At 57.9% G+C, this 111,788-nt stretch carries 115 protein-coding genes, 3 tRNA genes and 2 pseudogenes (1 of these 120 cut by a window edge); 68 read left to right on the plus strand and 52 right to left on the minus strand.

Going from position 1 to position 111,788, the window contains the following annotated elements:
• Positions 1-9 precede the first annotated feature (9 nt).
• The 6 genes from LAB08_RS12845 to LAB08_RS12870 all read right to left on the minus strand — a co-directional run bounded on the left by LAB08_RS12845 (position 10) and on the right by LAB08_RS12870 (position 6,750).
• Positions 10-1,032 (minus strand): ABC transporter permease, encoded by a 1,023-nt coding sequence (locus tag LAB08_RS12845; RefSeq protein ID WP_096511849.1) that lies wholly within the window; start codon positions 1,030-1,032, stop codon positions 10-12.
• Positions 1,032-2,093, minus strand: a complete 1,062-nt coding sequence (locus LAB08_RS12850; RefSeq protein ID WP_096511848.1) for a microcin C ABC transporter permease YejB — start codon at positions 2,091-2,093, stop codon at positions 1,032-1,034. The genes LAB08_RS12845 and LAB08_RS12850 overlap by 1 nt, the downstream gene beginning before the upstream one ends.
• Positions 2,093-3,961, minus strand: coding sequence for an extracellular solute-binding protein (locus LAB08_RS12855; RefSeq protein WP_096511847.1), 1,869 nt, complete (start codon positions 3,959-3,961; stop codon positions 2,093-2,095). The genes LAB08_RS12850 and LAB08_RS12855 overlap by 1 nt, the downstream gene beginning before the upstream one ends.
• Positions 3,962-4,096: 135 nt before the next feature.
• Positions 4,097-4,489, minus strand: coding sequence for a peptidylprolyl isomerase (locus LAB08_RS12860; RefSeq protein ID WP_256658576.1), 393 nt, complete (start codon positions 4,487-4,489; stop codon positions 4,097-4,099).
• A 71-nt stretch (positions 4,490-4,560) separates the two neighbouring features.
• Complete coding sequence (locus LAB08_RS12865) at positions 4,561-5,442, minus strand: esterase/lipase family protein (RefSeq protein ID WP_096511846.1); 882 nt, start codon at positions 5,440-5,442, stop codon at positions 4,561-4,563.
• A gap of 240 nt (positions 5,443-5,682) precedes the next feature.
• Positions 5,683-6,750: a 3-deoxy-7-phosphoheptulonate synthase gene (locus tag LAB08_RS12870; RefSeq protein ID WP_096511845.1), complete on the minus strand. Its 1,068-nt coding sequence runs from the start codon at positions 6,748-6,750 to the stop codon at positions 5,683-5,685.
• A gap of 620 nt (positions 6,751-7,370) precedes the next feature.
• Here LAB08_RS12870 and LAB08_RS12875 point away from each other — a divergent pair.
• The 8 genes from LAB08_RS12875 (at position 7,371) to LAB08_RS12910 (ending at position 13,311) form a co-directional block, all read left to right on the plus strand.
• Entirely contained in the window at positions 7,371-7,814 is a 444-nt protein-coding gene (locus tag LAB08_RS12875) for a GNAT family N-acetyltransferase (RefSeq protein WP_096511843.1), read from the plus strand.
• Positions 7,815-7,941: 127 nt separating this feature from the next.
• Complete coding sequence (gene gacA / locus LAB08_RS12880) at positions 7,942-8,583, plus strand: response regulator transcription factor GacA (protein WP_008015884.1); 642 nt, start codon at positions 7,942-7,944, stop codon at positions 8,581-8,583.
• Between the two features lie 2 nt (positions 8,584-8,585).
• Positions 8,586-10,409: an excinuclease ABC subunit UvrC gene (uvrC, locus tag LAB08_RS12885; RefSeq protein WP_096511842.1), complete on the plus strand. Its 1,824-nt coding sequence runs from the start codon at positions 8,586-8,588 to the stop codon at positions 10,407-10,409.
• Between the two features lie 32 nt (positions 10,410-10,441).
• Positions 10,442-11,002, plus strand: a complete 561-nt coding sequence (gene pgsA, locus LAB08_RS12890) for a CDP-diacylglycerol--glycerol-3-phosphate 3-phosphatidyltransferase (protein ID WP_096511841.1) — start codon at positions 10,442-10,444, stop codon at positions 11,000-11,002.
• 63 nt (positions 11,003-11,065) lie between these two features.
• Positions 11,066-11,141, plus strand: a tRNA-Gly gene (locus LAB08_RS12895).
• A 46-nt stretch (positions 11,142-11,187) separates the two neighbouring features.
• Positions 11,188-11,261: transfer RNA gene (locus tag LAB08_RS12900), tRNA-Cys, on the plus strand.
• A gap of 481 nt (positions 11,262-11,742) precedes the next feature.
• Positions 11,743-12,735: a hypothetical protein gene (locus tag LAB08_RS12905; RefSeq protein WP_157755711.1), complete on the plus strand. Its 993-nt coding sequence runs from the start codon at positions 11,743-11,745 to the stop codon at positions 12,733-12,735.
• A 6-nt stretch (positions 12,736-12,741) separates the two neighbouring features.
• The gene (locus LAB08_RS12910; RefSeq protein ID WP_157755710.1) at positions 12,742-13,311 is read left to right on the plus strand and encodes a hypothetical protein; all 570 of its coding nucleotides are present in this window, start codon (positions 12,742-12,744) and stop codon (positions 13,309-13,311) included.
• A gap of 35 nt (positions 13,312-13,346) precedes the next feature.
• Here LAB08_RS12910 and LAB08_RS12915 read toward each other — a convergent pair whose 3' ends face one another.
• The 7 genes from LAB08_RS12915 to LAB08_RS12945 form a co-directional block, all read right to left on the minus strand.
• Entirely contained in the window at positions 13,347-14,411 is a 1,065-nt protein-coding gene (locus tag LAB08_RS12915) for a tyrosine-type recombinase/integrase (RefSeq protein WP_096511838.1), read from the minus strand.
• 3 nt (positions 14,412-14,414) lie between these two features.
• Positions 14,415-14,651, minus strand: a complete 237-nt coding sequence (locus LAB08_RS12920; RefSeq protein WP_096515418.1) for a DUF4224 domain-containing protein — start codon at positions 14,649-14,651, stop codon at positions 14,415-14,417.
• A 35-nt stretch (positions 14,652-14,686) separates the two neighbouring features.
• Positions 14,687-15,610, minus strand: a complete 924-nt coding sequence (locus LAB08_RS12925) for a DNA cytosine methyltransferase (RefSeq protein ID WP_096511837.1) — start codon at positions 15,608-15,610, stop codon at positions 14,687-14,689.
• A complete protein-coding gene (locus tag LAB08_RS12930; RefSeq protein ID WP_096511836.1) occupies positions 15,607-16,026 on the minus strand; it encodes a hypothetical protein in 420 nt (139 codons plus the stop codon). The genes LAB08_RS12925 and LAB08_RS12930 overlap by 4 nt, the downstream gene beginning before the upstream one ends.
• A gap of 51 nt (positions 16,027-16,077) precedes the next feature.
• Complete coding sequence (locus LAB08_RS12935; protein ID WP_096511835.1) at positions 16,078-16,404, minus strand: pyocin activator PrtN family protein; 327 nt, start codon at positions 16,402-16,404, stop codon at positions 16,078-16,080.
• Between the two features lie 158 nt (positions 16,405-16,562).
• Complete coding sequence (locus tag LAB08_RS12940; protein ID WP_096511833.1) at positions 16,563-16,847, minus strand: phage antirepressor KilAC domain-containing protein; 285 nt, start codon at positions 16,845-16,847, stop codon at positions 16,563-16,565.
• 10 nt (positions 16,848-16,857) lie between these two features.
• A complete protein-coding gene (locus LAB08_RS12945; protein ID WP_096511832.1) occupies positions 16,858-17,448 on the minus strand; it encodes a hypothetical protein in 591 nt (196 codons plus the stop codon).
• Positions 17,449-17,807: 359 nt separating this feature from the next.
• On the opposite strand from LAB08_RS12945, the gene LAB08_RS12950 reads away from it, so the two are divergent.
• Positions 17,808-19,157: an AAA family ATPase gene (locus LAB08_RS12950; RefSeq protein ID WP_157755709.1), complete on the plus strand. Its 1,350-nt coding sequence runs from the start codon at positions 17,808-17,810 to the stop codon at positions 19,155-19,157.
• Positions 19,158-19,160: 3 nt separating this feature from the next.
• On the plus strand, positions 19,161-19,874 hold the full coding sequence (locus LAB08_RS12955) for an HNH endonuclease (protein ID WP_096511830.1): 714 nt from the start codon (positions 19,161-19,163) through the stop codon (positions 19,872-19,874).
• Positions 19,875-19,903: 29 nt separating this feature from the next.
• Here LAB08_RS12955 and LAB08_RS12960 read toward each other — a convergent pair whose 3' ends face one another.
• A complete protein-coding gene (locus LAB08_RS12960; protein WP_096511829.1) occupies positions 19,904-20,632 on the minus strand; it encodes a LexA family protein in 729 nt (242 codons plus the stop codon).
• 79 nt (positions 20,633-20,711) lie between these two features.
• On the opposite strand from LAB08_RS12960, the gene LAB08_RS12965 reads away from it, so the two are divergent.
• The 6 genes from LAB08_RS12965 to LAB08_RS12990 all read left to right on the plus strand — a co-directional run bounded on the left by LAB08_RS12965 (position 20,712) and on the right by LAB08_RS12990 (position 25,436).
• Positions 20,712-20,972 carry a hypothetical protein gene (locus LAB08_RS12965; RefSeq protein ID WP_096511828.1) on the plus strand — a complete coding sequence of 87 codons (261 nt, stop codon included), beginning with the start codon at positions 20,712-20,714 and terminating at the stop codon, positions 20,970-20,972.
• A gap of 331 nt (positions 20,973-21,303) precedes the next feature.
• A complete protein-coding gene (locus LAB08_RS12970; protein ID WP_172901606.1) occupies positions 21,304-21,822 on the plus strand; it encodes a phage regulatory CII family protein in 519 nt (172 codons plus the stop codon).
• Positions 21,815-22,042: a TraR/DksA family transcriptional regulator gene (locus tag LAB08_RS12975; RefSeq protein WP_096515416.1), complete on the plus strand. Its 228-nt coding sequence runs from the start codon at positions 21,815-21,817 to the stop codon at positions 22,040-22,042. Before LAB08_RS12970 ends, LAB08_RS12975 begins: the two co-directional genes overlap by 8 nt.
• Positions 22,032-24,248 (plus strand): VapE domain-containing protein, encoded by a 2,217-nt coding sequence (locus LAB08_RS12980; RefSeq protein WP_096511826.1) that lies wholly within the window; start codon positions 22,032-22,034, stop codon positions 24,246-24,248. Before LAB08_RS12975 ends, LAB08_RS12980 begins: the two co-directional genes overlap by 11 nt.
• Positions 24,241-24,606 carry a PA0613 family protein gene (locus LAB08_RS12985; protein WP_096511825.1) on the plus strand — a complete coding sequence of 122 codons (366 nt, stop codon included), beginning with the start codon at positions 24,241-24,243 and terminating at the stop codon, positions 24,604-24,606. The genes LAB08_RS12980 and LAB08_RS12985 overlap by 8 nt, the downstream gene beginning before the upstream one ends.
• A gap of 518 nt (positions 24,607-25,124) precedes the next feature.
• Complete coding sequence (locus LAB08_RS12990) at positions 25,125-25,436, plus strand: phage holin family protein (protein WP_096511824.1); 312 nt, start codon at positions 25,125-25,127, stop codon at positions 25,434-25,436.
• A gap of 75 nt (positions 25,437-25,511) precedes the next feature.
• On the opposite strand, the gene LAB08_RS12995 is transcribed toward LAB08_RS12990, so the two are convergent.
• A complete protein-coding gene (locus LAB08_RS12995) occupies positions 25,512-26,021 on the minus strand; it encodes an SLATT domain-containing protein (protein ID WP_096511823.1) in 510 nt (169 codons plus the stop codon).
• Between the two features lie 390 nt (positions 26,022-26,411).
• On the opposite strand from LAB08_RS12995, the gene LAB08_RS13000 reads away from it, so the two are divergent.
• Entirely contained in the window at positions 26,412-27,014 is a 603-nt protein-coding gene (locus LAB08_RS13000) for a terminase small subunit (RefSeq protein WP_096511822.1), read from the plus strand.
• Between the two features lie 4 nt (positions 27,015-27,018).
• Positions 27,019-29,031: a phage terminase large subunit family protein gene (locus LAB08_RS13005; RefSeq protein WP_096511821.1), complete on the plus strand. Its 2,013-nt coding sequence runs from the start codon at positions 27,019-27,021 to the stop codon at positions 29,029-29,031.
• On the opposite strand, the gene LAB08_RS13010 is transcribed toward LAB08_RS13005, so the two are convergent.
• The gene (locus LAB08_RS13010) at positions 29,032-29,466 is read right to left on the minus strand and encodes a hypothetical protein (protein ID WP_096511820.1); all 435 of its coding nucleotides are present in this window, start codon (positions 29,464-29,466) and stop codon (positions 29,032-29,034) included.
• Between the two features lie 93 nt (positions 29,467-29,559).
• Between LAB08_RS13010 and LAB08_RS13015 the strand changes: the two genes are divergently transcribed.
• From LAB08_RS13015 to LAB08_RS13130, 26 genes and pseudogenes are all read left to right on the plus strand, one after another.
• Positions 29,560-29,766, plus strand: a complete 207-nt coding sequence (locus LAB08_RS13015; RefSeq protein WP_096511819.1) for a phage head-tail joining protein — start codon at positions 29,560-29,562, stop codon at positions 29,764-29,766.
• On the plus strand, positions 29,766-31,250 hold the full coding sequence (locus tag LAB08_RS13020) for a phage portal protein (RefSeq protein ID WP_096511818.1): 1,485 nt from the start codon (positions 29,766-29,768) through the stop codon (positions 31,248-31,250). The genes LAB08_RS13015 and LAB08_RS13020 overlap by 1 nt, the downstream gene beginning before the upstream one ends.
• Positions 31,247-32,398 (plus strand): head maturation protease, ClpP-related, encoded by a 1,152-nt coding sequence (locus LAB08_RS13025; protein ID WP_096511817.1) that lies wholly within the window; start codon positions 31,247-31,249, stop codon positions 32,396-32,398. The genes LAB08_RS13020 and LAB08_RS13025 overlap by 4 nt, the downstream gene beginning before the upstream one ends.
• Complete coding sequence (locus tag LAB08_RS13030) at positions 32,395-32,739, plus strand: head decoration protein (protein WP_096511816.1); 345 nt, start codon at positions 32,395-32,397, stop codon at positions 32,737-32,739. Before LAB08_RS13025 ends, LAB08_RS13030 begins: the two co-directional genes overlap by 4 nt.
• A gap of 62 nt (positions 32,740-32,801) precedes the next feature.
• Entirely contained in the window at positions 32,802-33,797 is a 996-nt protein-coding gene (locus LAB08_RS13035; RefSeq protein ID WP_096511815.1) for a major capsid protein, read from the plus strand.
• Between the two features lie 2 nt (positions 33,798-33,799).
• Entirely contained in the window at positions 33,800-34,120 is a 321-nt protein-coding gene (locus LAB08_RS13040; protein WP_096511814.1) for a head-tail joining protein, read from the plus strand.
• The gene (locus LAB08_RS13045) at positions 34,117-34,770 is read left to right on the plus strand and encodes a hypothetical protein (RefSeq protein WP_096511813.1); all 654 of its coding nucleotides are present in this window, start codon (positions 34,117-34,119) and stop codon (positions 34,768-34,770) included. The genes LAB08_RS13040 and LAB08_RS13045 overlap by 4 nt, the downstream gene beginning before the upstream one ends.
• Positions 34,771-34,774: 4 nt before the next feature.
• Positions 34,775-35,293 carry a hypothetical protein gene (locus LAB08_RS13050; RefSeq protein ID WP_096511812.1) on the plus strand — a complete coding sequence of 173 codons (519 nt, stop codon included), beginning with the start codon at positions 34,775-34,777 and terminating at the stop codon, positions 35,291-35,293.
• Positions 35,290-35,847 (plus strand): phage baseplate assembly protein V, encoded by a 558-nt coding sequence (locus tag LAB08_RS13055; RefSeq protein WP_096511811.1) that lies wholly within the window; start codon positions 35,290-35,292, stop codon positions 35,845-35,847. Before LAB08_RS13050 ends, LAB08_RS13055 begins: the two co-directional genes overlap by 4 nt.
• A gap of 55 nt (positions 35,848-35,902) precedes the next feature.
• Positions 35,903-36,151 carry a hypothetical protein gene (locus tag LAB08_RS13060; RefSeq protein ID WP_096511810.1) on the plus strand — a complete coding sequence of 83 codons (249 nt, stop codon included), beginning with the start codon at positions 35,903-35,905 and terminating at the stop codon, positions 36,149-36,151.
• A 5-nt stretch (positions 36,152-36,156) separates the two neighbouring features.
• On the plus strand, positions 36,157-36,483 hold the full coding sequence (locus LAB08_RS13065) for a GPW/gp25 family protein (protein ID WP_096511809.1): 327 nt from the start codon (positions 36,157-36,159) through the stop codon (positions 36,481-36,483).
• A complete protein-coding gene (locus tag LAB08_RS13070) occupies positions 36,480-37,367 on the plus strand; it encodes a baseplate assembly protein (protein ID WP_096511808.1) in 888 nt (295 codons plus the stop codon). The genes LAB08_RS13065 and LAB08_RS13070 overlap by 4 nt, the downstream gene beginning before the upstream one ends.
• Entirely contained in the window at positions 37,364-37,969 is a 606-nt protein-coding gene (locus LAB08_RS13075) for a phage tail protein I (protein WP_096511807.1), read from the plus strand. Before LAB08_RS13070 ends, LAB08_RS13075 begins: the two co-directional genes overlap by 4 nt.
• A pseudogene (locus tag LAB08_RS13080) lies at positions 37,966-39,081 on the plus strand (phage tail protein); the annotation flags it as partial. The gene LAB08_RS13075 and the pseudogene LAB08_RS13080, both read left to right, overlap by 4 nt.
• Positions 39,082-40,317: 1,236 nt before the next feature.
• Positions 40,318-40,614, plus strand: a complete 297-nt coding sequence (locus LAB08_RS30785; RefSeq protein WP_436799359.1) for a gp53-like domain-containing protein — start codon at positions 40,318-40,320, stop codon at positions 40,612-40,614.
• 3 nt (positions 40,615-40,617) lie between these two features.
• Positions 40,618-41,040: a phage tail assembly chaperone gene (locus tag LAB08_RS13085; protein WP_096511805.1), complete on the plus strand. Its 423-nt coding sequence runs from the start codon at positions 40,618-40,620 to the stop codon at positions 41,038-41,040.
• A gap of 101 nt (positions 41,041-41,141) precedes the next feature.
• Entirely contained in the window at positions 41,142-42,308 is a 1,167-nt protein-coding gene (locus LAB08_RS13090) for a phage tail sheath subtilisin-like domain-containing protein (protein ID WP_096511804.1), read from the plus strand.
• Between the two features lie 10 nt (positions 42,309-42,318).
• On the plus strand, positions 42,319-42,822 hold the full coding sequence (locus LAB08_RS13095; protein WP_096511803.1) for a phage major tail tube protein: 504 nt from the start codon (positions 42,319-42,321) through the stop codon (positions 42,820-42,822).
• Between the two features lie 20 nt (positions 42,823-42,842).
• Positions 42,843-43,067 (plus strand): annotated as a pseudogene (locus LAB08_RS30345) (phage tail assembly protein); the annotation flags it as partial.
• 84 nt (positions 43,068-43,151) lie between these two features.
• Complete coding sequence (locus tag LAB08_RS30350) at positions 43,152-43,436, plus strand: phage tail assembly protein (RefSeq protein ID WP_436799360.1); 285 nt, start codon at positions 43,152-43,154, stop codon at positions 43,434-43,436.
• 150 nt (positions 43,437-43,586) lie between these two features.
• Positions 43,587-46,538: a phage tail tape measure protein gene (locus tag LAB08_RS13105; protein WP_096511801.1), complete on the plus strand. Its 2,952-nt coding sequence runs from the start codon at positions 43,587-43,589 to the stop codon at positions 46,536-46,538.
• Positions 46,539-46,547: 9 nt separating this feature from the next.
• Positions 46,548-47,393, plus strand: coding sequence for a phage tail protein (locus LAB08_RS13110; protein ID WP_096511800.1), 846 nt, complete (start codon positions 46,548-46,550; stop codon positions 47,391-47,393).
• Positions 47,368-47,574, plus strand: a complete 207-nt coding sequence (locus tag LAB08_RS13115; protein ID WP_096511799.1) for a tail protein X — start codon at positions 47,368-47,370, stop codon at positions 47,572-47,574. Before LAB08_RS13110 ends, LAB08_RS13115 begins: the two co-directional genes overlap by 26 nt.
• Before the next feature lie 81 nt (positions 47,575-47,655).
• On the plus strand, positions 47,656-48,705 hold the full coding sequence (locus LAB08_RS13120; protein WP_096511798.1) for a phage late control D family protein: 1,050 nt from the start codon (positions 47,656-47,658) through the stop codon (positions 48,703-48,705).
• Between the two features lie 40 nt (positions 48,706-48,745).
• Entirely contained in the window at positions 48,746-49,309 is a 564-nt protein-coding gene (locus LAB08_RS13125) for a glycoside hydrolase family 19 protein (RefSeq protein WP_096511797.1), read from the plus strand.
• Positions 49,291-49,824 carry a lysis system spanin subunit gene (locus tag LAB08_RS13130; protein WP_096511796.1) on the plus strand — a complete coding sequence of 178 codons (534 nt, stop codon included), beginning with the start codon at positions 49,291-49,293 and terminating at the stop codon, positions 49,822-49,824. Before LAB08_RS13125 ends, LAB08_RS13130 begins: the two co-directional genes overlap by 19 nt.
• A gap of 28 nt (positions 49,825-49,852) precedes the next feature.
• Here LAB08_RS13130 and LAB08_RS13135 read toward each other — a convergent pair whose 3' ends face one another.
• Positions 49,853-51,043 carry a hypothetical protein gene (locus LAB08_RS13135; RefSeq protein WP_096511795.1) on the minus strand — a complete coding sequence of 397 codons (1,191 nt, stop codon included), beginning with the start codon at positions 51,041-51,043 and terminating at the stop codon, positions 49,853-49,855.
• Positions 51,044-51,345: 302 nt separating this feature from the next.
• Here LAB08_RS13135 and LAB08_RS13140 point away from each other — a divergent pair, with 302 nt between their 5' ends.
• The 4 genes from LAB08_RS13140 to LAB08_RS13155 are packed head-to-tail and all read left to right on the plus strand — an operon-like array spanning position 51,346 to position 55,302.
• Positions 51,346-51,780 (plus strand): hypothetical protein, encoded by a 435-nt coding sequence (locus tag LAB08_RS13140; protein ID WP_197706298.1) that lies wholly within the window; start codon positions 51,346-51,348, stop codon positions 51,778-51,780.
• Between the two features lie 39 nt (positions 51,781-51,819).
• Entirely contained in the window at positions 51,820-53,721 is a 1,902-nt protein-coding gene (locus LAB08_RS13145; RefSeq protein WP_096511793.1) for a hypothetical protein, read from the plus strand.
• Positions 53,718-54,545: a hypothetical protein gene (locus LAB08_RS13150; protein WP_096511792.1), complete on the plus strand. Its 828-nt coding sequence runs from the start codon at positions 53,718-53,720 to the stop codon at positions 54,543-54,545. The genes LAB08_RS13145 and LAB08_RS13150 overlap by 4 nt, the downstream gene beginning before the upstream one ends.
• 4 nt (positions 54,546-54,549) lie before the next feature.
• Positions 54,550-55,302, plus strand: coding sequence for a DUF6339 family protein (locus tag LAB08_RS13155; RefSeq protein WP_096511791.1), 753 nt, complete (start codon positions 54,550-54,552; stop codon positions 55,300-55,302).
• Positions 55,303-55,401: 99 nt separating this feature from the next.
• Here the strand turns inward: LAB08_RS13155 and LAB08_RS13160 are convergent, their stop codons facing one another.
• The 4 genes from LAB08_RS13160 to LAB08_RS13175 form a co-directional block, all read right to left on the minus strand.
• Positions 55,402-56,403 (minus strand): hypothetical protein, encoded by a 1,002-nt coding sequence (locus tag LAB08_RS13160; RefSeq protein WP_096511790.1) that lies wholly within the window; start codon positions 56,401-56,403, stop codon positions 55,402-55,404.
• Between the two features lie 399 nt (positions 56,404-56,802).
• Complete coding sequence (locus LAB08_RS13165; protein WP_096511789.1) at positions 56,803-58,296, minus strand: DUF3336 domain-containing protein; 1,494 nt, start codon at positions 58,294-58,296, stop codon at positions 56,803-56,805.
• Positions 58,293-59,801, minus strand: a complete 1,509-nt coding sequence (locus LAB08_RS13170; RefSeq protein ID WP_096511788.1) for a wax ester/triacylglycerol synthase family O-acyltransferase — start codon at positions 59,799-59,801, stop codon at positions 58,293-58,295. The genes LAB08_RS13165 and LAB08_RS13170 overlap by 4 nt, the downstream gene beginning before the upstream one ends.
• A 449-nt stretch (positions 59,802-60,250) precedes the next feature.
• Entirely contained in the window at positions 60,251-64,396 is a 4,146-nt protein-coding gene (locus LAB08_RS13175) for a CheR family methyltransferase (protein ID WP_096511787.1), read from the minus strand.
• Between the two features lie 447 nt (positions 64,397-64,843).
• On the opposite strand from LAB08_RS13175, the gene LAB08_RS13180 reads away from it, so the two are divergent.
• Positions 64,844-64,930 (plus strand) — tRNA-Leu (locus LAB08_RS13180).
• 134 nt (positions 64,931-65,064) lie between these two features.
• Here the strand turns inward: LAB08_RS13180 and LAB08_RS13185 are convergent.
• Positions 65,065-65,331 (minus strand): DUF1652 domain-containing protein, encoded by a 267-nt coding sequence (locus LAB08_RS13185; protein WP_096511786.1) that lies wholly within the window; start codon positions 65,329-65,331, stop codon positions 65,065-65,067.
• A 1,099-nt stretch (positions 65,332-66,430) separates the two neighbouring features.
• Between LAB08_RS13185 and LAB08_RS13190 the strand changes: the two genes are divergently transcribed.
• Positions 66,431-66,751 carry a hypothetical protein gene (locus tag LAB08_RS13190; protein ID WP_096511785.1) on the plus strand — a complete coding sequence of 107 codons (321 nt, stop codon included), beginning with the start codon at positions 66,431-66,433 and terminating at the stop codon, positions 66,749-66,751.
• 82 nt (positions 66,752-66,833) lie between these two features.
• Here the strand turns inward: LAB08_RS13190 and LAB08_RS13195 are convergent, their stop codons facing one another.
• On the minus strand, positions 66,834-68,534 hold the full coding sequence (locus tag LAB08_RS13195) for an aspartate:alanine exchanger family transporter (RefSeq protein ID WP_096511784.1): 1,701 nt from the start codon (positions 68,532-68,534) through the stop codon (positions 66,834-66,836).
• Between the two features lie 192 nt (positions 68,535-68,726).
• Here LAB08_RS13195 and LAB08_RS13200 point away from each other — a divergent pair, with 192 nt between their 5' ends.
• Positions 68,727-70,415, plus strand: coding sequence for a SulP family inorganic anion transporter (locus LAB08_RS13200; RefSeq protein ID WP_096511783.1), 1,689 nt, complete (start codon positions 68,727-68,729; stop codon positions 70,413-70,415).
• 149 nt (positions 70,416-70,564) lie between these two features.
• Positions 70,565-71,230: a M24 family metallopeptidase gene (locus tag LAB08_RS13205; protein WP_096511782.1), complete on the plus strand. Its 666-nt coding sequence runs from the start codon at positions 70,565-70,567 to the stop codon at positions 71,228-71,230.
• 12 nt (positions 71,231-71,242) lie between these two features.
• On the opposite strand, the gene LAB08_RS13210 is transcribed toward LAB08_RS13205, so the two are convergent.
• Positions 71,243-72,160, minus strand: a complete 918-nt coding sequence (locus LAB08_RS13210) for a LysR family transcriptional regulator (protein ID WP_096511781.1) — start codon at positions 72,158-72,160, stop codon at positions 71,243-71,245.
• A 156-nt stretch (positions 72,161-72,316) separates the two neighbouring features.
• Between LAB08_RS13210 and LAB08_RS13215 the strand changes: the two genes are divergently transcribed.
• The 3 genes from LAB08_RS13215 (at position 72,317) to LAB08_RS13225 (ending at position 74,781) form a co-directional block, all read left to right on the plus strand.
• Positions 72,317-72,757, plus strand: coding sequence for a DoxX family protein (locus LAB08_RS13215; protein WP_096511780.1), 441 nt, complete (start codon positions 72,317-72,319; stop codon positions 72,755-72,757).
• A gap of 73 nt (positions 72,758-72,830) precedes the next feature.
• On the plus strand, positions 72,831-73,754 hold the full coding sequence (locus LAB08_RS13220; RefSeq protein ID WP_096511779.1) for an NADP-dependent oxidoreductase: 924 nt from the start codon (positions 72,831-72,833) through the stop codon (positions 73,752-73,754).
• Positions 73,755-73,881: 127 nt separating this feature from the next.
• Positions 73,882-74,781: a pirin family protein gene (locus LAB08_RS13225; protein WP_096515413.1), complete on the plus strand. Its 900-nt coding sequence runs from the start codon at positions 73,882-73,884 to the stop codon at positions 74,779-74,781.
• Between the two features lie 47 nt (positions 74,782-74,828).
• On the opposite strand, the gene LAB08_RS13230 is transcribed toward LAB08_RS13225, so the two are convergent.
• From LAB08_RS13230 to LAB08_RS13240, 3 genes are all read right to left on the minus strand, one after another.
• On the minus strand, positions 74,829-75,272 hold the full coding sequence (locus tag LAB08_RS13230) for a hypothetical protein (RefSeq protein WP_254007529.1): 444 nt from the start codon (positions 75,270-75,272) through the stop codon (positions 74,829-74,831).
• Between the two features lie 351 nt (positions 75,273-75,623).
• The gene (locus LAB08_RS13235; RefSeq protein ID WP_096511778.1) at positions 75,624-75,824 is read right to left on the minus strand and encodes a hypothetical protein; all 201 of its coding nucleotides are present in this window, start codon (positions 75,822-75,824) and stop codon (positions 75,624-75,626) included.
• 103 nt (positions 75,825-75,927) lie between these two features.
• The gene (locus LAB08_RS13240; RefSeq protein WP_096511777.1) at positions 75,928-76,764 is read right to left on the minus strand and encodes an NAD(P)H-binding protein; all 837 of its coding nucleotides are present in this window, start codon (positions 76,762-76,764) and stop codon (positions 75,928-75,930) included.
• Positions 76,765-76,941: 177 nt separating this feature from the next.
• Here LAB08_RS13240 and LAB08_RS13245 point away from each other — a divergent pair, with 177 nt between their 5' ends.
• On the plus strand, positions 76,942-77,607 hold the full coding sequence (locus LAB08_RS13245) for a TetR/AcrR family transcriptional regulator (protein WP_096511776.1): 666 nt from the start codon (positions 76,942-76,944) through the stop codon (positions 77,605-77,607).
• Positions 77,608-77,652: 45 nt separating this feature from the next.
• Here LAB08_RS13245 and LAB08_RS13250 read toward each other — a convergent pair whose 3' ends face one another.
• The 8 genes from LAB08_RS13250 to LAB08_RS13285 form a co-directional block, all read right to left on the minus strand.
• Positions 77,653-77,937: a hypothetical protein gene (locus tag LAB08_RS13250; protein WP_096511775.1), complete on the minus strand. Its 285-nt coding sequence runs from the start codon at positions 77,935-77,937 to the stop codon at positions 77,653-77,655.
• 208 nt (positions 77,938-78,145) lie between these two features.
• Positions 78,146-78,376 carry a hypothetical protein gene (locus LAB08_RS13255; RefSeq protein ID WP_008055683.1) on the minus strand — a complete coding sequence of 77 codons (231 nt, stop codon included), beginning with the start codon at positions 78,374-78,376 and terminating at the stop codon, positions 78,146-78,148.
• Positions 78,377-78,458: 82 nt separating this feature from the next.
• Positions 78,459-78,680 (minus strand): hypothetical protein, encoded by a 222-nt coding sequence (locus LAB08_RS13260; RefSeq protein WP_096511774.1) that lies wholly within the window; start codon positions 78,678-78,680, stop codon positions 78,459-78,461.
• Between the two features lie 72 nt (positions 78,681-78,752).
• A complete protein-coding gene (locus LAB08_RS13265; RefSeq protein WP_096511773.1) occupies positions 78,753-79,772 on the minus strand; it encodes a DNA topoisomerase IB in 1,020 nt (339 codons plus the stop codon).
• Between the two features lie 89 nt (positions 79,773-79,861).
• Entirely contained in the window at positions 79,862-80,941 is a 1,080-nt protein-coding gene (gene modC, locus LAB08_RS13270) for a molybdenum ABC transporter ATP-binding protein (protein ID WP_096511772.1), read from the minus strand.
• A 3-nt stretch (positions 80,942-80,944) separates the two neighbouring features.
• Complete coding sequence (gene modB / locus LAB08_RS13275) at positions 80,945-81,625, minus strand: molybdate ABC transporter permease subunit (RefSeq protein ID WP_096511771.1); 681 nt, start codon at positions 81,623-81,625, stop codon at positions 80,945-80,947.
• Positions 81,626-82,393, minus strand: coding sequence for a molybdate ABC transporter substrate-binding protein (gene modA / locus LAB08_RS13280; protein WP_096511770.1), 768 nt, complete (start codon positions 82,391-82,393; stop codon positions 81,626-81,628). It lies immediately after the preceding gene.
• A gap of 237 nt (positions 82,394-82,630) precedes the next feature.
• The gene (locus LAB08_RS13285) at positions 82,631-83,695 is read right to left on the minus strand and encodes an NAD(P)H-dependent flavin oxidoreductase (RefSeq protein ID WP_096511769.1); all 1,065 of its coding nucleotides are present in this window, start codon (positions 83,693-83,695) and stop codon (positions 82,631-82,633) included.
• A gap of 206 nt (positions 83,696-83,901) precedes the next feature.
• Here LAB08_RS13285 and acuI point away from each other — a divergent pair, with 206 nt between their 5' ends.
• Positions 83,902-84,885: an acrylyl-CoA reductase (NADPH) gene (acuI, locus tag LAB08_RS13290; RefSeq protein ID WP_096511768.1), complete on the plus strand. Its 984-nt coding sequence runs from the start codon at positions 83,902-83,904 to the stop codon at positions 84,883-84,885.
• A gap of 120 nt (positions 84,886-85,005) precedes the next feature.
• On the opposite strand, the gene ada is transcribed toward acuI, so the two are convergent.
• From ada to LAB08_RS13315, 5 genes are all read right to left on the minus strand, one after another.
• A complete protein-coding gene (gene ada / locus LAB08_RS13295) occupies positions 85,006-86,073 on the minus strand; it encodes a bifunctional DNA-binding transcriptional regulator/O6-methylguanine-DNA methyltransferase Ada (RefSeq protein WP_096511767.1) in 1,068 nt (355 codons plus the stop codon).
• 87 nt (positions 86,074-86,160) lie between these two features.
• Positions 86,161-86,826, minus strand: coding sequence for a DNA oxidative demethylase AlkB (alkB, locus tag LAB08_RS13300; RefSeq protein ID WP_096515409.1), 666 nt, complete (start codon positions 86,824-86,826; stop codon positions 86,161-86,163).
• Positions 86,827-86,831: 5 nt separating this feature from the next.
• Positions 86,832-87,536 carry a 2OG-Fe(II) oxygenase gene (locus LAB08_RS13305; protein WP_096511766.1) on the minus strand — a complete coding sequence of 235 codons (705 nt, stop codon included), beginning with the start codon at positions 87,534-87,536 and terminating at the stop codon, positions 86,832-86,834.
• A 148-nt stretch (positions 87,537-87,684) separates the two neighbouring features.
• Positions 87,685-87,855, minus strand: a complete 171-nt coding sequence (locus LAB08_RS13310) for a hypothetical protein (protein WP_095194899.1) — start codon at positions 87,853-87,855, stop codon at positions 87,685-87,687.
• A gap of 35 nt (positions 87,856-87,890) precedes the next feature.
• Positions 87,891-88,193, minus strand: coding sequence for a DUF1883 domain-containing protein (locus LAB08_RS13315; RefSeq protein WP_057400164.1), 303 nt, complete (start codon positions 88,191-88,193; stop codon positions 87,891-87,893).
• A 213-nt stretch (positions 88,194-88,406) separates the two neighbouring features.
• On the opposite strand from LAB08_RS13315, the gene LAB08_RS13320 reads away from it, so the two are divergent.
• Positions 88,407-88,763, plus strand: a complete 357-nt coding sequence (locus LAB08_RS13320; RefSeq protein WP_096511765.1) for a hypothetical protein — start codon at positions 88,407-88,409, stop codon at positions 88,761-88,763.
• Between the two features lie 74 nt (positions 88,764-88,837).
• The gene (locus tag LAB08_RS13325; protein ID WP_096511764.1) at positions 88,838-89,068 is read left to right on the plus strand and encodes a hypothetical protein; all 231 of its coding nucleotides are present in this window, start codon (positions 88,838-88,840) and stop codon (positions 89,066-89,068) included.
• Between the two features lie 11 nt (positions 89,069-89,079).
• Here LAB08_RS13325 and LAB08_RS13330 read toward each other — a convergent pair whose 3' ends face one another.
• Together LAB08_RS13330 and LAB08_RS13335 are read right to left on the minus strand one after the other, a co-directional pair.
• On the minus strand, positions 89,080-89,361 hold the full coding sequence (locus tag LAB08_RS13330; protein ID WP_096511763.1) for a hypothetical protein: 282 nt from the start codon (positions 89,359-89,361) through the stop codon (positions 89,080-89,082).
• A gap of 258 nt (positions 89,362-89,619) precedes the next feature.
• Positions 89,620-89,808, minus strand: a complete 189-nt coding sequence (locus LAB08_RS13335; RefSeq protein WP_096511762.1) for a hypothetical protein — start codon at positions 89,806-89,808, stop codon at positions 89,620-89,622.
• A 292-nt stretch (positions 89,809-90,100) separates the two neighbouring features.
• Here LAB08_RS13335 and galU point away from each other — a divergent pair, with 292 nt between their 5' ends.
• Together galU and gorA are read left to right on the plus strand one after the other, a co-directional pair.
• Positions 90,101-90,940 (plus strand): UTP--glucose-1-phosphate uridylyltransferase GalU, encoded by an 840-nt coding sequence (gene galU / locus LAB08_RS13340; RefSeq protein ID WP_008065368.1) that lies wholly within the window; start codon positions 90,101-90,103, stop codon positions 90,938-90,940.
• A gap of 114 nt (positions 90,941-91,054) precedes the next feature.
• Positions 91,055-92,413 carry a glutathione-disulfide reductase gene (gene gorA / locus LAB08_RS13345; protein WP_096511761.1) on the plus strand — a complete coding sequence of 453 codons (1,359 nt, stop codon included), beginning with the start codon at positions 91,055-91,057 and terminating at the stop codon, positions 92,411-92,413.
• A gap of 112 nt (positions 92,414-92,525) precedes the next feature.
• Here the strand turns inward: gorA and LAB08_RS13350 are convergent, their stop codons facing one another.
• Positions 92,526-93,545 carry a DNA-binding protein gene (locus LAB08_RS13350; protein ID WP_096511760.1) on the minus strand — a complete coding sequence of 340 codons (1,020 nt, stop codon included), beginning with the start codon at positions 93,543-93,545 and terminating at the stop codon, positions 92,526-92,528.
• 178 nt (positions 93,546-93,723) lie between these two features.
• Here LAB08_RS13350 and LAB08_RS13355 point away from each other — a divergent pair, with 178 nt between their 5' ends.
• The 3 genes from LAB08_RS13355 to ahpF all read left to right on the plus strand — a co-directional run bounded on the left by LAB08_RS13355 (position 93,724) and on the right by ahpF (position 97,052).
• Complete coding sequence (locus LAB08_RS13355; RefSeq protein ID WP_096511759.1) at positions 93,724-94,662, plus strand: site-specific integrase; 939 nt, start codon at positions 93,724-93,726, stop codon at positions 94,660-94,662.
• A gap of 137 nt (positions 94,663-94,799) precedes the next feature.
• Complete coding sequence (gene ahpC, locus LAB08_RS13360; protein WP_007975937.1) at positions 94,800-95,363, plus strand: alkyl hydroperoxide reductase subunit C; 564 nt, start codon at positions 94,800-94,802, stop codon at positions 95,361-95,363.
• A gap of 126 nt (positions 95,364-95,489) precedes the next feature.
• Positions 95,490-97,052, plus strand: a complete 1,563-nt coding sequence (gene ahpF / locus LAB08_RS13365; protein WP_096511758.1) for an alkyl hydroperoxide reductase subunit F — start codon at positions 95,490-95,492, stop codon at positions 97,050-97,052.
• 192 nt (positions 97,053-97,244) lie between these two features.
• On the opposite strand, the gene gloA is transcribed toward ahpF, so the two are convergent.
• Positions 97,245-97,766, minus strand: coding sequence for a lactoylglutathione lyase (gene gloA / locus LAB08_RS13370; protein ID WP_096511757.1), 522 nt, complete (start codon positions 97,764-97,766; stop codon positions 97,245-97,247).
• Between the two features lie 145 nt (positions 97,767-97,911).
• On the opposite strand from gloA, the gene LAB08_RS13375 reads away from it, so the two are divergent.
• Positions 97,912-98,436 (plus strand): DUF4946 domain-containing protein, encoded by a 525-nt coding sequence (locus tag LAB08_RS13375; protein WP_096511756.1) that lies wholly within the window; start codon positions 97,912-97,914, stop codon positions 98,434-98,436.
• Between the two features lie 176 nt (positions 98,437-98,612).
• Here the strand turns inward: LAB08_RS13375 and LAB08_RS13380 are convergent, their stop codons facing one another.
• The 3 genes from LAB08_RS13380 to LAB08_RS13390 form a co-directional block, all read right to left on the minus strand.
• Positions 98,613-98,975: a histone-like nucleoid-structuring protein, MvaT/MvaU family gene (locus tag LAB08_RS13380; RefSeq protein ID WP_096511755.1), complete on the minus strand. Its 363-nt coding sequence runs from the start codon at positions 98,973-98,975 to the stop codon at positions 98,613-98,615.
• A 235-nt stretch (positions 98,976-99,210) separates the two neighbouring features.
• Positions 99,211-100,743, minus strand: coding sequence for an EAL domain-containing protein (locus tag LAB08_RS13385; protein WP_096511754.1), 1,533 nt, complete (start codon positions 100,741-100,743; stop codon positions 99,211-99,213).
• Positions 100,744-100,855: 112 nt separating this feature from the next.
• On the minus strand, positions 100,856-101,728 hold the full coding sequence (locus tag LAB08_RS13390; RefSeq protein ID WP_096511753.1) for a LysR family transcriptional regulator: 873 nt from the start codon (positions 101,726-101,728) through the stop codon (positions 100,856-100,858).
• A 78-nt stretch (positions 101,729-101,806) separates the two neighbouring features.
• Between LAB08_RS13390 and LAB08_RS13395 the strand changes: the two genes are divergently transcribed.
• On the plus strand, positions 101,807-102,772 hold the full coding sequence (locus LAB08_RS13395) for a DMT family transporter (RefSeq protein WP_096511752.1): 966 nt from the start codon (positions 101,807-101,809) through the stop codon (positions 102,770-102,772).
• 226 nt (positions 102,773-102,998) lie between these two features.
• Positions 102,999-104,075: a 4-hydroxyphenylpyruvate dioxygenase gene (gene hppD / locus LAB08_RS13400; protein WP_096511751.1), complete on the plus strand. Its 1,077-nt coding sequence runs from the start codon at positions 102,999-103,001 to the stop codon at positions 104,073-104,075.
• A gap of 128 nt (positions 104,076-104,203) precedes the next feature.
• Here the strand turns inward: hppD and rarD are convergent, their stop codons facing one another.
• The 5 genes from rarD to LAB08_RS13425 form a co-directional block, all read right to left on the minus strand.
• On the minus strand, positions 104,204-105,085 hold the full coding sequence (rarD, locus tag LAB08_RS13405) for an EamA family transporter RarD (protein ID WP_096511750.1): 882 nt from the start codon (positions 105,083-105,085) through the stop codon (positions 104,204-104,206).
• A gap of 216 nt (positions 105,086-105,301) precedes the next feature.
• Entirely contained in the window at positions 105,302-106,315 is a 1,014-nt protein-coding gene (locus LAB08_RS13410) for an aldo/keto reductase (RefSeq protein WP_096511749.1), read from the minus strand.
• Positions 106,316-106,348: 33 nt separating this feature from the next.
• Positions 106,349-107,416 carry an NAD(P)/FAD-dependent oxidoreductase gene (locus tag LAB08_RS13415; RefSeq protein ID WP_096511748.1) on the minus strand — a complete coding sequence of 356 codons (1,068 nt, stop codon included), beginning with the start codon at positions 107,414-107,416 and terminating at the stop codon, positions 106,349-106,351.
• Entirely contained in the window at positions 107,403-109,574 is a 2,172-nt protein-coding gene (locus LAB08_RS13420; RefSeq protein WP_096511747.1) for a hypothetical protein, read from the minus strand. The genes LAB08_RS13415 and LAB08_RS13420 overlap by 14 nt, the downstream gene beginning before the upstream one ends.
• Before the next feature lie 180 nt (positions 109,575-109,754).
• Positions 109,755-111,068: an MFS transporter gene (locus tag LAB08_RS13425; RefSeq protein WP_096511746.1), complete on the minus strand. Its 1,314-nt coding sequence runs from the start codon at positions 111,066-111,068 to the stop codon at positions 109,755-109,757.
• 167 nt (positions 111,069-111,235) lie between these two features.
• Between LAB08_RS13425 and LAB08_RS13430 the strand changes: the two genes are divergently transcribed.
• Positions 111,236-111,788 carry the beginning of a sugar diacid recognition domain-containing protein gene (locus tag LAB08_RS13430; RefSeq protein ID WP_096511745.1) on the plus strand. Its footprint extends 569 nt past the window's final position, so 553 of the gene's 1,122 nt are visible here — the first part of the coding sequence; its start codon is at positions 111,236-111,238; the stop codon falls past the right edge of the window.

The raw sequence follows: 111,788 nt of genomic DNA on the forward strand, positions 1-111,788 counted from the left end.
AATCGGGAATCAAGATCGCGGGTCAAACGCGTCGCGCAAGGCTTCGCCGATGAACACCAACAGGGAAAGAATCAACGCCAGCGTGAAAAACGCCGTCAGCCCCAGCCACGGCGCTTGCAGGTTCTGCTTGCCCTGGCCGATCAGTTCGCCCAGGGACGCGCTGCCGGCCGGCATGCCGAAACCGAGGAAGTCCAGCGCCGTGAGGGTCGAGATAGCCCCGGTCAGAATGAACGGCAGATAACTCAAGGTCGCGTTCATGGCGTTGGGCAGGATATGCCGAACGATGACCTTGCGATCGCTCAGGCCCAATGCCCTGGCCGCCTTGACGTATTCCAGATTGCGCCCGCGCAGGAACTCGGCGCGCACCACGTCCACCAGTGCCAGCCAGGAAAACAGCGCCATGATCCCCAGCAACCACCAGAAATTCGGCTCGACGAAACCCGACAGAATGATCAGCAGATAGAGCACTGGCAGCCCCGACCAGACCTCCATCAGCCGCTGGCCGAACAAGTCGACCCAGCCACCGTAATAGCCTTGCAGGGCGCCGGCGGCAATGCCGATCAGCGCGCTGACGAAGGTCAGCATCAAGGCAAACAGAATCGACACCCGCGCACCGAAGATCACCCGGGCCAGCACATCCCGCGCCTGGTCGTCGGTGCCCAGCCAGTTCACGTTCGAGGGCGGGCTTGGGGCCGGTTTGTTCAGGTCGTAGTTGGGCGTGTCGTCGCTGAAGGGAATCGGCGGGAACAGTAGCCAGCCGCCGTCTTTCTTGATCAGTTGCTGCACATAATCGCTGCGGTAATCGGCCTGGAACGGCAGTTGCCCGCCGAACTCCAGTTCGGTGTGGCGCTTGAGGGCAGGGAAGTACCACTGGCCCTGATAGCTGACGATCAGCGGCTTGTCGTTGGCGATCAGCTCGCCCCCCAGGGTCAGCATGAACAGGCCGACAAACAACCACAGCGACCACCAGCCCCGGCGGTTTTTCTTGAAGCGTTCAAAGCGACGACGACCCAGCGGCGAAAGCTTGAGCATCAGGCATTCCTCGCGGCGAAGTCGATGCGCGGGTCGACCAGCACATAGCACAGGTCGCCCACCAGTTTTATCAGGAGGCCGAACAGGGTGAAGATGAACAACGAGCCGAACACCACCGGATAGTCCCGTGAAACCGCCGCCTCGTAGCTCATGCGGCCCAGGCCATCGAGGGAAAAGATCACTTCGATCAGCAGGGAACCTGCAAAAAACACACTGATAAAGGCCTGGGGTATTCCCGATACCACCAGCAACATGGCATTGCGAAACACGTGGCCATACAGTACCCGACGCTCACTCAGGCCCTTGGCGCGGGCGGTGACCACGTACTGCCGGGTGATTTCATTGAGGAACGAGTTCTTGGTCAGGATGGTCAGGGTGGCGAAACCACCGATCACCAGCGCCGTCACCGGCAGCACCAGGTGCCAGAAGTAATCGACCACTTTGCCCAGGGTCGACAGCGACTCGAAATTGTCCGAAACCAGCCCGCGTACGGGGAACCAGTTCAGCGAAGTGCCGCCAGCGAACACCACGATCAGGAACATCGCGAAAAGAAACGCCGGCATCGCGTAGCCAATGATGATCGCGGTGCTGCTCCAGATATCGAAATGACTGCCATGATGCACCGCCTTGCGGATGCCCAGCGGGATCGACACCAGGTAGGTAATCAGCGTCGCCCAGAGCCCGAGGGAAATGGTCACCGGCATTTTCTGCAGGATCAGGTCGGTGACAGTGGCGCCCCGGAAGAAGCTCTTGCCGAAGTCCAGGCGCGCATAACTGGTGAGCATCAACCAGAGCCGCTCGTGGGCCGGCTTGTCGAAGCCGTACTGTTTTTCGATGTCCTTGATCAGCTGCGGATCGAGGCCGCGACTGGCCCGGGAGGTGGTACCCATGGACTCGCCGGAGCTACCGCCGACCGTGGCGCCACCAATGCCCTGCAGATGGGCGATGGCCTGTTCCACCGGGCCGCCCGGTGCGGCCTGGACGATGACGAAGTTGACCAGGAGAATAATCACCAGCGTCGGAATGATCAGCAGCAGGCGCCGCAGTATGTAAGCCCACATCAATGCGGCCCTCCGGGTCTGCCACGGCGAATGCGCTCGGCAGTCATTTCCTGGTTGGTGAGGGGCGTTGTGCTCACCTCCCACCAGCTCTCGATGGCTTCGTCATTGCTGGCCTGCACGTTCGGGATGCCGAAGCGATTCCACCACACAGTGGACGTTCCCGGCGGGTAATAGTTGGGAATCCAGTAATAGTTCCATTGCAGCACCCGGTCCAGCGCATGGGCGTAGCGAAGCATGTCGGCCTTGTTGTTGGCGCGCACCAGCCCGTTGATCAGGGTATCGACCGCCGGGTTCTTCAAGACCATGTAGTTGTTGGCACCGGGGTCGGTGGCCGCGGCCGAGCCGAAATAGTTGAGCAGTTCGCCCCCCGGCGAGGTGGTGACCGGGTAGCCGGTGACGATCATGTCGTAGTCGCGGCTCATCAGGCGGTTGACATACTGGGAGGCATCGATGCGACGGATGTTGAGGTCGATGCCAATCTGTTTCAGGGTGCGTTTGTACGGCAGCAGCAAGCGGTCCATGCCGTTCTGGCTGACCAGGAAGGTGAAGCTCAGCGGTTCACCGTCGGCGTTGACCAGTTGATCGCCATCGGGTTTCCAGCCGGCCTGTTCGAGCAGGTCCAGGGCCTGCAATTGCTTGTCGCGAATCAGGCCACTGCCATCGGTTTTCGGTGCCTCGAACACTTGGGTGAAGACTTCATCGGGGATCTGCCCGCGCAAGGGTTCGAGAATCGCCAGTTCGCCGGCATCCGGCAATTGCCGGGCAGCGAGTTCGGTATTGGAAAAAAAGCTCTGCTGGCGGATGTACAGGTTGCGCATCATCTGCCGGTTGCTCCATTCGAAATCCCAGAGCATGACCAGCGCCTGACGCACCCGCCGATCCTGGAACATCGGATTTTGCAGGTTGAACACAAAACCCTGGCTCGGTTGCGGGGCTTGTGTCGCCAGGTGGGCCTTTTGCAGGCGACCGTCGCTCAGGGCCGGGCTTTCGTAGCCGATGGAGTAGCCGGTGGCGGAAAACTCACGGTTGTAGTCGTAGGCGCCACCGCGCAGTACCTGGCGGGCAACGTCGGTATCGCCGAAGTACTCGATACTGAAATGATCGAAATTGTAGAGCCCGCGACTGACCGGCAAATCCTTGCCCCACCAGTCGGGGTTACGTTCGAAGGTGATGCTGCGCCCGGAATCGACCTTGCCCACCTTGTACGGGCCGCTGCCGAGCGGCGGTTCGTAACCGCCGCCGCCAGCGAAATCGCGGGTCTTCCACCAGTGCTCGGGAAATACCGGCAGGGTGGCGATGTCCAGGGGCAGGGTGCGGTTTTCGTTGTTCTTGAAGTCGAAGCGCACGGTCAGTGGCGACTCCACTTCGACGCCTTTGACGTCGGCGAACTGCGTGCGATAACGCAGGCTGCCCTGGGTCATCAACAGGTCGAAGGTGTAGCGCACGTCTTCGGCAGTGATGGGTTTGCCATCGGCAAAGCGTGCCTTGGGGTTGAGGTAGAAACGCAGGGACAGCCCGTCATCGGAGCGTTCCATCTGCTGTGCCACCAGGCCATACACGGTGTAAGGTTCGTCCATCGAGCGCTGGGCCAGGGGTGAATAGAGCAAGCCGTCGATCTGCGTGACGCCAATGCCTTTGTCGATGTACGGCAACACATGGTCGAAATGCCCGATTTCGATTGCCGAGCGACGCATCGTGCCACCCTTGGGAGCCTGCGGATTGGTGTAGGCGAAGTGACTGAAGCCCGCCGGGTATTTGGCCGGTTCGCCGTACACGGTCAGCGCATGTTGCGGTGCAGCGTTCACACCAGCGGCGCCCAATAACAGGGCCACGACAGTGAATAACACAATAGGGAAAGCCGGTCGCATTGTCAGCCTTAGAGCCGGGTGGTCGTTAACGACAATTTGTACGCTAGCGGCGCGTCCCTCGCCAGCCGAATTACGTATTGGAAACACAACGGCCCACCGATAGGCGGGCCGTTGTGGAGCAAAGCCAGGCGTCGATCAGTCCTGACGGCTGGTCACTTCCAGCAGGTGGTAGCCGAACTGGGTTTTCACCGGGCCTTGCACGACGTTGATCGGTGCGCTGAAAACCACGGTGTCGAATTCCTTGACCATCTGGCCCGGACCGAACGAACCTAGGTCACCGCCCTGGCGGCTGGAAGGGCAAGTGGAGTTGGCTTTGGCGACTTCGGCGAAGTCTGCCCCAGCTTCGATTTGAGCCTTGAGCTCGTTGCATTTGGCTTCGCTGGCAACGAGGATGTGGCGGGCAGTGGCTTTAGCCATGGGAAAATACTCCTTCAATGTTCGGTAAAGTGCTGAGCCTACCGGATTCAGCGAGCTATTTCTCCTGTAGGAGCGAGCTTGCTCGCGAAAAATGCTTGGGCACGCGGGCATTCAGACAGGCAGCGGTATCAACGATGTCCATCGCGAGCAAGCCCGGCGCCTGCAAATGCCCCGTATCACCCTCAAAGACCGGCTTTTTTCAGGCGTTCGGCGTGTAGCACATACAGGTCGATCGGATCGACGGAGTGTGCCGCTGGAACACCCATCTGGCGCAGGGTGTCCAGATGATCGAAGGGATAGTCGGAACGGATGACGGTCCCCAGATGGGAACTGAAGCGGCCGACCATGCCGTCGTTCTGCTCGGCCTCATTGACGAAATATCGGGACAGTGTGCGCAAGCAGTTGTGCAGCGGATGGATGGCTTTGAGCCCGCTCTGGAAGATGCTGCCCTGCAAGGTGCCGCTCCAGGAGTAGTAGCGGACGCCGTTTTCCAGCTCGCAACCCTGGCCGCCTCTGGTTTTCGGTAGCCCCTGGGGGTATTTGCCATTGAATGCACCCACACCTTCGGTGGTCAGGGCATTCAGCGCGGCAATGGCGTTCTGTGGCAACGGACGGTGGCCGCCGAGTAATGCCAGAAATTCGGCGAACAGCGACGCAACCGTCTCGGCGATGTGTTCCGGCAGGTGTCCGGGGATGAGCGCCTTGCGCAGGAAGTCCGCCAGCTCCGAGCCATGATTCGGCCCGCTGACGGACGTCACCGAGGCCACCGACTCGGGCGCCACTGCTCCTGCGTAACGAGCCGCCAGTGCCCCTTGGCTGTGTCCGATCAGATTGACCTTGCTCGCGCCCGTACCTTGCAAAACCCGTTTAATCTGCGCCAGCAGTTGGTCGCCCCGTACTTCGTTGCTGTGGGTGGCGGACAGGTGCGGCACAAAGACTCGTGCTCCGGCGTTTCTCAGGGCCTGTTTAACGTCATGGAAAAGTTCGAAGGTGCCGATCCGGTCAAATCCGAAAAGCCCATGAACCAGCAGGATGGGATAGTGAGTGTCTGCATTCCTTTGCATGTTTTTGTCCTTTTTTCAGCGATCAGGGAGGAGCCTTGCGTCTCACTCTAAAGCACGGGGCCGCTGGCGGGATGTATGAAAAGGACGCGGTTATCTGGCGAAAACGGAATAGGGCAACGCTGAAAACGCGGGTGTACGCATACCCTGTGGGAGCGAGCTTGCTCGCGATGTTCGCCAACGATAACGCGCTCAATCTGAATGATTGCGTTGTCCAGACGTTTTTCGCGAGCAAGCTCGCTTCTACAGTGTGCGAAGCCGTTTTGCCGCCTCGCGCAATAGATCTTCCGTCCCGCTCCAGCCCAGGCAACCATCAGTAATCGACACCCCATACTTCAATGCAGAGCCCAACGGCTGGCAGCCCTCGAACAAATGACTTTCGATCATCATGCCGATCAATGAGCGGTCGCTCTGCAGGCGTTGTTCAAGCACGTCATTGAACACCGCTGGCTGGCGCAGCGGATCTTTGCCGCTGTTGGCGTGGCTGCAGTCGACCATGATGCGCGCGGGAATCTTCAGGCGGGTCAAGTCGCTGTGTACCTTGGCCACACTGGTACGGTCGTAGTTGGGGCCGTGATGCCCGCCGCGCAATACCAGATGGGTGTCGGCATTACCGGGAGTCTGGATGATCGCCGGGTGTCCCTGGCTGTCCACACCGAAATGGCGATGCGGATGGGCGGCCGAGCGCATCGCGTCGCTGGCCACCGCGACACCGCCATCGGTGCCATTCTTGAATCCGACCGGCATGCAAAGGCCGCTGGCCATCTCCCTATGGATTTGCGACTCGGTGGTGCGGGCACCGATAGCCACCCAACTGAGCAGATCGTCGAAGTAACCGGCGGCCATGGGTTGCAGCAGTTCGGTCGCCACTGGCAAGCCGAGCAGGAGCATTTCGCGCATCAGCTCGCGCGACAGGGTCAGGCCACCTGCCATGTCATCGCTGCCATCCAGATGCGGATCGTAGGCCAGACCTTTCCAGCCAACCGTGGTGCGGGGTTTTTCGACGTAGGCGCGTATCACCAGCAGCATAGTGTCGCTGACTTCGGCGGCCAGGCGGGCCAGATTGCCGGCGTATTCGAGGGCAGATTTGGGGTCATGAATCGAGCAGGGACCGACGATGACCAGCAGGCGGGAATCTTCACCGTTGAGGATTGCGCGAACCGCCTGGCGGTGGCCGGCGACTTGTTGGCTCAAGGCGTTGGTAAGCGGCAATTGCTGTTTGAGTTGCAACGAGCTGGGCAGACGCAGGGTCAGTGCTTCATTGGCAGGGCTCAGGGTGGACAGCGGCAGAGCAGAAACGGACGAGTTCATAGTCAGGCTTCCTGGGCTGGCGGCGGGTTCGCTCCCGCGCGCTCGGCCCTACTGGGGTGTTCGACAATTGGCCAAATTGGCTGCGTGTGTGTGCTTGCCACCTGTGGGTGACCGATCGGAGGCGGCAGGCTGTCCCGAGCGGAGGGTGGTAAATCGCCAGGCGGTAAAACTGTCGTAACGGTAATAAGTGGCGTAGTTCATGTGCTTGATCCTCTGTATGTCTGGTGTGTTGCTAAAAATTGTTCAGGGCTGAAAAAACAAAACCCCCGGTCGGGAGGCCGACCGGGGGTTGAGAATTCTCTGGTGGCGACCCGTTCAAAGTGGGCGCCGTGTGGGTATCAGGCGCGCCAGTGGCTAAACCAATACCCAAAATAAAAGCTGACCGGAGCACAAGTGCCGTTCGCCGGGGCAGCCGTAACCGAGCGCAGGGCGCTGGCGGTACGAAGCTGTAAGAGGGCGTTGAACATGATGTGTCTCCGATGGATGCGCCGAGCTTACTAGAGCCCGGCACGAGGATTCAATCAGAATATGCTATCGGGCATTGATGGCGTTTTCTATGACTTGAGCGGCCCGGTGGTTGTGACACACTTCTTGCTCCTGCAAACAACAATCGAGGCGTAATGGAATTTGAATGGCGTGCGGCCACTGACCGCGACCTTGAATTTGCCCGCGAGCTGACCTGCCGCAACATGCTGCGCTATTACATCCAGCACAGTCTGCTGTGGCAGGACGAGGCGTTCGATGTCGCCTGGGCGGGGCGTGAGAACCGCTTGATTGTCTGTGGCGAGCGTCGGGTGGGGTATGTCAGTTTGAGTCGAGACGCCAGGGCGCTGTATATCCGCGAATTACAGGTGGCCGAGGCATTTCGTCGGCAGGGCGCCGGATCCTGGGCGATCGATCAGATTTTTGCCATGACTTGCCAGGAGCGGCGCCCGGCATTGCGATTGACGGTGTTTGAAAACAACCCGGCACGGGCGTTATATGAAAGAAAGGGATTGCAGGTAGTGGGGACGGACGCGTGTTTTCTGCGAATGCAACGCGACGCCGATGGCTCGCATCCCTGAAACACGCTTGCCACCGGGGTTTCAAAGTAAATCGAAACTTTTTATCTGACGCTTTCCGCTAGGTCTGCCAGAAGCTTTTTTGCTAAGGTGTCGGCAACTCAATAAGACCATATCGCGAGATGTCTGCTTGATTAGGGTGCTAGTGGTCGATGACCATGATCTCGTTCGTACAGGCATTACACGAATGTTGGCTGACATTGATGGCCTGCAGGTTGTCGGCCAGGCGGAATCGGGGGAAGAGTCCCTGCTCAAGGCGCGTGAGCTTAAACCCGATGTGGTCTTGATGGACGTCAAGATGCCGGGGATCGGCGGTCTTGAAGCCACTCGAAAACTGTTGCGCAGTCATCCTGATATCAAAGTCGTCGCGGTAACGGTGTGTGAGGAAGATCCGTTTCCGACTCGATTGTTGCAAGCCGGTGCAGCGGGATACCTGACCAAGGGTGCAGGTTTGCCGGAAATGGTCCAGGCCATCCGCCTGGTGTTCGCCGGGCAGCGCTACATCAGTCCGCAGATTGCCCAGCAACTGGCGATCAAGTCCTTCCAGCCGACCAATGACTCACCCTTCGACGCCTTGTCCGAGCGGGAAATCCAGATTGCGTTGATGATTGTCGGGTGCCAGAAGGTCCAGATCATTTCCGACAAACTGTGCCTGTCGCCAAAAACCGTGAACACCTACCGTTACCGAATTTTCGAAAAGCTTTCGATCAGCAGTGATGTCGAGTTGACGCTGCTGGCGGTTCGTCACGGCATGGTTGATGCCAGCCTCTGAAAATGACTGATTCCTTCGATCCAGGTGCCTTTCTCTCAACCGTCAGTGGGCGCCCCGGTGTGTATCGCATGTTCGACAGCGACGCACGCCTGCTGTACGTCGGCAAGGCCAAGAACCTCAAGAATCGCCTGTCGAGTTACTTCCGCAAAACCGGCCTGGCACCCAAGACTGCCGCGCTGGTGGCACGTATCGCGCAGGTCGAAACGACCATCACGGCCAACGAAACCGAAGCGCTGCTGCTTGAGCAGACGCTGATCAAGGAATGGCGTCCGCCGTACAACATCCTGTTGCGGGACGACAAATCCTACCCCTATGTGTTTCTTTCCGATGGCCAGTTCCCGCGCTTGAGCATTCATCGCGGTGCGAAAAAGGCCAAGGGCAAGTATTTCGGTCCTTATCCCAGCGCCGGTGCGATTCGCGAAAGCCTGAGCCTGCTGCAAAAGACGTTTTTCGTTCGCCAGTGCGAAGACAGCTATTACAAGAACCGTACACGACCTTGCCTTCAATACCAGATCAAGCGTTGCAAGGCACCTTGTGTCGGTCTTGTGGAGCCCGAGGTTTATGCCGAAGACGTGCGGCACTCGGTGATGTTCCTTGAAGGTCGCAGCAACGCGTTGACCGATGAGTTGTCGGCTGCCATGGAAGAGGCCGCGGTCAACCTGGAGTTCGAGCGTGCCGCCGAATTGCGCGATCAGATCTCGCTGCTGCGGCGGGTCCAGGACCAGCAGAGCATGGAAGGCGGGACAGGTGATGTCGATGTGATCGCAGCGTTCGTCAACCCGGGCGGTGCCTGCGTCCACTTGATCAGCGTACGAGGCGGGCGGGTGCTGGGAAGCAAGAACTTCTTCCCGCAGGTCGGTATCGAAGAGGACGTTTCCGAAGTCATGGCGGCGTTTCTTGGCCAGTACTTCATCAGCAGTCCTGAGCGCGACTTGCCCAGCGAACTGATCGTCAACGTGGTCCACGAAGATTTCCCGACCCTGATTGCCGCCATCGAAGAGCTGCGTGGTCGCGAATTGACCATCAGTCACCGGGTGCGCGGCACGCGAGCACGCTGGCAGCAACTGGCGGTGACCAATGCCGAGCAGGCACTGGGTGCGCGCCTGGCGAATCGACAGCACATCACGGCACGCTTCGATGCGCTGGCCGACGTGCTGAAACTCGACGAACCGCCACAGCGCCTCGAGTGCTACGACATCAGTCACTCCAGCGGCGAGGCAACCGTGGCGTCCTGTGTGGTGTTCGGCCCTGAAGGTCCGATCAAGTCCGACTACCGTCGCTACAACATCGAAGGCGTGACGGCCGGGGATGACTATGCAGCGATGCATCAGGCGCTGACCCGACGCTTCAGCAAGTTGAAGGACGGGGAGGGCAAGCTACCGGATATCCTGCTGGTGGATGGCGGCAAGGGGCAGCTGTCCATGGCCCGCGACGTGCTCAATGAACTGGCGGTGCCGGATCTGATCCTCCTTGGCGTGGCCAAGGGGGCGACACGCAAGGCAGGTTTCGAAACCCTGTACCTCAATGACGCTGCCCATGAATTCACCTTGCGCGGTGATTCCCCCGCGTTGCATTTGATCCAGCAGATTCGTGACGAAGCTCACCGCTTCGCCATTACCGGGCACCGCGCCCGCCGCGGCAAAACCCGTCGAACGTCTACGCTTGAAGGCATTGCCGGTGTCGGGCCGACACGTCGGCGCGATTTGTTGAAACATTTTGGTGGATTGCAGGAGCTGTCTCGTGCCAGCATCGAAGAGATCGCCAAAGCACCCGGGATCAGTAAAAAGCTCGCAGAGTTGATTTATGCAAATCTGCACAGCGAGTAGAATGCCACCTCACCTCGTAGCCAGTTGTGCCGATGAATATCCCTAATCTGATTACCGTTCTACGCGTCCTGCTCATACCGATCTTCATTTTACTGTTCTATCTGCCTTACCAATGGAGCTACCTGGCGTCAGCCTCGGTCTTCGCATTTGCCGCTGCCACGGACTGGCTGGACGGGTATCTGGCCCGCCGTCTGGAGCAAAGCACACCGTTCGGGGCTTTTCTCGATCCGGTTGCCGACAAATTGATGGTTGCCGTTGCACTGGTGCTGCTGGTGCAGGAACACGGGAACCTGTGGCTCACTCTGCCGGCTGCCGTCATCATCGGTCGCGAGATCGTGGTCTCCGCGCTGCGTGAATGGATGGCCGAACTCGGTGCCCGTGCCCATGTAGCCGTGTCGAACCTGGGCAAATGGAAAACCGCCGCGCAGATGCTGGCGCTGGTGATACTGCTGGCCAATCCGTCGGATTTCAGCTTCTGGGTGTTGTTGGGTTATGCCTTGCTGATGGTGTCCGCAGGCCTGACGTTGTGGTCCATGGTCCAATACTTGCGGGCTGCCTGGCCGCATCTGAAGACCGACGTTGAAAAGAAATAAAACTTTTTTGAATCAAAGGGTTGACGGGGCTTCTGGAATCTATAGAATGCGCCACACCAAGACGCGGGAATAGCTCAGTTGGTAGAGCACGACCTTGCCAAGGTCGGGGTCGCGAGTTCGAGTCTCGTTTCCCGCTCCAAGTTTGCACACGTTTGATGTCGCGCTACTGACAGCAAATGTTTTGAGGCCGAGTAGCAAAATGGTTATGCAGCGGATTGCAAATCCGCCTACGCCGGTTCGATTCCGACCTCGGCCTCCACTATTAAAAACCCGTAGATCAATGATCTACGGGTTTTTTTTTGCCTGAAAGAAAGCTATGTGTTCCGCAATTTTTTTGATGTGTTCCGCAACTGTCACGGGAATGAGCCTCCTGACAGGCGAGCCATGCTTGCCTAGCGCATTCGGAAACGCTCTTGGGTGTTGGGTTGCTGATCATGGTAAACGATGCCATTATCGGGCCACCGTCGGATGGATTCGAGGACTTAATGAAAGGACGACTAAGTAGGAAAAAAGGATTAAAAGATGAAGTCTTTTATTCAAGATCCGGTAATTCTCCTGAGGGTTTACTGACTTTTAATAAAGCAGTAAACCCTGTCAAAGATATCTTTATTAAAAGTCGGGCTAATGCCGTTCTTGCGAAGTTTTTTGGCAAGCCTCTGCTTGACGAATACTATAAGTAGAATGCGAAATTTCGCGTGATGCGAGATGCTGTGTACCTAAATTGTTAGATGAGATTGAGTATGTCTAGAAGGGTTGCAACATTTTTTGATATGAAGTTGTACGCTCGTGGCCGTTCTAGAGCGGAGGGTAACACAGCTGATTTTCCGGCTCAGCCAAAGTCCATGCGTGAAATCAAGCAGATTGTTGAAGACCTTAGAGCGGGTGGCGATAATTTTTTAAGCAAGGGGCAGAGTGATAAGGCTGATAAGTATTATATAGCTCACACCGATACCGTTGATGGGTATTGGGTGTTGCTTATTAATCGTTGTGATCCTAGTGCGCCGGATTCGGTATATAGCAATCCTGAATCAAAGGAGCGAACTGTCAATGAAAAATTGCCAGGGCAAGGTTCTGAGTTTTCAGCGCATTTGATCCTGAATCTGGATCCTGTATTGGGCGAAGGATACTATTTTTGTATTATTGAAGCCTCGTATGGTGCGGGGTTAGGTAGTAGTGCTATTACGAGCTACTTTGCACATGTGATTAGGCATTGCAAAAAGCAGAAGCCACTGCTATTCAAGATACCGAATATCGACGGATCGAGCGATAAGAAAGGGCAAGCGCAACTGGTGCATCTTAACCACGAAGTTGAGTTGCATGGTCATATTTCGGAATCCTTTAAAACTGATTTGCAGAGTGGCGCGTTGGGTGGTATCGAGCTTATAAGCTATAAGAGTGTCGGTGGGAAATGGGATGACGCTGGATTCGTAAAAGAGAAACATCGCGTAATCAAGCTGGAGCTTGAAAAGGATTTGATAGGGGACGCAATTAAAACTGTAACAGATGTACTTCGGAATGCTAAAAGCGATGGTATGTCTGAAATGCGAGTCAGTTTTAAGGACGGTTCGGGCTCTCCTAATAGTGCGTTACTTTCTGTGGATACCGGTCAACTTGCTACAGATGGACGTTATCTAAAACGGTATTACATTTCATCTGCTAATAATGTTAGCTCTGCGAGTATCGAAAATGTTAATCATGCTATAGTAAGGGAAGTACTGAAAAGCTTGGAGTGACATGAAATGTTGAATCAAATGTTGCAGCCTCTTTCTTATCTGGCGATACGGCATCCGCAAAAGTGGAAGGTTGATTGGCTTTTTCCAATTGTAATTGCTTTTGTATGTACTCTCTGCTCAGTAGGGGAGGGAGGAAATTCAGATATCTACAGGTCTTCTGGGCCTGTCAGTATGCTGCTTGGTTTTTTTTCAAGCCTTCCGGGTTTTTACATAGCGGCTCTGGCAGCAATAGCAACCTTCGGTCGTAATGATATTGATAACGTCTTACCTGAGCCTACTCCTACGGTTAAATTAATGACCAGAGGGGAAAACGTTTTGGTAAAGCTCACCAGGCGTAGGTTTTTAGCTATGCTTTTCGCCTTCTTGACTTGCGAAAGCATAGCGTTGGTATTGTATTCCGTTTTGTTTCTCTCTTACGGGAGTGTGATTGCAGAATTCTCGCTTTGGGGTGGGGTCGCAAGCAAGATTTTGATATTGGGAATGACGTTTGTTTACTACGTGTTGTTAATGCAGATGCTGGCGGCAACCTTTTGGGGACTTTACTATTTGGGGTTTAAACTTCACGAGCCTCAATGATTTATATTGCTTAAAACGGCATACGATCCGCCTAATTATTTTGTAGGACTCACTATTTCCCCAACTCGACGATAAACTTTCTTGGTCATTTCCTCTGTCGAGTGTCCAAGCAATCGGCTGGCGTGGTCGAGCTCGATCTCGCTTGCGGCCTTTGGTCGGATGTCTCTGAACTGAAACTGTCGAATACTGACGGCAAGAGTTGCATCTCCCCTCCCGACAGCTTTGCTCGCGGCTTTTTCCCTAGCTTCATCCCATCGATTGCGGAGCATCTGCTGACTCATTCGCAGGCCGGAAGCGTTAGTGATAAGGGTGGAGGTCTTTATTCCGTTGACAGATTTTCGTTCAAGAAGGCGATTTATAAAGGTGCTCAAGTCGGATTCCGTGCCTTCATCTTCCAGACGAATACGTAAGCGCTTTTCAGTTTTACCCTGACCGACCATCAAAAATCCGTTGTTCAGATCCGTAGCAGATGTTTTGAGTACATCCGCTGGACGCTGACCAGTCAGGTAGGCCAGGTCCATGGCGTCTTTTAGTTCCTGCACTGCCTCGGCGTAAACGGCGTTCCACACGGCTTCGCCGGCGTAATAGTCCCTGGGCTTCTCTTTATTACGTCGTACACCGAAGCAAGGGTTTGCCTTCTCGGTGAGACCCCATTCGCGTGCGATGGTGAACATGTGCGAGAGCAGGGCGATCTCGCGATTCGCCCTGACTTTCGCTGTACGGGTGTCCCGATACAAGGCCACCACTTTGGGGGTGATGGACTCGATCGGTGCATTCTCAAATGACTTTCTGAGCTGCTTCAGTTCCTTGAGATTGTCCTTCTGAGTTCGAGGCTTTTTCCCTGGGATGATTTTCTCTTCATACCGGTCGAACAGCGAACCCATCAGGTGAGTGGGTTTCGGCGGGGCTTTATGTTCCAGCCTGGCCCACTCGATTTTTGCCTCATCGATGTCGCTGCCGAGCGGAATTTCCTTTCGGTTGCCTTCGGCGTCCCTGCCGTTGTAGTAATACCCCACCCACACTTCGCCATTCTTGCGTGTTCGAACTCTGCGGATCATGCGCGGTGGGAGGTCGCGGTTTGCTGCATTCTTATGGCGCATTGATCAACTCACGCTTGCAAGGTCGAGTGTCCATGTTTCGGCGACGGCATTGGATGCTGTGGGCTTAACCCCGGCTAGCTTCAAGCGGGCATAGACGCGGCCAACGATCGGGCGGCGGGCGCCCGTCAGCACAAATTGCCAATGGTTTTCCTTCAGCCATTGAATTTGACGAGAGGGCATTTGGTAGCCCGTGATGGTGGCCAACTCGTCATCGGTGAGCGTTTCGCTGTGCAGTTCCAGGGTATTCCCCCATGCCCTGCGAGAGGGTAGCTCTGTCATGCGGCCTCCTTGAGCGCTTGAATAATTCTCTTCCCTGCAAGTGGGGGCACGGCGTTGCCGGCCATATGCACGGTTAAGCGGTGGTTGTTTGGACGGAGAGTGCTGCTCGGAAAAGTCTGCGCAGCCAGTACTTCGTCTGCAGTGAGCATCCGCATCCTATTCCCATCGACGACTGCCCATCGGTCGCGGGTCGTTATTGTGCCTACCGGGCGGTCCAGGCTCCGGCCGGTCAAGCCAGATCCAGAACCGTAGTAGGGCATTAGGAATCGATCGCCAAATTTTCTGCGGCCGTTGGCAACTCGGTTGATTGTTGATGCGGCTCTACCAGGCTTTTCAATGGACGACCAGTTTCCTGAGTCGAAGTCGATAAACGAGCGTGCCGGAACATGCTCGTACCGTGGAAGCTGAAGGTGTAACGGCGCTTTGCTTTTGGTGGCGATCATGAACAATCTGACGCGGTGCTGAGGAACGCCAAGGTCTGCGCAGTCGACAATATGAGGTGCCAATTGGTAGCCCAAGGCTTTCATCGCTTGAGCCCAAGCGGGGTAAAGCGTCCAGTTCATAAACTCTGGTACGTTCTCGATTACCCAGGCATCCTGTTTACGGCTTTCAGCGCAGTCCACAACAGCCCACGCGGTCGATCGCGAATCGTCGTGTTCTGGGTTGTCCGCTCCTTTTCCCCGCGCACGTGTGTGGCCTTGGCAGCAGGGCGCGGCCAGGCCTAGGTCGTGACGAGGCATATCGGCCCAGCGTGCCTGTCGTAAGTCTTGGCATGCGTGTGTGGCATGAGGATGGTTAGCGCTATGCCAGCGAACCGCTTCAGGCCAATGATTAGCTGCATAGACGACCTTAACACCTGCATCCGTGGCGCCTTGCGTCAAACCGCCAAGGCCAGAGAACAAATCAATGGCCTCGATCATGCTGCCGCCCCCTGCTTTGCTGGTTCCAGCAGGGCGGCCATCATGAGTGCTTGTTCACGAAGTGCAACGGAGTCACGTTCAAGCTTTTTGCCGGTACGGAATGCTGCAAACATTTCTGCCGCGATCCTGAGTTTTTCGGCGATGGCCAGCAGCGTTTGGCGCTCTGTTTCCCCCAGTTTCGAGACGGCCAGTGCGCGCTCATAGCTCCGGTACAGTCGACCGTATTTTTCGCGAGCATGGCCAAGGGAGAGCTTCAGGCTCTGGATAGTCTCCAGATCTTCGGATTGTTGAGTGGCCTTACCCTCATCGATGCCTTCGACGCGACCGTCTATGAGGCCTCCGCGATACCCCGCCCAATAGGTCAGGCCGACGAGCAAGATGAGGACGAACAGTGCGCAGATCTGAATTGCAGTCATGTGGTGTGCTCCTGGTTGTTGCGGTTGGCCGGTGGTGGCGGCCGTTTGGGGTTATTGGTTTTGCTGGGTTGAATCGGTCTGTTTCTTAGCTTGCTCCTCGTCCGCCGAGTAGGCCCTGATGTCGATCCATGACGCCAGGTGGCGAATGTGGACGTACTTGAAGGACTTCCGGCTGTCTTTGAGCGTGGTCACCGGTAGCGGGATGCGGCCGTTGTCCAGGTCGGATGCGAACGTCTGCTCATTGAGGTTGCGGAAGTACTGCAGGCGAAGTTTTTCCAGAGGGATAAGCACGTCGCCGAAGGTGCGGTAGAGCAATTCAACGGTTACGGTTTCTGGTGCCGGCATCAGCCGGAGCGGATTTTGATTGGTGTGACTCATGGGCTTGTGCGGCCTCCTTGCGATTAAACCGTGACGGGTGATTCCAGGCGTTCAGGCAGTGGCACTTGGTCAGCTCCCGCAGATGCTCGGGTACTTCGAGGAGCGCGGTGTTGCGCTCCTCACGTGTACGCATGGCGATGATCTGGCGGGCGTATTCCCTAGGCCACGTCACGGACATCTACCGGGATGGCTGGTGGTTCCAGGCCCAGTTGTTTGGCCAGCCAGCGAATGCCAGGCTGTTTGACCCGGGTTGATTGGCTGTACTGCATGCCGAGCTGGTCGTGGTACCAGTGACCATCTTTGACCCGTAGATAGTCGCGGTCACGGGTGGGGTAGGCCGGCAGGTTCCGTTCGTTCAGCAGACCCTTTTCGCGCATCAGGCTGATGAGCTTGGGCCGAGTCAGGCCAAGTTGGCTTGCGGCTTGAGCGAGTGTGCGTTCCATGGCATCCCCCTTACGCAGCGTGTGCGGCAGGTGTCGCCGCAGCAGCCAGATGGTTGATGGACTCGACGACCTTGCCGTATATCTCGGAATCGGTGCCGCACACGGTGAAGCATTTGGTGCGTGGGCTCTTTACGCCGATGCTCAATATGGTGGTGACGCCGGGCCGGGTATGCGTGCGGTGGATCGCGACGTGAAGAGGGAGATCGAAACCCATGTCCAGACCCAGGGTGCCGCCGGTGATAATCAGCTCGAATAAGCGTTGCTTGTCCTGGAGATCTAGCCTTCCGTATTTGCGCTTGGCGTGGGGCAAATACAGCAGATCAGCGGAGTTGCTTGTGTCGAAAGGGCCGTTGGCGATCTCCTCTATGAAATCGGCCAGCTTGAGATGCATTTTCTTTTCGTTGTGCAAGGTCAGCGTGTGGCGTTCGCTGCCCAGCTCGACGACGAATATAGTCTCCGTTGTGCCGCGTTCAACCTTGAGGCGAAAGGCCAGGGCCTCGCGCTTGGGTGCGGACCGCAATACGTGGCTAAAAGTCTCGGTCAGGTTGACCTGCGCGTTGAGCAACAGCAGGGTGCGGTTGTCGAGTTGGAATTTGCTCATGCTGCGTGACCTCCGCCGTTCGGATCGAATGGACTAGGTGCAGTATTGGCTTTCGGCTTCGGTTTGGTGGTGGCAAACGAGCAGCCGCATTCGCGCGCCAGGCGACGAATTTCGAAGATACGGCAGGGGTTAGCTGCGGTTGGGTGGACGTGTAGGGTGGCTGTGGTGTGCATGGTTTTGCCTCGCTCTGTGGTGGAAGAGTGAAGCAAATATCAACTGATGGTTGATTAAAGTCAATTGCTTATGATTGACCACCAGCGTATGCGCCAAAAGATTGAGAAAGGATGGTGATGGCTATTTGCGATCTACATCCCATCTGGTTACCCTGCTCGTTTAATTTTAGGCAGGGAGGGCTCGCGGTGATTGAAGGATGCTTGTTCAATGGGGTTCAACTTAAGTTTCATGATAATGAAAATCTAACCGATAATATTTATACAACGATTGTAGGTCGCAACGGTTCTGGTAAAAGTCGACTGCTGCGTAGTTTGATAAACGCGTTGACACCTCCCGGTTTATTTGAAGAAACTGCAACTGTTGAGCCGATAAAAGTTTCTTCATCGTTTGAAGGAAAGGTGCCAAGAAAGGTAATAGCAGTCTCGACTAGTCCTTTTGATAAGTTTCCCTTTGAACGCATGACTATAGCGCGGGAGATGAACTTAAGGGCGGGATATTGCTATCTCGGTTTGAAAGGGATAATGAATGATAATCTTGGCTTGGGATATCTGAGCCAAATTATAGGTGCTCTGATGCGGGCGATGCGTACGGATCCCTCAAACGCCCTTTCTGTAGTACGTACTTTGAGTTATCTCGGATACGATCAAAAAATCCAAGCCGAGTTTCATCTCGTTTCTAAGCTTAGTGGGTTGAAGAAAATAATAAATTCTCCGGAGCCAGTTGCTCAGTTGGAGGAGTATATAAAAAATATAATAAACTATAAGATTAGAAGAGCGGTAAGTAATAAAAAAACACGACATGCTGTGTTGGAAAAAATTCTGCTATGTATGCAGCAATATGACTCAAAGCACGAAAAGGCAACGATTTCTGTCGAGTTGAGTTCTGAAGGCGTGATAGATGCAAATAATAGAGAGCCTCTAGATGAATATTTTCATTATCTACATGCTATGGGATTGTTGCGGTTAAGGGATGTGACGTTAGAGAAGAATAATAAAAAAATCAAAATAAAAGACGCTAGCTCGGGTGAGCAATGTGTTGTAATGACAATGCTAGGGATCGCAAGTCAAATTGAGGATGGCTCCCTTATCTGTATTGATGAGCCTGAGGTTTGTTTGCATCCTGAGTGGCAGGAGCGCTACATTGAACTACTAATGTCTATGTTTAGTCGTTTCAAGCGTTGTCATTTTGTTATTGCTACTCATTCGCCGCAAATTGTCGCTAAGTTGGGTAATGAAAACTGTTTTGTATTGGACCTCGAAAACAATGTTTTGTCTGCTGCCGAGTTGATGAATAAAAGATCCGCTGACTTTCAGTTAGCAAACGTTTTTCATACGCCCGGATTCAAAAATGAGTACCTTTCCCGAGAGGTCCTCAGTGCGTTGAGCACTCTAGGTTCTGGACTCCCCTTGAGTGATGAGCGTGTTGAGATATTGAATCGACTCATTTCGCTTAAGGTGAAATTGGAACGTGATGACCCCGTGTTGCGGCTGATTTCGCTATTGGAAAGTGCACTGTTACGAGTGAAAGGTGATTGAGCGATGGTAGCCAATCTAAAGCTTGTTCCAGTAGTTTATACCGTCGAGCAGCAAATTCTTGTTGATAAGTTCAACGCGCTCCCGTTCAAATCTAAAACAGGTGATTTTTGGAAAAATACTCATAAGGGCGAATATGCTGATGTAAAAGAGGCAATAAAAGAACACTATTTGAAATCTCAAAACTATACCTGTCCGTATTGCAAGCAGTATATAGTTGTTGGGCACTTGGGTGTTTGGGATGCGGAGCATATAATTGCTAAGGATGAAAATCCTCAGTTTATGTTTGAGCCTAAAAATTTGTGCGTTAGTTGCAAGGATTGCAATGGAAGTAAGTCTAATAAGGAGGTTCTTGTTAAGCCCTCAAGAACTCGTAGAAAATTTCCGGAAGATCCAGATGACTATAAATTTTGCCATCCGCATTTTCATGACTATGCGGAGCATATTCGCATAATTGAGGTCGCAGGTTTTTATATGCCTTTAACTGAAAAAGGTATTGCGTTAATTGAAATCTGTGGATTGCTGAGATTTGTGCTCAAGTGTGGGGGGTACAATATGGTTGATAATAGTGTTGGTAATGTTGTAGTTCAACTTGGAAACAAGTTGATGGAGGCGCAGACGCCTGCGGAACAAGTATACCTTATGACCCTTATAGGGTCCGTAGTAGAAAAAGGTTTGGAGTCTGCTGCTCTAGCTGGTCTTGATGCAATGATGGCGTAAGTATGTAAACTTGAAAGCTGCAGATTCGATTATTCGGGAATAAAAGATCCAACAACCTTGCCACAGATATGTGTCTCTTCCGTGATATCAATGATTGGATATTGCGGATTGATTGGCCTCAGAAACTGCCTGCCTGCATCTTCTACGAGAATCTTGAACGTAGCTTCGTTAGTGCGAGGAACCCTGGCGATCACTCGATCACCGGTTTTCGTTTCAGCCTCAGGGTCGACAAAAATAATGCATCCGGTTGGGTAGCTTCGGCCTGGTCCAGGATTCGTCATCGAATCGCCCAAAACCTTCAAAGCATATCCCTGATTGCTAATAGGAACGGGGCACGAAAGCCATGAGTCAGGATCGTAGGCTTCGAAATTTGAGATCGCCTCACACCAAGCGCCAGCCTGCACCCAAGAGATTAACGGCACCTTCCCAAAACGGTGGTTAACTTCAGTAACGTTGCTTTCATCTCCCGCCGCTAGTCGACGATTACGCTCGACAGTGAGCTCTTTCGGCAACACCCCATACTCTAGCCATTCTCGCCGTACCTTCAGCCAAGAACAAAGCGCAACCATGCTATCCGCTTCAGCTATTGCTTCCCCGTTTAGCCATTTGCTTATGGCTTGCGTGGTTTTATTAACTCCTAAGTTTTTCAACTGACGATGGATGTCAACCCCGCGACCTCGGCTACGTACGCCAGCATCGTTGAGTGCTTCATGTAGGCGCTCGCTGAAAGCTGCGCGGAGTGCATTTTTATCAACCATGAGTTGAGAGTCTCATAAAGGTTGCGCAATAGTCAGTTGATCTATAACATCAACTGAAAGTTGATAAATGGAGGTTGCCATGCTGGACCCCGCAGATTTTCCGAATGCCATCGCATTCGCTTTTGAAGCCGTAGGCGGCATTGGGGCCGCCGCAAAAATTTGCGACCGGAGCTATCAAGCGCTTAACAAGTGGCGTCAAGCCGCATGCTTACCGCGAACCGATTACACAGGTGAAACCCAATACGCTGCGCTTTTGGCGACAGCAGCAAAGCAGAAGGGCAATGTGTTTGAAGCAGATTGGCTGCTACATGCATCCGCATCTCATAGAGCTGCAGCATAGCTAGAAAAAAGGCGACCCTAAGGCCGCCCAGTTCCTCCCGACACGCACCACCACAGCGCTGTCGGGTCGCAGTAAAGGTAGGCGGGCACACCACATGCTAACCACCTCCCTTTACTGCGCTTTCCAAGGCACGGATGCCTTGGTGTTGCTGCCTTTTCCACCACAGATTGGGCAGCTGTTGCGCCAGGGGTGAACAACGGATTGTTCGCCTCGGCACGGTGCCGGTGTTGGTCTTGCGGACCTCGCCGGCGTTTGGGCCCTTTCAAGCCACGCGGCAAATGTAACACCACTGCATGTCGCGAGGCACTGGCAACCTGTAAGGATTAATGCCATGAGCCGAATTGCTCTGAGTTCTGTAGAACGGGCGCAGCGGGAAGTCCTGCCGCTCGATCTCGCGCTTTACCATGCTGCTCGGGACTACCCCGGCGGCGCCGCTGCAATTGCCGCCACCACCGGCAGAAACGCCACCACGCTGCAGCACAAACTCTCTCCAACACATCCCAGCCACACGGTGAACATTCAGGAGTTCGGCGAGATCCTGGAACTGACCAAGGATCGCCGCATTCTGGATGCGGTGCATGCCCTGGTTGGTGACACGACCTGGCAGGAACTGGCCGAGGCGTACACCAATGACATGCCCGAGACGTTGACCACTGGTATCGCTGAGTATTTTCGGCAGGTGGCTGACCTGGCCGATACCTGGGCCAAAAGCATCGGCGACGGAGTGGTCTCCGACGAGGAGTTAGCCGCCATTCGCCTTCAGGTGTTTCGCGGAATTCAGGGGCTACTGGGGATGTTCAACCGCGCCACGTACGTTAACCAGACGACGCGGGGTGCTGACCGTGGCTGATATTGCTGATTTCGCTAACGATCTGGTGCAGGAGCGGATCGATCAGGCGCTTGCGGCTCGTAATGCCGCCAAGTCTGCATCGGTGATTCATTCGTTTTTGTTCTGCGAAGGATGTGACGACCCGATCCCTGAAGGTCGCCGAGTCGCATCACCAGGTTGCACGCAGTGTGTACAGTGCCAATCAATTGAAGAACAGCGGGAGGCTCGCCATGCTCGATGAGGTGTTGGGTCAATTCGCAGACTACGGCCTGGAGCCTGAGCAGCCACTGATTTTCGGCAAACTGACTCGCTGCAAAACGGCGCAGGACAAAGGTAAAGAAAAGAACGGCTGGTATGTAGTCCACGAACATCACACGGAGAAAGATGAGACGCTGATTTTCGGCAGCTTCGGCGATTGGCGTTCGGGTGAGACACAGAAGATCAAGGTCAAGGCCGGTCGGATGTCGCCCGAAGAGCGTGAGGTGATGCGTGCAAGGCAGGAGGAGGCGAAGCGCCGGGCTGCCGATATCGCTGCAAATGCAGCGCGACGTGCCGCGAATCGGGCAGCCGGGCTGTTTAAACGCATGCCGGTGAAGGGCCGCAGCGACTATCTGGATCGAAAGCAGATCGTTGGTTTCGGCGTTCGTTACGCACCGCGCTCTGGCGCGTTTTTAGTGCCTATGTGCAACGTGCGGGATCAGATCGTTGGCCTACAGGTGGTGTTTCCCAGCAAGCAAGAAGACACCGGCCGGGACAAGTCCTACTGGCCTTACGGGATGTCGAAAGAGGGTGCCTTTCACCTGATTGGGCCCCACCCGGAACCGGGTGAGCCGGTGCTGGTATGTGAGGGTTACGCCACAGGCGCCAGCTTGCATATGGCGACCTCGCTGACGGTAGCAATCGCCTTCGATGCGGGCAATTTGTTGGTGGTGTGCAAGGCCATGCGCGAGCGTTTCCCCGGCTGCCCGCTGATTGTTTGTCGGGATGATGACTGGAAAACCAAGCGGCCGAATGGTGAGCCGTGGAACCCTGGCGAAGAAAAGGCGAACAATGCCGCGCTGATCGTCGGTGGCCAGGTGGTTGCGCCGATCTTTTCCGGCGAGCGTGAAGACAAGTGGACCGACTTCAACGACCTGCATGTCGCCGAGGGTTTGGAGGCGGTACGTCGCCAGGTGTTGGCGGTGGTCAAACCACCGGCTGCGGGCGGCTGGAAGGACATGCTGGCCCGCAGTGAAAGCGGTGCCTTGATCGCGCATATGCAGAATGTCGAATTGATCCTTGGCAATGACGAACGCTGGGCTGGGGTGATCGGCTACAGCGTGTTCAGTTCGAAGATCATCAAGCTGCGTGCAGCGCCTTACGGTGGCGGTGCAGGTGACTGGGCCGACATCGATGATATGCGGGTGATGAAGTGGCTCGCGCAGCAATACAACTTGCGGGTCAAGGCGTCCCATGTAATCGAAGCGGTCAGTGTGGTTGCGCATGACCATGCCTTTCACCCAGTGCGTGAGTATTTGGGAAAGCTTGTGTGGGATCGCGTCCCTCGGTTGGAAAGCTGGTTGACCGACGTGCTCGGCGTTGAGGCCAGCGAGTACTCGGCCAAGGTCGGTAAGCGCTGGCTGATCTCGGCCGTGGCGAGGGTGATGCGCCCGGGCTGCAAGGCTGACTCGGTTTTGATTCTCGAAGGCGGACAGGGTGAGGGTAAGTCCACCTCGATGGGGATTCTCGGTGGTGAGTGGTTTATGGACACGCCGTTTGCCCTGGGCGACAAGGACAGCTTTCAGGCGATTCGTGGCAAGTGGATTGTCGAGCTGGGGGAGCTGGACAGCTTCAACAAGGCTGAGAGCACCAAGGCCAAGCAGTTCTTTTCGGCGTCCATCGATACCTACCGCGAGAGCTACGGCCGCCGAACGAACGACGTGCCACGCCAGTGTGTTTTCGTGGGGACCACCAACCAAGAGGAATACCTCAAGGACGCCACGGGTAACCGGCGTTACTGGCCGGTGTTCTGCAACAAGGTGGACCTCGATGCCCTGCGCGAGATCCGTGACCAGCTATGGGCCGAAACGGTGTTTTGTTATGAGGCTGGTGATATCTGGTGGGTGACCAAGGATGAATCGTGGATGTTTGCCGAGGCGCAGGATGAGCGCTTTGTGGTGGACGAATGGCAAGGGCCAATTCTGCAATGGTTGGAGGAGTCGCAGATTGGCGAAACCACGACCGGCAACGACATTCTGAGCCAGGCCCTCAAACTGGATTTCGGTCATTGGGGGAGGCCGGAGCAGATGCGCGTTGGGGCAATCATGCATCGACTTGGTTGGCGTAAAAAACGCCTAACTGCTTTACCCAAAAGCGGTGTGCGGCAATGGGCTTATCAGAAGCCTGCCACTTGGAGGCGTTGTACTACGTTGCAGCAGGCACCGATTGAGGAGCCTTGCTTTGATTAAGCGTATTGATGAAATGCTCAAGCTCTGGGCGCAGGACCTTCATTCGCCGATGCCCGAAGGTTATGGTGGGGCAAGCGGGGGGAACATGATTGCCATGCTGATGGAGTGCAAGGGGGAGCTGATCCGGGGGACACGGGGCAGTAGGGTGCTGTTGGATGAGTCTGCGGATATTGAGCTGATCGTCAACAAGCACTTGCCGCCGCAGTTGTCGGTGGTGGTGTGGGAGCACTACTGCAATCACGAAAGCTTTCTTTCGCAGAAGTACACCCACTGCGGCTGTAGCCGCGATACCTACTACCAGAGGCTGCACGAAGCGCATTTGCAGATCGCTGGCCTGTTGATGGGAAAGGCTGCATGACGCCTGGCCTTCGTTCGTTTGCCGCTGTCCTACTGTCCGGCCTTGTCCTACCGTCGTTTACGGCAGTAGGACAGGCGCGAGCCGCGTCGTTGCCGGGCTGTCCTACTGTCCGACCTTCACCCACGTCATGCACACATGTGCGTAGCAAACACGTATTCGCGCCCATGGCGCGCACGCGTGCTTTTAGCTTTTTCTCTATACACGAGAGAAAAGTAAAAAAGGTAGGACAGTAGGGCAGGGTCGCGAATTTCAAGGGCTGCAACTGTCCTACTTTGATTCAGAATGGTGGGACAGGCAGGACAGCGCCGGAGGCGCTGAAAGCCGAAATAAAGATATTCACCGACATTCGCTAGACGTAGCCCAGACATTCACCGGGTGGCATTAAAACGGGGTTGCTGCCACCGGAATCTACCTGTAAAAAGTAGTCATCTTCGATAGGTGCGACCGCAGAGAGCGGCAGGCACCACACCACCAAACCCGGCCATTGCGCCGGGTTTTTGCGTTTATGGAGTAGGGCGATGACGAACGAACAGCAAGCGCTGGCAGACATGCCGATCTGGTTAGTGATCCTCCTGTCTCTGGTTGGCGGCGTGTCGGGGGAGATGTGGCGTGCTGACAAGGATGGGACGCGAGGTTGGGCATTGCTCCGGCGGCTCGCGCTTCGGTCCGGTGCCTGCATCGTCTGCGGTGTGTCGGCAATGATGCTGATGATTGGCGCTGGCATGACGGTCTGGACGGCGGGCAGCTTAGGCTGTTTGACCGCGATGGCTGGCGCCGATATTGCCATCGGTCTTTATGAGCGCTGGGCGGCTAAACGGTTGGACATTTGAGACTCACCACGAAGGACCTGAAACCGGAACGCGAGCTATGTGGAAAGCCTAAATGCCCAGTCGGGCTTGGAGGGGCTAGAGGCGGTGTATTGGCCTAGTTGCAACCCTGGTCTGCGCCGAGTCATACACGCTGTCAGGGACGCTGGGTGCTTTCTTCACTATATCGTCCAACTCCGCTGCGATTTCACGTAATTCTTTGAGAGGCGCATCCAGTGGCTCGTCCTCACACAGTGCACCATGCCTGAGCAAGAAAATATCCAGTTCATGTCTGACTGCCTCATAGCTTGCGGCAGCCTGTTTGTGTTGAGTAGCGACATCACCGAAATTAAAAAATGTCTGAAGTGCCGCAAGCACTGCGGCTGATAGTGAAAGAAGGCCAATTCCGATTTGCACATACAGATTCTGCGATGTTGAGTTGAGCGTTGTGAAAATGGTCGTACCCACGATTGTCGTAGAAGCAGCTACCGGGATACCTAGAAAGTTGTGTTTCGATTTGGCTTTCTCGCTCATTCGGTAATGCGCATTGCTCTTTTTTTGAGCGTAGTGCCGATAATCTTCAGCTGTACTAAACAGGTTCTTGACCATTCAAAGCTCCCTATTGAGCGGTTGATTTCTCTGCGGGCGTCGGTTCGTTCAGACGGGCCTATGTGTATGAAGCATGGCAGTCTTTGCCTACGATAGGTAGTACAGCACTGGCGCCCGGTTCATGTGCTGGATTTTTAGGATCCTCTCCGAAGGCCACCCCCTATACAGGTCATCGAACTCGCAAGATCTTAGAAGCTGTGACTCGCGCAACCATGTCCGTCTTTCCAAGTCGGTAGGGCAGCCAAAAACGGCAGGGACCCTGGGGCAATCCGGTGGGTACGGGGTCGGAAACCCGCGGGAAACTGTTAGCGGCAGGGTTGCCAGCTTACTGAAATTCAATCCATTGAAATTGAAAGGTTTGCATTGAAAAGCCGTTGAAAAGGAGGGCTTATGACAGAACCAATGTACCTGTCAAAGAGCGCCTTCGCGGCTCGCATCGGCAGGGCACCCAGTTACATTACCTGGTTGAAAAACAACAACCGGCTGGTGCTCTCCGCAGACGGGAAACAGGTGGATGTGACGGCCAGCGAAGCGTTGATTCGCGACACCGCTGACCCGAGCAAGGCTGCCGTCGCTGATCGGCACCATCAAGATCGGCTGCAGCGCGACGTGTATAGCCAGCTGTCCAGCCAGGTCGAACCGACTTCAATGGCTGCGCCGCCGCCAGTGATTGTCCCCACCGGGCAATTGCCGGACTTCCAAAAGGCCCGCGCACTGCGCGAACACAACCTGGCACAACTCGCCGAGATCGAGTTGCACAAAGCCAAGGGTTCACTGGTGTCAGCCAGTGCGGTGCAGACCGGCGCCTACAACGCCGGCCGCATGCTCCGCGATCAATTGCTCGGCATGCCTCCGCAGCTGGCTCCTGAACTGGCTTCGATGACCGACCCTTGGGAAATCGAAAAACACCTGACGGCGGCGATCCGTCGCTCGCTGGAGGATGCCGAGCGCATTTCTTCAGCAGACCTTGAACACGCACTGACCACGAGTTGACCTTATGCCTACGGATATTCCTGACGGTGCAGAGGTGTACCGCGAGGCGTATTTCCGTGGGCTGCGGCCCGACCCGGATGTCTGGATCGATCAGTGGGCCGATGAGTACATGCGCATCCCGCGTGACACCGGCGCCGCTGAGCCCGGCCAGTACCGCACCTCACGTACACCGTACGCCCGCGAGCCAATGCGCTGCCTGTCGCCGGCTCATCCCTGCAAGCGCGTGATCACCATGGTCGCGTCGCAGCTGATGAAAACCCAGATCGGTCTCAACTGGATCGGCGGCCTGATGCACATGGCGCCGTCGAACATCCTGGCGCTGCTGCCCAGTTTGGGCCTGGCCAAACGGGTGTCGTCGCGGATTGGCAAAACCATCAAAGCGACACCGGTGTTGCGTGAGCGCGTGGCAGCCAGCCGCTCGCGGGATTCGCGCAACACCATGGACACCAAGGAATTTGAAGGCGGTACGTTATACGTCACGACAGCGGGCTCGGCAGCCAACCTGTCGGAGCTGTCGGCACGCTACGTGTACGGCGATGAGATTGACCGCTGGGAAGTGGACATCGGCGAAGAAGGCGACCCCATCGAACTGGCGGAAACCCGAGGCAGCACCTTCGGCCGTAACGCCAAGTTCTACTTTTCCAGCTCACCGACGATCAAGGGTGCTTCGCGCATTTCCGATCTGTTCGACGGCAGCGACCAACGATACTACTACGTGCCGTGTCCACACTGCGGGCATATGCAAACCCTGGAATGGGAGCACCTGCATTACTCGAAAGACTTTAGCGTGGTGCACTACCAGTGCAACTCTCCTGATTGTGATGTGCTGATCGAAGAGTTCCACAAGGGCGAAATGCTCGCCAATGGCGAGTGGCGTGCCCACGCCGAAGGTGACGGCGAGACGGTTGGCTTCCACCTCAACGCGTTGTATTCGCCGCTCGGCTGGATGGACTGGAGGTCACTGGCCAAGCAATTCGAGAAAGCCAAAAAGGCTCAGGCCAAAGGTGATCTTGAGCCCATGCAGGTGTTTTACAACACCCGGCTGGCGAAGGTCTGGGACGCTGCACAAGAGCAGACCAAGGCCAATGTGCTGCGAGCACGGGCACGTTTGGAACTCTTCGGGCTGGGGTCGATGCCATCGGCGGTGCTGATGATCACCGGTGCCGTCGACGTTCAGGCCAATCGCCTGGAGTTCATGGCCATGGGCTGGGGCATCGGCATGGAGCGCTGGGTCATTGATTACCAGATCGTCTCGGGCGACCCTGCCGACGAGCGAACCTGGGCCGCCTTGGATGAATTGCTCAAGGCCAAATATCGCCACCCGTGCGGCGTCGGCCTCGGCATTCTGGCGGTCGCGGTCGACTCCGGTGGTCACCATACCGACGAGGTCTACCAGTTCTGCCGTGTCCGCCGTTGGCGCAACGTGTTCGCCATCAAGGGCGCGAGCAAACCCGGCAAGCCGGTCATTGCTCAGCGTCCATCCATGGTCGACGTCACCTGGAAAGGTCAGACCGAACGCAACGGCGCTGAGTTGTGGTTCGTCGGTACCGACACGGCAAAGGACTGGATTTACAACCGTTACCCGTTCGAAGGCGGTCCCGGTGCGTTGCACTTCGCCAACGACCTACCCGACGACTTCTTCGATCAATGCGTCGCGGAACGCAAGGTCGCACGCTACATCCGTGGCCACAAGCGCATCGAATGGGTCAAGGGTAAGGCCGAGCGCAACGAAGCTCTCGACCTGATGGTGTATTGCCTGGCCATGGCGCATTACCTGGGCCTCAATCGCTACAAGGAGCACGACTGGGAAAGGGTGCGGCAGTCCCTGGCGCAGTCGGGGTTATTCGATGATGCCTCGGGCATTAAGCCTATTCGGGGCGAGCACCTCACCGCCCCAGCAACACCAGCTGCTGCGCAATCGGCTCCTCTACCTGTTGCCCCAATCGTGCAATTGCGACCAGCAGTACCGTCACCTCAACGCCGCAGTTCTACCAGTGGATACTTAAAACGGAGATAGCTATGAGGAAAGTCCAACTAGTGGGCTGAGTAGGCGAGCACCAATCCCCAAAGCTTCAGAGACTAGGCCGCGCAAGGTTTCTTTACCTCCCTCTTGCACGGCCTCGGTAATTCGGTCACCCAGAGTGGGGCCGTTAGCCAAGCTGGAGGGAGTTGCCTTCAAAACCTCCAAACCTTTGGTCGTAAGCACAGCGTCGAGTAACCCAAGTGCAATGACCCGACCTGAAATATAGCCGGCGTCCCTCAGCCATAAAATTGTGGACTCAACAAACTTTGACTCTTCTGAATACAGCTCGAAGTCGAAATGCTCGCCTGCTGGGGGTTCGGGCATGAATTGAAAGTCGCCGATCTTCACTCGTATCGGAAATGTTGCATAGAGATGGGCGAAAATCCGCCCTGCGTATTCATCGAAGCGTTCAATGTTTGATTTCGTCACTTAGATACCTATGCCAAGAAAGTGATGGTTGAGAGTAGCTACAACAAGGGTGCTGTTCCTACTCGTTTCTCCTTCATTCAGTGGAATTTCACTATGTCCTTTACCCAAAAGCACCTCGAAGCCATCGAGCGCGCCATCGCACGCGGTGAAAAAACCGTGCGCTACAGCGACCGCACGGTGGAATACCGCACCGTCGACGAACTGCTCCGGGCTCGCGAAGAGATCCGCAGTTCGTTGATAAGCGCTGCCGGCCCCCGTTCGCGGGTTGTGCGGCTTAGTCATGGAGGCAAGGGAATCTGATGGCTCGACACTTTCCGGCGCTGTCTCGTAGCGGATTCTTGCTGCCATCCAACATCAAGGCCAGCTACGAAGGCGCCGGGGAGGGCCGCCGTTCGGCCAGTTGGGATGCCACTGACAACGGCATCAACAGCATCAATACCCCGGCGCTGCGTAACCTGCGAGCGCGTTCGCGGGCGGCCGTACGCAACGACCCGTATGCGGCCAACGCCATCAACAAGCGGGTCAGCAATCTGATCGGGACAGGCATCACGCCGCGCCCGAAGATCAAGGACGAAGCGCTGCGCAACCTGTTGCAGGAGCTCTGGGAAGACTGGGTTGATGAGTCGGATGCCGACGGCCTGTGCGACTTCTACGGTCAGCAGGCACTGGTGGCGCGCACCGTCGAAACCGCGGGCGAATGTTTTGTCCGGCTGCGTCCTCGTGGTCTGGAGGAAGGGCTGGTGGTGCCGCTGCAATTGCAGACGCTGGCCCCGGAATTCGTGCCGCACGACAAGTTCGAAGCCACCCGCGACGGCAACATCATTCGCGCCGGCATCGAGTTCAACCCGGCCGGAAAACGCGTGGCCTACTGGATGTACCGTGCGCACCCGCGTGACGCGTCGTCGCTCAACAGCGGCTACAACCAGTTGGTACGGGTGCCGGCCAGCCAGGTGCTGCATATCTTTGAACCGCTGGAGCCGGGCCAGCTACGCGGCGTACCGCGCATGTCGCCGGTGCTCAAGCGCTTGCGCAGCCTGGATAACTATGACGACGCGGTGTTGTTCCGGCAGGAGGTTTCCAACCTGTTTGCCGGCTTCATCAAACGGCCATCGCAGGACATGGGGCCACAACCGCGCGATCCGGTCACCGGTCAGTTGATCACCACCGACCGCGACGGCTTCACGCCCATGGTCGCCCTGGAGCCGGGCACCATGCAGGAGCTGGGCGCCGGGGAGGAGGTGGAGTTCTCCAAGCCTCCCGATGCCGGCAACAACTACCCCGACTTCATGCGTCAGCAACTGATGGCCGCTGCGGCGGGCACCGACACCCCATACGAGATCCTCACCGGTGACATGAAGGGCATCAACGACCGGGCGTTGCGGGTGGTGCTCAACGAGTTCCGGCGCCGGCTCGAACAACTGCAATTCAACGTCTACATCCACCAGCTTTGCCGGCCAGTTCGTGCCGCTTGGCTGGACATGGCGGTGCTGGCTGGCGTCCTTGAACTGCCGGACTACGCCACGCGGCGTCGTGAGTTTTTGCGCACACGCTGGGTACCGCAAGGCTGGGCCTACATCCAGCCGGTGCAGGACGTGCAGGCTCGGATGCTGGAGGTTAACGCCGGGTTCGGTTCGCGCAGCGAGATGTGCCTGCGCACCGGTTACGACGCCGAGACGGTCGACGCGGAAAACGCCGCCGACGCCCAACGTGCCCGCCAATTGGGCCTCAACTACCGAACGCTCGTCGAGGTCGACACCCATCCCGACGATCAGGAGAAACCATGAAACTGCTTCCATCCCTGCGGATTTTCAACAAGCTGGAGGGCCAGCCGTCGATCCAGGACAAACACTGGTACAACCTCAAAGCCAGTGGCGAAGCCGATCAGCGCACCATCGAAGTCTATGTGTATGGCGAGATTGGTACCTGGGGCATCACCGCCAATCAGTTTGTGCGGGACCTGGCGGCGCTGGATGATGGCACCTCGCCGATTGTGGTGGCGTTCAACAGCATCGGCGGCGACCTGTTCGACGGCCTGGCGATCCACAACGCCTTGTCGCGTTTGGGGGAGCGCTGCACCGGCCGCGTTGATGCACTGGCGGCCAGCGCGGCGAGTGTCGCTGTGTGTGGCGCGCACCGTGTGGTGGTCGCCGAAAACGCCATGCTGATGATCCACAACCCTTGGACCTACGCCTCGGGCGGTGCCGAAGATCTGCGCAAGGTCGCCACGGCGTTGGATCAGGCACTGGAAGTGATCATCGCGGCGTACAAGGCCAAGGCGCCGGACATCGACGAGGTCGAGCTGCGGCGGCTGGTCAATGCCGAAACCTGGCTCACTGCCCGCGAAGCGGTTGCCCTTGGTCTGGCCGACGAGGTTGGCGACGGTGTGCAGATCAAAGCCTGTCTGGGGCAGGGCGCGGTGATGCAGAAGTACAAGCACACGCCCAAGGCGTTGCTCGATCAACTCAGCGAGCCCACTGAACCGGTCGAACCCATCGAACCGGTGGTGGAAAACCCCGAGCCCACAGCGCCGGTGCTCGATTCGACGAAGCTGGCGTTGCTGATCACCCAGTCCTGCAATCAAGCCGGCATCAGTAACCTGATCGAGCCGCTGATTGCCTCCACCGAATTGGCCGATGAGGCCACTGTCCAGGCTGCACTGGCGCAGGCTAAAGCGATCCGCGACCTGTGTGTGGCAGCCCGCTTGCCGGAATGCGCGGTGGAATACGTGAAGGCCGGGCTTGATACCGGCGCTGTACGTGCCCGTCTGTTTGACAGGCTGGTTGGCAGCGGCGGGGGCTTTGAGATCGACAACAGCCTGCCGCAAAACGAAGACCCGGTCACCGCCGTGAAAGCCAAACAACCCGATGCGTCCTCGATCTGGACCGCCCGTCAGGCTGCGCAATCTCAATCCTCGAAAGGAGCAAGAGCATGACCTTCAAACTAGAACCGATGCATGCGGGCGAGTTCCTGCTGTCCGAAGGCGCCGGCAACATTTCCCGCGAGGCGATCAACGTCGCGGCCGGCCCCGCGCTGGAGCCGGGGCAGATCCTCGGCCTGGTTACCGCCACCAACGAGTTTGCGCCCTACGCGCCGACCGCCGAAGACGGTACGGAAAACGCCATCGCGATCCTGTATGGCCCACTCGGCGAGTCGGATGTGGTTCGTCGTGGTCGCGCGGTGGTGCGGCTGGCCGAGGTCAGCGAAGCCCACTTGACCGGCCTCGATCCGGCCGCTGAAAAAGCCCTGTCCACGCATTTTCTGATCGTCCGCTAAGTCGTTCATCCCTGTTTATGCATCCCGCCGCGTGCGGGATTTTTCGTTTCTGGAGAGTACCCATGGCCGATATCGCCATTTTTGAAGACGACGCTTTCAGCGTCCCCGCATTGACCGCTGCAATCAACGAACAGGAATACCTGCCGGGACGCATCAGCGGTCTCGGCTTGTTCCGCGAAGAGGGCATCACCACCCTGACCGTGCAGATCGAGAAAGACGGTGACACCCTCGCGCTGGTACCGGCCGGTGAGCGCGGTACCTCGGGCCTGGTGGTCGGTGGCAGCAAGCGCAAACTGATCCCGTTCAACACCGTGCACCTGCCGGAGCGTTTCACCATCAAGGCCGATGAGATCCAAGGCATTCGCGCATTCGGCACGCGCACTGAGCTGCAATCGGTGCAGGACGTGGTCAACAAGCGTCTGGCCAAAGCGCGGCGGCAGTTGGACGCTACACACGAATTCCAGCGCATGGGTGCGCTCAACGGCCAGGTGCTGGATGCCGACGGCACGACCGTGTTGCTCGACATCTACAAGTCGTTCGGCGTGAACCGCAAGAAACTGACGATGGGCCTAAACAACCCAGAAACCGATGTGCGCGTACGTGCCGGTGAGGCGCTGGACATGCAGGAGGACGCGCTGGGCAGCGTGACCAGCTCCGGCTCCCGTGCTTTCTGTGGCAAGAACTTCTGGAACAAGCTGATCAGCCACAAGTCGGTCACGCAAACCTACCTCAACACGCAACAGGCGGCGGCCCTGCGTGGCGATGCCCGGGAAAGTTTCGAGTTCGGTGGCATCGTCTGGGAGCGTTATCGCGGCAAGGTCGCAGGCGTGTCGTTCGTGCACGACGACAAGGCGCTGCTAATTCCGGAAGGCGTGCCGGATCTGTACATCTCGACCTTTGCCCCGGCCGACTACATGGAAACGGTGAACACCGAGGGCTTGCCGTACTACAGCAAGATCGAGCCGTTGCCGTTCAACAAGGGCATGGCCGGTGAGGCCCAGTCCAACCCGCTGCACCTGTGCACGCGGCCACTGGCGCAGATCCTGCTGGAGCTCTGAGCATGGCCTTTCGCGACCTGGTCGACGACATCGATGACGTGGTGTTTGAAACGCTCGGCGACAGTGCGCGGATCGAAGGCCGCGAGAAACCCGTCCTGGGCATGTTCGCGGCCCCCTGGCTGCAACCGAAGTTCGGCAAGCTCAACACCGGCCTGCGCGAACCACGCTTCGAGATCCGCGTCAGCGATTCGGCGGGGCTAGAACAGGGGATGTTGGTCAGTGTCGATCTGCCGGCGTTGGACGGCGGCGGTGATTACGACCTGTTGCAGCTGGAGCCGAGCGGTGACGGCCTGGTCGCCCTGATCTTGAGGATGCGCGCATGAGTGTCGGTAGCCACTTCAAGCCCTCGGCTGGCGGCGGGATGATCTCCATTCAGACCTCGTCGGCCGACCTGCAGGCGTTCCAAGAACTCGCGAAGGCGGTGCCAAAAGCGGCCGCTGCCGCGCATCGCCGGGCGATCAACAAAACGTTGGGCTGGTTGCGCACGCACATTGCCCGGGCGGTCAGCCGACAGGAGCGCATCGCCGTGGCAGCCGTGCGTCAGCGGTTGCGCAGTTACCCGGTCACCGGCGGGGCCACGAGCGGCAAGCTGTGGTTCGGCTTGAACGCCATCGAGTCCAGCCGGATCGGCCGGGCTCGGCAGACGGGCAGCGGTGTGTCGGTGGCCGGGCGCCGCTATCAGGGCGCCTTCCTCAAAAAGGTCTACGGCAACCAGCCTGACATCTGGATTCGCACGGCGAGCAAGCATTTCAACCCGGACGACTACCCCGACAGCACCGTCAGCGCACGGGGCGGTGCCAGCTCGGGTTGGATCGCGGAGAACGACAGCCGTTTCCCGCTGGCCAAGGCCAAGGTTTCCCTGGAACAGGCGCGACCGCACTTCGAAACCTGGGTGCGAAAGGCCGATGAGCGCCTGATGGAGATTCTGCAACAGGAACTCAACTTTGAACTGCACAAGTACCTGAAGGGGTGATGACGTGTCGGAAGAGCCCTTTAGCCTGGACCAGCTCTACCGGTCCATCGAACAGCACCTGGCTACTGCATTGCCGGGCGTGCGCGAGGTAACCGCGTGGCCGAAAATTCAGGACCGTGTGGCGCTGCCGGCGGTGTTTCTGGAGATGGCCGAGTTCGAACCCGGGACCGACATCGGCACCGGCGAAACCACGCTGGTGTGCAAGTTCGAGGCGCGCATCGTCGTTGACTCGATCCAGCGACATCACCATCAACAGGCCGTGCAATTGGCTACTCAGTTGGCGTTGATCTTGCGAGCACAGACCTGGGGTCTGGAAGTCGAGCCGGCGCAGTTCATCCAAGCCGGGCAAGACTGGACCCGGCCGGAGCTGGATGGTTACACCGTCTGGCTGGTGGAGTGGGATCAGCAGATCTACCTCGGTCCGCAGCAGTGGCCATGGCCAGATGAACCTCCAGGTTCATTGTGGTTCGGTTTGAATGATGATCCCAAGGAGCAATTCTTCCCGGCGGACAACGTGCCATGAGTTATGCCCTCGCTGAACACGACCGCATGATTGCCGCCATGCTGATGCCCTGCGTGGTGGTCGGTGTCGATTTGGCCGCGGCCGCCGTCCGTGTGCAGTCCGGTGATTGGGTCAGTGCGTGGGTACGCTGGCACAGCTTGGCGGCGGGCAAGGCGCGACATTGGCGCGCGCCGAGCCTGGGTGAGCAGGGGGTGCTGATCAATCCCAGCGGCCAGGCCGGGATGGGCACCTTTGTTCCCGGGTTGTATGGCGATGCCGGCGGCCAACCGGACAACCGCGATCACGTGGAAGTCTGGCGTTTCGATGATGGTGGTTCGCTGGTTTATGACTGGGAAGCCAAGAGCTACAGCATCACGCTGCCCACGGGTACGGTGAACATTCAAGTCGGCGGTACCGAAGCGGTGGTCACCGACAGCGCCGTCAAGGTAACCAGTGCGAACATTAACCTGGAAGGTGCGGTGAACATCGACGGTCCGCTACATGTCACCCAGAACATCACCAGTGACGGCTCGATCATCGATGCCGGCGGTAACAGCAACCATCACACGCATTAAATGCAATCCACTACAGCCCGCGATACGCGGGCTTTTTTATGCCTGGAGCAAACACATGGCCAAGACTGATGTGCCCACCAACGTCCCCCAAACGGCAGCCGAACCTGTCTTGCAAACGCTGGCTGCGCCGGGCCCGACGCTGATGAAATTTCGCGACAAGGTCTTTACCTCGCGCCTGCTGATCCTGCCGGAAACCGAGCGCAGCCTGCCGGTGGCCAAGGCCATGGTTGAGGTGCCGAGCGCCGACAGCGAGGCCATCCGGTTTCTGAAAGCCCACGACGATTTCGAGTTGCTGAAGGAGTAGCGTTGATGATCGGAATGGATCGCCACACCGGCCAGCCCATCTCCGGTATCGAGCATTTGCGCCAATCCATCGGGGACATCCTGGGCACCCCGCTGGGCAGTCGCCGGCATCGCGCAGCCTATGGCAGCAACCTCCGCCGCTTTGTCGACCTTCCCGTCAACGAGGGCTGGAAAAGCTCCGTGCAAGCCGAGGCGGCCAGGGCCTTAGGCCAGTGGGAACCACGCCTGAAGCTGGACCATGTGCGTGTCCTCTCGGTGATAGGCGGGCAAATCAATCTGAAAATCGCCGGCGAGTATGAAGGCGACGGCGTTTTGTTGGAGGTGGGCGTATGAGCATCGTTGATCTGTCGTCGCTGCCTGCGCCGAGTGTGCTGGAGCCGTTAGATTTCGAGGTCGTGTACGAGGAAGGTCTGGGTGTCTTTCGTGGGTACATGGACGACAACTGGAGCGCGGCGCTGGAAAGCGACCCGGTCACCAAGGTGTTGGAGGTTGGGGCTTACAACAAGGTCGGCAACCGCGCCCGGGTCAACGACGCCGGCAAGGCGCTTTTATTGGCGCACGCCAAGGGCAGTGACCTCGACCACTTGGGGGCCAACGTCAATCTCAAACGCCTGGTCATTCAGCTTGAGGATCTGCTGGCGGTTCCGCCGGTACCCGAAGTCAAAGAGGAAGACGACCCCTTTCGCGAGCGCATCCAGTTGGCCTATGAAGGCCTGACCACCGCCGGCCCGCGTAACAGTTACATCCTGCATGCGCGTAACGCCTCAGGACTGGTGGCGGACGCCACGGCAGAAAGCCCGAAACCTTGTTATGTCACGGTCACGGTGCTGAGTTCGGAGGGTAAGGGTGAGGCGAGCGCCGAACTCCTGGCCACCGTGGCGGCGGGGCTGAATGACGACAATGTGCGGCCGGTGTGTGATCGGGTCACGGTACAAAGTGCGCAGATCATTGACTATCGCATTGACGCCATATTGCACATGACCGGCGCCGGCCCGGAAGCCGATGCCAGTTTGGCTGAGGCACAGAGTCGCCTGAGTGGCTGGATCAATCCACGCAAGCGCCTGGGTGTCGAAGTGGCCCGTTCAGCGGTCGACGCCCAGTTGCATGTCGCCGGTGTGTCCCGGGTTGAGCTGGTTGACTGGGTTGACCTGGCCCCCACCAAGGCGCAGGGCGCGTATTGCACCGGATTCACCGTGAAGTTGGCAGGGACGATATGAAAAGTCTCTTGCCGATCAACAGTACGCCACTGGAGCGGGCCATGGAGGCCGCGCTTTACGAGCAAACCATTATTCCCTTGCGTGACCTCTACAACGCCGACACCTGCCCGGTGCATTTGTTGCCGCACCTGGCCTGGGCCTGGTCGGTGGACCGTTGGGATTACCGCTGGACCGAAGCAACCAAGCGTGCCGCGATCAAGGCGTCCTACTACATCCATGCGCACAAAGGGACCATCGGTGCCTTGCGTCGTGTGGTCGAGCCTTTGGGCTACCTGATCGAAGTGATTGAGTGGTTCCAGACCCAGCCCGAAGGTGTCCCCGGCACGTTTGCGTTGAAAGTGGGCGTGCTCGACACCGGCATCACCGAGGAAATGTATCAGGAGCTGGAGCGCCTGATCGACGACGCCAAACCCGTAACCCGGCACCTGATCGGCTTGGCCATCAGTCTCGAAACGCAAGGCACATTGAACATTCATGTCGCCGTCCATGAGGGCGACGAGATCGATGTCTATCCGCCCATTCAACGTGACATTGAAGTCAGCGGCGTAATCGGCCGAGGCGGTCGCGACCACATCATTGATACCCTGGATGTCTACTCATGATCGACCAGAACTCACAGTTTTTTGCCATCCTCACCAACGTCGGCGTCGCCAAACAGGCGAAAGCCGACGCGTTGGGGATACCGTGGAAAATCACCCAGATGGCAGTCGGCGACGCCAACGGCACCGACCCGCAGCCCTCTGCGACACAGACGGCCCTGATCAACGAACGCCGTCGTGCCCCTTTGAATCAACTCAAGTTGGACCCGACGAACGCGGCGATCATCATCGCCGAGCAAGTCATACCGGAGGACGTCGGCGGCTGGTGGATTCGCGAGATCGGCCTGTACGATTCAGACAATGACCTGGTGGCCATCGCCAACTGCGCGCCGTCGTTCAAGCCTTTGCTTGCGCAGGGCTCCGGGCGCACGCAAATCGTGCGGATGAACATGATCGTCAGCAACTCCAGCAACGTCGAACTGAAGATCGATCCGAGCGTGGTGCTGGCGACTCGTGCCTATGTCGATGCGAAAGTGCTGGAAGAATTGAACAAGCAAGACTTCAAGCATTCGGTACTGGTTGCCACCACGGCCGCCATCACCCTGAGTGGTGTACAGACCATCGATGGCACTGCCGTCCCGGCGGGCTCCCGTGTTCTGGTCAAAAATCAGGCCGCTGCCAAGGACAATGGTATTTACCTCTCGGCCACCGGCGCCTGGTCCCGAGCAGCGGATGCCGACGCCAGTGTCGAAGTCACCCCCGGTCTGTTCGTGCATGTCGAGCAAGGCACCCTCAGCGGCGACAGCGTCTGGCAGTTGATCACCGATGCGCCGATCGTCCTGGGTACCACGTCGCTGAGCTTCGAAATGATCAGTGGGCGTACCGGAATCGGCGCCGGCACCTACCGCAGTGTCACGGTCGACAAATACGGCCGCGTGATGGCCGGCACCAATCCGACCACGTTAGCCGCTTACGGCATCACTGATGCCCAGCCACTGGATCCGGAACTTACCGCATTGGCTGCCATCAGCGTCAACGGCCTGCTCGCCAGAACCGGTTCCGGTACCGCTGCGGCACGCAGCATCGTGGCGGGTGCCGGTGTGTCGGTCACCAATGGTGATGCGGCGGCAGGCAACCCCACAGTGTCGCTTAGTGCCAGTGGCATCACGGCTGGCACCTACCCCAAGCTCACTGTCGACCAGTACGGGCGAGCAACGGCGGGGGCACTCTTGGCAGCGGCTGATATTCCGGCACTGGATTGGGCCAAGATTGGCTCGGGCAAACCGACGACGCTGGGTGGTTATGGCATCACCGATGCGCAACCACTGGACTCCGACCTGACGGCGCTGGCCGCACTGGTTGCTACCGGGCTTTATGCCAACACGGGGCCAGGGACGGCCGCCGCCCGAAGCATTGCGACCGGATCGGGCCTCAGCGTCAGCAACGGTGACGGCGTCGCGGGCAACCCGACGCTGACCAACACCGGTGTCTTGTCGGCTGTGGGCACCGCCAACCAGGTCATCGTGTCAGGCGCCACGGGGAATGTGGTGTTTTCGCTCCCTCAGTCGATCCACAGCGGCGCGACGCCGTCCTGGGCGCAAATCAACCTGGCAGCCGACCCAACTGCCGCGCTGCATGTTGCGACCAAGCAGTACGTCGACAACCTGATCAGCGGCCTCGATATCAAAACCTCGGTACTGGTGGCGACCACCGCGAACATTGCTTTGTCAGGTACGCAGACCATCGACGGCATCTCAGTAACCGCCGGTGCCCGTGTTCTGGTGAAAAACCAGACCACAGCAAGCCAAAACGGCTTGTACTTGTGTGCGGCCGGTGCCTGGGCCCGCTCAAGCGATGCCGATACCTGGAATGAGCTGGTCTCTGCTTTTGTTTTTGTCGAGAAGGGGGCACAGAACGCTGACACCGGCTGGGTCTGCACCATCGACCCGGGCGGCACGCTGGGGACAACTGCCGTTACCGTGTCGCAATTCGCCGGCGCGGGTACCGTCACCGCCGGTGCGGGTGTCGACGTGGTGGGTAATCAGGTGTCGCTGGCGGTTAGCGGCGTGGCCGCTGGCACTTACCCAAAAGTCACGGTCGATCAATACGGTCGCGTTACCGTAGGGGCGGCATTGGTGGCCGCGGATGTCCCGGTGCTGGACTGGGCAAAGATTACTACTGGCAAACCGACCACTCTGGGTGGTTATGGCGTTGTCCTGCCGACTCAACAGCAGGCGGAAACTGGCGCCGATAACACCTTGCCAATGACACCGCTGCGTGTGTTCCAGGCCATTGCCAAGGTTGTCAGCCAGGCTACAGAGGCTGCGTTTGGATGGGCCAGAATAGCCACTTTAACGCAGGTGAATGCGGGCTCTGGCGATGACGTAATAGTCACACCCTACAAGTTACGTATGGGTTTTGCGGTGAGCTTCAACGCACAAGGTTATGTCGTGTTTCCCACCTGGCTAGGCAGTTTAATCATTCAATGGACGAGTTCTGCAGCGATTGCGCCGGGCGCGACAGGCGCAGCCTATTGGCCGATTGCTTTCCCTAATGGCTGCATTTGGGCACTTGCCGCCCCCTTGGGAAGCGCCGGGAACTCATCCTCCGGCAATGTTGTTGCTGGCGGTGTGTCGACCGTCGCGGTGAATTTGTACAACTGGGGGGCAATCAATACGCCGGCCCGTGTGCTGGCTATTGGAGTCTGAGCAATGAAGCGCTATTACAGCCAAACGACCCTTACCACTTATCTAGATGGCATCCACCCAGTGATGCCACCCGATGCTCGGGAAATCGCCGAAGCCCGATATCTGGAGGTCCTGGCCAACTCGGCACCGGGCAAGATTCGCAGTCATGACGCTGATGGCCTGCCGATCCTGATCGACCCACCACCCGAAGACCTGGCCGAGTTGGAGCGAGCCTGGCGCGACGCCGAAATTCTGCGTGTGCAGTGGTTGCGCGACCGTCACCGAGATGAGCTGGATCTCAACCGCCCAACCTCAATCACGCCTGAGCAGTTCGTGAAGCTGTTGAGCTACCTGCAGGAGTTGCGTGATTGGCCGGTGCAACCGGGATTCCCTGTTGAAGAGAACCGGCCGGAAATCCCTTTATGGATCGTCGAGCAACTTCGATAAACGCCCCGCACTGACGGGGCGTTTTCTTTTCCGCAACGAGCAGCACCCACACCCATAGCCTCGCGAACACGGGGCTTTTTCATTTCTGGAGATTGACCTTTATGAGTGGTTTTTTCCATGGCGTCACGACCTCGCTGATCGACAACGGCGCCCGTGTAATCGCACTGCCGTCATCGTCCATCATCGGTCTGTGCGACACCTTCACCCCGGGCCTGGTCGGCGGTGGCACGGCCAAGCCCGGCGAGCTGATGTTGATCACCAGCGAGCGCGAAGCCATTGCCGCCTTCGGTGCGGACGCGGCGATCACCCGAGCCGCGCAGGCGATCTACGCACGGGCCAAGGCCGTGATTGTTGCGGTCGGTGTGCCCAAGCTTGAGGACGCCGCCCTGCAAACGTCAGCCATCATCGGCGGCGTGCTGGCCTCGGGTCAGCGCACCGGTCTGCAGGCGTTGCTGGACGGCAAGAGCAAACACAACGCCCAGCCCAAGCTGCTGGTTGCCCCGGGACACTCGGCAAAGCAGGCCGTGGCCACGGCCATGGACAGCCTGGCCGGCAAGCTACGCGCCATCGCCATCGTCGACGGGCCGAACACCACCGATGAGGCGGTGATGGAATACGCCGAGAACTTCGGTAGCAAGCGCGTTTTTCTGGTCGATCCTGGCGTGCAGTACTGGGACACCATCGCCAGCGAAACCGTCGATGCGCCGGGTTCGGCCTGGGTCGCCGGACTGTTTGCCTGGACTGATGCGAACTACGGCTACTGGGCCTCGCCGTCGAACAAAGAGTTTGTCGGCATCACCGGTACCACCCGGCCCATTGAATACCTGGATGGGGACGAGACCTGCAGGGCCAACCTGCTCAACGGCGCGAACATCACCACGATTATCCGTGATGGCGGGTATCGCCTGTGGGGTAACCGGACCTGCTCCAGTGACCCGAAGTGGGCATTCATCACCCGGGTGCGCACCTGCGACATCCTCATGGATGCGATTCAGGCCGGGCACAAATGGGCGGTCGACCGCTCGATCACCAAGACCTATGTCAAGGAAGTCACCGAAGGCGTGGACGCGTTCATGCGCGATCAGAAAAGCGCCGGAGCGATCATCAACTTTGAAGTGTTCGCCGACACCGAACTCAACTCCGCCAGCCAGATCGAGCAAGGCAAGGTGTATTGGCGCATCCGTTTCACCGACGTGCCGCCGGCGGAAAACCCGAACTTCCTGATCGAAGTCACCAATCAGTGGCTGACCGAAGTCCTCGACGCTTAAGGAGCGCTAGATGATTCCTCAAACCTTGTACAACACCAACCTGTTCGTCGACGGCGTCAACTTTGCCGGTGACGTGCCGAGCCTGACCTTGCCCAAGCTGACCACCAAAACCGACGAGTACCGTGGCGGTGGCATGGCCGGTGCCATCGAAATGGATCAGGGCCTGGAGAAGATGGAGGCGTCCTTTGTCACCAAGGGGGTGCGTCGTGAATCGCTCCGGTACTTCGGTCTGGCCGATGGCTCGGCCTTCAACGCATCGTTCCGCGGTGCGTTCCGGGGGCACAAGGGCACCGTCACTTCGGTGGTGGCCACCTTGCGTGGTCTGTTGAAAGAGGTCGACCTCGGCGACTGGAAAGCCGGTGATCCGGCGGAAATCAAACACTCTGTCGCACCGGTTTACTACAAGCTCGAAATCGACGGCCGGGTGATGTACGAAATCGACATGATCGCCGGGGTGCAGGTGATCGATGGCAAAGACCAACTCGCTGAAGTGCGCTCTGCGCTAGGCCTCTAAGGGAATAGAACCGAATGACCATGAAATCTCCAAACAAGCTCCCGGACTGGCTGTCGCTCAACCTCGACAACGCCGTCGTCACGCTCACCCGCCCGAGCGAAGTCAACGGCGTGAAGCTCGACGCGTTGGTGTTACGCGCCCCGTTGGTGCGCGAAGTACGCGCTGCGGACCGGGCGGCTGGCGATGATGATGAACAGCGCGAGCTGCAGCTGTTTGCCAGTTTGGCCGAGGCGGGCATCAAGGATCTGGAAGGCTTGAAGGTGGTGGATTATCGCCGCCTGCAGGCGGCGTATTCGCACCTGGTGCCGCACGCTGACTATTCGAGATCCCTGCCGGCGTGGTTGTCGGTCACGACTGAAAACGCTGTGGTCAGCCTGTCGCGTCCCAGCGAAATCAATGGCGTGCAGGTCGACAAGCTGACGCTGCGTTCGCCAACGGTCCGCGAAGTGCGCGCCGCTGATCGTGCAGCAGGCGGTGACGATGAACAGCGCGAACTGGTGTTGTTTGCAGAACTGGCCAGCGCCGCCATTGCCGACCTGGAGGGCCTCAAGGTGGTGGACTACAACCGCTTGCAGGCCGGTTATTTTCGCCTGGAGCAAGACGACGGGGTTTGATCCAGGGGTGATGAAAAGGGTGGCGAAGCGTCTCGCGGCGGACACCGGGTTTTCCGCCGCCGAGATTCAGTCGATGCCGTTTTCCGAGATGGTGTGGTGGCTCACGGATTGAGCCGCTTCCGGTAATGTTCTGCACAGGGGAGTCATGACATGGCGAACAAACTCTCCCTCGGGTTGGTGATCGGGGGTGCTGTCAGCTCGACGGTCGGCGCCGCGTTCAAAGATGTCACCGGGCGCATCAAGCGTCTGGAAACCGACGGCAACAAGGCGCGTGTACTGCAGCGCACCATTGGCGACACCATTCGCCTGCGCGATGAATGGAAAAAGGCTCACGACAGCGGGGCCGCCGGTGCGTCCAAGCTGCTGGGGCGCTTGAACTCCAATCTCGACAGCCTGAAAAAGCAGGGTGTCGAGGTCGGCCGGCTGGACAAGGCGTATCGTTCGCTCGGCCAGACGGCCAACAAGGCGGAGCTCAAAGCCAAAGGCTATCAACAAGTCGAAGCCGGCAAGGCGGGGATGAAAAGCACGGTCGGCCAGGCTGTGGCCGGGGTGGCCACGGTGGCGATTGCCACCAAGGTCAGCGCGGACTTTGGCGCGATTGTCCGCGACATTGCGATCAAGGCCGGCATTGCCAACGATCCCAAAGAAAAACAGATGTCGCAGACGATCATCGAGACGTCGCGCGAAACCGGCATGGCGCGTAACGACGTCGCCGATGTGGTCAACCAGTTGGTGAGTGCCGGCATGGATTTGGCCAAGGCGCTGGAATACGCCCCGGTCGCGGCCAAGTTTGCCGTGGGCCAGGGTTCGAACGGTGCCGACACGGCGAAGATGATCAATGCCCTCGGGCAGAACGCCAGAATCACCGACGCCAATCAGATGCAGCAGGCGCTCGAAGCGATTGCCTTTCAGGGCCAGGCCGGCAGCTTTGAAGCGGTCGACATGGCGCGCTGGTTTCCCGAGCTGTTGTCGAACATGGGTAACCTGAACATCACCGGCATGGACGCGGTGACGCAGTTGGGCGCCATGCTGCAGGTGCAGATGAAGACCGCCGGCGGTGCCGATGAGGCGGCGAACAACCTGAAAAACTGGATGGGCAAGATCGGTTCAACCGATACCGTGACGGCCTATCAAAAGGCCGGTATCGATTACAAAGCCTCGATGCAGACTGGCTTGCAGAACGGTATGTCGACGCTGGAATCGAGCATGGCTCTGGCGCAGAAATACATTCAGACCACCGACCCGAAGCGGGCGGCACTGATGGCCGAGGCCACTGCGAAAATCAGCGAGCAGGCCGATCCGGAAAAAGCCAAGGCGATGATGGCCTCGCTGGAAGAAGCCTTGCGCACCGGTGATCTGTTTGCCGACATGCAGGTCAAGGCAGCGCTCTCGGCCTACCTGCAGAACAAGGCGCTGTACAGCAAGTTGAAAAGCGACTCGCGTGAAGCGTCGGGCATCCTTGACAAAAACCTTGCCGAACGGCGGGAATCGTCGTCGCAGAAATGGGCGGAAACGACGCAGGCGATGAACGATGCCCTGCGCAGTGCCGGCGATGCCCTGCGGCCGGTGACGGACACGGTGGCCGAGGGACTGACCAAAGTCACCAAGGGCATCACCGCGTTGTCGGACAGTTCACCCGGTGTAGTCGCCGGTATCGCGGCGGTCGGCGGTGGGCTCCTGGCGCTGAAGACGTTGGTCAGCACCTACAAAATTGGCAAAGGGCTGTTCAACCTGGCACGCGGAACGCTGGGTAAGGGCAAGTCCGATGAGGTGCAGAAAGTCTTTATCACCAACTCGGCAGCGGGTGATCGGGTCGCCCCGGGGGCCGAGCTCAAGGGCAAGGCCGGCAAGGCCCTGTCCTTGGTCGAAACCGGTCTGAAGGCTGTGGCAGCGGTCAAGGGCGTGTCGGAAGGTAGCGACACAAAGGATGGGCAGGGGGATAAAAAAGCCGGCGGTTTAGACCTGGTGGCGACCGGTCTCAAGGTGGTGTCGCTCGCCAAAGAGGCCGCCGTCGATGGTGACCTGCAAGCCGGTCTGGACGACGGCAGCGTCAGGAAGGTGTACGTGGTGAACGCGGCGGCCATGGGCGGCGGTGGCCCCTTCGACAATCGCCGGCGGACACGGGGCGTCAAGCGCAGCTCTTCGCGTCGACGCCGGCCACCTGAACCACCTCGTTCAGGGGGGGCGTCGCGAGCGCCGGTGATCCGGCCGCGTCCTGCAGAACCCTTGCCGCGCGCGCCGGCTCCGGTACCCAGGCCGCCCGTGCCGATCCCTGCACCACGACCGGCAGCGCCGATGCCGCGGGCGCATGTGCCGTTGCCAGGCCCATCCGTGCCGGTAGCGAGCAACATGCTGACCAAGGTCGGCGTTGTCGCAGGAGCGGTCGGAAAGGTGGGTCAACTGGGCAAAGTCATCCCCGGCGGATCGCTGCTGGAAGCCGGCAGCATGGCGTTCGACACGTACCAGAATGCCACGACGCAGGACGAAAAGGCCGAAGGCTACGGCGCGGCAGCGGGTTCGCTGGCTGGCACCATGGCCGGGGCCGCCGCCGGGGCGGCCATCGGTTCGGTGGTGCCGATCATCGGTACCGCGATTGGCGGCATGGTGGGGGCGTACCTGGGCAGCCTGGGTGGCACCGCCCTGGGCGGGGTCGCAGGCAAGTCGTGGTTCGGTGCTGAAGAGTCGAAACCCTCGGCGCCGGTGACACCCTTGCTGATGGCTCCTCGGCCGGGGCCGGTGGTGCCCAGTCTGGCCAGCATGGAACTCACCTTTGGCGGATCACGGGAGTCCGGCGCATTGCTGATGGCCGCCCCGACCACGCCGCCGGGTCCAGCGTTGGGCGATGTTGCTCGCGCGCTGGCCGTGCCGGTCCCGGCGAAACCGGAACCGATGGTCCTTCAACCGAAGGAACCGGCGAAGCCGGTACCGACCAAGGTAGATCAGCAGTTTCAGTACTCGTTGAACATGCCGGTCACCGTGCAAGGGGATGTCAAAGACCCGCAACGGCTCGCGCAGGACTTGATGCCGCACATGCAGCGGATGATGGCCGACGCCGCGAAACAGAGTGCATCCAACCAACTGTTCGACGACCCTCATTTGTAAGGAGAGTCCATGGCCTACATGGAACAGCTACAAGCTGGTTTTAAGTACCTGGTCGAAGCCGGGGAGGCCGGGCGCCGGGATGCAGATGGCATGCTTGGCCCGGTCAATGGAGCGATCCGGGAAATCACCGGCGCGGCCGCCGAGCTGGAAAACATCCCGTTCGTGGGGCCAGAAATGGGCGCCAAGCTGCAACGCATGATGCGCGGTGTGAATGCGGCGCAGACCAAGGTCGGTCAGGTGGTCGCCACGTACGGCCGCGCCACGCGTGCGGCCGCCGAGGTGCAGGAACGTATGGGCACGCTGAAAGAACAAGCGGCCAAGGCGTCGACGGCGATCAATACCATCGCCGGCAAGGTGAGCCCATCATTGGCCAACATCGTCTCGACCAGCGCATTTGCTACCGATGGCACACCAGCGCCGGAGGCGGTGAAGCCGTTCCCGCACCTGCTCATCATCCAACCGCAAGATGCCAAGGCCCAGCCGTATTACTTCAACCTGGACACCGCCGCCTTCGACGAACTCACGCGCTCGACCGAGTTTCGCTGGGCTTCGCAGGAACGCTTGTCACGCCGCCCGGCACAGCAGGCTGTCGGCGTGGGTGAAGAGAAAATCACCCTGAAAGGTACGATCTATCCCGGCTTCAAGGGCGGGCTCAAACAACTCGATACGTTGCGCACCATCGGTGCACAACTGAAGCCTCTAACCCTGACCACGGGGTACGGCGAGGTGATGGGCACCTGGTGCCTGAAAAATATCAACGAGGAGCAGGGCGCGCTGATGCACGGCGGGATTCCGCGCAAACAAGGATTCACTCTGGAGTTTGTCCGCTATGGCGACGACATGCAGAACGTCTGACGGGGACGTGTTGGACACCATCTGCCACGACTTTTACGGCCATCTGAAGGGCAGCGTCGAGGCAGTGCTGGACGCCAATCAGGGGTTGGCCGATGAACCTCAACCCTACCGGGCCGGCGTGGTGATCGTTTTGCCGGACCTGCCGAGCCCGTCCGAAGCGGGCATCACTCTGTGGAATTGATGGTCTACACTCGTGCCGCTTGATTACTCAAGCTCCTTACTTTCTGCCCGCCACGTGCGGGCTTTTTTTTGGAAAAAATTCATGACACCGAGGTTTCGCATCGTTGCCAATGGTGCCGATATCACGAGCCTGATCAATGATCGGCTGATCCAACTGCGCACCCTGGACAAGCCGGGGATGGAGTCCGATGAGTTCGAGCTGCGCATCGATGATCGCGATGGTCAGGTGACGCTGCCACCGCGCGGCAGCGCCATCGAGGTCTATCTCGGCTACGCCGAAACGACGCTGGCCCGCACGGGCCGTTACGTGGTGGACGAGATCGAGGTCTCCGGCCCACCGGACACGCTGGTGATCAAAGGCAAAGCCAGTGACATGCGCGGTACCGGCAAGACCATTCGCAGTGGCAGTTGGGAAAACGTGCCGCTGTCGACCATCGTCACCGACATTGCGGCGCGCAACGGCTGGCAGCCGGTGTGTCCGGTGTCGACCAAGGTGGTGCGGGCGGATCAGCTCAACGAGTCCGATTTCAATTTCCTCACGCGCCTAGCCAAACAATACGACTGCACCGCCAAGGTGGCTGAAGGCAAGCTGCTGGTGATGCCTCGTCAAGGCGGGCAGAGCGCAAGCGGCAAAGTCTTCGGTGCGATCACCGTCGCGCGCAGTGATGTCAGCCGTTGGCAGTTCCGCTTGGGGGACCGCAACGCGCACAAGACTGTGGCGACCAAACATCAGGACAAGAAGAACGGCAAGCTGGTCGTGATCTCACTGGACAACGACGACGTGCCCGACGGCCTGCCGGCGGTACACACCGACCGGCACATCTATCCCAACAAAACCGCCGCCCAAGCCGCGGCCAAGGCCCGCTTGGCCGCGTTCAACCGCTCTGGTGCGGGCGTGCGTCTGGAAATGCCCGGGCGCACGGACATCTTCGCCGAGCGACCGATCAATGCCCAAGGCTTCAAGGACGGGCTCGACGGCGAGTACCTGACCGATTCGGTCGAGCAGGTTTACACCCAGTCCGGCTGGTCGACCACGGTCGAGTGTAACGGCGGCAAGCAAGGCAAAGCCAAGGCCAAAGGCAAGCAGATCAAACAAACAAAGAGTTTGAAGGTGGTGCAGCTCAATCAATAAGTGCCCAACGACAACACCGAAAAAAACAGGAGCAATGCGAATGCCGATAACCGAGCAGCAACTACAACGCATCATGCCGAACGCCCGCCGCCAAGCGGGCGTTTTTGTTTCCGCCTTGAACGCAGCCATGACCCACCGGCAGATCACCACACCAAAACGCCAGGCAGCGTTCCTCGCGCAGGTGGGCCACGAGTCTGGCCAGCTGCAGTACGTACGTGAGTTGGGCGGTGAGCAGTACCTGGCCAAATACGACACCGGCAATCTGGCGGTAAAACTGGGCAACACCCCGAAAGCTGATGGGGATGGCCAGCGCTATCGCGGACGCGGCCTGATCCAGATCACCGGTCACAGCAACTACCTGCGTTGCAGCTTGGCGCTGTTCGGCGACGAACGTTTGCTGCACACGCCGGAACTGCTGGAGCTGCCCCAATGGGCTGCCGAGTCGGCCGCATGGTTCTGGTGGGTACGCGAGCTGAATGCGCTCGCGGATCGAGACGAGTTCGAGGCGATCACCCGCAAGATCAATGGTGGTCTGAATGGTCTGGCAGATCGACTGCAGCTGTGGGAGCGGGCGAGGGCGGTGTTATGCGTTTCGTCGACCTGATTCCTGCGCCGCTAAGGCTTTTCGCCGTGGGAGCGGGGCTGGTCATCGTCGCCTGTGGCTCTGCGGCATTGGCTTGGCATGCCCAAGACTGGCGCTACGGACGACAACTCGCCGAACAGTCCCGACTGCACAGCGACACCCTCAATCAAATAGCCCTGGCCTCGGCCGCGCTACAGCGTGTCGAGCAAGATAAGCGCCTAGTTGTCGAACAGCAGCTTGCTGCAAGCGAACAAACCCATTACCGAGCCCTGAGCGATGCCCAACGTGATCAAAGTCGCCTGCGCGACCGTCTTGCCACTGCTGATGTGCGGCTGTCAGACCTACTCGACGCAACCGAATCAACCAATGGCTGCGCAGTGTCAGCCACCACCGCCACCAGCGGCGTGGTTCATGGTCCCACAAGAGCCCAACTTGACCCAGCGCATGCTCAACGAATTATCGGCATCACCGATGAAGGTGACCGAGGACTGATTGCGTTGGCGGCGTGCCAGGCATACCTGCGGAAAATTCAGTGAGCTCATGACAAACCTACTGGTGAATATCTCAGGTAACAAATGTGGACTTTTGCTTTGGTTTTAGCGAGAAAATGACTTGCAGCCTTACATCTTTTGTTAATGCCCCTGAATCTGAGCCTTCCGTGAAAGTTAATCCTTTTGCGTCTGTATGGCTTAGAGTTGCATATAAAAAAGAATGGTGTTTATGTTTAAAGGATTGAAGATCTAAAAGCTGGTTTAGTATGTCATTCTCATATTTTTCTGATTTTTTTTCTTCGCGCACTATGTTGCAAGGATTGAAGTTCCAGATTAAGTATTTGTAAGTGACATTGACTTCGTTGCACATTTTAAGTATTTGGTAGTGGCTCCAGTCAAGGCCGCAATAAAACTCCTCCGGGATTTTATTGTATTTGTTTATGTTTTTGCTGGAGCAAAGTTGGTTGAATTTGTTTTTGAGGAGTTTTGATTTTTCTTCATAGTCTTGTACGTTTATTAGCGAATTTTTAAACTCGTTCATTTTTGTAGTAATATAGGCTACAACGCTGGAGACGTTTTGGAATGTATTGGTGAATCGATCGGGAAACGTACATGCACCAGATGCCGGGTACTTGCGTTTAAACTCAAGGAGTGTTAGTTTTTCTTTGTTTGTGCATAACGCAATTGCGTCAATGTCAACGCAGTTTTCCATTGAGTTCATAATGCATCGTTGAAGAAAAACTAAATATAAATCATCGATATCAAAGTGATGGAACCATTTTGTGAGTAGTCTGTTGGGTGCGGTAGTGAAATTCTTGTCGGCTATGTATGCGTCTAGTTTTGTTTGTAGCGAGGGAATGGGGGTTGGAGTTGAAGTTGTTTTGTTAAGTGGGAAAAGCTCAGTCACTTTTATATTGAATTTTTTTCTATTAAAGTCAATAGGCAGATTTTTATACTCTACTGAAAAAAAATGCCTTCCTGTTCGAGAGAACGTCCCAATAACGGCCTCGTCAACTGACGTGAGAGGAGTCGTAGGTGATATCAATCTATACCAGTTCTCGTCTTCAGAGGACTTCTCGATATTAGAGGATAGTGCTAATTTTTCAATGACCCATCCTGTCTGAGCCTCCGCGTACCCGTGACGAAATAGTGATTCCTTCAGCTTGCCCGAGAGGTAATGCTCGATGATGAGGCTGGCAATCCGAGAATACTTGTTTCCTTCAACGGTGTGGATCGCACTAATCAATTCATTTTTGTTAGCCATAAATGCACCAGTATAATTACAAAAAGCCGAATGGTGTCATATTGCCATAATTAATCAATAAGTGAATCTGAAAATTGCGCACTTTGGGGTTTTTATGTGGCGCTGAAGAGTTTTCAAATCGTGCGGATTTGCAAATCCCTGCTTTAAGTAAGCCATTCTGGTTATAGCGTCTGTCATGTAAGGCGGCTTTTGACGGGGTCCGCAGCATCGGAGATCACTTGAAGCTGTGTCCTTTGCCTGAGCCATGCCCAGCAGCAGAGCAAACTATAGCTGCCGGTTAGATCTGTTGTTGGGAGGTGACTGTGGAACGAGGGGCTCGATTCAGTGCCCACTACGCAGGTAGCGCCCGCGGCGGCATCATCCCGTCCTCGCCGTCTTTTGCCCTCTGGCATCCTGGATGCGAATGGTGGCACCTTGCCTTTGCAAAAAATCTTGGCTATCTTCAAAATATATCCAGAATATCTCAGAAATATTTCTTTGATATTTGTGTTGCTCTTGGGAATTTTGAGGGGCCTATGGAAGAGAAACGCGAAAAATTTGTGCGGCTTGCCGAGCAGCGCGTAAACCGTGCGCTCAACGATATCCGATTGATTGGAAACCTTTCCAATCGTAGCGCTTACAGTTTCACCGACGACGACGTGAAGAAAATGTTCAGGGCGCTACAGAAGGAGCTGGACCAAGCAAAGTCCCGCTTCAGCGATGCAGAGAACGCATCAGGTGGTGATTTCAAGCTGTAAGTCACCTCGTACCTCACAAACCTTCGGGGTATTGCAAAAATGACCGCTCCAAAGCTTGAATTCCTTAAGAACGAAGCCGGTGAGGAAGAGGGGCTTTCCGATGCTGGCATCGAAACCTTTCGCGACGATCCATACGCAAGCTGCGCGAGAGAAGCAGGCCAAAACTCTCGAGATGCAGGCCTTAATAATGGTTCGCCAGTCCGCATGACGTTCGATCTGATCGTGGGAGATCGCGAAGACGTCCCCTTCCATGAATCGCTTGCGGGAGCGTTGGATTGTTGCCGCAGCCAGGCTCACGCGGAGAAGGAGAAGGAATTCTTCAAAAACGCATGCGCAGTGATTTCCCAAGCGAAATTGCCAATTCTGAGAATCTCGGACTTCAATACCAAGGGTCTGGTAGGTCCTCCGGAGAAGAGCGGAACGGTGTTTCATTCATTGCTGAAATCATCTGGCGTCAGCAAGAAGGACAGCGAAACCTCGGGTGGATCTTACGGAATCGGGAAGAACGCAAATTTTGCAGTTTCTGATCTGCAGACAGTGATGTATTCGACAGTCTATGCCGAGGAGTCGGGTGAACAGGCTTTCGCCGCTCAAGGTAAGGTGAAGCTGGTATCTCATATGGATGAGAACGGAGTACATCGTCGGTCGACGGGATACTGGGGCTTCCCGGATGGCTTCCGTGCAATTACTACCAAGTCAGTGGTTCCCGAATGGATGAGGCGTTCGGAGATCGGAACCTCAATATTCTGTGCCGGATTTCGTCAGTCAGAAGGCTGGGCGGAGCGAATGACATACTCGCTTGTGTCAAATTTTTTTGTGGCCATTCACAACGAAGATATGGAATTCGAGGTGGATTCGGGAAGAATCAAAATCAACAGTAATACCCTTGAGGGGTTATTGTCCCGTCAGGACATTGAAGAAACCGCCGAGAAGTCGGGCCACTCTTCTGAGCTGGAGTTTGCGTGCCAGTTGCACCGATGCTTGGTTTCCGAGGCCGCGACAGAAGACATACTTGATATCCCTGGGCTGGGAAAGATAAAAGTCCGCATTCTGGCGGAGGTCGGCATGCCGCGAAGAATTGGATTCGTGCGAAACGGCATGCTTATCACCGACAACCTGAAGAACTTTGGCCATTCTTTTACGAGGTTCAATGGCGCAGACTTCATCGCGTTGGTACAGCCCTGTGATGATGCAGCTGGCAAAGTCCTGAAAAAGCTGGAGAACCCTGCGCATAATGCTTTTTCTGCTGAGCGTATATCCGACCCGATAGGGCGTCGCGTCGCTGAAAAAGCGATGCGAAACTTGGGTGATAAATTGCGCGAGATGATTAAGGCATTTACTAGTGCACCGACGGAGGACTCACTGGCGCTGGACGAGTTGGGGAAATATTTCGCCTACAAGGGTAAATCTGATTCGGCGCCTGATCCAACGAGCGAGAGTGATCCTGAAACGTACACATATTCTGCAGCGCGTGTACCGGTAAGAAAGACAGGGGACGCCGGTAGAAATGGCAATGAGGGTGGACAGTCCGGGGGGCACAAGGGCCGGAATAGCGCTAAATCCGGTGGTGGGAGTAGTAATCAGCCGGGGAATAGAGGGGCCGGCGATGCGGGAACCTCGGATAAACGAACCTCTGTCGATTTGTCGGATGTAAGGAACCGCATAATCCTGGATAGCCAAGGTACAGCCAAATCGAGAACTTTGTACTTTAGTTCTCCTGTCACGGGACTCATCGAATTGGTATTGCAAGCAACCGGTGTAAATACCCCGGAGAGCTTGTACCCCGTAAAGGCAGGTGGGGCGTCCATCAAAAACGACAAGATTTTGCTCGATGTAAAAGAGGGAGAGCGAAACTCGCTTTTAGTCGAGTTTGATGAGCCCTATGATGGTCCGATTGAGGTGAACGCTAACAAGGTAGGTAGCGGGGAGGTGGTGGAATGAGGGTCTCTGAGAATACAAGATTTCCGCACCCGGTGCTTGGGCTTGATACTGGCGACTTTGCCCTTGGAGAGTTTAGTGTAGAAATAGAAGTCAAAGAGAATCGTTCCACTGGGGCCGTGACCTTGGAGCATACTGTAACTCTTACTGAGCCGGGAATCATTGCTCTGGTTGAGAGTAATCAGGCGTCGGTTGGATGCATTATTAAGTGCGTCGACACTTTTTTCAGTGATCTCCGGCAAATGGCCTGGTCAACCGGGAGAACAGATTTCTCCCCGGGGCTACTTTTGAACCGAGTTTCGCTTCGTCCCATTGTTTGGTTGAAGACAGATCTGAATGAGTGGGATCCGGGAACCATTCATCATGAGTTCGAACCCCCTGTATCTCTCAATAATGGTGACATTATTGCTGTTGGCGAGGAGCTGATAATCAATGTTGGACAGGCGAAGCTTGCTCCTATTGAAAGCATCTTCGACCTTGTCAAGTCGGAAAATATTCCTGAGGGGATGTTCGAGGTTGATACTACGGGCCACCGTATTGCTCTGTTGGTCAATGAAGAAATGTTTCAGACACTAGCGCAGCTGAGGTTGAAGACAGACGGCCCGGAAATTTTGATGAGCTCAATTTATATGCCAGCGATAATGGAGGTTCTCGACGCTCTTCGAAATGGTGATCAGAGCTACGAGAGTTTGCGTTGGTATCAGCCATTTATTGCGAAGTGTGATTTAAAGGGCGTTAGCATAGAGCCCAATATGTCAATCATAAAGGCTGCACAGATTCTTTTGGAACGTCCAGTGGCTCGCCTTAGTAAGCTGGTGGGAGAATAGTGAAATGACTAGTGCACCTCTTAAATATTTGTCACAAGTTGTGGTTGATGAGCTACGGGAGAACATATCGATAAATCGAGATAGGTACGCCAGCGGGGATTTTTTGGATCTTAGTCAAGAGAACGGTTGGGAAATCGAAAGCGATAAAGTCCAAGTTGACTTAGAGATGCTGGCGGACCTAGATGGCACAGATGGAACGGCCGAGGCAGATATTAGAAGCTCCTTGATTGTTTACAGATCTATGCCAAATATGACGCCGGCATTAGCAAGGGAAGAGCGGGTGTGGGTAAGGCTTGCCCACGTTGAGTGCTTGCAATATAGCCGTGCGCGCTGGGTAAAAAGGGCGGAAGGTGAAAGTCTGGACAAGGTTGTCTTGGACCATTTTTTTGCTGAAGGGCGTACCGGTATTCGTGATGATAATGCTATTTCTAGGTTATGGTGGAATATGCACGTTGCAACGATTGCAGATCCAGATGACCCGGAGGGGGCACTACGTCTAATACTAAAAACTGCCGATATCCGTCAGGCCATCGTTGAACGCCCAAATACTGCGTCACGGCAGCCACTTGCTCGCGCAATAGTTCGTGCTATGCGGTTTAATCCATGGATTACTTCATCTGAAGCTGCATTTCGTGAATTCATGAAGGAAATGAATAGGGATGCTGGTGGTGTTTTGTTTGAGGCTATCCCTGATTCAGATGCAGATAGTGCTCTTTGTGTGTACGCCGCAAAGGCCAGGCAGCATTTGGAAGGTTAGGAATGCTCAGATTGAAACTAGACATATTTTTTAGGAAAGAGGGCTACAATGGATCTGCTCCTCTTTCCTGTTTAGTGCGTCTGGGGCGAGCTGCGAATACTAAGCCTCAGACGGAAGCATTACCTGACGATATTCAAGTGGGATTTTGAGTTTTTCGGTAAGGTATTTTAGGTATTGCTCGTCCTCATTGCTTAGGGCAGTCCGACCCACCGCCACCAACCTAATGGTTTTTTCTGACGGTTTATCCCAGTAATACGCGTACTCGAGCAACTGTCCAATCGCTAACCTCAGGACCCTACGGGTAGAAAGGTCTGACTTAATTTCGAAAAATATTTTCTCGAGATCAGTTGTTACCGTGACATCTACAAAATCCTCCTCAAAGGCGATCTTCGCCCCCGGAAATTCAAACTTCAATTCCTCATGCAGGGCTGCTTGGATCATGCCATGCTCTGGAGAACACTCCCGTCCTGATCCACCACTCCTGAAGTAGCTGTCTTGAATGGGCGGAAGGTCCTGCCCTTTTCTTCGAGGGCGCTCATTGATCGTTTTTGGCAATGACACCTGGTCGGGGAGGTCGATGAGTAGGTAGCGGTTATATTGCTGAATGGGGTGTCCTACCGTCGCGAATGTAGCAGGCGGGTACCATTCAACATCTTCCGGGCGGAAGCGTACATTCAGCACGTAAGGTGCCCATTCACCGTTCCCCAAGCCACTGCGATCCCCTTCAACGTTGTCTATTTCCTCAAGCATTCGGTCATACCAACCAAGTCGCTTGTAGTGATTCAGTGCGGCAATGCCCTGCGCTTCATTCAGAAACTCTATATGACGAATACGGGCAACGAAACGTCGCCCTTGAGGCGTGAGGGTGTAAAGCACGACATCGCCAACACGTTCATCGCGTGCAAGTCGTGATTCCCAGCCTTTGTTCACACCTTGAAGAAAACCATATTGCCAGCCGCCAATTTGCCATTCGAACCGAAACAGCCACTCCTCATGGCCATAGCCATGCTGAGAGTAAAAAGTCTCCGGGGCCTCCGTTGCACTCCCTGAGGGGTACTGCCAATTTGAGTCGTTATGACAGATTCGTGTGATATAGGTCATTACAGTCCTTGTCGTTGAGTTGTGGCTAAAGGCCGCCACTCAGGATGGCAAAAACTGATTACCATTCCAAGCACCGTTCAAGCGCGTGACTGTCGTGCGAAGAAGTAGGAGGGGTTGGATACTGGAACCAAAAAAGCGTTCCGCAACCCAATTTCAGCCTCAACAAAATCGGGGCTCGCAGCTCTTTGAAAATCAGTAGCTTGCGGAACGTGCGTTGTGCTAACCTACTGATCTACTTAGCTTTGTGGGTGGATTGCAAATCCGCCTACGCCGGTTCGATTCCGACCTCGGCCTCCACTATAAACAACCCCGTAGATCGATGATCTACGGGGTTTTTTATTGCCTGTGAAAAAGTGATCGGTTGCACGGCTGCGTATTAACACACCCGCGCACAGGTGATCAGCCATGCCAGCCGCGGCGGGTCAGGATTTGATCCAGGGTTCTGCTGATTGCGGTGCAACTGCGCACCATTTCCATACGCTCCCAAGTCGCCTGCTCACCTTCATGCACCCGTTGTCGCATCTGGGGCAGAGGTAACGGCGACAGCAGTTTGAGCGGGCTGTGCCAGCGTTTGCCGACAAAGATGTTGATATCGGCGGTGTAGTCCTGCACCAGCATGTTGTAACCAAGATGCTGCCAGCGGGCCAGGGTGGGATTGCGGATGCGTAGATGATTCCTGCACAGGCGCAGCAGGTGGGTGGCGATACCTTTGCCCAGGCGAATCTGTTGCTCCACTGCGATTTTAAACAGGCCGGGATGGGCATTGGGGTTAGGTGTGAAAAGCAACGCCGCCGGATTGGCCATGCTGGAAATGAAGTGGTTGACGCCATACAGCCGCCCCAGGCGCTTGGCAGGAAGATCATCAATAAAGGAACCGTCGATCCAGCGTTGTTCCGGCAGGTACGGCACTTGCTGGCCGGCGGCATCCTTTGCTTGCAGGGTGACCGGCGGGAAGATGCCCGTGACGGCACCCGAGGCCTGGATGGCCGAACGGACCAGCACATTGGGCGCGGTAATGGCATTCAACAGGCGTGGAGCCTGCTGCGGCTCCAGCCCGGTCACCGTTATGTTCAGGTGACGCCCGCTGACGGTGTAGGCTTCGGCAAAGGTCAGGTCTGGAATCAGGCGTTGCACGTAGCGGGCGATGTCCTCGGCTTTCAGGACTGACGGCAGGCGCGAGCGTCGCTTCGCTGCGGTATTGTCGAACGTCATGGTCAGCCGTTCGGGTTGCAGCTGATCGAGCAATTCATCGGGGCGGTGCGTGCAGACGATGGCCGCTACCAGCGAGCCGGCACTGGAGCCGGAAATGATTCTTGGCAGCAGGTCCTGTTCAAGGAGCGCCTTGAGCACCCCTACATGGAAGTAGCCGAGCATAGCGCCACCGCTGAGCATCAGTGCCGAACGACCGAAGCAGTGGCTGGCGCGAACGAAGAAGTCCCTGCGTTCCTCCAGCGAAATCACCTCGTCGCCAAGGTCATCAATGGCCTCCAGGGACAGGCAGACTTCTTCGATGTACTGGTGGATCAGATGCTTGGTGCCCATGTGAGCATGGCTGTACAGGGTTGCCTTGCCCATCCCGGCCAGATTGCCATGGATGCCCTCGTTGAGGGTGAACATCAGATGAGTCCAGGCGCCGGTGGTGCGCAGGTCGCGCAGTCGTTCCATCCGTTGGCGCACAGTGCGATAGTCATAGTCATTGCAGACTTCATTTTCGCGCCAATCGTCCATGCCGCTCTGCCGATCCAGTGCGCCGGCGTGTTTGGCCCACTCTTCATAGTTCCGGGCACACTTCATCTTTGCCAGCAATTGAGTGGTGGGTGACTTGGGCCTGAACATGTTGATTTTCTCTATTGCGCCTGGGCGATTGGGCGAGCCGGGGGTGGCGCCGGTCATGGGGAAGGCTCCTCGGTGCCGGGTGTCGCGGCGGGCGCCCGTTTGCGCGGTGACTGCGGACCCGCTTTCGGAGCTGGCGATTGCGCTGACTGGCGCCCCAGGGCCAGGTATTGCTCGGTAGATTGCTGGATGCAGTCGATGTAGACGTCCATGTCGGGCAATACATTGCGATCGCTGACCACGCCAAGAATGAGTTCGCCGTAGAGGCTGGTAATGCCATGGCACAGCGCCATGCCGTCGAATACCGGGGGGATCGGGTACAGCGCCAGTAGTTCGGCGCCGGCAACGTATTTGCGATCGGTACCGCCGGTGGGGCCGGGCACGTTGGTAATCAGGGTGTTTGCCAGGTGGTACTTGCCGGTATAGCGCAGTTGAGTCCCCATCCAGCCGCCGAGCATGCGCATCGGTGCCGGCACCAGGTCACCTGCGCCAACGATCAGTTCATGCACCACTTCCCGCGCCAGCCCGGTGCCTGATCGCGTGCGTTCGAGAATTGCCTGCAATCGCTCGACAGGGTCCTCGATATCGGTGCCGACGCCGATCAGCATGCCGGAGAGCAGGTTGCCGGTCTGGCGCTGGTCCTGATCGGGCGGCATTGCCACCGGGCACAGTGCGACCAGTGATTCGGTGTCCGGCAATGCCTCGCGGCGCTGCAGGTAGAGGCGCAGCCCGCCACCAATGATGGCGATGATGACGTCATTCAGCGTGGCACCCTCGGCGCAGCGGCGTACCTGCTTGAGCTCGCTGATCTTCCATGACAGTCCGCCGAACGTTCGGTGCGGGGACACCTGAGTATTGAACAGTGTCGTGGGAATGCGTTTCTGCGTGGGTCTGTCCTCGCCGCGCATCCTGCGGATCAAACGCAGGCTCGCTTTGCTCATGCCGACACTGGCGCGCAGACTGCGCAAGGGTTGGGTCGCCAGGCGCGGAACGGTCCTGGCCCACATTTGTGCGCGGCTCGGCATGCGCTCGCCAAAGGGCTGACGGTAGGTGTTCTCGTCGAATTCCGGCTGATCACTCATTAACAGGTTGTTGATCTCGATGCCGGCCTTGCCATCGATGTAGGAGTGATGGAAGCGCAGCAGCAGGGCGAAGCTGCCCGGCGGCACGCCTTCGATATTGTTCAGGCCCTCGATAATGGTCAGTTCCCAGGGCGCGCGTTCCATATCCAGAGTGCGCGACATGGCGCGCGCGGTGAAGATGCACAACTGGCGCCAGTCGCCGGGTTGCGGCAGGCCGACGTGGCGGATGTGATACTCCAGGTCGAAACTCTTGTCCTCCACCCAGTACGGGTCGTCCAGTCGAAAGGGTGCATGCTGCAGGCGTCGGCGGAACAGTGACGTGCTGCTCAGCCGGCTGCTGAAATAGCCAATGATGTCTTTGTGCCGAACCAGTCCATTCGGCGCGCTGCGCTGGTCGCAGATCCACAGGCTGCCAATCACCATGGGTTGATGGGGGGCATCGGAATAGAAAAACTGGGCGTCCAGCGGGGTCAGTTGTTTCATGACGTGCTTGCTCCAATGGCGTGATTGCCAACGAAGATGTTGGTGGAACGTCCCTGTATCTCGACAGCGGAGTCGGAGCGCGCGCAGACGGCAGAGCGTTGTGAAACCGCTTGTTTCAGTGCCGCAATCCTGGCTCGCACCCACCCGTTCTGGCGTCCTCAGGACCCGTCGGTTGAGCGATAGGCTCACGTTGATTCTGCTGGCTCAAAGGCGGGGTGATCCCCCTCGGCACGAGGGGGGAATACGAGGGTTGGTTGCAGCTATCGGGGCACCCGGTCTACTGGAAGCGAAACATGAAGTGGACTTGAGCCAAAACGCGCGTTGCTGGCCAGGGGAAAAACATAAAGAAAAAGGCCGATCCGGGATTCGGATCGGCCTTTGTCATGGTTGCCGGACGGTTACTCGAAGATCATCCCCGCGGCCGCGTTGTCGGTAGCTTGCGGGATGAATCAATAAGGCCGAGCGTTACAAGCCTCGTCGATGATGTCGATGAAGTCATCGTGGGAAACCGGCTTGCTCACGTGGTAGTTGAATCCCGATTGCTTGGCTTTTCTCTGGTCATTGCTGTTGGTATAGCCTGTCAGGGCAATGGCGGGGGTGTGTTTCAGCTGGGAGATCTGTCGGATGGCCTGGATGAACTGATGACCATCCATGGCCGGCATCCCGATGTCCGAAATGATCACGTCATAGTTACTGTCCTTCGCCGCCTGCAGGGCTTGCAGTGGGTCGCTGAAGGCTTCGACATGGGCGTCCTCCATTTCCAGCAGCATTTGCAGGACCTCTATGACGTCTCTGGAGTCTTCCACCAGCAGCACTTTCTGACCCACAAGACGTCCCTGTTCCGAAATGACCGGTTGCTCACTGGGCTGCTGCGAGGGCTGGGAAAGCGGTAACCGGATGGTAAAGGTGCAGCCACAACCAATGCCGTCGGACTGTACTTCCACCGAGCCGCCGTGCGCCTCTGCCAGTTGTCGCACCAGCGACAGGCCAATGCCCAGGCCTTCACGCTGATGGCTGGCATGCTGGCTCTCCGCCTGGCTGAAGAGGTCAAATACCTTGTGCAGGCTCTCCTGGTCGAGTCCCACGCCACTGTCGATAACGTCCAGGCGTGCCATGTCGTCGACTCGACGGGCAACCAGATCGACACGGCCATCCTTGGGCGTGAATTTCAGCGCGTTGTTCACCAGGTTCCAGATAATCTGTTCCAGGCGCGTGCTGTCGGCATCCACCACCAGCGGTGGTTCGGGTGGTTGCGGTACGCGCAGCGTGACTTCGCAGGGATGTTGGTCATTGATCACCACGGTGTAGATGTCCTGGAGAATCCGCCCCAGGTCTACCGCCTGTTTTTTCAGCTTGAGTTTGCCGGTGCGCACCCGGGCGACGTCCAGCAGATCGTCGATGATCCGCGCCTGACTGGCGACGGCATCGCAGATGGTGTTCACGGCTTTCATGGCCGGCCCGACGGTTTTGGTGAGGGGCAGGCGTCGCAGCAGTTCGGCATTGAGCTGTATGAGATTGAGCGGGTGCTTGAGTTCGTGGGACATCACCGCAAAGAACTCGTCCTTGAGGTGGCTGCTGGTCTGGGTTTCGGCGAGTTGCTGGCTTTGTTCGTCATGCATGCGCTTGTGACCGGTCAGGTCGCGGGCAATCTTCACGTAGCCCTTGAGGTTCTCTCCCTTGAGCAGCGTGATCTCACCACTGCAATAAAAGCGGCTGCCATCCTTGCGCAGGTGCCAGCGTTCGTCTTCGCCGCGTCCTTGTTCGCGGGCAGCGCGCAACTCTGATTCAGGCGCGCCCGAGGCACGATCTTCGGGTGTGAAGATCAGGTCGTAATAGGTGCCGAGCACTTCCGGCTTGGCGTAACCGAAGATCAGCTCGGCACCGGTGTTCCAGTCGGTGATCACGCCATGTTCATCCAGAAGGATGATGGCAAAATCGTGGGTGCTTTCGGCCACCAGGCGCATGCGCTCTTCGCCCAGGCGCAGTTCATCTTCCGCCGCACGACGCTTGGTGATGTCGATAAAGGTCAGTACCGTGCCGTCGATGTGATCCTCGCTGGATCGATAGGGCAATAGCCGGGCGATGTACCAGCGCTGGTTGTTGCTGCTGACTTCGCGCTCGATCATGTTCAGCGAGTCGAACACAGTCGCCGCGTCCTCGGCCATTTCCGGATAATCGAGGCGATGGGTGATGTCCAGCAACGAGCGCCCGGTATCGACGGGCAACATGCTGAAAATATCCGTGGCCCGCGGGGTGAACCAGCGAATGCGCATGTTGCGATCGACGAACACGGTCGCGATGTCGGTGGAGGCAATCAGGTTGGTGAGGTAGTCGTTGATCTTGTCGGTTTCTTCAACCTTGCTCTTGAGCTCGTAATTGACCGTCAACAGCTCTTCGTTGATCGACTGCAGTTCTTCCTTGCTGGTTTCCAGTTCTTCGGTGGCCGAACGCAGCTCTTCGTTGATGGCCTGCATTTCTTCGTTCGAAGCCTTGAGTTCCTCGCTGGAGACTTCTGACTGCTCGATCGTCTCCTGCAAGTGCAGCTTGGTGCGCTGCAACTCATGCTCGAGATTGACCAACATCTGGTTTTCAGTCTGGTTGGCGACGATTTCCAGCAGGTCTTGAGGGTCGACTCGCCGTTCCTCGAAGATCACCAGCACGTATTCGTTTTCTGTCTGTTCATCCTTGAAGGGGTGCGCGGTCAGGTCGAGCAGATAGTTGTTCTGTTCACGTTCGAAGCGGACTTTACGGGAAGTGACCGGTACGCCTGCCTGATTGGCCTGGAACAGGGTGGTGCGGATTTCCAGGCGCAGGTCCGGATGAGCCAGCGTCAGCAAGTTACGGGAAATTTCACCGGCCACGTACCGCAGGAAACGCCCGGCGCCTTCACTCATGTGCAGGATGTTGGCGTTGTTATCGACAATGATGCTTGGCGGTGCGGCCTTTTCCAGCGCTCGCAGGTGGATATCAGCGAAAGAGACTTTGCGCGCCGACGTCGTTTCTGCCGGGTTGGCGACAACGGTGGTGCGTGCATAGCCACCCCGAGGCATGGCCGGCGCGCGCCGGGCGCTGGTCGATACACTTTTGGCGCGGAAGATACGGTTACGCTTGTCCACCGTGGTAAACAGGTCCAGGCAGCCGTCGGCGGACTCTGATGTCCCCAGAAACAGGTAGCCACCCGGCCTCAAGGCAAAATGGAACATCTGCATGATGTCGCGCTGCACGTCGCGGTCCAGGTAGATCAACAGATTTCTGCAGACGATCAGATCGATCTGCGAGAACGGTGGGTCCAGCAACAGGCTGTGTTTGGCGAACAGCACCCTTTCGCGGATTTCCTTGCGCACGCGGTAGTGCTGATTCTCCCGCGTGAAGTATTGGCGCATGTGCGATGGCGGAACGTCGGTGATGATCGCTTCGGGGTAGACGCCGGCACGACCGTAGGCAATGGCGCGATCGTCGATGTCGGTGGCGAAGACTTGCAACCTGGCCGCACTGGCTTGCAGCGTCAGCTGATCGTTCAACAGGATTGCCAGGCTATAGGCTTCTTCACCCGTCGAGCAGCCGGCGGACCAGACACGAATTTCTTCTCGATGCGGCTGGGTATCCCGCAGCGAACTGATCAGATTCGGAATCACTTCACGTTCCAGCGCTTCGAACGCTTCGCGATCACGAAAGAAATTGGTGACGCCGATCAGCATGTCACCCAGCAATGCCTTGGTTTCTTCCGGGTGGGCTTGCAGGTAGTCGTAGTAAGCAGCCAGGTCCGGTTGCGCGGTCACTTGCAGGCGGCGTTCGATACGGCGCAGCACCGTCGCACGTTTGTAGTGCTTGAAGTCATGGCCAGTGCCCACGCGTAGCTGCTGCAAAATGTCCTGCAACCGTTGTTCGGCTACGGCGGCGTCCCGCTCGGTGGTGGGGGGTGCGACATTGATTTCCGGGTCATTGGCGGTCGGCAGGGTGATGGCTTGCGAGTTGTGCCACAGCTCCAGCAATTTTTGCGGCATCTCCACGACAGGCAGCACGAGATCGACCATCTGCGTGTCGATGGCCGCCCGCGGCATACCGTCGAATTCGGCGTCTTCCGGGGCCTGGACCAGTGTGATGCCGCCTTGCTCCTTGATCCGCGACAGACCCACCGCACCATCGGAGCCAGTGCCCGAGAGCACCACGCAAAAGGCGCGTTCCCTGTGCACATCCGCCAGGTCCCTGAAGAACAGATCAATGGCGATATGCGCACCTGGCGGGCGATTCGAGTGGGTCACGCAAAGATAGCCATCATTCATCGCCAGGTCATGGGCCGGCGAGATGACGTACACCGTGTTTTTTTCAATGCCAATCGTATCGCTCACCTGGCGCACCGGCATTCGGGTGACTTCCTGAATGATCCGGTCCGCGACGCTTTGGTGATCGGGTGACAAATGAAGAATGACGACAAAGGCCATGCCGCTGTCTGCGGGCATTTGTTCAAAAAACGACTTCAACGCTTGCAGTCCGCCAGCGGAGGCGCCAATACCGACCACGGGGAAGGGAAGGGTGCTGGGCGTCAGCTCCTTGTGCTGGGAGGCATTGGGTGAGCGCTTCGCGGAAGACTTCATTCATAAGGCCTTAAATGGCTCCGACAATGGCCTGCCGACGCCAATTCAAACGGGTTCGATGATAGTTACAAGGATAATGCGGTTGGCAATGCATTGCGAAAAATCGCCGCCGCAGATTCCCATGATAGATAAGGATCTGACGTTAACCAGCCTCGCAATTTTCGTTTGAAAACAGGTTCTTGATAAACAATTGAAACACCTTGGTTTCAAAGGTTTATTGGCGTGTCGATTGGGCTGACAAGCGGCTTGAGCAGGTGTGAAGTGGCGTAGCCGGGCACGTGCACCGGGTATCAGGCGGTTCCACCGTAAAAAAGCGTTGTAGGTCCATGATTTACGAAGTTTTTTATTTTCAGGATCTGCAAAATTTAGTCTTGAAAATAGCACCTGCGACCTTGCTTCACCGGGAAGGGATGTATATATTTCCCCCCTCTGATTCACCGCGCTACCGCCCGAATGGCGAAACTGGTAGACGCATGGGACTTAAAATCCCCCGCTCGTAAGGGCGTGCCGGTTCGATTCCGGCTTCGGGCACCATATAAAACAAAGGCTTACGCTTAACGGCGTAGGCCTTTTTTATTGGGCGGTGCCACCAGCCGTGTGCACGTCAACTGAGCAGCAGAGGGTTATGAAACGAGTCCAACGCTTATCCATGGCGTTTCGGCTCGGGCTTACGCCGGATCGCTTCCCGCTGAAACCACTGTGCCCGTCGCTTGGCGCGCCGCCATTTCAGAGCGCAACTCACCAATCAAATTTGCAATGGCGCGGCTGGACGTCAATTGATTGGTCGTGACCGCTGTGACCAGGAGATCGACCCGCCCAGACGTCGGATCGAACACTTTGATCATCAATGAACCGTCCGGATTGACTGAGCAGGTGCAGGAGAGGGGCTGGAAACCGCATTCGATTATGTGACGAAGCTCAAGCGTGGAAATCATGACTCACGTCCTTAGGGCCAAGTGAATGGGCATATTGATTTTAGCTAGGGGTTTGCACGATGGCGTTGCTGGTCAATCCAGCTGCAACTGAATCAGGATCACGGTCGCGGCCAAACCCAATGTAAGGATTCCCATTCCGCAGGTGATTACGAGTAGTAGGGGGTTTTTCCACACGGCTTTAATCTCCAGGGTCGAATTGTTGAGTTCAGGTGCCAGAGCAATAACTGAACCAACATGTGACAGGGCGATGAAACAGCCTGCTACAGCGGAACAGGTGCCGTTTGCCTCAGGAGGATTCCCCGTTATTGGGGAAAAAATGCGTTTCTGACACCGGGGCTGGGTTCCTTACAGCAACTCGCTGCGGCGGTTCATACGGCGACATAGTTGCGCAGCCGTGGGTTTGCCGCTGACGCTTGAGCACGGTCTTGAATAGATTTGTGATGTAACCGCGCCCGCCATTTGGCGTGTTCAGGTCAAATCCTGGCTCGGCCGGTTTGTTTTCTGTGGGTGTGATTATGAGCCTCGGTGGTTAAAGGAAAAGTTGGCTAAGCTCATGGCGGTCAAATCTCAGGGGGGTACAGCCATGACGAGAAAACTGATCTGCCAGAAGTGCAATCAAGACACGTCTGTAGAGCTTTGCTTTGACGATGACATCGACAGCCAGGTATTCAATTGCGAGCACTGTGGTGGGAGGCATGTTGAGGTAGAGACCGGTAAATTGCCGGGCTTCCCTGCCTTGAGCAGGTTCCGATTAGATGAAGATGAGTGATCGTGCCTCGGCCAGCCATCAGGTTTTCTGTGACCTTGGGGCGTCCTACTTCCGCCTCGGATCATTTTGCGACAACTTGACCTTAGCTCTGATGACTACGTCTCGGCACCGTCCCACCTTTGCCTCCGGTTACTCTTGGGCTGCACTCTGAAAGTGAAAGCGCTGACGCGCCGATAGTTTTCGTACCAGCCCCTGAGGTCACACCGCCGCTGGTCGGCGACTTGCGATAGACACTGTAGAAAAAAACTCTCGTGCCGATATCCGCGGTGCAAGGCCTGAACATGTCCGGCCTACACCTGAGCGAACGAGCACATTAGTGAGGAAGCAGTGATGGTTGACCCGCATGAAACGATGGGCAGTGTCGGACAGATCGCTGCCGAGCGCGATGCCCTGCAACAGCGCCTGGACAAGGCTGATTGCGCGGCTCATGAGCTTCAGAGGCAACTGGACCTGGCAAAGACGCTGATGACCCGTCTGTTGGCGGCGAGTTACGCATCGACCGGCAAACCTTCCGCGCCCCTGACAAACTGGGGGCTAAATGAGATCGATGTTGTCGAACGGGAAATGGCCTGCTTTTTGAATCCTGTCAATGAGGCGGGCGGCCGGTTCGACTCCGGCTTTGGGCACCATGAATATCAAGGGCTTGCATGAGAAACCTCATGCAAGCCTTCATTTTTTTGGCTCTGTAAATTATTTCTTCCCGATCCCTTGCCCACCGTCCTGGCTTGATATTTCAGGCGGCGAAAACCATGGCAAAGTAGCCGAAGACGGTGAGCAGGATTCCCGACACTGCGAACGCCACCGGAAACCCCACCCAGGGTGCGCTGCTGCCGATCTCGGCGGCTGCCTCGCGGCATGGACCGGAGTGGCTTCGGGCCCCGGCCATGCCGCCCATCAACACGGCTGGATTGATTTTCATCAGGTGGTAACCAATCACCCAAACGGCGATAGGTGGCAGCAGGCAGCCGAAGAACCCCACTGTGAAGATCTGCACGGCGAGGGTGCCGGTGAGTTGATTCAATAGGGTGGCGCCGGCGTTGATGCCGACGATAGCAACGAATACCAGCAGGCCGATGTCCTCAAGGATGTTGCGTGCGGCATTGGGCGTGTTGCCGAAAAAACGCAAGCGTGACGACAGCGACGAAATGATGATCCCCGACACCATCAAACCGCCCGCGTTTCCCAGGCCCACGGCAGCGCCAAAGGCGGGAAACTGGATAAGGCCGATCAGCAGGCCCAGGGTCATGCCGATGAACAAGGTCAGCAAGTCAGTCACGGTGCTGGGACGGGCGATGAGGCCGAAACGTTCGCCAGCCTGTTGCACGGCGCTGGTCAGGCCTGTGACAAACAATACGTCACGGCGCTGCAATTGGGTCTCCGGACCCACTGGCAGGGGGACGCCACCGCGCTCAAGGCGGGTCAGTTGAAGCTGGCCGGCCAGGCTTTCCCCGCGGAACTCTTTGAGTTTCCTGCCGATGACGGCCTTCTCTGTCACCAGAATTTCCGCCTGGTCCAGCACCACGCCTAGTGCCTTGGGATCATCGACTTCCGGACCTATCACCCCAATGTTGGCAGTAAGGTCCTTGTGCGTACCGCCCAGGGCGATGACGTCTCCTGGCTGCAGTTGAATGAGTGAGTCGGCCCCAATCGAATCATCACCGCGTCGCACATTGACGATGCGGTACTCCGGGAAGCGACCGCGAAATTCCTGGATGGTCAGGCCGGCGGTTCCGGGGTTATCGAGGCGGTAGGCGCGCAAACCGAAGGCTGTGTATCCGTTCAGGCCCATGTCTTCGACTTCATGAATGCCATGCTCGGCTTCATAGCTGCGCGCTGCGGCTTTTGCATCGACGCCCCACCAGCGAGGCATGTATTTGCACATCAGGACGATGCCGATCGTTCCCCACAAATAGGTGATGCCATAACTCAGCGTAATCATTGCCGATACGTCCGCAGCGGTGGTGCCAGGTGGGAGCTTGACAGCCCCCGAGGCCACCGCCTGTTCGGCCGAACCGATGGCCGAAGACATGGTAGTTGCGCCTGCGAGTATTCCCCCGGCGGCTCCGGTCGGGAGTTGAAACAGCCGCGTACCTGCCACCACCACGACAAGACTGAGGACACTGCAAATAACCGCCAGCAGGGTGAACTTCAGTCCATCCCCTCTGAGACTGTTAAGGAACGAGGGACCGACCCGCAAGCCAACGCCATACATGAACAGATAGTAAAAGAGGTTCATGGTGAACGTGTCGACCTTGAAGGTAACGCCATACAGGGATCCTGTGATGGCGACCGTACACCCGACGAGGATGGCCGCGGCGACCATGCCCAAACCGTAGCCTTTGAGGGTGATGCGCCCGATCAGTACCGCAAGGCTGACGACCCCGAACAACAGCATGTAAGGGTTTGTATCGAGAAACGTGAACAATGCCTGCACGTATTGATCTCCTTGCGCATACCGTCAGTGGATCGCAGTAAGGAAAAATCGGTGCTGTTGTCACTTTTACGATCGCGTCTGATGCAATCTAGCAGCCAGAGGTCATTCATGCTCGGGCGGTAATCTTTCAAGGCGCATGGGACCGCATTCGATCATACACTTCAGGAGACAGCCACTCGCCTGGAGGCAGTGATGAATCTTCAAATCCAGCGTGCACTGCGTAGTTGGCCGGTGTTGAATTGGCTCGGCAGTTACCAGCGTAGTTGGCTCAAAGGCGATGTCATCGGCGGTCTGACGGCAGCAGCGGTGGTGATCCCCAAGGCCCTGGCCTACGCCACGATTGCCGGCCTGCCGGTGCAGGTCGGGCTCTACACCGTGCTGGTGCCAATGGCAATCTATGCGGTGCTCGGCACGTCACGCCCCCTCAGTGTCAGTACCACCACCACGCTGGCTATTTTGGCCGGTTCTGCACTGGCTCAGGTCAGCCCCTCCGCCGATCCCGCCGACCTGCTGGTGACTTCTGCTACGTTGACCTTGCTGGTGGGTGCGATTCTGACGCTGGCGGGGGTGCTGCGCCTGGGTTTCGTGGCAAGTTTCATTTCGGAACCCGTGCTGGTCGGCTTCAAGGCCGGCATTGGCATCGTCATCGTGCTTGACCAACTGCCTAAACTCTTGGGTCTTCATTTTGAAAAAGGCGGTTTTTTTCATAATCTGCTGGCAACAGCGGTCAATATTCCCCAGGCATCGCTGCCCACTGTCGTGGTGGGCGTGACCACGGTGTTGCTACTGATCGGCATGAAGCGCTACACACCGCGAGTGCCCGCACCGTTGGTGGCGGTCGCGTTCGGGTTGGCGGCCATGAGCCTGCTGGGCCTGGGTGATTACGGCGTGTCCTCGGTAGGCAATGTGCCTACTGGATTGCCCGTCCTGACGTTGCCTGACGGGTCGTTGTTAAACGCACTCTGGCCGTCGGCGGTAGGGATTGCCCTGATGAGTTTTACCGAGACCATTGCTGCTGGACGCGCCTTTGCCCGTAGCGACGAGCCCGTGCCACAGCCGAACCGCGAGCTGGTGGCGACGGGAATCGCCAACATCGGTGGCGCATTTTTCGGTGCCATGGCCGCCGGTGGCGGCACCACCCAGACGGCGGTCAATCGCCTGGCTGGGGCCAATTCGCAGCTGGCGAGCCTGGTGACCGCCGCGTTGGCGCTCGGCACCTGTCTGTTACTGGCGCCTTTCATTGGCCTGATGCCAAATGCCACGCTGGCCGCGGTGGTGATCGTCTATTCCGTAGGCCTGATAGAGCCAGCCGCCTTTCGCGAAATCCTGGCAGTTCGCCGCACCGAGTTTCTCTGGGCCGTGGTGGCCACGGCCGGGGTCATGTTGCTGGGCACCCTGCAGGGCATTGTGGTGGCGATCATCGTCTCGCTATTGGCGCTGGCCTATCAGGTTTCCGATCCACCGGTACACGTGCTGGGCCGCAAACCTGGCACCAATGTGTTCCGCCCCGGAAGCGACGAGCATCCGAGGGACGAAGTCTTTGCCGGGTTGCTGATGCTGAGGCCGGAGGGGCGCATCTTCTTCGCCAATGCCGAACATATCAGCACGAAAGTCCAGGCGGCGATCGTCGCGAGCGAACCCAAAATCGTGGTGTTTGATTTTCGCAGCGTATTCGATCTGGAGTACACCGCACTGAAGATGCTGGATGCGGCGGACCGGCGCTTGCAGGAGCATGGCATTTCTCTGTGGCTGGTGGGGATGAGCCCCAGCGTGCAGGCCATGGTGATGCATTCGCAAATGGGGCGGGCCATGGATGAGCAACAGCGCCTGTTTCTCAATCTGGAGCAGGCGGTGGCGTACTACCAGGCGCTGGGTGACTGATTGTAAAGGGCCGCCTGCGGGCTAATGCCATTCCGTCGATTTCCCCGAGCCCGACTGGCCGTGGTCACGCTTTATCTTTGATATGGGGTGTCGCAATATATAAAGCTACATAGCGCGTGGCCTGCGCTTTCTTACCAAGGGAATGAATGATGAGCACGGTCTTGAGCAGCAAAGAAGCAGTAGGTGAGCGTTACGAACTGGAAACGATGCGTCACGCACAGCAGATGACCTGGAAGGCCATTGATCAGATCGCCCGGGTCATCACGCCCGGTATGCGCGAATCCGAGGCGCAGTCGCGCGGCAAAGAGATCCTGGCGGAACTGGGTATGGACCGGATCTGGCACCCGCTGCTGATCCGCTTCGGGACCAACACGCTCAAGACCTTCAAGCAGCGCTCCGATGGCGATCCCGAGCTGGGGGCCGAAGACATTTTCTTCATCGACTTGGGCGTGGTGTGGCAAGGGCATGAAGGCGATGCCGGCGCGACGTTCACCACGGGTTCAGATCCGGAAATGATCGCCTGCGCGGCGGCAGCCAAGGAGCTGTTCAAGCGGGTCGAAAGCTTCTGGCGCAGCGAGCGGGTTACCGGCGTGGCGCTTTACGACTTTGCAGCCACGCAAGCACAGGTCATGGGCTGGACGCTCAACCTCGACATCAAGGGGCACAGGGTCAGCGATTTCCCCCATGCGATTTACCGGGGTGGCGACCTCGGGGATCTGGATCAACACCCGAACACCGGCCTGTGGATTCTGGAAATTCAGCTTGCCCACCCCGAGCGTCCCTTTGGCGCGTTCTACGAAGACTTGCTCATCTGAACGAAGACACTTTCAAACCGGGGCATCCGGCACCGAGCCTTGTTGCACGAAGCGGTCGATCAACCACCTTGCCGCCGGACCCGGTGGCAGGTCCGTGCGGTAGATGACGTCGAAGCAATATTGGCCGCTTTTGTACTCCGGAATGTTCAGCTGCACGAGCCGGCCGCTCTCCAGATCCTCCTGGACCATTGGCGCCGGCATGTTCCCCCAACCGATGCCTTCACGCAGCAACATGTGCTTGGCGCCCAGATCCGCCAGGCGCCAGGTGCGGTTGCTGAGCACGGCGAAATCCTTATCTTTGGTCAGGCGCGAGCGGTCGGACAATACCAGTTGCGTGAACTCTCGCCCGGCGCCTGGAACGTTCGAGTCGCTGGAAGCCAGCGGATGATTCGGCGCCGCCACCGGAATCAACTCGACGCTGCCGACGCCAATTCTTTCGATCCCGTCGATGCCTTCGTTCATCGGCCCGCTGACGCCGACAATGGCACCACGGTTGATCACCAGTTCCGTCACGGCGCCGAGGGCTTCCATGTGCAAGTGCAGGGCAACCGTGGGGAATTCTTCCCGAAAGGATTTGAGTGCGTCCACCACGCGCTCCGGGGGAAGCATCACATCGAGCACTACGTGAACTTCAGCTTCAAGCCCCTGAAGCAGTCCCTTCACTTTGGCGCGCAAACCATGGATGCCGTTGGCAATGGTTCTGGCTTCGGCCAGCACGGTGCGGCCGGCATCGGTGAGCTGGGGTTTGCGGGTGGTCTGACGGTCAAACAACGACACGCCGAGCTGCGTTTCGAGGTTGGCAATCGAGTAGCTGATGACCGAAGTGGCCCTGTGCAGCTTTCTGGCCGCCGCTGCAAAACTGCCGACCTCAACAACGGTCAGGAACACGCGCAGTTGGTCGAGCGTCGGTGTTCCGGGATCAGAAATCATGGGATTGAACTCTCCTTCGATGATGCGAGTTACTTGCCTATTTACTCGAACCTAATGATCTAAATTAGTCGTCTATTCAGATTAGATGTCAAGGTGCAAGATTTCTTCACAGCAGCGATTCATGGCGAATCGCGCAAACTTTGAAGGAAATACCTCATGACCACTTCTGCAAACATCGCTCAATCCACCGCCTCAGAGCAGAGCCGTTCCGACGTGACCCAGGCCTCGGCTTCGTTGATCGGCCGCGTACTGCTCAGCGCAATCTTCATTCTCTCCGGTTTTTCGAAACTTGCCGCGCCCGCGATGATGGTTGGCTACATCGGTTCGGTAGGGCTTCCACTTCCGCAACTGGCGCTGGCGTTGGCGATCGTTGTTGAGATCGGTGGTGGCCTGGCCTTGATCGCTGGCTACCGCACCCGCAGCGTCGCCGCAGTCCTGGCCGTGTTCAGCGTGTTCACCGCACTGGCGTTCCACAACGCGCTGGGCGATCAGAACCAGTTCATCCACTTCTTCAAGAACATCGCGATGGCCGGTGGCCTGCTGCAAGTCGTGGCCTTCGGCGCCGGTCGCTTCAGCCTCGACGCCCGCCGTCGTTGATACCCCCGCGCTGCGAAGGCCGGTCCCTCGCAGCGCAGTGTTTTCTCCCTTCTTTTCAATAGTCGAGACCTCCATGAAAGCCATACGCGTGTACGAATACGGCAGCCCTGAAGTTTTACGTCTGGAAGACATCGCAGACCCGGTGGCCGGTGTTGGTGAAGTGCTGATCGATGTCGCCGGAGCCGGGGTCAACCCGATTGACTGGAAGATCCTGTCCGGTGCCATGAAAGGGTTCATTCCTCTGCCGTTGCCTTTCACCCCGGGGGTTGAAGTGGCGGGTACCGTGATTGCGCTGGGGCAGGGCGTCACTGAGTTCAGCATGGGTGATGAAGTGTTCGGCTTCATCAATATTGTCGGCGGTTATGCCACCAAAGCCGTCGCCCAGGTTTCAAAGCTGGCCGTGAAGCCGCACTCGCTCAGCTTGTTACAGGCCAGTGCTGTGCCTGCAACCGCACTGACGGCGTGGCAGGCACTCACTGAACATGCGGGCGTGCAACGGCGGCAGAAAGTGTTGATCCACGCCGCGGCCGGTGGTGTAGGCAGCATGGCCGTGCAGATTGCCAAGTACCTGGGCGCTGAAGTCTACGCAACGGCCTCCGCGGACAATCATGCTTATCTGAAAGACCTCGGTGCTGACTACATCATCGACTACAGGACCCAGGCATTCGACGAGCAGGTGTCCGGCGTCGATGTCGTACTGGATCTGGTCGGCGGCGACACACAAACCCGTTCGTTCAAGGTACTGAAAAGAAACGGTGTGCTGGTCTCGCCGGTGAGCCTGCCGAACATGTCGCTGGCCAACGACTATGGCGTGACCCCCGCCAATTTCGCCACCCGTTCCGATGGCCGACAGCTCTCGCTCATTGCCGAACTGTTCGACAAGGGCCACCTCACGGTCGACGTCGAGGCATACCCGTTGAGTGAGGCGAAAGTGGCGATCGAGAAAAGCATGGGCCGTCATTTACGGGGCCGGCTTGTCCTCGATACAACCCGGTAAGTCGTCGCCGGGTATTCCTGTCTCTGGTGGACGAGTGCAATCCAATTGTGCCGACTTATCAAGTAATCGGCCTGGACCGATTGTGTGGAACATCGAGCCGAACGGCTGCCAACTTGGAGTAATCATGATGCCTTTTCAGCAACAACCTCAGATCGGTATACGGGACACCGCTGCTCACCGGGCCATCCGTTACCGCACCACCGGCAGTGGGCATGGCGCGATTGTCCGGCTGATGAGCCCCTCGGACCTGGGCCATCTGGTCAAGCCTTTTGTGTTCCTTGACCTGTTTGAAGGCGAGAGTTCATTCATCAACGGCATGCCGATGCACCCGCATTCGGGCATCGCCACGGTCACGGTCATTACCGAAGGTAATTTGCGTTTTGAGGATGCCGAGTCGGGGACGGGGATGATTGACTATGGCGGTGTTGAATGGATGCGCGCGGGTGGCGGGGTCTGGCATGGCAAGGAAATGTCGGTCGGTACCTCAAGGCGCATTCAAGGTTTTCAACTGTGGGTGGCACTGCCACCTGCGTTGGAAAACGCCACCGTCGACAGCCAATACCTGGAGTCAAGCGTGATGCCGCAAGTGGGGCCGGCACGTGTGATTCTGGGTTCCTATCTGGGTGTCCAAAGCCCGGTCCGTGCTCCCGCTGGCATGAACTATCTGCTGGTCACACTACCTGCCGGAGAATCCTGGAGCTATGTTCCGCCCGAAGGGCACGAGTCGTTGTGGTTGAGTGTCAGTCGCGGATCCCTTTGCGCTCCGGAGAGGGTCCTGGCGGGAGAAATGGTCATTTTCGAACCCGGTAGCGGCACCGTTACGCTCAAGGCCATGCACAACGATACTGTCTTCGTGATCGGCTCCGCGCAGCCTCATCCTTATGATCTTGCGTTGGGTAACTACTCGGTGCATACCAACCCGCAAGCCTTGCGTGCGGGGGAGGCGAAAATTGCCGAGATTGGTGCACGGCTGCGTGACTACCTGAAAAAACCCAACCCGTCAGCGAGCGTGCCGGTTTTCAAGTAACCCGAGCGTCCGGCTTCGTTGTTTCACATTTTAAGGTTCGGCCTACATCATTCACACGCAGTGCTGACGGCTTTCTCGGCGCGCTGGATTTCCAGTTTCACGTCAGTCGTTATCCGCTGCTCCTTCAACTGTTGCCCAAGGAAGGGCTGGTCGCCCCGGGATTTCACTTCCGCATCCGTGGCGGCCACCTGCGCCTGGACTGTGGCGGAGTGCTCCGTGATGACAGCCTCCACTTCCTCGTTGGTTTTAGCGGTATCCAGCGCATTGATGAGTTTGCCCACCTCGGCCTTTTCCGCTTCGGCGTAGCCTTCGACGGACAAACCGGTTGCCATGGCCCGTGCCTCGATCTCTACGGTCTTGAGATGCTCTTGCGCCACTTTGCACAACTCTTCCTGCCGCCGATTCTTGCTGGCCTCCCACGTGCTGAACCCGTAAGTCACGGCAGCCAAAAGGGTCACGATGACGGTCGTGCCAATCAATTTGCCTTTCACGTTCACGTATCCTCAAAAGGCAAGGGAAAAGGAATGGTCGTAAGATTCTGTCCAAGACTGAAAAGACTAGCCCAGGATGCGCGGGGAGGGTTACTCATCAAATCGCGGGCGAGAAAAAAACGGGTGCGCACCGAAGATTATAAGGGCTGGGACGCGCGGTGGTAATGCTCAGCCATCGGTGTCGCGATCCTATTGGTTTGCGAATGGGCACCGGAGTTTGAGTCTTGCGGGCGAAGGGGGGCGTTGGAAGATTGGCGAGGAGAAAAGGTGCTGCGCGTCTGGTGAGTGGAAAAAAGAAAAGCCCGGTGTTGAACCGGGCTTTTGAGCACGAGCAGTGTTGCTTTAGCCGATTCAACCGCCAATACCCGGTTCAGTCTTGCGTCGATCGCTGCCGTGAGGGTTGCCGCTGTTGATCAGCCGCCTTTCCAGCAAAATATTTTGCAGGGCCTCACGGTCTGACGGGGTCAGTTGATGCTCTCGCTCCTTGAGTTCGAGCAGGATCGGGCTGGACCACTGGCGATAGGTTTGTTCGGCACTACGAATGGATGACATTGCTTCCTCCTTATCAGGCTCCTGCCAATAAAGGCACCGCAGTTCGATACGAAGGACACCCTAGTCGAGGAAGTCGAATGTCGCCAATGCAGTACGTCGGCACTCAACCGTGAAGGTTCCAGATCCCCGTTGCCGCCGCGCGCCGGACATAATCGGAAAAGTCTCGCGCCGGCCGCCCCAGTGCGCGTTGGACCCCGTCGGTAACCGGTGTGTTGCGGCCGTCGAGTACCGTGGTGAACAGATACAACACCAGGTCGATCAACTCAGCCGGCAGTTGCTCCTGCTCCAATGCCTGGCGATAGGCGTCCGGCGGCACCGCCAGGAATCCGATATCGCGATCCGTCGCGCGGGCGATTTCGGCGACGGCTTCGGCAAAGGTCAGTGCCCGTGGTCCGGTCAGTTCATAGAGCTGGCCTGAGTGCCCGGATCGGGTCAGCGCGGCGACTGCGATTTCGGCGATGTCTTCCACATCGACAAAAGGCTCGGCGATGTCGCCGACGGGCAGCGCCAGTTCTCCTTGCAGGATCGGTTCGAGAAAGTGCCCTTCACTGAAGTTCTGACAGAACCAGCTGGCACGCAGGATGGTCCAGTCGATACCGCTGTTCTGCACCACACGCTCGGCCTGCTGCGCTTCTATCTCACCGCGACCGGATAACAACACCAACTTGCCGACACCGCTGTTCACCGCCTGGTCGGTGAACGCCTGGATCGTCTCAAGGGCGCCAGGCACGGCGATGTCCGGCTGAAAGGAAATGTACGCGGCTTGAACACCTTCAAGGGCAGCGGCCCAGGTCGACCGGTCTTCCCAGTCGAAAGGTGGAGTGGCGCTGCGGGAGCCAAGGCGCACGTTCCGGCCGGCTGCTTCGAGCCGCTTTACGATGCGCCGTCCGGTCTTGCCCGTGGCGCCGAGAATCAGAAGGGTCTGCTGGTTGCTGTTCATCGCGTTCATCTCCATTGGTAATGTGAGTGATGCTCATGTTTAAAAGATGATAGACCCTCATGTTTTGCGGTCAATCCATGGAAAGAACAACCCGACGTATGGCGATGACCTATTGGGTACCCCCATGGCGGGTGCTAAGGTGAGTCAGTGTCATGTTTATTGATCGGGAGTCCGGCCGTGCCCAAGAAGACCAGCGAAGTGCTAGAACAGGCTGTTGCAGAGCCGATTCGACGCAATCCCACGCAGCAACGCAGCCGCGAACGCCAGGAGCGCATCCTCGCCGTGGCGACGGAGCTGATCGCAACCAAGGGCAGCGATCAGCTCAAGATGAGTGAAATTGCCGAGCGCTCCGAAATCTCCATCGGCTCCCTTTATCAGTACTTCCCCGACAAGAGTGCGGTCATACGCACGTTGGCCGAACGCTACAACGCCGAAAGCCGTCGCTGTATCGAAGAAGCCTTGGGGGCGGTCGAGGATGTGCCAGGGTTGCAAGCCGCCTATTCAGACTTGCTCGATCAGTACTATGAGATCGTGTTGGCGACCCCGGCGATGCGTGATATCTGGTCCGGCATGCAGGCCGACAAACACCTGCTGGCGCTGGAGTTGGAGGAGAGTCGAAATGCCGGCGGGTTACTGGCCGAGACGATGCTGAGGGTGTATCCGCACAGCGATGCAGTGCAGGTCCGGGAGTCCGCATTTCTGATCTGGCACCTGGGCGAGGCGACCATGCGCCTGGCGATCTCTTGCGCGCCCGGGGAAGGGCGCGGATTGGTCGAGGCCTTCAAACGCATGTCATTGCGCGAGATCCTGCAGCCAGGGTGCGTGAACGCAACGATTGAGTAGCCTCAGGTGGCCGGGTCGGCACAACCCAGCCCCCGAAGCCTTTGGCTAAACGTAGGGTTGGCCGGTAAAACCACGGGGCAATCTTTGCAACCCGGGCAGGGCGATCAGGCGCTCGGTCCAGGCCTGGCGCCAGTCAGCAACGGTTTGGGTGGCTTTGGCTTTGCGTGCGGCGCGCCGTGCAGCGTTGCGTTGGGCTTTGCGCGCCTCTTTGTACACTTCGGTGTTTCGGCAGCTTCGGCATTTGACCCGGTTGAGTTCGCGGGTCGAAGTGAGGTTGTTGCCTTTGTGACCGCAGGCCAGGTGCCCGCTGACTTTGAAGTGAGTAACCATTGGGACGTCTCCTCGTGACGTGTGATCGTTGGACCTCACACGGTGGGTGACGTTCGTTGCGTGCCTGGCGCAAAAAAAAATCCCGGCGCTTGGCCGGGTTGGGGGGAGAACATGAATAGAGCGGGCAGGCACTCACTCGGTGACAACAATGTCGCCGATCATGCCTGCGCTGTCAGACCCTGTCTTCGCATCGACTGTCCGCAACGACTCATCTGAACCGTGGCAGTGGTGGATCGACAGGTTTGAGCGACGACAGGGTATTACGGATCAGCGGCGTATCCTTCTCGATGTCGTTCAGGCGATCGCGAATCCTGAGGGCAGTCGGATGTCCGCCTTGGTGATCGACCCAATCGGCGATTTCCTTGCATGCCGCGGCCAGGCGAACCTGACGGGAATCGAGCAGGGTGAGCAGGGTGGTGATGGACTCTTTTTCGGACATGGGAAACACCTCCGTTCAAGACACCTGGCAGGACATTTCAGCCCTCTTCAGTATAGACCCGTAAAAGGCACGCGAGAACTCATCAGCCTTCTCGGGCCGTTACTTGTGACCTGGCATTCAGCTGGCGGCAGACGCGTTTGGCGTCGTCTTCAAGTTCGTAGCCGTCACCGATGAAACCGTTGGTGCGGGTATCGTTTATGCGGTACCAAACGGCAGCCTCGGGGGGTGGATGACCGGTTTCTCCGGCTCGGCGGCCATGAATGATGATCTTGTTACAACGCTTCACGACGAAAATGTCTTCCATGGCTTCACCGCAGCTGACTCGTGTACAGATCAACTATAGAAGTCATTTGTAATCGTGCAAAAAATAGGCAAGTCAATTCGTCGGTTCAGACGCCAGTTTCTCCAGCAACATCGCCAGCCCGACCTCTTCGGCCCGCAAGCCTTTACGCGTTCTTGGCCGGGGCAGATCGGCCAGTGCGCCCAGATGAAAGCACTCGAGCACCGCCGGATGGATATAGCATTTGCGGCACACCGCCGGGGTATTGCCCAACTGCCGGGCGACGTTTTTCACCATCTCCACCACATGCCGTTTCGCCTCCGATTCCGGTTGCCACTGCAGTTTGCGCAACACCGCCAGCGCCAGGGCACTGCCGGCCCAGGTGCGGTAGTCCTTGGCGGTGAAGTCGGCACCGGTCAGGGTTTGCAGGCAGGTATTAACGTCAGCGGATGTGATGGTGTGTCGCTCGCCGTTTTCATCGAGGTATTGGAAGAGATCTTGCCCGGGGATGTCCTGGCAACGCTTGATAATCCGCGCCAGGCGCCTGTCCTTCACGGTGATCTGATGTTCGACACCGCTTTTGCCGCGAAACTGGAACCGGATCGCACTGCCGTTGATCTCCACATGACGGCTGCGCAAGGTGGTCAGGCCGTAGGAGCGGTTGTCCCGGGCGTATTGGGTGTTGCCGACACGGATCAGCGTGGCATCGAGCAAGGTGATGACAGTGGCCATGACCTTGTCGCGGCTGAAGCCCGGTGCTGCCAACAAGGCCTCCAGCTGTTTACGCAGTTTCGGCAGGGCCAGGCCGAAATCCCGCAGGCGTGAGTACTTGTCGCTGTCGCGCACTTCGCGCCAGCGCGGATGGTAACGGTACTGCTTGCGACCGCGCGCGTCGCGGCCGGTGGCTTGCAGATGCCCGCGCGGGTCGGCGCAGATCCATACGTCGGTGTAGGCCGGCGGCACTGCGAGTGCGTTGATGCGCTGGATTTCGGCAGGATCGGTAATCCGCTGACCGGTCGGGTCGAAATAGCCGAACTTGCCACGCAGTTTCCTGCGGGTGATTCCGGGCCGGGTGTCATCGACGTAATGCAGGTCGGGTGGCAGCGCATCGGGCATGGTGATCTTCCTGAGCGAGGAATCCGGGGTCGTTACAGCCATTGACCCCAGGCCACCGCAGTCGTGCCAGCGCCGTTAAACCCCTATTGCTAGGCCAGTACCGCCACGGCCTTGATCTGCGCCCAGAGCTGCTGACCGGGATGCACGTTCAACTGATCGCGGGAAAAGCGCGTAATGCGCGCCAGCAGTGGTGTGCCCGCCGCGTCCAGTCGTACCAGCACGTGGGCGGCGTTGTCGGCACCCAGTTCACTGACCACGGTGACCGGCAGGCGATTGAGGATGCTGCTGTGTTCGGCGCTGTGCAGGCTCAGGCTCACATCCCGCGCCTGAACCTTGCAGCGCAACGCCTGGCCCGGCGCCATCGGCGTGTGTGGCACGCGAATGCTCAGGGCTGTGTCGGGCAGTGCCAGGGTCAGCAATTGGTAATCGCTGTCATAACGGCTGACGCGGCCTTCGATGACCACGCCGGCGTCATCACCCAGTGCCAGCGGCAGGTCGAGGCGAGCCAGGGTCTGTCCGATAGGACCGCTGGCGAGCGCCTTGCCGTCGCTGAGCAGGACGATATGGTCGGACAGTCGCGCGACTTCATCCTGGGAGTGGCTGACGTACAGCACCGGAATGTCCAGTTCATCGTGCAGCCGTTGCAGGTAAGGCAGGATTTCGCCTTTGCGTTTGGCGTCCAGCGCGGCCAGCGGCTCATCCATCAACAACAGTTTCGGGCTGGTGAGCAGGGCGCGGGCGATGCCGATGCGTTGCCGTTCACCGCCCGACAGGTGTTGTGGATGGCGATCGAGCAGGTGGCCGATGCCCAGCAGCTCGGTCGCGTGGGCCATGTCGACCCGGCGCTGGTGTTTCGGGATGCGTTTGAGGCCGAATTCCAGGTTGGCCAGCACCGACAGGTGCGGGAACAGACTGGCTTCCTGAAACACGTAACCCAGGGCGCGCTTGTGCGGCGCGACGAAAATGTTCTTGTCGCTGTCCTGCCAGATTTCGTCGTTGACCTGGATAAACCCCCGCTCGGCCCGTTCCAAACCCGCGATGCAACGCAGGCAGGTGGTCTTGCCCGAACCGGAGTGACCGTAGAGCGCGGTGACGCCGCGACCGGGCAACTGTAAATCGACATCCAGGGCGAACCCCGGATAACTCAACTTCAGGCGTGTTTGAATCATCGATCAGCTCCAGCCCGCTTTGGTTTTTCGGCTGGAGTACAGCGCCAGCAATACCGCAAAGGAGAACACCAGCATCGCCGCCGCCAGCCAATGGGCCTGGGCGTATTCCATGGCTTCGACGTGATCGTAGATCTGCACCGAGACCACGCGGGTCTTGTCGGGAATATTGCCGCCGATCATCAGCACCACGCCGAATTCGCCGACGGTGTGGGCGAAACCGAGGATGGCTGCGGTAATGAAGCCGGGGCGGGCCAGGGGCAGGGTGACGCTGAAAAAGGTGTCCCAGGGATTGGCGCGCAAGGTCGCGGCCACTTCCAGCGGGCGAGTGCCAATGGCGGAAAAGGCGTTCTGCAGGGGCTGGACCACGAACGGCATCGAGTACAGCACCGAACCGATGACCAACCCCGCGAAACTGAAGGTGAGGGTGCCGAGCCCCAATGACTGGGTGAAATGGCCGATGAACCCGTTAGGGCCGAGCGCCAGCAACAGATAAAACCCGATCACGGTGGGCGGCAGCACCAGGGGCAGGGCGACGATCGCCCCGACCGGACCGCGCCACCAGGATGAGGTGCGCGCAAGCCACAACGCCAGCGGAGTGCCGATCAACAACAGGATGACGGTCGTAAGGGACGCCAGTTTCAGGGTCAGCCAGATGGCGGAAAAATCGGCACTCGTGAGCGACATTTAGAGTTGGTAACCGTAGGACTTGATGACAGCAGCGGCTTTTGGTCCCTTGAGGTAGTCAACCAGCGCCTTGGCGGCCGGATTGTCCTTGCCCTTGTTGAGAATCACCGCGTCTTGTTTGATCGGGTCATGCAGGTTGGCCGGAACGATCCAGGCCGAACCGCTGGTGACTTTGCCGTCTTTGTAGATCTGCGACAAGGCGACGAAGCCCAATTCGGCATTGCCGGTGGATACGAACTGGTAGGCCTGGGTGATGTTCTGGCCTTCAACGATCTTGTCCTTGACCTTGTCGGTCAGGCCTTGCCTGGCCAGTACCTGGGTCGCCGCCAGGCCATAAGGCGCGGCTTTCGGGTTGGCGATGGACAGGTGTTGGTACTGGTTGTCGCTCAGCACTTTGCCCTTGGCATCGACGTAACCTTCCTTGGCCGACCACAGTGCCAGGGTGCCAATGGCGTAGGTGAAGCGCGAGCCCTTGACGGTGTCGCCTTCCTTTTCCAGTTTTTCCGGGGTGGTGTCGTCCGCCGAGAGGAACACTTCGAACGGTGCGCCATTTTTGATCTGGGTATAGAACTGACCGGTCGCACCGAACGAAGTCACCAGTTTATGCCCGGTATCTTTTTCGAAATCGGCGGCAATCGCCTGAATCGGCGCGGTGAAGTTGGCGGCGACGGCCACCTGGACTTCATCGGCCTGGGCAGAGCCGAAGGCGAACACGGCTATCAAAGTCGCCAGGCAAGTAGGGGCAAAACGTGAGGCACGAATGGTCATGAAACGGCTCCGTTATAAGCAGATGATGCGAGGGGGTGATTCGTTATATATACGAATATATAGCGAAATGCCTGCGAACGGAACTTGCCTGATCTGGGGTGAGAGGTCTCATCATTGTGGGTGTGTTCTTGTGGCGAGGGAGCTTGCTCCCGTTCGGCTGCGAAGCAGTCGCAAGCTTTTGGGGCCGCTTCGCGACCCAGCGGGAGCAAGCTCCCTCGCCACAGGGTTTTGGCAGATTCAGCGGCGAAGCAATTTCGCCAATCCTTCCTCGGCCAGTCGCCGGGTCAGTTCTGCGGTCGTCAATTCAACCCCCAGCGTGAATGCCTGCCCGGCCCAGAGGTTGCTGAAGTCCGCTTCGCCTTTGGCCCGCAATGGCATTAGCGCGCCACCCGCCAGAGGAAAGGCCGGTGCCTTGGCGTTCATCGGTCCGAGTTCGCGCATCACCCGATTGAGAATCCCCCGTGCCGGGCGCCCGGTGAACAGGTTGGTGACGGCCGTCTCGCTTTCCTTCGCGGTACGCAACGCCTTGTGATGCGACGCACTGACCTTGGCTTCCGGCGTGAACAGATACGCCGTGCCGACTTGTACCGCCGAAGCCCCCAGCATGAACGCTGCTGCAACGCCGCGCGCATCGGCAATGCCGCCAGCGGCGATCACAGGCACTTTCACCGCATCGACAATCTGTGGCACCAGGGCGAAGGTGCCGACCTGGCTGCTCAGGTCATCGCTGAGAAACATCCCGCGGTGTCCGCCCGCTTCGTAGCCCATGGCGATGATCGCGTCGCAGCCATGCTGCTCCAGCCACAGGGCTTCTTCGACCGTGGTGGCCGAGGACAGCACTTTTGCCCCGGTGGCCTTCACCCGATCCAGTAGGGACTTTTCCGGCAGGCCAAAGTGGAAACTCACCACTTGCGGGCGCAATTCCTCGATCACTTCGCAGCTTGCGGCATCGAACGGCGCACGATTGGACACCGGTGTCGGTGCATCGAAGTCGACACCCAGTTCGTGGTAGTAGGGTTCCAGCAGATGCTTCCAGTCTTTCGCACGTTGCTCGTCGGCGGGTGGCGGTTGATGGCAGAAGAAGTTGACGTTGATCGGGCGCTGCGTGTGTTGACGGATGGTTTTCAGCTCTTCGCGCAATTGCTCGATGCTCAGCATCGCTGCCGGCATGGAGCCCAGGCCGCCGGCATTGCTGGCCGCGATGACCATGGAAGAGAGGGTGGCGCCAGCCATTGGGGCCTGGATGATCGGCAGCTCGATCCCGAGCAGGTCAAGAATGCGGGTGTCTGGCCATTGACTCATTTTGGGTGCTCTCCGATGTTGAAACCGGGCAAGGACGATCAGGATTTGTAGCAGCATGATTGGCCCAAGGCCAGTCATGTTTGTCTGCCGGCGCAGGCGTTATTAGCTCCGCTGGTTTTATGTATTGGCTTAAAGTCGTGTACGGCATTTTTTTGCGATGTGGTATTTAAATCACACCATAACAGGTGAACCCTCCGGAGGCAGTCATGTTCCAAGGCATTTTGATCGACAAAGACGACAGCGGTTACCGAGCCACCCTGCAAGCGATCAGTGAGGATCAACTGCCCGAGGGCAACGTGACGGTGCGCGTGGCGTATAGCACGTTGAATTTCAAGGACGGCCTGGCGATCACCGGCAGCAGCCCGGTGGTACGCAAATTCCCGATGGTGCCGGGGATCGATCTGGCAGGGACCGTCGAGGTCAGCGGGCATCCGGACTACAAGGTCGGTGACCAGGTCCTGCTCAATGGCTGGGGTGTGGGCGAAGGGCATTGGGGTGGTCTGGCGCAAAAAGCGCGCCTGAATGGCGATTGGCTGATTCCGTTGCCCGAGGCATTTACCGCTGCGCAAGCCATGGCCATCGGCACCGCCGGTTACACGGCGATGTTGTGCATCCTGGCACTGGAGCATAACGGCGTGACACCCGAACAAGGCGAAGTGTTGGTCACTGGCGCCAACGGCGGTGTGGGCAGTTTCGCCATCGCACTGTTGAGCAAGCTGGGCTACCGGGTGGTCGCGTCCACCGGCCGTACCTCGGAGCACGATTACCTCAAGCAGTTGGGCGCCAGCGAAATCATCGATCGCGCGACACTGTCCGAGCCGGGCAAACCCCTGGCCAAGGAGCGTTGGGCGGCGGTCATCGATTCGGTCGGCAGCCACACCCTGGCCAACGCCTGTGCCAGCACCAAGGCCAACGGCACCATCGCCGCCTGCGGCCTGGCCCAGGGCATGGATTTCCCGGCCTCTGTCGCACCGTTCATTTTGCGCGGCGTGACCCTGGCCGGCATCAACAGCGTGACGCAACCCAAAGCCAAGCGTGTGGAGGCGTGGCGTCGTCTGGCGCGAGATCTGGATTTCAATCTGCTGCCGCTGATCAGCCACGAAATCGGTTTAAGCGAAGCCATTGATGCGGCGCCGCGCTTGCTGGCCGGGCAATTGCGCGGGCGGGTAGTGGTGGATGTGAACCGCTGATTGGGCACTGAACCCTGTAGGAGCGAGCTTGCTCGCGATGGTCGTTAACGATTACGCGTAGTTATTGGTTCAACGCGGCGTTCTTGAGTCCATCGCGAGCAAGCTCGCTCCTACAAGGGATCAGGTGGTGCTTTCGCGCTCCAGCAATTGCCGTTTGCGCTCCACCCCCCAGCGATACCCCGACAGATTGCCATCGCTGCGCACCACGCGGTGGCAGGGGATTGCCACCGCCAGGCTGTTTGCGCCACAGGCTTGAGCGACGGCGCGAACCGCTTTCGGTGCGCCGATGCGCTGGGCGATATCGGCGTAACTCGCGGTACTGCCCACGGGAATCTCCCGCAAGGCTTGCCAGACCCGCTCCTGAAAGGCCGTGCCGCGCACGTCCAGCGGCAAGTCCAGGCCCAGGGCCGGGGCTTCGATAAAACCCACGACCCTGGCAATCAATTGCTCGAACGCTTGATCGGCGCCGATCAGATTGGCCCGGCGAAACTTGTCCTGCAGGTCGCAGACCAGTTGCTGAGGGTCGTCGCCCAACAGGATCGCGCACACCCCGCGCTCGCTTTGCGCCACCAGAATCGCCCCGAGGGAACACTGGCCGACGGCAAAACGGATGTCGTTGTTCTGGCCGGCAGCGCGGTAATCGGCGGGTTTCATGCCCAGCACCTGATCCGCTGCCTCATAGAAACGACTGTTGGAGTTGAAACCGGCGTCGTACAGGGCGTCCGTGACCGAGCTGCCATCGGCCAGCCGCTCCCGCACCCGACGTGAGCGGTGGGCCGCGGCGTAACCCTTGGGCGTCAGGCCGGTGACGGCCTTGAACACCCGATGGAAGTGAAAGCTGCTCAGGCCCGCGGTCTCGGCCAGTTCGTTCAGGGCGGGAAGCTCATCGGCGGTTTCGATCTGACGGCACGCGGCGGCCACGGTGGCGGCATGTTTTGCGGCCACGTCGCTCTGATCCTTCGCCGCGCGTTTGCTCGGACGATAACCCGCCGCTTGAGCCAACTCGGCGGTCTCGAAGAATTCGACATTCTGCGGTTTGGGCAAGCGCGCCAGGCTGCTGGGGTTGCAGTAGATCCCGGTGGTTTTTACCGCGTAGACAAACTGCCCGTCCGCCTGTGGATCGCGGGCGACCACAGCGGCCCAGCGTGGATCGTTTTCGGTGGTGATTTTTGTCGATTGGCTTGTCATGGCTATGCATCCGTTGACCCGTTTGCCGCAGATTAACCACTGGCCCGTACACCTACACTCCGGCGCTTGCGGTCAAACTCCGGGTTTTCACCTGGCGGTGCGAAAGGTGAAGTTGATCCGTTGTTCGCCCATGCGCGGATGCTGGCCGTCCTTGATGGGCAGGACGCCGTGATAACGCAAGCGATCGACTCCACCCCAGACCACGATGTCACCATGCAGCAACGGCACGCGTTGGCTCTTCTCGCTGCGCACGAAGCCGCCGAACAGGAACATGGCCGGCAACCCCAGCGACACCGAAACGATAGGCGCTGCGTAGGATTTTTCGTCTTTGTCCTGATGCAATGACATTTTCGCTCCGGGGATATAACGGTTGATCAGGCAGGAATCCGGCTCGAACGCCCTGAACCCCGCTTCCAGCGCCGCCGCTTGCGCCAGCTGGAAAAATACCTCGGGCATGGGCGGCCAGGGTTGGCCGGTCTGCGGATCGTTGCGGGTGTAGCGATAACCGCTGCGATCGGTGGTCCAGCCCCAGGTACCGCAGCTGCTTAAAGCCACCGACATGGTAAAGCCGCCTGGCGTGACCATCTGTCGAAACGGTGCCGCCGCCAGCACCGCTTCCAGCGCGGGCAGCAAGCGGTCCAGCCAGGGCAAAGCAAAGCCTCTCAAGACGCAGGATTGTTCGCCGATCCGCTCAATCCTGGGCTGCTGCTCGGGGTCGGTGTCGGCAAACAGGTCAAAGGTGGTCGGGTTCATGCTGGTCATGTCGCATCGTGAAAGATGATGCCAAGGGTATGCCGTTTTCCACTGTGCAGGCGACTGACGCCGTGGCGCAGGGTTACCCGGTAGTATCCGCGCACGCCTTTGACCGGGCGCTGGTTGACGGCAAAGATCAATCCGTCACCTTTTTTCAGGCCGATGACTTGCGGGCGCGACTGCATGCGCGGGCGCTGTTCGGTCAGCACGAATTCGCCACCGGTGAAATCATCACCGGGTTCTGACAGAAGAATCGCCACTTGCAGTGGGAAGACGTGTTCGCCGTACAGATCCTGATGCAGGCAGTTGTAGTCCTGTGGGCCGTATTGCAGCAACAACGGTGTCGGGCGTTCCTGACCGGCGGCATGACACCGTTCGAGGAAAGCGTCATGGCTTTCAGGGAAACGGTTCGGCAAACCCATCTGTTCATGCCAGCGATTGGCAATCGGCACCAGTCGCGGATAGAGCGCATGGCGTAACCGGGCCACGAGGTCCGGCAGCGGGTAGCGGAAATACTTGTATTCGCCGCGGCCAAAACCGTGACGGGCCATGATCACTTGCGAGCGAAAGGGTTCGGGTTGGGCGTACAAGGCGCTGATTTCATCGCACGCCTTGTGGCTCAACAGCGACGGGATGACCGCGCAGCCATCCTGGTCGAGTTGCTGTTCCAGCGTCGCCCAATCGAGACTGTCGAGGTATCGCCCGCTCATTGACGGGCCTCGCGGTCCCACGCTATCAATACGCGAAGGATGGGCATTGCTCTGACTCCTTGACCCAAGGGGGAAGTGGCCAGTCTAGGACGCGCCGAGGATGCGAACACTCCGGCGCTTGCGGTCGAATTTCAACGCCTGGATGGCGTTACAGCGCTTTGCTCACGCTGATTTCGCTGATGACGTCTTCGCCCTGGCCGTGCAAGGCGTCCAGCGCGGCCTTCGCTTCTTCCTCGGTGCCGTTTTCCAGCTGCGCGAATTCGAAGCGGCGTTCGCCGTTGAGTTTGTACTTGATGACGTATTTGGTCGTCTGAGCCACGGTCATACCTGCCTGTCTGTGTGCTTGAATGTCACTCAGCTCAGTTTCGAGCTGGAGCGGCGAATGATCTTGATCGAGTGGGTCAGGGTCGGTTTGCGGGTCACGCTGATTGCCCGGCGGTTGACCGTGTCGATGGTGATATTCCAGAAACCGGTGCTCGGCGCGGTGATGCGGGCCGGGAACGTGTCGAATGCGCCACCGTGGTAAGTGTGGCGGCCGCCGTTCTTGAAGCTGCGGAAGTTGGCGTCGTTCATCAGACGGATGTTGCACATCTGCGAGCATTGAATGACGACGATGTCGTCTTCATTGAGGTGCTCGCGCTGGTGGATAAATTTCATGGGCGCCTCCAGAAGGGCTTTTTCTACAAAATCAAAACGATAGCAGTGGGCAATTGGCGCAGTTTATCAGTCCGCAGGCGTTATTATCCGGCTGTCGAGGCCCGCTTTGACAATTAAAAGCGGTTATTCGGTGCCCGGTGGGCGATAAAATACAGTGGGCCCCGGAGAAAAACCGCATCTGCGCTGTCGGAGGGTCTTTATCGGAGGTTTCGTATGAAGTGGGGAGTGTGGGTATTGCCGTTGGCGTTGGCGATAAGTGGTTGCGCGACCGTCTCGGAGATCGACGCGTCGCTGCCCACCATGAACGTGATTTCAGGCAAGAAGCCCCATGAGTACGCGCAATGCTTGAGCGAGAAGCTCGCCAGCAGTCGCGGGGCCTTGCAAGTCGAACCGCAGAAAGACGGTGTGCGGGTGATCGTGCCGCAGAAGCTGTCGTCAGGGCCGGCGGCCGTATTCGATATTGAACAGCGCTCCGGCGGCAGCAGTATCAAACTCCATGAACGCATCTCCAACGTACCGTTGCGTCCTCGGGATGTACGCAATGCAGCGACCGAGTGCATTTCCGGCTGATAGACTACCGATATTCAAAACACCCATGCCGTCAAAGCAATGCTCTGGCGGCATTGTCATTTCTGGAGTCTGGCATGAAGCGCGAGCAAGTGCGGGAACGGCACGCAGAGGGTCTGATCTGTGCCACCCACGTCATACAAAATCCGGCGAATCCAGGGGAGTGGATCGTGTTTTTCAAAAAGAGCGCCGGACGCAGTTTTTTTCTGGTGGATGACAACGACGAAGTCGAATCCTTTTCTCGCCTGGACGATCTGGTCGAAACCGTGCGCGGCCTGGGGATCAAATTCGCCGAAATCCACATATAGGGCAGGGCACCTTACTTGCAGACCACCACCACGCTGCGGTTTTTGAAGTTGCCGACGTCGAGGCCCAGGGTTTTGTCACTCTCCTCGGGGGCTGGAGAGCCGTCGGTGCCAACGATGCGGTAGCCGGTGCCGGCACAAGACGCATCGGCCTTTTCATAGCAGGTCGCCCAGGAATTGGCTTCCCCGGAGCAATCGATGGCCAGGCCTTGTTCGCCGTTGTTCAGGTAAGTGGTTTCGGATGTTGCGCAGCCACTCAGGGCCAATACCGCAATCAGTGGCAAAAATCGGGTCATGTCGTTGTCGTCGTCAGTGGGGTGGGCAAAGCCTGTGACAGCGCCGCGGGCAAAAGGTTATAGCGAAAGGCCACTGTGGGAGCGAGCCTGCTCGCGAAAAACCTCCGAACAACGCGTTCATTCAGACAACGCGCGTTATTGTTGTCGTCCATCGCGAGCAGGCTCGCTCCCACAAAAAGGCCCGCAAGCCAGTCAAATTTTCATTTTCAGTGACCAGCATCATGCCTAGAGGCAGGGCTGTGGCGCGTAAGCCAAGGATCAGCTCTTGTCCTTGCCGCGTCGCTTGGGTTCCGGGTGTTCCAGTTCGAGCACCGACGCCACTTCGATCGCCATGGCTTCAGTCGGAAAAGGGCCGACGATATTTTCGCCCCCCGCATTGCCTATCCACCATTGGCCGTCTTTCGCTTTGTTGATCAGGTACCCGTTGACGCTTTTTGCTACCGACATCTATCTGCCTCGTTGGCTGGTTCAAATGCGCCATGATAGCGCCAAACACCCGCAACCGGTGTCGATGGGTGTAGGGTGGTGCGATTGCCCGATCAGTTGACAAGCGTGCAAACCTGCCGGTCTCTGCTATCACTTACAGGTTGCCGAAGGATCGATGCAGTCTCTTGCGGAACTATCGGCAAGAATATTTCTCTATGATGGCATCGGTTAGCCAGCGCGGGGCATTGTAAGGTGCTCGCCGCCTGATTAGACTGCGCCGAAACTCGTACACACAGCCCTTTCAAGGACTTTTATGATCAAGAAATGCTTGTTCCCAGCAGCCGGTTACGGTACTCGCTTCCTGCCAGCGACTAAAGCCATGCCCAAAGAAATGCTGCCGGTGGTAAACAAGCCACTGATCCAGTACGGCGTCGAAGAAGCACTGGATGCCGGGTTGACCGAAATCTCCATCGTTACCGGTCGCGGCAAACGCGCCCTGGAAGACCACTTCGACATCAGCTACGAGCTGGAAAACCAGATCAAGGGCACCGACAAGGAGAAGTACCTGGTCGGCATCCGCAAGCTGCTCGACAATTGCTCGTTCTCCTACACCCGTCAGACCGAAATGAAAGGCCTGGGGCACGCGATCCTGACCGGCCGTCCGCTGATCGGCGACGAACCGTTCGCCGTGGTGCTGGCGGACGACCTGTGCGTCAACCTCGAAGGTGACGGCGTACTGACCCAGATGGTCAAGCTGTACAAACAGTTCCGCTGCTCGATCGTGGCCATCCAGGAAGTCGACCCGCAAGAGACCAACAAGTACGGCGTCATCGCCGGCGAGATGATCCGCGACGACATCTACCGCGTGCACAGCATGGTCGAGAAACCAAAGCCTGAAGATGCGCCGTCGAACCTGGCCATCATCGGTCGCTACATCCTGACCCCGGACATCTTCGACCTGATCGAACAGACCGAGCCAGGCAAGGGCGGTGAAATCCAGATCACCGACGCCCTGATGAAACAGGCCCAGAACGGCTGCGTCATGGCCTACAAGTTCAAGGGCAAGCGTTTCGACTGCGGTGGCGCCGAGGGCTACATCGACGCGACCAACTTCTGCTTCGAGAACTTCTACAAGACGGGCAAGGCGTACTGATAGCACGCCCAAGCTGTTTGTATTGAAAAGCCACCTTCGGGTGGCTTTTTCATTTGCAGCGCTTGCCCAACGAGCGCTCGCGGGTATGCTGTTCACCTGCCGAGGAGATAGACAATGGCCCACGATTTTGATCTGTATGTAATTGGCGCCGGTTCCGGCGGTGTGCGGGCGGCCCGATTTGCGGCTGGTTTCGGCGCGAAAGTGGCCGTGGCCGAGAGTCGGTATCTGGGCGGTACCTGCGTGAACGTCGGCTGTGTGCCGAAAAAATTGCTGGTCTACGGTGCGCATTTTGCCGAGGACTTCGAGCAGGCATCGGGTTTCGGTTGGAGTCTGGACGAGGCGCAGTTTGATTGGCCGACGCTGATCGCCAACAAGGACCGCGAGATCAATCGCCTGAATGGCATTTATCGCAACCTGCTGGTCAACAGCGGCGTGACCCTGCATGAGGGGCACGCCAAGATCGTCGATCCGCATACTGTCGAGATCAATGGCGAGCGTCATACCGCCAAGAACATCCTGATCGCCACCGGCGGCTGGCCGCAGATCCCGGAGATTCCGGGGCATGAGCATGCGATCAGTTCCAACCAGGCGTTCTTCCTCAAAGCGCTGCCCAAGCGGGTGCTGGTGGTAGGGGGCGGTTACATTGCCGTCGAGTTTGCCGGGATTTTCCATGGCCTCGGCGCCCAGACCACGTTGCTCTATCGCGGTGAGTTGTTCCTGCGGGGCTTCGATGGTTCGGTGCGCAAGCACTTGCAGGAAGAGCTGACCAAGCGTGGCATGGACCTGCAATTCAACGCCGACATTGAGCGTATCGACAAGCAGGCCGATGGCAGCTTGAAAGTCACGCTCAAGGACGGCCGCCAACTGGAAGCCGATTGCGTGTTCTACGCCACGGGCCGACGCCCGATGCTGGACAATCTCGGGCTGGAAAACACCGGGGTCAAACTCGACAAGAAAGGCTTTGTCGAGGTGGATGATCAGTACCAGACCGCCGAGCCGTCGATCCTGGCGCTGGGTGATGTGATTGGTCGCGTTCAGCTGACACCGGTGGCGCTGGCTGAAGGCATGGCGGTGGCGCGACGTCTGTTCAAGCCTGAGCAGTATCGCCCAGTGGATTACAAGATGATCCCGACAGCGGTGTTCAGCCTGCCGAACATCGGCACCGTCGGTTTGACCGAAGAGGAAGCGCGGGACGCCGGGCATGAGGTGGTGATCTACGAAAGCCGCTTCCGGCCGATGAAGCTGACCCTGACCGAATGCCAGGAGCGCACGCTGATGAAGCTGGTGGTGGATGCCAAGACCGACAAGGTGCTGGGTTGCCACATGGTCGGGCCGGAGGCCGGCGAGATCGTGCAGGGCCTGGCGATTGCCTTGAAGGCGGGCGCCACCAAGCGTGACTTCGACGAAACCATCGGCGTGCACCCGACGGCCGCCGAAGAGTTCGTCACCATGCGTACGCCGGTCGCCGGCTAAGCGCCTTTTGTGGGAGCGAGCCTGCTCGCGAAAGCGGTGGCTTAGTCAGCAGGGATGCTGGATGTGATGGCCTCTTCGCGAGCAGGCTCGCTCCCACAGGAACTTGCGTGGTTCATGACAGTTGTGTCCCGCCGCCGTCTGTTGTGGGAGGGGCGGGTTCGCTCAAGCGTGTGTTTGTTTCAAGCTCTGCCTGGACCTTGGTCAACTCGATTTCCAGCGCCTTGTTGATCTGTGACTGCTCATCGACATTCTGTTTCAGCGACTGACTCTCAAGAAGGGCGACGCGCAAGCGTTCCTGGAGGAGGGTGCGTTCGCCGTCAAACCGTGTCACTTGCTCCAGCAGTTGATCCTGGCGGCTGTTGCTTTGCTTGAGCTGCTCTTGCATCAGGCTCAACTCACGCAATGTGCCGCGGTTTTCCGTCAGCAAGCGTTCGTTGTCGCGGTGCAACTGGGTGATTTCATCCTGGCGCACCAGCGCACTTTGCTGCGCCTGACGCAATTCCATCTGCAACTGCTGCACCTGGCTTTCGTGACGACTGTGTTCCTGCTCGCGCTGCTCCTTGACGGCATTGCGGTAGTGCTCCAGTGCGTCACGCGCATGCAGGTGCTTCTCTTCCAGCGAGCGGATCTGCTCGTCCTTGTCCTGCAAACGTAATTCGAAATCAGCCAAAGCCTGAGTCAGCCCGGCATTACGGGTTTGTTCGGCCTGCAAGATGGCGCGGGTTTCGTGTAGCGCCTCTGACTCCTGGGTGAGTGCCAGGCTCTGAATCTCGTACTGCTGGTGCAGTTCGGTGTTGGCTTCCCGAGCCTCTTCCAGCTGAGCCTCCAGGGTTTTGCGCTGCGACTCGAACTGCTCGAGAGCCTGATCGATCGGCGCCTGGGCTTGCTCCTTCAGGCGTTGCGCCAGCCGCGAAACCAGTGCGAGCAACTCATCGTCGATAGGCTCGGACGGTTCTGTTGTCACCGGTTCAGTGGTGACGCCCAGCTCCTTCAGATACCGATGAATCGTGGTTTTCGAACCGGTATTGCCCATTTCGATCCGTACGGCATCGATGCTGGGGTTTTCGCCGCGAGCAAGGATCGCCAAACGTGCAGCTTGCACTACTGCCTTATTTACACCGCCACGGGCCATGATTGCTCCTACTATTTCGTGATGTGGTACGTATTACGTAAATACACATTGTACCATCGAAATACAAAAGTTAAATACAGTATGTTTTTGACACGGGATATACTGGTATTACCCCGCGTGATACGCCGAAAATTCATTTTTGCCAGTAAAAGCCGTACGCATTCGAGAGTTTGACCCCATGAGCGAGCTGGATCGTTACCTGCAAGCCGCAACCCGCGACAACACCCGTCGCAGTTATCGTGCGGCCATCGAACACTTCGAGGTGACCTGGGGTGGTTTCCTGCCGGCCACCGGCGACAGCGTGGCGCGTTATCTGGTCGCCCATGCCGGTGTGCTGTCGATCAACACCTTGAAGCTGCGATTGTCGGCGTTGGCGCAGTGGCACAACAGCCAGGGCTTCGCCGACCCGACGAAAGCGCCGGTGGTGCGCAAGGTGTTCAAGGGGATTCGTGCGTTGCATCCAGCCCAGGAGAAGCAGGCCGAGCCTTTACAGCTTCAACATCTGGAACAGGTGATCGCTGGGTTGGAGCAGGAAGCACAAACCGCAATCATTGAAAACAACCGACCGGCTTTGCTGCGGGCCAGACGCGATAGCGCGCTGATCCTGCTGGGCTTCTGGCGAGGATTTCGTAGCGACGAGTTGTGCAATCTGCAGATCGAACATGTGCAAGCCATCGCCGGCACCGGCATCACCTTATTCTTGCCGCGCAGCAAGGGTGACCGCGAAAACCTCGGCAAGACTTACCAGACACCCGCCCTGCAGCGGTTGTGCCCGGTGCAGGCGTATATCGCCTGGATCACCGAAGCGGCCCTGGTGCGCGGACCGGTTTTTCGCGGCATCGATCGCTGGGGGCATCTGAGCGAAGAGGGCCTGCATGCCAACAGCGTGATACCACTGCTGCGTCAGGCGCTGGAGCGTTCGGGCATCGCCGCCGAACACTACACCAGCCACTCCTTGCGCCGCGGTTTTGCCTCATGGGCGCATCAGAGTGGCTGGGACTTGAAGTCATTGATGAGCTACGTGGGCTGGAAAGACATCAAGTCCGCCATGCGCTACATCGAAACCAGCCCGTTTCTCGGCATGACCCGCCTCGTGGAAAAACCGCTGGAACCCTAAATTCGGTTTTCTTCTATTAATACTGTTGGCTAATAGCGAAAGCCAATCAGCAGTATCAGGTTTGCCAATGAGCCATCCGTCCGTCGAGTGGGTAAAGTTCTCTCCATCAACTTCACAACCCTGACGGAGAGTCATCGATGCCTATCATCAACAGCCAAGTTAAACCGTTCAAAGCTGACGCATTCAAAAACGGCGACTTCGTAAAAGTCTCGGACGCTGACCTGAAAGGCAAATGGTCGGTGGTGTTCTTCTACCCGGCTGACTTCACCTTCGTTTGCCCAACCGAGCTGGAAGACCTGGCCGACAACTACGACGCTTTCCAGAAGCTGGGCGTCGAGATCTACAGCGTTTCCACCGACACCCACTTTGCTCACGCTGCCTGGCACAACACGTCGCCAGCCATCGGCAAAATCCAGTACACCATGATCGGCGACCCGACTCACGCCATCTCCCGCAACTTCGACGTGTTGATCGAAGAAGCCGGTCTGGCTGACCGTGGCACCTTCGTGATCAACCCTGAAGGCCAGATCAAGATCGTCGAGCTGAACGACGGTGGTGTAGGTCGTGATGCTTCCGAGCTGCTGCGCAAGATCAAGGCGGCCCAGTACGTCGCTGCTCACCCTGGCCAGGTTTGCCCAGCCAAGTGGAAAGAAGGCGAAGCCACTCTGGCGCCGTCCCTGGACCTGGTCGGCAAGATCTAAGTCTGTGACGCGTAACCCGGGGCGGAACGCCGCACCTACTCAGTAAGCTGCACCGCCCAATAAAAACGCCCGGGCGAGATTCGCTCGGGCGTTTTTTTATGTCTCAAATTCAAGGAAATCGCCCGTATGTTGGACGCCAATCTTAAAGCCCAGTTGAAATCGTACCTGGAACGGGTCACCCAGCCGATCGAGATCGTTGCCTCTCTCGACGACGGTGCGAAATCCCGGGAAATGCTCGAACTGCTGAAAGATGTTGCCAGTCTTTCCACCCAGATTACTTTGCTCGATAACGGTGACGATGCACGCAAGCCATCGTTCTCGATCAATCGCCCCGGTGCCGATATCAGCCTGCGTTTCGCGGGCCTCCCGATGGGCCATGAATTCACTTCGTTGGTGCTGGCCTTGCTGCAAGTCGGCGGCCACCCTTCGAAGGCCAGTATCGAAGTGATTGAACAGATTCGTTCGCTCAAAGGCGAGTTCAACTTCGAGACCTATTTCTCGCTGTCCTGCCAGAACTGCCCGGACGTGGTCCAGGCGCTGAACCTGATGGCCGTGCTGAACCCCAACATCCGCCACGTCGCCATCGACGGCGCGCTGTTCCAGGCGGAAGTCGATGAGCGCCAGATCATGGCGGTGCCCAGCATCTACCTCAACGGGGTGAATTTCGGGCAGGGCCGCATGGGGCTGGAAGAAATTCTCGCCAAAATCGACACCAGCGGCATCGAGCGCCAGGCAGAGAAGATCAGCGCCAAGGAAGCCTTTGATGTGCTGGTGGTCGGCGGTGGCCCGGCCGGTGCTTCGGCGGCGATCTACGCGGCCCGCAAAGGCATTCGCACCGGTGTTGCGGCTGAGCGTTTTGGTGGTCAGGTGCTGGACACCATGGCCATCGAAAACTTCATCTCGGTGCAGGAAACCGAAGGGCCGAAACTGGCCGTCGCGCTGGAAGAACACGTCAAACAGTACGACGTGGACATCATGAACCTGCAACGTGCCGACCAGTTGGTGCCGGGCGCGAATGGCGAGCTGCATGAAATCCACTTCGCCAGTGGTGCGAAGCTCAAAGCCAAAACCGTGATCCTGGCGACCGGTGCGCGGTGGCGTGAAATGAACGTGCCGGGCGAGCAGCAATACCGCAACAAAGGTGTGGCGTACTGCCCGCACTGTGACGGCCCGCTGTTCAAAGGCAAGCGTGTGGCGGTGATTGGCGGCGGTAACTCCGGCGTCGAAGCGGCCATCGACCTGGCCGGTATTGTGTCCCATGTCACGCTGCTGGAGTTTGACGTGCAGCTGCGCGCCGACGCGGTGTTGCAGCGCAAGTTGCACAGCCTGCCGAACGTCACCGTGATCACCCATGCGCAAACCACTGAAGTGACGGGGGATGGTCAGAAGGTCAACGGCCTGCGCTACAAGGATCGTCAGACCGACGAACTGCGCACCGTGGAGCTGGAAGGGATCTTCGTGCAGATCGGTCTGCTGCCCAACACCGATTGGCTCAAAGGCACCATCGAGTTGTCGCCCCGTGGCGAAATCATCGTCGATGCCCGTGGTGAAACGTCGATACCGGGCGTGTTCGCCGCCGGCGACGTCACCACAGTGCCATACAAGCAGATCGTGATCGCGGTGGGTGAGGGCGCCAAGGCTTCCTTGAGTGCGTTCGATCACCTGATCCGGACATCGGCACCGGCATAAACGCCGACGCTGAAAACACAAAACCCCATGACGGATCATGGGGTTTTTTTGTGACTGGCATTTAACAGGGCGGGAGCCGTTTTTCTGTGGGAGCGAGCCTGCTCGCGAAGGCGGTGGGTCATTCAACTGTGATGTCGGCTGACATTACGCTTTCGCGAGCAGGCTCGCTTCCACAGGGTTCTGTGGTGAAAGTTAGAGTGGCGCAGGCTGGATGATTTCGACCCAGTAGTTATCCGGATCCTTGATGAATGCCAGGCTCTTCATGCGGCCGTCGTTCAGGCGTTTCTGGAAGTCGCAGCCCAGTGCTTCAAAGCGCTCGCACGCGGCGACGATGTCCGGTACCGAAATGCAGATATGACCGAAGCCGCGTGGGTCGGTGTTGCCGTTGTGGTAGGCGAAGTCCGGGTCGTTCTCGGTGCCGTGGTTATGGGTCAGTTCGAGAATGCCGGGGATCGATTTCATCCACTCGGTGCGCGCGGCGGTGTCGGCCGGGATCTGTGATTTATCGACCAGCGCGAGGAAATACAGGCTGAACTCGGCTTCCGGGAAATCGCGCTTTTCTACCAGCGTAAAACCGAGGATGCGCGTGTAGAAGTCCAGCGATTTTGTGATGTCCTTGACCCGCAGCATGGTGTGGTTGAAGACAAACTTTTGCGTCGCGGTATCAGGTTGAGCGGTGACGCCGGGGAAGGTGTTCAGTTCGTGCAGGCTCATGGGCCCTCCGGAAAATAAGCGGGGCTATCGAATGGTGGACATGATACGCAAGGGTAAGGACATCACCAAACCCAAAGCCTCTGCTATTGCCTGACAGACGGCCTGGGCTCAGACTTCACGGCTCAAAACGCGAGTGTTGATTGCAATGATTCGATTCGGTAAATCGGTGTTCATCCTGATCGGCATGCTGTCCGGGATTGCCAGTGCTCAGGCCGAGACGCCGGTCATGACCTGGCCTCCCGGCTGGCAGGTCGAAGAAATTGCACCAGGTGAGGGTGCTTCAGGTGTGTCTCGCCAGCGTGCAGTGAAAGTCGATCAGGGCGGCACCCCGGTGATGGTGATGGAGCTGACCATGACGCAGGTGCAAAGCGATCATCAGGTCAACCTGGAAGGGGTGTTGCTGGAGATGCGCAAGTCGGTGCAGAAAGACTTTTTTCAAGGGGGCTATCAAAGTGTCTGCAACCGGATTCATCCGTCTACCTTGAGCCGGTTATCGGCGCTGGAAACCACCTGTACCATTACACAAAACGGCCGGCATGTGCTTTCTCAAACATTGGTGGCTGCGGTGGACGGCGATAAAGCCTACGTTCTTTCCTACGCCGGACAGGCCGAGGCTTATAAGGCCAGCCAGGATGAAATAGAGGCGGCGCGTAACGCCTTGAAACTTTAAAAGAAGACTTTAGTGGCTTCAGGCTTTGCGTCCGCGCCGAAATATTTAGATACCCAAACGGATTAAGCACAAAGTTAGTCGGCAAGTAGTGGTTTGATCGGCCAACATCGTTGAATTTAGAAGGTATTCATGAAAAAGCCCTGCATTTGCAGGGCTTTTTTTTACAGCGCAAGTGCTTAGCCACGCAACCAGGAATCAACGGTAGAGGCACCATATTGTTCCTTCCAGGCTTTCAAGCCGCGGTGGTTGCCACCCTTGGTTTCAATCAGTTCACCAGTGTGCGGGTTCTGATAAACCTTGACTACGCGGGCGCGGCGGGTTTTCGGCGCCGAGGCTTGCAGGCCGGATTTGGCCGGATTCGGATCGAGAATGGCGATAATGTCGCGCAGGCTCTTGCCGTAGGTTTTCATCAGCCCCTGGAGCTTTTCTTCGAATTCGATTTCTTTCTTGAGCCCGGCATCGTTCTTCAGGGACTCAAGCTGCTTGAGCTGCTCTTGAAGGGCCTTTTCAGCTGCACGAAATTCAGCGAGTCTGGACAATATCTTTACTCCAATAGTGTGTTTGGCTGATACCAACCGCAAACAAAGCTATAAGCCAAGAGCCTTGAAGCGACCCGGTGATAAATGGCTCACCTGCTAAATTACCGCAGGCATGAAAAATTGTAGTAGTTAATGGACCAAGAGTAAATCATGTCTTTTTTTTCATGTAACCAAGAACGGTCATTTGTTTCAAATTGGTGCGTCCTATCGCTGTCTCATCGCTTGAAAGCATTAGTTAATGGTCACTTAATGCACTAATGAACTCCGCGCCGGGCATCGGTCGACCATATAGATAGCCCTGCAGGAAGTTGACGTTATGGGCCGTCAGATAATCACTTTGCGCCAGGGTTTCCACACCTTCGGCAACCATCGCCAGATCGAGCTTGGCGGCAAGTTCCATGATGCTGTCCAGAATGTGGCTGGACAGCGTGTCGATGCCGATCATGGCGACGAAGCTCTGGTCGATTTTCAAATAATCAACATTGAACTGCCGCAGATACCCGAGGCTGGAATGGCCGGTGCCGAAGTCGTCGATGGCGATCTTCACCCCAAGGTCATGCAACTGTTCGAACAGTTGATGGGTAATGGCCGTGGGTTCGATCAGTTCGCGTTCAGTCAACTCCAGCACCAGGTAAATGGAACCCGGTGCGAAAGCCGCGAGAAATTCGCGGCAATCCTGGACCAGGTCCAGATCCTGGCAGTGATTGGCGGTAATGTTGACGCCGATGTGGAAAGGTTCCTCGAACGACGTGGACAGCGGAGCGAGCAAGGTGGCTGTCTGTTGCATCAATGAGCGGGTCATCGGCACGATCAGTCCGGAGTGTTCGGCGAATGGAATGAACAGGTCGGGGCGCACCAGGCCTTCTTTCGGGTGGTTCCAGCGCATCAGCACTTCGATGCCGGAGATCTTTTTGCTATCGCCATGCACAACGGCCTGGAAGTACGGAACGAACTCTGCCGCGTCCAGCGCACGCTTCATTTCATGGGTCGGTGACGATGAACGCTTCTGTAGAATGTGTCCGATCAGGCCCGATATGACGCCAAAGAAAATCAGCAGGCTGAACAACGGCGGGTATTGGCTGCTCATGTAGCGCCAGGTTTCGCCTTCGGGGAAACCGGCCTGAACGCCAAAGGCAAAACGCGAAGAATCGATTTTGGTTTGCGCCACCGGAAAGACGGGGAGGGGGCCCTCATGGAACTCGCCGTCGGAGGTCAACCAATGGGGGCCGACTTGCAGGGCCAACAGGGTATGACGGCCGATCATGCGCAGTGCATTAATCAGGTGATAGCCATCGAGCGTGCTCATCGCGCCACGCAGGCCTTCGCCGAGCCGATATACCAGCACTGCCGTGTTGGGTGTGACCGGGTTGCCTTTCATCAATAACAAGCGGCCACCGGCGTAGTCCCCGGATGCAATCTTCTCCTGATAGTCACCAAACAAGGAACTGCAATAAATAGTGTCGTCCCACACCAGATTGGTCGAGCGCACGAATGGTCGGCGAGTGGCTTGCTCGCGCAAGGCCAGGTTGACGTCGATGCAAGTTTGTCCGGCCAGGGGCAGTAACTCCCGGGCTGCCTGGGCGTTGTTGTCGAGCATCAGTTCGAACTGGCGAATGGCTTCTTCGGCAGTCTGCTGCGTACTTTGCTGGAGCGTTCGCTCAGCTTGCATGGAGAGAATGACACCGCCCAGTAATACCGGGAGTAATCCACTGGCAAGGGTGATTGCAATTCTGATGCTGCGTTTGCGGGTGTTGGCGTTCAGTGGCATTTGCGAAACCTGTAACGATGAAATAGGGCTCTCAAATGCTGGCAGGGCGCAACGCCCTGCAAAAAGAGTTCAAGTTCGAGCCATGATAGTTGGCTCTGGGTACTTACGCCGCTCATCGGTAATCGAGCCCTTGGGCCAGTTTGATGAACGCCAGTGCTGCGGGTGATGCCTGGCGCTGATCGAGTACTGCCAAACCGACCTGTCGCACCACGGCGGGCCGCAAGGGTTTCTTCACGTAGCGGGTGTCGCTGAGCTCGGGCAGCGAGCCTTCGGCGACCACGGTCAATGCATCGCCACGACCGACCGTATCCAGGGTGCTCAGCAACTGCGAGCAACGAAAACGGATGTTGGGTGTCAGCCGGGCGGCATTGAACAGCCGCGATACCAGCTCTGACGAACCGGCCTCGGTCAACACGAAAGGGTCATGGCACAAGTCGCTCAGACTCACGCTGTCACGCGCCGTCAACGGATGATTGACCGGCAGCAGCGCAACCATCTGGTCTTCCATCAGCGCTACCGTGTCGAAACGCTCGTCTGGCAGCACCACAAACCCGATGTCGATGCGCCGCTCTTCCAGCCATTGGATCACCTGACGGTCCGGCCCTTCATCAATGTGGACCTCGATGCCCGGATGTTCGGCACGGTAGCGCTGCAGGATCCTGGGCAGCAATTTGATCGACGAAGTGGGGCCGAACGAGCCAACGCGCAAGGTGCCGCGTTTCATGCCCCGGGCATCCGCAGCTTCCTGGCGCAGGGTATTGGCCAGACCCAGCATGGCCCGTGCACGCAGCAGGAGCTGCTGACCGATATCGCTCAATTCAACCTGGGACTGATGACGGCGCAGCAGTTCGACGCCCAATTCCTGTTCCAGGGATTTCAACGCATGGGAAACCGCCGATTGGGTAATCCCCAGGCGATTGGCCGCCGCCGTGAAGCCGTGCAGCTCGGCGACGGTGGAGAAGATCTCCAATTGAGTGAGGGTCATGAGTGTTTACTCATTTTACGATGACTAAGTATTAGCGGAATGATACGTCATCCCATCGATCACAAAACCCGGAGACGTATGTCCACATGTGAACAAAGCCTGTCCAGGCAGACCGATGTACCCGTTTATTTGAAACTGGCGACGGTCACCATGATCTGGGGCGGCACCTTCGTGGCCGGGCGGTTCCTGGCCGATAGCCTCAGCCCGTTGTTCGCCGCCAGCCTGCGGTTCCTCCTGGCCAGCGCGGCATTGTTGTTGTTTTTATTGTTGACCCGCGTTCCATTGGCTCGACCCAGCCCCAGGCAATGGTTGCAACTGGCGCTGTTGGGATTCTCTGGGATCTTCTTTTACAACCTCTGCTTTTTCTATGGCCTGCACTACATCAATGCCTCGCGGGCGTCCCTGATTGTGGCGCTGAACCCGGCGGTGATCGGGTTGGCCTCGTGGCTTTTGTTTAAGGAGCGCTTGAGTCGGGCGAAGGTCGCGGGCATCGCGACCTGCATTGCCGGGGCAAGCCTGGTGATCGTCAGCCGCAACCCGCAACTGCTGGCCGGCAATTCCGACGCATGGATCGGTGATCTGCTGATTCTCGGCTGCGTGCTCGGCTGGGGCATTTATTCGCTGTGCTCCCGGGAGCTGAATCAAAGCCTGGGACCGGTGCAAACGGTGACCTGGTCGATTTTGCTGGGCACGCTGATGCTGTGGTTGACGTGCGCCATTCGCGGTGAGGTCAGTCTTGCTGTACTCGCCAGTCTCGGCCCGTCGCAGTGGCTGAGCCTGATGTACCTGGGCGTATTGGGTTCGGCACTGGCGTACATCGGCTATTACGACGGCATTCGTAAAATTGGCGCGACCCGTTCCGGTGTCTTTATCGCCCTGAACCCGCTTACCGCCGTGATCCTCGGCGCACTGCTATTGGGCGAGCAACTCACGCTGGCCATGTACTTGGGAGGAGGGCTGGTTCTGGCGGGGATTTACCTGTGCAACAAACCCCTTGCGCCGGCGGGAAAAAAGCGGATTTTATACAGAAGGCGGACAAACTGATTTACGCTGTGTAGAATCAGGTTACGCATACAAGAATACGTCTTCTGGCAACAGAAGCTTCGCCCGCAAGAGCCTTGGGTCGACCATGAAGTTATTAGGGTTTCAATTGATCTACGGTGATTTCCTCGCCCGCAGCGTGCGGGGCATCTCCTGTGCGCCTCCCACCGGTCTCAGCATTGCTAGCAACTAACCTTTGTTAATTGATAAGAATGATGAGGCGCCAACCATGGCAGATTTATACGAAAACCCAATGGGCCTGATGGGCTTCGAGTTCATCGAGTTCGCATCGCCGACCCCCAACACCCTGGAGCCGATCTTCCAGATCATGGGCTTCACCAAGGTCGCGACCCATCGCTCCAAAGACGTGCACCTGTATCGCCAGGGCGCGATCAACCTGATCCTCAATAACGAACCGCACAGCGTCGCCTCGTACTTCGCCGCCGAGCACGGTCCGTCGGTATGCGGCATGGCATTCCGGGTCAAGGATTCGCAAAAAGCCTACAAGCGCGCCCTGGAACTCGGCGCCCAGCCGATCCACATCGAAACCGGCCCGATGGAGCTGCACCTGCCGGCGATCAAAGGCATCGGCGGTGCGCCGCTGTACCTGATCGACCGTTTCGGTGAAGGCAGCTCGATCTACGACATCGACTTCGTGTACCTCGAAGGTGTCGATCGCCACCCGGTCGGCGCCGGCCTGAAGATCATCGATCACCTGACCCACAACGTGTATCGCGGCCGCATGGCCTACTGGGCGAATTTCTACGAGAAGCTGTTCAACTTCCGCGAAATCCGTTACTTCGACATCAAGGGCGAATACACCGGCCTGACCTCCAAGGCCATGACCGCGCCGGACGGCATGATCCGCATCCCGCTGAACGAAGAATCGTCCAAGGGCGCCGGGCAGATCGAAGAGTTCCTGATGCAGTTCAACGGCGAAGGCATCCAGCACGTGGCGTTCCTGTCCGACGACCTGATCAAAACCTGGGACCACCTGAAAAGCATCGGCATGCGCTTCATGACCGCGCCGCCGGACACCTACTATGAAATGCTCGAAGGCCGCTTGCCGAACCACGGTGAGCCGGTGGGCGAACTGCAAGCGCGGGGCATCTTGCTGGACGGTTCGTCCGAGGCGGGCGACAAGCGTCTGCTGCTGCAGATCTTCTCGGAAACCCTGATGGGCCCGGTGTTCTTCGAGTTCATCCAGCGTAAGGGCGATGACGGCTTCGGCGAAGGCAACTTCAAGGCGCTGTTTGAATCCATTGAACGCGACCAGGTTCGGCGTGGTGTGTTGTCCACCGATTAAGCTGATTCACCGCTAAAAAACTGTGGGAGCGAGCCTGCTCGCGATAGCGCCAGATCAGTCAACCGAGATGTTGAATGTCAGGCCCTCATCGCGAGCAGGCTCGCTCCCACATTTGTTTTGTGTTTGCCTTAAGGGCGACGCTGCCGCATCAGATGCTTGAACCCTTCAAATACCAGCACCAGTACCGCCATCCAGATCGGAATATAAGTCAGCCATTCACCGGGCTTGATGCTTTCCCCCAGCAACAACGCCACGCCGAGCAACAGCACCGGCTCCACATAGCTCAACAACCCGAACAGACTGAACGGCAGCAAGCGACTGGCGATGATGTAAACCACCAGTGCCGAGGCGCTGATCAGACCCAGAAGCGGGATCAACCCGGCCAATGCCGGGTGCTGGTCGAAGACGCCGAAGCCCTGTTCGCCACCGCGCACGAACCAGTAGGCAATCGGCAGCATCAGGGTCATGTCCACCCAGAGCCCGCCGAGGTTGTCGGTCCTCAGCCATTTGCGCACGACGAAATACAGCGGATAGCCTACGGTCACCACCAGTGTCGCCCAGGAAAATCCGCCGACCTGATACAACTCATTGACCACGCCCAGGCTGGCGAAAAACACCGCGACTTTTTGCAGGTAAGACAGGCGTTCACCGTAGGCGATGCGCCCGGTCAGCACCATGGCCAGCGGCAACAGGAAATAGCCCAGCGACACGTCGAGGCTGTAGCCGTTGAGCGGCGCCCACATGAACAGCCAGAGTTGTACGCCCAGCAACGCCGAGGAAACGATCAGGCCACCGACCAATTTCGGTCGGATGCTGATCCGGCGCAATAGCTCAGCGGCGCGTCGCCATTCACCGGACACCACCATGAACACAGTCATGCAGGGCACGGTCAACAGCATGCGCCAGCCAAAAATCTCCACGCCGCTCAAGGGGGTGAGCAGCGAAGTGTAGTAATACATGACGGCAAACAGCACCGAGGCTGAAACCGATAGAGCGATACCTTTAGACAAGCTGTCCTCGCGAGGTTGAACGTAAAACGGGGTGCGGAGGATACGTGGTTTTTGTGCTGAATATTGGCCGGATGATCAGAATTTTCAACATTCCGGGGGGGCGAAACCCTGTGGGAGCGAGCCTGCTCGCGAATGCGGTTTCACATCCAACATTGATGTTGAAGGGTAGACCGCTTTCGCGAGCAGGCTCGCTCCCACAATAGGTGGCGTGTCTTTTCAGTTATTGTGCGGTTTACGGCCTGACACGAAATGACTCACATCATTGAACCCCGGTGTCGACGCATGCCCCGGCGTCACCAGCGAATCAATGAACGCTTCATCCTCGGCCGTAATCTTCACCGCTTGCGCCTTAGTGTAGGCATCCCACTGTGCTTCGGTGCGCGGGCCGACGATGGCCGAGGTGACGGCGCTGTTGTTCAGCACCCAGGCGATGGCGAACTCGACGATGCCCACGCCGCGCTCCTGCGTGTACTGCTGGATCTGCTGGGCAATGCGCAGGGACTCAACGCGCCATTCGGTTTCCAGGATGCGTTTGTCTGCGCGCCCGGCACGGCTGTTGGCATCCGGTTTCACGTCCGGCGCGTACTTGCCACTGAGCACGCCGCGCGCCAGCGGGCTGTAGGGCACCACGCCCAGGCCATAGTTCTGTGCGGCGGTGATCTGCTCGGTTTCCGCCTGGCGGTTGACGATGTTGTATAGCGGCTGGCTGATCACTGGCCGGTCGACGCCGAGTTTGTCGGCCACCCGAATGACTTCGGCGATGCGCCAGCCGCGATAGTTCGACAGGCCCCAGTAGCGGATCTTGCCCTGGCGAATCAGGTCGCCGATGGCCGACACCGTGACCTCCAGCGGCGTGTTGTGGTCCTCGCGGTGCAGGTAATAGACGTCGAGATAGTCGGTGCCCAGGCGCGTCAGGCTGGCCTCGATGCCGTTGAAAATGTGCTTGCGACTCAGGCCGCTGCGGTTCGGCACACCGTCAACCGGGCCGAAGCCGACCTTGGTGGCCAGTACCCATTCATGGCGGCGGCTGGCGATCGCTTCGCCGACGATTTCTTCGGAATGGCCGTTGGTGTAGACGTCAGCGGTGTCGATGAAATTGATGCCCTGTTCCCAGGCCTTGTCGATGATGCGCAGAGAGTCCTCAGTGCTGGTCTGTTCGCCGAACATCATCGTGCCCAGGGTCAAGGTCGAAACCTGCAGGCCCGAATGGCCCAGCGTGCGATAGCTCATGTCGAAATCCTTTTGCCAGTGGGGAAGGCCTAATCAAATACCAGAAAGGTCCAGCGTATCAAAATGAATTATCGGTGCAGTGGTCAGCCAGTCCGGTGGCGCCGGGTGCGCGGTGTAAAACTCGCGCATTTTGTTCATGTCCCTGACAAACCAGCTGTTGAGCCAGGTTCGATATTGGTGCTGATACGTGGCTTGGTGGACGGGATGGGCCAGACTTTTTATGACGGCATGACCGGCCATCATCCCCGACATGATCGCCTTGAGCACGCCATGGGAAGTGCCAGGATCGAGGATGGACGCTGCGTCACCGACCATGAAATATCCCGCCCCGGCGCATTGCCCACACGCGCGCCAAGTCACATCCGCACCCCTTGTGTTCGAGAAATCCCTCAAATGCGCGAGCTCCGCAGGCGGTTGCAGATTCGCTTGACGAGCGTTGAACTTCAGGCGGGTCCAGGCGTACGAATCGGCGGCGATTTTCGCTATCCAGTACCAGCCGTGCGGATTCGCGATGATTGCCGGGGCGTCGTCACACACGGTGGAGCTGCCCTTGGCGTAACCGTAGGTGGCGATCAATGGCGGTGAATACGCGTGACGCTCCAATGCCAGTTGTCGCGCCAGCCAACCCTTGGCGCCGCTGGCGTCAATCAACTGAGCGCAATGGAAAACACCCTGATCGGTGTCCACGCCTATTACTGTCTCGTTGGAGCGAATGACCTTCAAGGTTCGACAAGGTCGTACCACCGCTGCGCCCACTGCCTGAGCCTGGCTGAGTAAGCGGTTGTCGAGCAGGCGTCGGGGAATCTGGAAGCCGCGCCAGGGACCGTCGGCATCACCGCCAAAGGCATTGAAGTGGCGGGGAGTCCCCCATTGCACCCAATTACCGTGATGCCGAATGAAATCGCCCGTCGATAGCGCAGGGGCAATAGCCAGTTGCTGCAACAACGGTTCGATGCCCGGTGGCAGGGTTTCGCCGGGTCGATCGCGATAAACCGCTGATTGTTCGAGCAACGCCACGCTCAATCCCTGTTGTGCGCAAAGGATCGCCGCAGCGCTGCCTGCCGGGCCGGCGCCGATGACAACGACATCATGGATGTACAAGATAGCGCGCCTGCCATGGGTCTTGTTCGCGCTTGATCAACAGTGTTGTCGGGCTGACAAACAGATAGAACATTTCGAGTACTTCGGCATGTCGCTTGGTGAAGTCTTCGGGGATGGTCGTGCCATCAATGTTGTTTCTATAAATCTGATAGGCGTGAACCGGCGCTTCCAAACGGGTCCCTGTCGTTGACTCTGCTTGGTCCAGCTCTTTGTCCGGGCGCCTCACTTTCTGGAAAAGCAGGACGGACCAGCGCTTTTTTTCCTGCCGTGTAATGGCGCCCAACGCACCGAAAGCGTTATGCATGGACAAGATCCGCGCCTGGTAATCCTCGGCAGTGGTTTGTGCCAGGAGACTGACCGATATCCGGTTATCCAGGGCGTTTCTTGTAAGGTCGACGTGATCGTAACTCTCGTACTCGACTCGCCTCACATTGTCCACGTCGATCAGGCGGGGCGTGTTGACGCCGTCGCACGCAAATTGCTCTTCGTTCTGCAACGGTATGATCGCAATCCCGTCCTCCCTGGGGGCGTAGTTTCTTGATGAGTCCGCGGAGAGCACGGGCCAGTAGGCGCCAGTCGCATCACAAATCTTCATGTCGTCCGTCCACGGACTGCCCAGTACAGACGCGTCGAAGGAATCGGGGTTGAATCCACTGCCGAATTTGGGGGCGATATCCCAGCCCGGGCTGAGCGTACCCGCGCCGCCATCGGTTAAACAGGTTTGTCTTTGCTGATGCGCGACCGCTACGGTAGTGGCCGGCTCCCCGGTGTCCAGCGTGTGCGAGATGATGGCGGCGATGCTTTTGTCCTGCACCGGAAAATGACCTCCCGGCAAGCGTGTGTTACCAGCCATTCTCCGGTCTGCGAGCACCCTGAGGCTTTGTCCGAAAAAGACCTGGGGAAACCGCTGTCCAAGGCTCCACTCGTGTAGCCGCCGAGGTGTATGGAGAGGATAAAAACAAGGCGCCGAGACCAGCGAATACGCTGGCCAATGACTCAGTCTCGCGGTGTCGAGTGCGGGGCAAGTCGCGCTGACCTGGCCGTCAGCGGTGTGGTCAATGAAATGCAAGGCGTTATAGCCACCCGCGTCAACAATGGCCTGCACATCACGTTCGGTGCTCAGATCGTGGACAGAGCCATCATCATTCTGTTTAAAACGTCGATTTATGATGTAGCCCTGATAGTCGGGGGCCTGCGGAATCGAAAAAAATAGTCGTTCGCCCTTGTAGCGGGCTTCTTCCACCAGATGTGTCTTGGCGACCGGGGTCAGCAAGCCACTGCCATAAACTTTCGGGTCGGCCCATTTGACAAGATTTCTGGTAATGACAAACGGTTCGTTGGAAATGTCCGGTTCGCCCCACCCGGAGCCGGGAAAGTTGCGATGAAACTGGCGGAGTTTTTCATTGATCTGAAAAAAATCCATCTTCAGTTTCAGATCCAGGCCGGCAATGCAGTCAGGGCCGTCAAACAGCTTGTGCAATGGCACCCAGAACTGGCGCGCATCATCGCCGGATTGCGCGGGCCATGGCCCGAACTCAAGGGAGTCGCCGGCTTTCTGCATGGCGATGTAGGCGCTATACCGTGCCGGTATGACGCGGATCGCTCGTGGATTGCTCGTTACCCAAGGCAGGAAACCCCGTCGCGCCCGATCGTAGTGCGGGGGAGCCGTGCCGACACGTGCAATGCCGGTGCGGGAGAAACACAGATCGGCATGTTTCTTGTGGCCCGTGTCTGGCCTGGGTCTGTACTCAACGGCGAACACGACAATGCCCAGTGGTGTACCGGTCCCGGCTTGTTGTTGAAGGTCTGTCATCGACGGCAGCCGGGAGCCATAGACGTAATTCAAGACCGTTTCTATCTCGGCCGCTGTCGGGAATAACGAAAACGCCTTGCCGTCAGGACCCTTCAACACATTGGGTGAGGCGAGGGCATGGAATAACAGACTGCGAGCCGGTTTGCCGGCCTCGATGCCCCGCTGTCCGGTCAAGGAGAAATCTTCAAACCCCTTGAGGGTTCGATCCACTGATAATGTTTTGCTTAACTCTGCCGCCAAGGGCCGAGCCTTGATATCGAGCCCATGATGTAGAAAAAGCGCGTGCCAACCACTATCAGATGCCAGACGTGTACAAACAGCCTCGACGTCGTCGATCACAGCCATGATGTCGTCCTGCCGGAATGAGTGTGTTCACACAAACTCGGGCTGACTTCCATGGATTCAAGAGAGCCGATCCGAACAACGTTGTGACATGGTGTATCAGCCTAGTGCAGGTGTAGGGAAAAAATCGACTATCAGATCTGCTAGGCACGCCGGAGCAAAAGGGCTCCGGCGCCCGACGTGTCACTGGTTACGCAACGTCCGCGTCATGCGCAACGCCAGCAGACTCCCGCAGACAATCACCCCCGCCAGCAGATACAACGCCGCATCGGTGGACCCCGTGCTGTCCTTGACCCAACCCACCAGGTAAGGGCTGAGGAACCCCGCCATCTGCCCCATGGAATTGATCAGCGCCAACCCACCGGCCGCCGCGCCGGCACTGAGCATCGCGGTCGGCACCGGCCAGAACATTGGCAAACCAGTGAGGGCGCCCATGGTGGCTAGGGTGAGGCCGAGGATGGCGATGGCCGGGTTGGCGGCGAAGTTCACCGCGATCAACAGGCCGAGCGCACCCATCAGCATCGGCACCACCAGATGCCAGCGACGTTCTTTGCGCAGGTCCGCCGAGCGGCCGACCATCAGCATGAACAGGGCTGCCAGTAAGTAAGGAATCGCACTCAGCCAGCCGATCACCAGGTTGTCGCTGAAACCGAGGTTCTTGATGATCGACGGCAGCCAGAAGTTGATCGCGTAGACGCCGCTCTGGATGCAGAAGTAGATCAACCCGAACGCCCAAATCGCCGGGTTCTTGAACACCGCCAGCAGCGAATCGGTGGTGGTCTTCGGTTTGTTCGCCAGGTCTTCAGCGTGGTCGGCTTCCAGCACCGAACGCTCGAACGGCGTGAGCCATTTGGCGTTGGCGTAACTGTCGCTGAGCAGGAAGTAGGCGAGGGCGCCGAGGATCACGGTCGGAATGCCTTGCAGCAAAAACATCCACTGCCAACCGGCCAACCCGCCTTGGCCAGCGGCGAAGTGGTTGAGGATCCAGCCGGAGAACGGGCTGCCCAACAGGCCGGACACCGGGATCGCCGACATGAACAGCGCCATGATCCGGCCGCGTCGGAAAGTCGGGAACCACTGCGAAAGGTACAGCACCACGCCCGGGAAGAACCCGGCCTCGGCGGCGCCGGTGAACAGACGCAAGGTGTAGAACTCGGTGGGTGTAGTGACGAATAGCAGGCAGGTCGACAGCGCGCCCCAGGTGATCATCATTAGCGCAATCCAGCGCCGTGGGCCAAACTTTGTCAGCGCCAGGTTGCTCGGAACGCCGCACAGCACGTAACCGATAAAGAAGATCCCGGCGCCGAGGCCATATACGGTTTCGCTGAATTTCAGCGCGTCGAGCATCTGCAACTTGGCGAAACCAACGTTGACTCGGTCGAGGTAGTTGAACAGGTAGCAGATGAAAATGAAGGGGATCAAACGCAGGGTGATGCGTTTGTAGACGGCGTTTTTCTCGTCAACGATGGCCTGGGTAGCGGCGGCGCTCTGTGACATGGCGGCTCTCTCTTTTTTATGATTTTTGGCGATGCAAAGGGTAACGTTGATCGCCCTGCGAGTCTCGGCCACCGCCCAGGTCTTGTCTTTGTGCCGGCGCACAGGGTTTGCCACCCAGCCCTGTGCGGGCGAACAATGGCCCCATCATGTATTCAAGGAACCCCGTCATGTTCGAACTCGATCACGACCTGGCCCAGGACATCGTCGACCGGGCGATGGCGATCCTGCCGTACAACGTCAACGTCATGGACAGCCAGGGGTTGATCCTCGGCAGCGGCGAACCCGAGCGGGTCAACACCCGGCATGAAGGCGCGCAACTGGTGTTGGCCAACGGGCGCGTGGTGGAGATCGACGCGCAGACCGCGATGTATCTCAAGGGCGTGCAACCGGGCATCAATCTGCCGCTGATGCTCGATCAGCGTTTGATCGGCGTGCTGGGCATCACTGGCGAACCCGAGCATCTGCGTACCTATGCTGAACTGGTGCGCATGACGGCAGAGATGCTGGTGGGCCAGCGCAATCAGCAAGCGGAACAGCAATGGCGGCGTCAGCGTTGTGATGATTTGCTGGCGTTGCTACTCAGCGACGCGGGGGACTCGCCGCGACTGATCGACGAAGCGCAACAGCTCGGGCTCAAGCCGCAAATGGCTCGCGTGCCCTACCTGTTTGAACTGGGCATGGAGCAAGGGCCGGGGCAAACGGCCGATGCGCTCAGTGCCT

Origin of the sequence: Pseudomonas izuensis, from assembly GCF_002356535.2 — a bacterium.
Lineage (GTDB): Bacteria > Pseudomonadota > Gammaproteobacteria > Pseudomonadales > Pseudomonadaceae > Aquipseudomonas > Aquipseudomonas izuensis.

Bases quoted from the DNA above. Each gene is read 5' to 3' on its own strand.
- LAB08_RS12845 (WP_096511849.1), bottom strand. From the start codon at position 1,032: ATGCTCAAGCTTTCGCCGCTGGGTCGTCGTCGCTTTGAACGCTTCAAG.
- LAB08_RS12850 (WP_096511848.1), bottom strand. From the start codon at position 2,093: ATGTGGGCTTACATACTGCGGCGCCTGCTGCTGATCATTCCGACGCTG.
- LAB08_RS12855 (WP_096511847.1), bottom strand. From the start codon at position 3,961: ATGCGACCGGCTTTCCCTATTGTGTTATTCACTGTCGTGGCCCTGTTA.
- LAB08_RS12860 (WP_256658576.1), bottom strand. From the start codon at position 4,489: ATGCCCGCGTGCCCAAGCATTTTTCGCGAGCAAGCTCGCTCCTACAGG.
- LAB08_RS12865 (WP_096511846.1), bottom strand. From the start codon at position 5,442: ATGCAAAGGAATGCAGACACTCACTATCCCATCCTGCTGGTTCATGGG.
- LAB08_RS12870 (WP_096511845.1), bottom strand. From the start codon at position 6,750: ATGAACTCGTCCGTTTCTGCTCTGCCGCTGTCCACCCTGAGCCCTGCC.
- LAB08_RS12875 (WP_096511843.1), top strand. From the start codon at position 7,371: ATGGAATTTGAATGGCGTGCGGCCACTGACCGCGACCTTGAATTTGCC.
- uvrC (WP_096511842.1), top strand. From the start codon at position 8,586: ATGACTGATTCCTTCGATCCAGGTGCCTTTCTCTCAACCGTCAGTGGG.
- pgsA (WP_096511841.1), top strand. From the start codon at position 10,442: ATGAATATCCCTAATCTGATTACCGTTCTACGCGTCCTGCTCATACCG.
- LAB08_RS12905 (WP_157755711.1), top strand. From the start codon at position 11,743: ATGTCTAGAAGGGTTGCAACATTTTTTGATATGAAGTTGTACGCTCGT.
- LAB08_RS12910 (WP_157755710.1), top strand. From the start codon at position 12,742: ATGTTGAATCAAATGTTGCAGCCTCTTTCTTATCTGGCGATACGGCAT.
- LAB08_RS12915 (WP_096511838.1), bottom strand. From the start codon at position 14,411: ATGCGCCATAAGAATGCAGCAAACCGCGACCTCCCACCGCGCATGATC.
- LAB08_RS12925 (WP_096511837.1), bottom strand. From the start codon at position 15,610: ATGATCGAGGCCATTGATTTGTTCTCTGGCCTTGGCGGTTTGACGCAA.
- LAB08_RS12930 (WP_096511836.1), bottom strand. From the start codon at position 16,026: ATGACTGCAATTCAGATCTGCGCACTGTTCGTCCTCATCTTGCTCGTC.
- LAB08_RS12935 (WP_096511835.1), bottom strand. From the start codon at position 16,404: ATGAGTCACACCAATCAAAATCCGCTCCGGCTGATGCCGGCACCAGAA.
- LAB08_RS12940 (WP_096511833.1), bottom strand. From the start codon at position 16,847: ATGGAACGCACACTCGCTCAAGCCGCAAGCCAACTTGGCCTGACTCGG.
- LAB08_RS12945 (WP_096511832.1), bottom strand. From the start codon at position 17,448: ATGAGCAAATTCCAACTCGACAACCGCACCCTGCTGTTGCTCAACGCG.
- LAB08_RS12955 (WP_096511830.1), top strand. From the start codon at position 19,161: ATGGTAGCCAATCTAAAGCTTGTTCCAGTAGTTTATACCGTCGAGCAG.
- LAB08_RS12960 (WP_096511829.1), bottom strand. From the start codon at position 20,632: ATGGTTGATAAAAATGCACTCCGCGCAGCTTTCAGCGAGCGCCTACAT.
- LAB08_RS12965 (WP_096511828.1), top strand. From the start codon at position 20,712: ATGCTGGACCCCGCAGATTTTCCGAATGCCATCGCATTCGCTTTTGAA.
- LAB08_RS12970 (WP_172901606.1), top strand. From the start codon at position 21,304: ATGAGCCGAATTGCTCTGAGTTCTGTAGAACGGGCGCAGCGGGAAGTC.
- LAB08_RS12980 (WP_096511826.1), top strand. From the start codon at position 22,032: ATGCTCGATGAGGTGTTGGGTCAATTCGCAGACTACGGCCTGGAGCCT.
- LAB08_RS12990 (WP_096511824.1), top strand. From the start codon at position 25,125: ATGACGAACGAACAGCAAGCGCTGGCAGACATGCCGATCTGGTTAGTG.
- LAB08_RS12995 (WP_096511823.1), bottom strand. From the start codon at position 26,021: ATGGTCAAGAACCTGTTTAGTACAGCTGAAGATTATCGGCACTACGCT.
- LAB08_RS13000 (WP_096511822.1), top strand. From the start codon at position 26,412: ATGACAGAACCAATGTACCTGTCAAAGAGCGCCTTCGCGGCTCGCATC.
- LAB08_RS13005 (WP_096511821.1), top strand. From the start codon at position 27,019: ATGCCTACGGATATTCCTGACGGTGCAGAGGTGTACCGCGAGGCGTAT.
- LAB08_RS13015 (WP_096511819.1), top strand. From the start codon at position 29,560: ATGTCCTTTACCCAAAAGCACCTCGAAGCCATCGAGCGCGCCATCGCA.
- LAB08_RS13020 (WP_096511818.1), top strand. From the start codon at position 29,766: ATGGCTCGACACTTTCCGGCGCTGTCTCGTAGCGGATTCTTGCTGCCA.
- LAB08_RS13025 (WP_096511817.1), top strand. From the start codon at position 31,247: ATGAAACTGCTTCCATCCCTGCGGATTTTCAACAAGCTGGAGGGCCAG.
- LAB08_RS13030 (WP_096511816.1), top strand. From the start codon at position 32,395: ATGACCTTCAAACTAGAACCGATGCATGCGGGCGAGTTCCTGCTGTCC.
- LAB08_RS13035 (WP_096511815.1), top strand. From the start codon at position 32,802: ATGGCCGATATCGCCATTTTTGAAGACGACGCTTTCAGCGTCCCCGCA.
- LAB08_RS13040 (WP_096511814.1), top strand. From the start codon at position 33,800: ATGGCCTTTCGCGACCTGGTCGACGACATCGATGACGTGGTGTTTGAA.
- LAB08_RS13045 (WP_096511813.1), top strand. From the start codon at position 34,117: ATGAGTGTCGGTAGCCACTTCAAGCCCTCGGCTGGCGGCGGGATGATC.
- LAB08_RS13055 (WP_096511811.1), top strand. From the start codon at position 35,290: ATGAGTTATGCCCTCGCTGAACACGACCGCATGATTGCCGCCATGCTG.
- LAB08_RS13060 (WP_096511810.1), top strand. From the start codon at position 35,903: ATGGCCAAGACTGATGTGCCCACCAACGTCCCCCAAACGGCAGCCGAA.
- LAB08_RS13065 (WP_096511809.1), top strand. From the start codon at position 36,157: ATGATCGGAATGGATCGCCACACCGGCCAGCCCATCTCCGGTATCGAG.
- LAB08_RS13070 (WP_096511808.1), top strand. From the start codon at position 36,480: ATGAGCATCGTTGATCTGTCGTCGCTGCCTGCGCCGAGTGTGCTGGAG.
- LAB08_RS13075 (WP_096511807.1), top strand. From the start codon at position 37,364: ATGAAAAGTCTCTTGCCGATCAACAGTACGCCACTGGAGCGGGCCATG.
- LAB08_RS30785 (WP_436799359.1), top strand. From the start codon at position 40,318: ATGGGTTTTGCGGTGAGCTTCAACGCACAAGGTTATGTCGTGTTTCCC.
- LAB08_RS13085 (WP_096511805.1), top strand. From the start codon at position 40,618: ATGAAGCGCTATTACAGCCAAACGACCCTTACCACTTATCTAGATGGC.
- LAB08_RS13090 (WP_096511804.1), top strand. From the start codon at position 41,142: ATGAGTGGTTTTTTCCATGGCGTCACGACCTCGCTGATCGACAACGGC.
- LAB08_RS13095 (WP_096511803.1), top strand. From the start codon at position 42,319: ATGATTCCTCAAACCTTGTACAACACCAACCTGTTCGTCGACGGCGTC.
- LAB08_RS13105 (WP_096511801.1), top strand. From the start codon at position 43,587: ATGGCGAACAAACTCTCCCTCGGGTTGGTGATCGGGGGTGCTGTCAGC.
- LAB08_RS13110 (WP_096511800.1), top strand. From the start codon at position 46,548: ATGGCCTACATGGAACAGCTACAAGCTGGTTTTAAGTACCTGGTCGAA.
- LAB08_RS13115 (WP_096511799.1), top strand. From the start codon at position 47,368: ATGGCGACGACATGCAGAACGTCTGACGGGGACGTGTTGGACACCATC.
- LAB08_RS13120 (WP_096511798.1), top strand. From the start codon at position 47,656: ATGACACCGAGGTTTCGCATCGTTGCCAATGGTGCCGATATCACGAGC.
- LAB08_RS13125 (WP_096511797.1), top strand. From the start codon at position 48,746: ATGCCGATAACCGAGCAGCAACTACAACGCATCATGCCGAACGCCCGC.
- LAB08_RS13130 (WP_096511796.1), top strand. From the start codon at position 49,291: ATGCGTTTCGTCGACCTGATTCCTGCGCCGCTAAGGCTTTTCGCCGTG.
- LAB08_RS13135 (WP_096511795.1), bottom strand. From the start codon at position 51,043: ATGGCTAACAAAAATGAATTGATTAGTGCGATCCACACCGTTGAAGGA.
- LAB08_RS13145 (WP_096511793.1), top strand. From the start codon at position 51,820: ATGACCGCTCCAAAGCTTGAATTCCTTAAGAACGAAGCCGGTGAGGAA.
- LAB08_RS13150 (WP_096511792.1), top strand. From the start codon at position 53,718: ATGAGGGTCTCTGAGAATACAAGATTTCCGCACCCGGTGCTTGGGCTT.
- LAB08_RS13155 (WP_096511791.1), top strand. From the start codon at position 54,550: ATGACTAGTGCACCTCTTAAATATTTGTCACAAGTTGTGGTTGATGAG.
- LAB08_RS13160 (WP_096511790.1), bottom strand. From the start codon at position 56,403: ATGACCTATATCACACGAATCTGTCATAACGACTCAAATTGGCAGTAC.
- LAB08_RS13165 (WP_096511789.1), bottom strand. From the start codon at position 58,296: ATGACCGGCGCCACCCCCGGCTCGCCCAATCGCCCAGGCGCAATAGAG.
- LAB08_RS13170 (WP_096511788.1), bottom strand. From the start codon at position 59,801: ATGAAACAACTGACCCCGCTGGACGCCCAGTTTTTCTATTCCGATGCC.
- LAB08_RS13175 (WP_096511787.1), bottom strand. From the start codon at position 64,396: ATGAAGTCTTCCGCGAAGCGCTCACCCAATGCCTCCCAGCACAAGGAG.
- LAB08_RS13185 (WP_096511786.1), bottom strand. From the start codon at position 65,331: ATGATTTCCACGCTTGAGCTTCGTCACATAATCGAATGCGGTTTCCAG.
- LAB08_RS13190 (WP_096511785.1), top strand. From the start codon at position 66,431: ATGGTTGACCCGCATGAAACGATGGGCAGTGTCGGACAGATCGCTGCC.
- LAB08_RS13200 (WP_096511783.1), top strand. From the start codon at position 68,727: ATGAATCTTCAAATCCAGCGTGCACTGCGTAGTTGGCCGGTGTTGAAT.
- LAB08_RS13205 (WP_096511782.1), top strand. From the start codon at position 70,565: ATGAGCACGGTCTTGAGCAGCAAAGAAGCAGTAGGTGAGCGTTACGAA.
- LAB08_RS13210 (WP_096511781.1), bottom strand. From the start codon at position 72,160: ATGATTTCTGATCCCGGAACACCGACGCTCGACCAACTGCGCGTGTTC.
- LAB08_RS13215 (WP_096511780.1), top strand. From the start codon at position 72,317: ATGACCACTTCTGCAAACATCGCTCAATCCACCGCCTCAGAGCAGAGC.
- LAB08_RS13220 (WP_096511779.1), top strand. From the start codon at position 72,831: ATGAAAGCCATACGCGTGTACGAATACGGCAGCCCTGAAGTTTTACGT.
- LAB08_RS13225 (WP_096515413.1), top strand. From the start codon at position 73,882: ATGCCTTTTCAGCAACAACCTCAGATCGGTATACGGGACACCGCTGCT.
- LAB08_RS13235 (WP_096511778.1), bottom strand. From the start codon at position 75,824: ATGTCATCCATTCGTAGTGCCGAACAAACCTATCGCCAGTGGTCCAGC.
- LAB08_RS13240 (WP_096511777.1), bottom strand. From the start codon at position 76,764: ATGAACAGCAACCAGCAGACCCTTCTGATTCTCGGCGCCACGGGCAAG.
- LAB08_RS13250 (WP_096511775.1), bottom strand. From the start codon at position 77,937: ATGGTTACTCACTTCAAAGTCAGCGGGCACCTGGCCTGCGGTCACAAA.
- LAB08_RS13255 (WP_008055683.1), bottom strand. From the start codon at position 78,376: ATGTCCGAAAAAGAGTCCATCACCACCCTGCTCACCCTGCTCGATTCC.
- LAB08_RS13260 (WP_096511774.1), bottom strand. From the start codon at position 78,680: ATGGAAGACATTTTCGTCGTGAAGCGTTGTAACAAGATCATCATTCAT.
- LAB08_RS13265 (WP_096511773.1), bottom strand. From the start codon at position 79,772: ATGCCCGATGCGCTGCCACCCGACCTGCATTACGTCGATGACACCCGG.
- modC (WP_096511772.1), bottom strand. From the start codon at position 80,941: ATGATTCAAACACGCCTGAAGTTGAGTTATCCGGGGTTCGCCCTGGAT.
- modB (WP_096511771.1), bottom strand. From the start codon at position 81,625: ATGTCGCTCACGAGTGCCGATTTTTCCGCCATCTGGCTGACCCTGAAA.
- modA (WP_096511770.1), bottom strand. From the start codon at position 82,393: ATGACCATTCGTGCCTCACGTTTTGCCCCTACTTGCCTGGCGACTTTG.
- LAB08_RS13285 (WP_096511769.1), bottom strand. From the start codon at position 83,695: ATGAGTCAATGGCCAGACACCCGCATTCTTGACCTGCTCGGGATCGAG.
- acuI (WP_096511768.1), top strand. From the start codon at position 83,902: ATGTTCCAAGGCATTTTGATCGACAAAGACGACAGCGGTTACCGAGCC.
- ada (WP_096511767.1), bottom strand. From the start codon at position 86,073: ATGACAAGCCAATCGACAAAAATCACCACCGAAAACGATCCACGCTGG.
- alkB (WP_096515409.1), bottom strand. From the start codon at position 86,826: ATGAACCCGACCACCTTTGACCTGTTTGCCGACACCGACCCCGAGCAG.
- LAB08_RS13305 (WP_096511766.1), bottom strand. From the start codon at position 87,536: ATGAGCGGGCGATACCTCGACAGTCTCGATTGGGCGACGCTGGAACAG.
- LAB08_RS13315 (WP_057400164.1), bottom strand. From the start codon at position 88,193: ATGAAATTTATCCACCAGCGCGAGCACCTCAATGAAGACGACATCGTC.
- LAB08_RS13320 (WP_096511765.1), top strand. From the start codon at position 88,407: ATGAAGTGGGGAGTGTGGGTATTGCCGTTGGCGTTGGCGATAAGTGGT.
- LAB08_RS13325 (WP_096511764.1), top strand. From the start codon at position 88,838: ATGAAGCGCGAGCAAGTGCGGGAACGGCACGCAGAGGGTCTGATCTGT.
- LAB08_RS13330 (WP_096511763.1), bottom strand. From the start codon at position 89,361: ATGACCCGATTTTTGCCACTGATTGCGGTATTGGCCCTGAGTGGCTGC.
- LAB08_RS13335 (WP_096511762.1), bottom strand. From the start codon at position 89,808: ATGTCGGTAGCAAAAAGCGTCAACGGGTACCTGATCAACAAAGCGAAA.
- galU (WP_008065368.1), top strand. From the start codon at position 90,101: ATGATCAAGAAATGCTTGTTCCCAGCAGCCGGTTACGGTACTCGCTTC.
- gorA (WP_096511761.1), top strand. From the start codon at position 91,055: ATGGCCCACGATTTTGATCTGTATGTAATTGGCGCCGGTTCCGGCGGT.
- LAB08_RS13350 (WP_096511760.1), bottom strand. From the start codon at position 93,545: ATGGCCCGTGGCGGTGTAAATAAGGCAGTAGTGCAAGCTGCACGTTTG.
- LAB08_RS13355 (WP_096511759.1), top strand. From the start codon at position 93,724: ATGAGCGAGCTGGATCGTTACCTGCAAGCCGCAACCCGCGACAACACC.
- ahpC (WP_007975937.1), top strand. From the start codon at position 94,800: ATGCCTATCATCAACAGCCAAGTTAAACCGTTCAAAGCTGACGCATTC.
- ahpF (WP_096511758.1), top strand. From the start codon at position 95,490: ATGTTGGACGCCAATCTTAAAGCCCAGTTGAAATCGTACCTGGAACGG.
- gloA (WP_096511757.1), bottom strand. From the start codon at position 97,766: ATGAGCCTGCACGAACTGAACACCTTCCCCGGCGTCACCGCTCAACCT.
- LAB08_RS13375 (WP_096511756.1), top strand. From the start codon at position 97,912: ATGATTCGATTCGGTAAATCGGTGTTCATCCTGATCGGCATGCTGTCC.
- LAB08_RS13385 (WP_096511754.1), bottom strand. From the start codon at position 100,743: ATGCCACTGAACGCCAACACCCGCAAACGCAGCATCAGAATTGCAATC.
- LAB08_RS13390 (WP_096511753.1), bottom strand. From the start codon at position 101,728: ATGACCCTCACTCAATTGGAGATCTTCTCCACCGTCGCCGAGCTGCAC.
- LAB08_RS13395 (WP_096511752.1), top strand. From the start codon at position 101,807: ATGTCCACATGTGAACAAAGCCTGTCCAGGCAGACCGATGTACCCGTT.
- hppD (WP_096511751.1), top strand. From the start codon at position 102,999: ATGGCAGATTTATACGAAAACCCAATGGGCCTGATGGGCTTCGAGTTC.
- LAB08_RS13410 (WP_096511749.1), bottom strand. From the start codon at position 106,315: ATGAGCTATCGCACGCTGGGCCATTCGGGCCTGCAGGTTTCGACCTTG.
- LAB08_RS13420 (WP_096511747.1), bottom strand. From the start codon at position 109,574: ATGGCTGTGATCGACGACGTCGAGGCTGTTTGTACACGTCTGGCATCT.
- LAB08_RS13425 (WP_096511746.1), bottom strand. From the start codon at position 111,068: ATGTCACAGAGCGCCGCCGCTACCCAGGCCATCGTTGACGAGAAAAAC.